This is a genomic window from Mycobacterium sp. 4858, assembly GCF_900240975.1.
In the GTDB taxonomy this organism is placed as follows: Bacteria; Actinomycetota; Actinomycetes; order Mycobacteriales; family Mycobacteriaceae; genus Mycobacterium.
This window is the reverse complement of sequence record NZ_LT968776.1, coordinates 1,793,482-1,908,824: the sequence shown is the minus strand read 5'-3', so window position 1 is coordinate 1,908,824 and position 115,343 is coordinate 1,793,482. Positions and strand designations below refer to the sequence as shown.

At 68.1% G+C, this 115,343-nt stretch carries 99 protein-coding genes and 4 pseudogenes (1 of these 103 running past the window's edge); 48 read left to right on the top strand and 55 right to left on the bottom strand.

The window, feature by feature from the left end; all coding sequences use genetic code 11:
- On the bottom strand, positions 1-7 hold the beginning of the coding sequence (locus tag C1737_RS17490) for an acyl-CoA dehydrogenase family protein (protein WP_199182867.1). It extends 1,154 nt beyond the left edge of the window; only the first 7 of its 1,161 coding nucleotides appear in the window; the start codon lies at positions 5-7; its stop codon lies beyond the left edge, outside the window.
- A 75-nt stretch (positions 8-82) separates the two neighbouring features.
- On the opposite strand from C1737_RS17490, the gene C1737_RS17485 reads away from it, so the two are divergent.
- Positions 83-1,099, top strand: coding sequence for a MaoC family dehydratase (locus tag C1737_RS17485; RefSeq protein WP_233214781.1), 1,017 nt, complete (start codon positions 83-85; stop codon positions 1,097-1,099).
- Positions 1,100-1,129: 30 nt separating this feature from the next.
- Here the strand turns inward: C1737_RS17485 and C1737_RS17480 are convergent, their stop codons facing one another.
- Positions 1,130-1,924: an FkbM family methyltransferase gene (locus C1737_RS17480; RefSeq protein WP_102419020.1), complete on the bottom strand. Its 795-nt coding sequence runs from the start codon at positions 1,922-1,924 to the stop codon at positions 1,130-1,132.
- Positions 1,925-2,126: 202 nt separating this feature from the next.
- On the opposite strand from C1737_RS17480, the gene C1737_RS17475 reads away from it, so the two are divergent.
- The 7 genes from C1737_RS17475 to C1737_RS17445 all read left to right on the top strand — a co-directional run bounded on the left by C1737_RS17475 (position 2,127) and on the right by C1737_RS17445 (position 11,755).
- Positions 2,127-3,830: a hypothetical protein gene (locus tag C1737_RS17475; protein WP_102419019.1), complete on the top strand. Its 1,704-nt coding sequence runs from the start codon at positions 2,127-2,129 to the stop codon at positions 3,828-3,830.
- 87 nt (positions 3,831-3,917) lie between these two features.
- The gene (locus C1737_RS17470; protein ID WP_102419018.1) at positions 3,918-5,639 is read left to right on the top strand and encodes a hypothetical protein; all 1,722 of its coding nucleotides are present in this window, start codon (positions 3,918-3,920) and stop codon (positions 5,637-5,639) included.
- 280 nt (positions 5,640-5,919) lie between these two features.
- Positions 5,920-7,302 (top strand): polysaccharide biosynthesis tyrosine autokinase, encoded by a 1,383-nt coding sequence (locus C1737_RS17465; RefSeq protein WP_102419017.1) that lies wholly within the window; start codon positions 5,920-5,922, stop codon positions 7,300-7,302.
- The gene (locus C1737_RS17460) at positions 7,299-8,774 is read left to right on the top strand and encodes an O-antigen ligase (RefSeq protein ID WP_102419016.1); all 1,476 of its coding nucleotides are present in this window, start codon (positions 7,299-7,301) and stop codon (positions 8,772-8,774) included. The genes C1737_RS17465 and C1737_RS17460 overlap by 4 nt, the downstream gene beginning before the upstream one ends.
- The gene (locus C1737_RS17455; protein ID WP_102419015.1) at positions 8,771-9,898 is read left to right on the top strand and encodes a glycosyltransferase family 4 protein; all 1,128 of its coding nucleotides are present in this window, start codon (positions 8,771-8,773) and stop codon (positions 9,896-9,898) included. The genes C1737_RS17460 and C1737_RS17455 overlap by 4 nt, the downstream gene beginning before the upstream one ends.
- 190 nt (positions 9,899-10,088) lie before the next feature.
- Positions 10,089-10,838: a bifunctional 2-polyprenyl-6-hydroxyphenol methylase/3-demethylubiquinol 3-O-methyltransferase UbiG gene (locus C1737_RS17450; protein WP_102419014.1), complete on the top strand. Its 750-nt coding sequence runs from the start codon at positions 10,089-10,091 to the stop codon at positions 10,836-10,838.
- A gap of 263 nt (positions 10,839-11,101) precedes the next feature.
- Positions 11,102-11,755 (top strand): class I SAM-dependent methyltransferase, encoded by a 654-nt coding sequence (locus C1737_RS17445; protein WP_102419013.1) that lies wholly within the window; start codon positions 11,102-11,104, stop codon positions 11,753-11,755.
- Between the two features lie 134 nt (positions 11,756-11,889).
- Here the strand turns inward: C1737_RS17445 and C1737_RS17440 are convergent, their stop codons facing one another.
- From C1737_RS17440 to C1737_RS17420, 5 genes are all read right to left on the bottom strand, one after another.
- Positions 11,890-13,113, bottom strand: coding sequence for an HNH endonuclease signature motif containing protein (locus C1737_RS17440; protein WP_102419012.1), 1,224 nt, complete (start codon positions 13,111-13,113; stop codon positions 11,890-11,892).
- A 228-nt stretch (positions 13,114-13,341) separates the two neighbouring features.
- Positions 13,342-14,298 (bottom strand): class I SAM-dependent methyltransferase, encoded by a 957-nt coding sequence (locus C1737_RS17435; RefSeq protein WP_142393470.1) that lies wholly within the window; start codon positions 14,296-14,298, stop codon positions 13,342-13,344.
- Positions 14,299-14,355: 57 nt separating this feature from the next.
- The gene (locus C1737_RS17430) at positions 14,356-15,102 is read right to left on the bottom strand and encodes a class I SAM-dependent methyltransferase (RefSeq protein ID WP_199182866.1); all 747 of its coding nucleotides are present in this window, start codon (positions 15,100-15,102) and stop codon (positions 14,356-14,358) included.
- Positions 15,099-16,052: an FkbM family methyltransferase gene (locus C1737_RS17425; RefSeq protein ID WP_233214780.1), complete on the bottom strand. Its 954-nt coding sequence runs from the start codon at positions 16,050-16,052 to the stop codon at positions 15,099-15,101. Before C1737_RS17425 ends, C1737_RS17430 begins: the two co-directional genes overlap by 4 nt.
- Positions 16,053-16,122: 70 nt before the next feature.
- Positions 16,123-17,079 carry a methyltransferase domain-containing protein gene (locus C1737_RS17420; RefSeq protein ID WP_158243975.1) on the bottom strand — a complete coding sequence of 319 codons (957 nt, stop codon included), beginning with the start codon at positions 17,077-17,079 and terminating at the stop codon, positions 16,123-16,125.
- A 195-nt stretch (positions 17,080-17,274) separates the two neighbouring features.
- On the opposite strand from C1737_RS17420, the gene C1737_RS17415 reads away from it, so the two are divergent.
- Complete coding sequence (locus C1737_RS17415; protein ID WP_102419008.1) at positions 17,275-18,273, top strand: polysaccharide deacetylase family protein; 999 nt, start codon at positions 17,275-17,277, stop codon at positions 18,271-18,273.
- Here C1737_RS17415 and C1737_RS17410 read toward each other — a convergent pair.
- Positions 18,209-19,396, bottom strand: a complete 1,188-nt coding sequence (locus C1737_RS17410) for a glycosyltransferase family 4 protein (RefSeq protein ID WP_142393469.1) — start codon at positions 19,394-19,396, stop codon at positions 18,209-18,211. The two genes, C1737_RS17415 and C1737_RS17410, sit on opposite strands and share 65 nt — an antisense overlap.
- Positions 19,397-20,014: 618 nt before the next feature.
- Here C1737_RS17410 and C1737_RS17405 point away from each other — a divergent pair.
- Both C1737_RS17405 and C1737_RS17400 read left to right on the top strand, forming a co-directional pair.
- The gene (locus C1737_RS17405; RefSeq protein WP_102419006.1) at positions 20,015-22,024 is read left to right on the top strand and encodes a hypothetical protein; all 2,010 of its coding nucleotides are present in this window, start codon (positions 20,015-20,017) and stop codon (positions 22,022-22,024) included.
- A 79-nt stretch (positions 22,025-22,103) separates the two neighbouring features.
- Positions 22,104-22,991, top strand: coding sequence for a methyltransferase domain-containing protein (locus tag C1737_RS17400; protein ID WP_233214779.1), 888 nt, complete (start codon positions 22,104-22,106; stop codon positions 22,989-22,991).
- Between the two features lie 31 nt (positions 22,992-23,022).
- On the opposite strand, the gene C1737_RS17395 is transcribed toward C1737_RS17400, so the two are convergent.
- The 4 genes from C1737_RS17395 to C1737_RS17380 all read right to left on the bottom strand — a co-directional run bounded on the left by C1737_RS17395 (position 23,023) and on the right by C1737_RS17380 (position 28,552).
- Positions 23,023-24,081, bottom strand: coding sequence for a glycosyltransferase (locus C1737_RS17395; protein ID WP_102419004.1), 1,059 nt, complete (start codon positions 24,079-24,081; stop codon positions 23,023-23,025).
- A complete protein-coding gene (locus tag C1737_RS17390) occupies positions 24,078-26,087 on the bottom strand; it encodes a glycosyltransferase (protein ID WP_102419003.1) in 2,010 nt (669 codons plus the stop codon). Before C1737_RS17390 ends, C1737_RS17395 begins: the two co-directional genes overlap by 4 nt.
- The gene (locus tag C1737_RS17385; protein ID WP_102419002.1) at positions 26,084-27,547 is read right to left on the bottom strand and encodes an oligosaccharide flippase family protein; all 1,464 of its coding nucleotides are present in this window, start codon (positions 27,545-27,547) and stop codon (positions 26,084-26,086) included. The genes C1737_RS17390 and C1737_RS17385 overlap by 4 nt, the downstream gene beginning before the upstream one ends.
- Before the next feature lie 141 nt (positions 27,548-27,688).
- Positions 27,689-28,552 carry a WecB/TagA/CpsF family glycosyltransferase gene (locus tag C1737_RS17380; protein WP_102419001.1) on the bottom strand — a complete coding sequence of 288 codons (864 nt, stop codon included), beginning with the start codon at positions 28,550-28,552 and terminating at the stop codon, positions 27,689-27,691.
- 382 nt (positions 28,553-28,934) lie between these two features.
- Between C1737_RS17380 and C1737_RS17375 the strand changes: the two genes are divergently transcribed.
- Together C1737_RS17375 and C1737_RS17370 are read left to right on the top strand one after the other, a co-directional pair.
- Positions 28,935-30,182 carry a CoA transferase gene (locus C1737_RS17375; RefSeq protein WP_102419000.1) on the top strand — a complete coding sequence of 416 codons (1,248 nt, stop codon included), beginning with the start codon at positions 28,935-28,937 and terminating at the stop codon, positions 30,180-30,182.
- The gene (locus C1737_RS17370; protein WP_102418999.1) at positions 30,176-31,480 is read left to right on the top strand and encodes an amidohydrolase family protein; all 1,305 of its coding nucleotides are present in this window, start codon (positions 30,176-30,178) and stop codon (positions 31,478-31,480) included. The genes C1737_RS17375 and C1737_RS17370 overlap by 7 nt, the downstream gene beginning before the upstream one ends.
- 7 nt (positions 31,481-31,487) lie before the next feature.
- Here C1737_RS17370 and C1737_RS17365 read toward each other — a convergent pair whose 3' ends face one another.
- The gene (locus C1737_RS17365) at positions 31,488-32,387 is read right to left on the bottom strand and encodes an alpha/beta hydrolase (protein ID WP_102418998.1); all 900 of its coding nucleotides are present in this window, start codon (positions 32,385-32,387) and stop codon (positions 31,488-31,490) included.
- A gap of 112 nt (positions 32,388-32,499) precedes the next feature.
- Here C1737_RS17365 and C1737_RS17360 point away from each other — a divergent pair, with 112 nt between their 5' ends.
- The 7 genes from C1737_RS17360 to C1737_RS17330 all read left to right on the top strand — a co-directional run bounded on the left by C1737_RS17360 (position 32,500) and on the right by C1737_RS17330 (position 39,677).
- Positions 32,500-33,291 (top strand): alpha/beta fold hydrolase, encoded by a 792-nt coding sequence (locus tag C1737_RS17360; protein WP_255413418.1) that lies wholly within the window; start codon positions 32,500-32,502, stop codon positions 33,289-33,291.
- A 221-nt stretch (positions 33,292-33,512) separates the two neighbouring features.
- Positions 33,513-34,181 carry an SAM-dependent methyltransferase gene (locus C1737_RS17355; RefSeq protein WP_102418997.1) on the top strand — a complete coding sequence of 223 codons (669 nt, stop codon included), beginning with the start codon at positions 33,513-33,515 and terminating at the stop codon, positions 34,179-34,181.
- Between the two features lie 108 nt (positions 34,182-34,289).
- The gene (locus tag C1737_RS17350; protein ID WP_102418996.1) at positions 34,290-35,471 is read left to right on the top strand and encodes an alpha/beta hydrolase; all 1,182 of its coding nucleotides are present in this window, start codon (positions 34,290-34,292) and stop codon (positions 35,469-35,471) included.
- A 44-nt stretch (positions 35,472-35,515) separates the two neighbouring features.
- Complete coding sequence (locus tag C1737_RS17345; RefSeq protein ID WP_102418995.1) at positions 35,516-36,925, top strand: wax ester/triacylglycerol synthase family O-acyltransferase; 1,410 nt, start codon at positions 35,516-35,518, stop codon at positions 36,923-36,925.
- Positions 36,926-37,032: 107 nt separating this feature from the next.
- Positions 37,033-37,818, top strand: a complete 786-nt coding sequence (locus tag C1737_RS17340) for a crotonase/enoyl-CoA hydratase family protein (RefSeq protein WP_102419996.1) — start codon at positions 37,033-37,035, stop codon at positions 37,816-37,818.
- A gap of 60 nt (positions 37,819-37,878) precedes the next feature.
- Positions 37,879-39,384: a class I adenylate-forming enzyme family protein gene (locus C1737_RS17335; protein WP_102418994.1), complete on the top strand. Its 1,506-nt coding sequence runs from the start codon at positions 37,879-37,881 to the stop codon at positions 39,382-39,384.
- Positions 39,381-39,677, top strand: a complete 297-nt coding sequence (locus C1737_RS17330) for a hypothetical protein (RefSeq protein WP_102418993.1) — start codon at positions 39,381-39,383, stop codon at positions 39,675-39,677. Before C1737_RS17335 ends, C1737_RS17330 begins: the two co-directional genes overlap by 4 nt.
- A 4-nt stretch (positions 39,678-39,681) precedes the next feature.
- Here C1737_RS17330 and C1737_RS17325 read toward each other — a convergent pair whose 3' ends face one another.
- The 4 genes from C1737_RS17325 to C1737_RS17315 all read right to left on the bottom strand — a co-directional run bounded on the left by C1737_RS17325 (position 39,682) and on the right by C1737_RS17315 (position 43,079).
- A complete protein-coding gene (locus C1737_RS17325; protein WP_067917927.1) occupies positions 39,682-40,248 on the bottom strand; it encodes a TetR/AcrR family transcriptional regulator in 567 nt (188 codons plus the stop codon).
- Positions 40,249-40,337: 89 nt separating this feature from the next.
- A complete protein-coding gene (locus C1737_RS27380; protein ID WP_007167324.1) occupies positions 40,338-40,469 on the bottom strand; it encodes a hypothetical protein in 132 nt (43 codons plus the stop codon).
- A gap of 269 nt (positions 40,470-40,738) precedes the next feature.
- Positions 40,739-42,211, bottom strand: coding sequence for an aldehyde dehydrogenase (locus C1737_RS17320; protein WP_102418992.1), 1,473 nt, complete (start codon positions 42,209-42,211; stop codon positions 40,739-40,741).
- Positions 42,212-42,305: 94 nt separating this feature from the next.
- Positions 42,306-43,079 carry a class I SAM-dependent methyltransferase gene (locus C1737_RS17315; protein ID WP_102419995.1) on the bottom strand — a complete coding sequence of 258 codons (774 nt, stop codon included), beginning with the start codon at positions 43,077-43,079 and terminating at the stop codon, positions 42,306-42,308.
- 61 nt (positions 43,080-43,140) lie between these two features.
- On the opposite strand from C1737_RS17315, the gene C1737_RS17310 reads away from it, so the two are divergent.
- Positions 43,141-44,307, top strand: coding sequence for a glycosyltransferase family 4 protein (locus C1737_RS17310; RefSeq protein ID WP_102418991.1), 1,167 nt, complete (start codon positions 43,141-43,143; stop codon positions 44,305-44,307).
- Between the two features lie 18 nt (positions 44,308-44,325).
- Here the strand turns inward: C1737_RS17310 and C1737_RS17305 are convergent, their stop codons facing one another.
- Entirely contained in the window at positions 44,326-46,089 is a 1,764-nt protein-coding gene (locus C1737_RS17305) for a hypothetical protein (RefSeq protein WP_102418990.1), read from the bottom strand.
- An 8-nt stretch (positions 46,090-46,097) separates the two neighbouring features.
- Positions 46,098-47,375, bottom strand: coding sequence for a DUF3068 domain-containing protein (locus C1737_RS17300; protein WP_158243974.1), 1,278 nt, complete (start codon positions 47,373-47,375; stop codon positions 46,098-46,100).
- A 90-nt stretch (positions 47,376-47,465) separates the two neighbouring features.
- Between C1737_RS17300 and C1737_RS17295 the strand changes: the two are divergent.
- Positions 47,466-48,705, top strand: a pseudogene (locus tag C1737_RS17295) (acyltransferase family protein).
- On the opposite strand, the gene C1737_RS17290 reads toward C1737_RS17295, so the two are convergent.
- The 3 genes from C1737_RS17290 to C1737_RS17280 are packed head-to-tail and all read right to left on the bottom strand — an operon-like array spanning position 48,702 to position 51,697.
- Complete coding sequence (locus tag C1737_RS17290) at positions 48,702-49,178, bottom strand: YbjN domain-containing protein (protein WP_067917905.1); 477 nt, start codon at positions 49,176-49,178, stop codon at positions 48,702-48,704. The pseudogene C1737_RS17295 and the gene C1737_RS17290 overlap by 4 nt on opposite strands.
- Before the next feature lie 44 nt (positions 49,179-49,222).
- On the bottom strand, positions 49,223-50,719 hold the full coding sequence (locus C1737_RS17285) for an AMP-binding protein (protein ID WP_102418988.1): 1,497 nt from the start codon (positions 50,717-50,719) through the stop codon (positions 49,223-49,225).
- Positions 50,720-51,697 carry a phosphotriesterase-related protein gene (locus tag C1737_RS17280; protein ID WP_102418987.1) on the bottom strand — a complete coding sequence of 326 codons (978 nt, stop codon included), beginning with the start codon at positions 51,695-51,697 and terminating at the stop codon, positions 50,720-50,722.
- 113 nt (positions 51,698-51,810) lie between these two features.
- On the opposite strand from C1737_RS17280, the gene C1737_RS17275 reads away from it, so the two are divergent.
- From C1737_RS17275 to C1737_RS17265, 3 genes are all read left to right on the top strand, one after another.
- Positions 51,811-53,508 carry an acyl-CoA dehydrogenase family protein gene (locus tag C1737_RS17275; protein WP_102418986.1) on the top strand — a complete coding sequence of 566 codons (1,698 nt, stop codon included), beginning with the start codon at positions 51,811-51,813 and terminating at the stop codon, positions 53,506-53,508.
- 368 nt (positions 53,509-53,876) lie between these two features.
- Complete coding sequence (locus C1737_RS17270) at positions 53,877-54,569, top strand: TetR/AcrR family transcriptional regulator (protein ID WP_067919921.1); 693 nt, start codon at positions 53,877-53,879, stop codon at positions 54,567-54,569.
- Entirely contained in the window at positions 54,566-55,507 is a 942-nt protein-coding gene (locus tag C1737_RS17265; protein ID WP_068094274.1) for a R2-like ligand-binding oxidase, read from the top strand. The genes C1737_RS17270 and C1737_RS17265 overlap by 4 nt, the downstream gene beginning before the upstream one ends.
- 168 nt (positions 55,508-55,675) lie before the next feature.
- Here C1737_RS17265 and C1737_RS17260 read toward each other — a convergent pair whose 3' ends face one another.
- The gene (locus tag C1737_RS17260; protein ID WP_068094277.1) at positions 55,676-57,052 is read right to left on the bottom strand and encodes an NADP-dependent succinic semialdehyde dehydrogenase; all 1,377 of its coding nucleotides are present in this window, start codon (positions 57,050-57,052) and stop codon (positions 55,676-55,678) included.
- 79 nt (positions 57,053-57,131) lie between these two features.
- Between C1737_RS17260 and C1737_RS17255 the strand changes: the two genes are divergently transcribed.
- A complete protein-coding gene (locus C1737_RS17255) occupies positions 57,132-58,778 on the top strand; it encodes an acetolactate synthase large subunit (protein WP_102418985.1) in 1,647 nt (548 codons plus the stop codon).
- A gap of 1 nt (position 58,779) precedes the next feature.
- Here C1737_RS17255 and C1737_RS17250 read toward each other — a convergent pair whose 3' ends face one another.
- Positions 58,780-59,151, bottom strand: a complete 372-nt coding sequence (locus C1737_RS17250) for a hypothetical protein (protein WP_142393468.1) — start codon at positions 59,149-59,151, stop codon at positions 58,780-58,782.
- A 138-nt stretch (positions 59,152-59,289) separates the two neighbouring features.
- On the opposite strand from C1737_RS17250, the gene C1737_RS17245 reads away from it, so the two are divergent.
- From C1737_RS17245 to C1737_RS17235, 3 genes and pseudogenes are all read left to right on the top strand, one after another.
- A complete protein-coding gene (locus tag C1737_RS17245; RefSeq protein ID WP_102418983.1) occupies positions 59,290-60,438 on the top strand; it encodes a 13E12 repeat family protein in 1,149 nt (382 codons plus the stop codon).
- A 55-nt stretch (positions 60,439-60,493) separates the two neighbouring features.
- A complete protein-coding gene (locus C1737_RS17240) occupies positions 60,494-61,594 on the top strand; it encodes an IS110 family transposase (protein ID WP_068097618.1) in 1,101 nt (366 codons plus the stop codon).
- Positions 61,595-61,680: 86 nt separating this feature from the next.
- A pseudogene (locus tag C1737_RS17235) lies at positions 61,681-62,067 on the top strand (DUF222 domain-containing protein); the annotation flags it as partial.
- 1 nt (position 62,068) lies between these two features.
- Here C1737_RS17235 and C1737_RS17230 read toward each other — a convergent pair.
- The 4 genes from C1737_RS17230 to C1737_RS17215 form a co-directional block, all read right to left on the bottom strand.
- Positions 62,069-63,511, bottom strand: a complete 1,443-nt coding sequence (locus C1737_RS17230) for a lipase maturation factor family protein (protein ID WP_102418982.1) — start codon at positions 63,509-63,511, stop codon at positions 62,069-62,071.
- Between the two features lie 88 nt (positions 63,512-63,599).
- Positions 63,600-67,790 carry an alpha-(1->3)-arabinofuranosyltransferase gene (locus C1737_RS17225; protein WP_102418981.1) on the bottom strand — a complete coding sequence of 1,397 codons (4,191 nt, stop codon included), beginning with the start codon at positions 67,788-67,790 and terminating at the stop codon, positions 63,600-63,602.
- 154 nt (positions 67,791-67,944) lie between these two features.
- Entirely contained in the window at positions 67,945-68,118 is a 174-nt protein-coding gene (locus C1737_RS17220) for a DUF2613 domain-containing protein (protein ID WP_065443914.1), read from the bottom strand.
- A gap of 83 nt (positions 68,119-68,201) precedes the next feature.
- A complete protein-coding gene (locus tag C1737_RS17215; RefSeq protein ID WP_067919947.1) occupies positions 68,202-68,402 on the bottom strand; it encodes a DUF2613 domain-containing protein in 201 nt (66 codons plus the stop codon).
- 136 nt (positions 68,403-68,538) lie between these two features.
- Between C1737_RS17215 and C1737_RS17210 the strand changes: the two genes are divergently transcribed.
- From C1737_RS17210 to C1737_RS17200, 3 genes are all read left to right on the top strand, one after another.
- Positions 68,539-69,678, top strand: a complete 1,140-nt coding sequence (locus C1737_RS17210; RefSeq protein ID WP_102418980.1) for a glycoside hydrolase family 3 N-terminal domain-containing protein — start codon at positions 68,539-68,541, stop codon at positions 69,676-69,678.
- A 90-nt stretch (positions 69,679-69,768) separates the two neighbouring features.
- Positions 69,769-70,422 (top strand): TetR/AcrR family transcriptional regulator, encoded by a 654-nt coding sequence (locus C1737_RS17205; protein WP_102418979.1) that lies wholly within the window; start codon positions 69,769-69,771, stop codon positions 70,420-70,422.
- Between the two features lie 16 nt (positions 70,423-70,438).
- Positions 70,439-71,689, top strand: coding sequence for a chloride channel protein (locus C1737_RS17200; RefSeq protein ID WP_102418978.1), 1,251 nt, complete (start codon positions 70,439-70,441; stop codon positions 71,687-71,689).
- A 5-nt stretch (positions 71,690-71,694) separates the two neighbouring features.
- On the opposite strand, the gene C1737_RS17195 is transcribed toward C1737_RS17200, so the two are convergent.
- Together C1737_RS17195 and C1737_RS17190 are read right to left on the bottom strand one after the other, a co-directional pair.
- Positions 71,695-72,537, bottom strand: a complete 843-nt coding sequence (locus C1737_RS17195) for a MaoC/PaaZ C-terminal domain-containing protein (protein WP_102418977.1) — start codon at positions 72,535-72,537, stop codon at positions 71,695-71,697.
- Between the two features lie 19 nt (positions 72,538-72,556).
- Complete coding sequence (locus C1737_RS17190) at positions 72,557-73,921, bottom strand: 3-oxoacyl-ACP reductase (protein ID WP_102418976.1); 1,365 nt, start codon at positions 73,919-73,921, stop codon at positions 72,557-72,559.
- A 150-nt stretch (positions 73,922-74,071) separates the two neighbouring features.
- Between C1737_RS17190 and C1737_RS17185 the strand changes: the two genes are divergently transcribed.
- The gene (locus C1737_RS17185; protein WP_067917820.1) at positions 74,072-75,412 is read left to right on the top strand and encodes an acetyl-CoA C-acetyltransferase; all 1,341 of its coding nucleotides are present in this window, start codon (positions 74,072-74,074) and stop codon (positions 75,410-75,412) included.
- Positions 75,413-75,698: 286 nt separating this feature from the next.
- Here the strand turns inward: C1737_RS17185 and C1737_RS17180 are convergent, their stop codons facing one another.
- Entirely contained in the window at positions 75,699-77,534 is a 1,836-nt protein-coding gene (locus C1737_RS17180; RefSeq protein ID WP_102418975.1) for an acyl-CoA dehydrogenase, read from the bottom strand.
- Between the two features lie 203 nt (positions 77,535-77,737).
- On the opposite strand from C1737_RS17180, the gene C1737_RS17175 reads away from it, so the two are divergent.
- On the top strand, positions 77,738-78,763 hold the full coding sequence (locus tag C1737_RS17175; RefSeq protein ID WP_102418974.1) for an isopenicillin N synthase family oxygenase: 1,026 nt from the start codon (positions 77,738-77,740) through the stop codon (positions 78,761-78,763).
- A gap of 6 nt (positions 78,764-78,769) precedes the next feature.
- Positions 78,770-79,258 (top strand): flavin reductase family protein, encoded by a 489-nt coding sequence (locus tag C1737_RS17170; RefSeq protein WP_068095320.1) that lies wholly within the window; start codon positions 78,770-78,772, stop codon positions 79,256-79,258.
- A 5-nt stretch (positions 79,259-79,263) separates the two neighbouring features.
- On the opposite strand, the gene C1737_RS26885 is transcribed toward C1737_RS17170, so the two are convergent.
- From C1737_RS26885 to C1737_RS17145, 6 genes are all read right to left on the bottom strand, one after another.
- Positions 79,264-79,419, bottom strand: a complete 156-nt coding sequence (locus C1737_RS26885) for a hypothetical protein (RefSeq protein WP_197509049.1) — start codon at positions 79,417-79,419, stop codon at positions 79,264-79,266.
- 95 nt (positions 79,420-79,514) lie between these two features.
- A complete protein-coding gene (locus tag C1737_RS17165; protein ID WP_067918241.1) occupies positions 79,515-80,261 on the bottom strand; it encodes a succinate dehydrogenase/fumarate reductase iron-sulfur subunit in 747 nt (248 codons plus the stop codon).
- Positions 80,261-82,177, bottom strand: coding sequence for a fumarate reductase/succinate dehydrogenase flavoprotein subunit (locus C1737_RS17160; protein WP_068095322.1), 1,917 nt, complete (start codon positions 82,175-82,177; stop codon positions 80,261-80,263). The genes C1737_RS17165 and C1737_RS17160 overlap by 1 nt, the downstream gene beginning before the upstream one ends.
- 39 nt (positions 82,178-82,216) lie before the next feature.
- On the bottom strand, positions 82,217-83,044 hold the full coding sequence (locus C1737_RS17155) for a hypothetical protein (RefSeq protein ID WP_102418973.1): 828 nt from the start codon (positions 83,042-83,044) through the stop codon (positions 82,217-82,219).
- 79 nt (positions 83,045-83,123) lie between these two features.
- Positions 83,124-83,429: a hypothetical protein gene (locus tag C1737_RS17150; protein WP_067917962.1), complete on the bottom strand. Its 306-nt coding sequence runs from the start codon at positions 83,427-83,429 to the stop codon at positions 83,124-83,126.
- Between the two features lie 265 nt (positions 83,430-83,694).
- Positions 83,695-84,144 carry an Hsp20/alpha crystallin family protein gene (locus tag C1737_RS17145; protein ID WP_067917964.1) on the bottom strand — a complete coding sequence of 150 codons (450 nt, stop codon included), beginning with the start codon at positions 84,142-84,144 and terminating at the stop codon, positions 83,695-83,697.
- 227 nt (positions 84,145-84,371) lie between these two features.
- Here C1737_RS17145 and nirB point away from each other — a divergent pair, with 227 nt between their 5' ends.
- Positions 84,372-86,951 (top strand): nitrite reductase large subunit NirB, encoded by a 2,580-nt coding sequence (gene nirB / locus C1737_RS17140; protein WP_102418972.1) that lies wholly within the window; start codon positions 84,372-84,374, stop codon positions 86,949-86,951.
- Positions 86,948-87,304 (top strand): nitrite reductase small subunit NirD, encoded by a 357-nt coding sequence (nirD, locus tag C1737_RS17135; RefSeq protein ID WP_067917968.1) that lies wholly within the window; start codon positions 86,948-86,950, stop codon positions 87,302-87,304. The genes nirB and nirD overlap by 4 nt, the downstream gene beginning before the upstream one ends.
- Here nirD and C1737_RS17130 read toward each other — a convergent pair.
- From C1737_RS17130 to C1737_RS17095, 8 genes are all read right to left on the bottom strand, one after another.
- Positions 87,301-87,753, bottom strand: a complete 453-nt coding sequence (locus C1737_RS17130) for a hypothetical protein (RefSeq protein ID WP_067917970.1) — start codon at positions 87,751-87,753, stop codon at positions 87,301-87,303. The two genes, nirD and C1737_RS17130, sit on opposite strands and share 4 nt — an antisense overlap.
- 73 nt (positions 87,754-87,826) lie before the next feature.
- The gene (locus tag C1737_RS17125; RefSeq protein WP_102418971.1) at positions 87,827-88,606 is read right to left on the bottom strand and encodes a sirohydrochlorin chelatase; all 780 of its coding nucleotides are present in this window, start codon (positions 88,604-88,606) and stop codon (positions 87,827-87,829) included.
- Complete coding sequence (locus tag C1737_RS17120) at positions 88,597-89,748, bottom strand: uroporphyrinogen-III synthase (protein ID WP_067917974.1); 1,152 nt, start codon at positions 89,746-89,748, stop codon at positions 88,597-88,599. The genes C1737_RS17125 and C1737_RS17120 overlap by 10 nt, the downstream gene beginning before the upstream one ends.
- Before the next feature lie 77 nt (positions 89,749-89,825).
- Complete coding sequence (locus tag C1737_RS17115) at positions 89,826-91,223, bottom strand: MFS transporter (protein ID WP_102418970.1); 1,398 nt, start codon at positions 91,221-91,223, stop codon at positions 89,826-89,828.
- Between the two features lie 352 nt (positions 91,224-91,575).
- Entirely contained in the window at positions 91,576-92,487 is a 912-nt protein-coding gene (locus tag C1737_RS17110; protein ID WP_067917978.1) for a 5-oxoprolinase/urea amidolyase family protein, read from the bottom strand.
- 15 nt (positions 92,488-92,502) lie between these two features.
- A complete protein-coding gene (locus C1737_RS17105) occupies positions 92,503-93,177 on the bottom strand; it encodes an allophanate hydrolase subunit 1 (protein WP_102418969.1) in 675 nt (224 codons plus the stop codon).
- Between the two features lie 112 nt (positions 93,178-93,289).
- Positions 93,290-94,288 carry an ABC transporter substrate-binding protein gene (locus tag C1737_RS17100; RefSeq protein WP_068095335.1) on the bottom strand — a complete coding sequence of 333 codons (999 nt, stop codon included), beginning with the start codon at positions 94,286-94,288 and terminating at the stop codon, positions 93,290-93,292.
- 57 nt (positions 94,289-94,345) lie between these two features.
- Entirely contained in the window at positions 94,346-94,930 is a 585-nt protein-coding gene (locus C1737_RS17095) for a TetR family transcriptional regulator (protein ID WP_067917984.1), read from the bottom strand.
- Positions 94,931-95,059: 129 nt separating this feature from the next.
- On the opposite strand from C1737_RS17095, the gene C1737_RS17090 reads away from it, so the two are divergent.
- Entirely contained in the window at positions 95,060-96,469 is a 1,410-nt protein-coding gene (locus C1737_RS17090) for an MFS transporter (protein ID WP_102418968.1), read from the top strand.
- 7 nt (positions 96,470-96,476) lie between these two features.
- Here the strand turns inward: C1737_RS17090 and C1737_RS17085 are convergent, their stop codons facing one another.
- A complete protein-coding gene (locus C1737_RS17085; protein ID WP_369807533.1) occupies positions 96,477-97,727 on the bottom strand; it encodes a DNA polymerase domain-containing protein in 1,251 nt (416 codons plus the stop codon).
- Between the two features lie 58 nt (positions 97,728-97,785).
- Between C1737_RS17085 and fadD2 the strand changes: the two genes are divergently transcribed.
- Positions 97,786-99,465 carry a long-chain-fatty-acid--CoA ligase FadD2 gene (fadD2, locus tag C1737_RS17080; RefSeq protein WP_102418967.1) on the top strand — a complete coding sequence of 560 codons (1,680 nt, stop codon included), beginning with the start codon at positions 97,786-97,788 and terminating at the stop codon, positions 99,463-99,465.
- 10 nt (positions 99,466-99,475) lie between these two features.
- On the opposite strand, the gene C1737_RS17075 is transcribed toward fadD2, so the two are convergent.
- The 3 genes from C1737_RS17075 to C1737_RS17060 form a co-directional block, all read right to left on the bottom strand.
- Positions 99,476-99,841, bottom strand: coding sequence for an ATPase (locus C1737_RS17075; protein WP_067917995.1), 366 nt, complete (start codon positions 99,839-99,841; stop codon positions 99,476-99,478).
- A 961-nt stretch (positions 99,842-100,802) separates the two neighbouring features.
- Positions 100,803-103,004 (bottom strand): acyl-CoA dehydrogenase, encoded by a 2,202-nt coding sequence (locus tag C1737_RS17065; RefSeq protein ID WP_102418965.1) that lies wholly within the window; start codon positions 103,002-103,004, stop codon positions 100,803-100,805.
- 104 nt (positions 103,005-103,108) lie between these two features.
- Entirely contained in the window at positions 103,109-104,242 is a 1,134-nt protein-coding gene (locus C1737_RS17060) for an alpha/beta hydrolase (protein ID WP_102419993.1), read from the bottom strand.
- Between the two features lie 110 nt (positions 104,243-104,352).
- Here C1737_RS17060 and C1737_RS17055 point away from each other — a divergent pair, with 110 nt between their 5' ends.
- From C1737_RS17055 to C1737_RS17040, 4 genes are all read left to right on the top strand, one after another.
- On the top strand, positions 104,353-104,937 hold the full coding sequence (locus C1737_RS17055) for a VOC family protein (protein ID WP_067922613.1): 585 nt from the start codon (positions 104,353-104,355) through the stop codon (positions 104,935-104,937).
- On the top strand, positions 104,934-105,482 hold the full coding sequence (locus C1737_RS17050; protein ID WP_067922610.1) for a hypothetical protein: 549 nt from the start codon (positions 104,934-104,936) through the stop codon (positions 105,480-105,482). The genes C1737_RS17055 and C1737_RS17050 overlap by 4 nt, the downstream gene beginning before the upstream one ends.
- A 299-nt stretch (positions 105,483-105,781) precedes the next feature.
- Entirely contained in the window at positions 105,782-107,203 is a 1,422-nt protein-coding gene (locus C1737_RS17045) for a condensation domain-containing protein (RefSeq protein WP_102419992.1), read from the top strand.
- A gap of 27 nt (positions 107,204-107,230) precedes the next feature.
- On the top strand, positions 107,231-108,583 hold the full coding sequence (locus C1737_RS17040; RefSeq protein WP_102419991.1) for a hypothetical protein: 1,353 nt from the start codon (positions 107,231-107,233) through the stop codon (positions 108,581-108,583).
- A gap of 7 nt (positions 108,584-108,590) precedes the next feature.
- On the opposite strand, the gene C1737_RS17035 is transcribed toward C1737_RS17040, so the two are convergent.
- Positions 108,591-109,259: a TetR/AcrR family transcriptional regulator gene (locus C1737_RS17035; protein WP_067922604.1), complete on the bottom strand. Its 669-nt coding sequence runs from the start codon at positions 109,257-109,259 to the stop codon at positions 108,591-108,593.
- 81 nt (positions 109,260-109,340) lie between these two features.
- Here C1737_RS17035 and C1737_RS17030 point away from each other — a divergent pair, with 81 nt between their 5' ends.
- The 3 genes and pseudogenes from C1737_RS17030 (at position 109,341) to C1737_RS27520 (ending at position 111,522) form a co-directional block, all read left to right on the top strand.
- The gene (locus tag C1737_RS17030) at positions 109,341-110,252 is read left to right on the top strand and encodes an oxygenase MpaB family protein (protein ID WP_068095386.1); all 912 of its coding nucleotides are present in this window, start codon (positions 109,341-109,343) and stop codon (positions 110,250-110,252) included.
- A gap of 96 nt (positions 110,253-110,348) precedes the next feature.
- Positions 110,349-111,416, top strand: a pseudogene (locus C1737_RS17025) (PPE family protein); the annotation flags it as partial.
- 10 nt (positions 111,417-111,426) lie between these two features.
- Positions 111,427-111,522 (top strand): hypothetical protein, encoded by a 96-nt coding sequence (locus C1737_RS27520; protein WP_369807532.1) that lies wholly within the window; start codon positions 111,427-111,429, stop codon positions 111,520-111,522.
- A 60-nt stretch (positions 111,523-111,582) separates the two neighbouring features.
- Here the strand turns inward: C1737_RS27520 and C1737_RS17020 are convergent, their stop codons facing one another.
- The 5 genes from C1737_RS17020 to rpmB all read right to left on the bottom strand — a co-directional run bounded on the left by C1737_RS17020 (position 111,583) and on the right by rpmB (position 112,937).
- On the bottom strand, positions 111,583-111,846 hold the full coding sequence (locus tag C1737_RS17020; protein WP_233214778.1) for a hypothetical protein: 264 nt from the start codon (positions 111,844-111,846) through the stop codon (positions 111,583-111,585).
- Positions 111,847-111,968: 122 nt separating this feature from the next.
- The gene (gene rpsR, locus C1737_RS17015; RefSeq protein ID WP_102418962.1) at positions 111,969-112,232 is read right to left on the bottom strand and encodes a 30S ribosomal protein S18; all 264 of its coding nucleotides are present in this window, start codon (positions 112,230-112,232) and stop codon (positions 111,969-111,971) included.
- Positions 112,229-112,534, bottom strand: coding sequence for a 30S ribosomal protein S14 (rpsN, locus tag C1737_RS17010; protein WP_102418961.1), 306 nt, complete (start codon positions 112,532-112,534; stop codon positions 112,229-112,231). The genes rpsR and rpsN overlap by 4 nt, the downstream gene beginning before the upstream one ends.
- A gap of 2 nt (positions 112,535-112,536) precedes the next feature.
- Positions 112,537-112,701 carry a 50S ribosomal protein L33 gene (rpmG, locus tag C1737_RS17005; protein WP_068095352.1) on the bottom strand — a complete coding sequence of 55 codons (165 nt, stop codon included), beginning with the start codon at positions 112,699-112,701 and terminating at the stop codon, positions 112,537-112,539.
- On the bottom strand, positions 112,701-112,937 hold the full coding sequence (gene rpmB / locus C1737_RS17000; protein WP_102418960.1) for a 50S ribosomal protein L28: 237 nt from the start codon (positions 112,935-112,937) through the stop codon (positions 112,701-112,703). Before rpmB ends, rpmG begins: the two co-directional genes overlap by 1 nt.
- Before the next feature lie 300 nt (positions 112,938-113,237).
- Between rpmB and C1737_RS16995 the strand changes: the two genes are divergently transcribed.
- Positions 113,238-114,143 (top strand): class I SAM-dependent methyltransferase, encoded by a 906-nt coding sequence (locus C1737_RS16995; protein WP_102418959.1) that lies wholly within the window; start codon positions 113,238-113,240, stop codon positions 114,141-114,143.
- A 189-nt stretch (positions 114,144-114,332) separates the two neighbouring features.
- Positions 114,333-115,280, top strand: a pseudogene (locus C1737_RS16990) (PPE family protein); the annotation flags it as partial.
- Between the last annotated feature and the right edge of the window lie 63 nt (positions 115,281-115,343).

Sequence of the window (115,343 nt, the reverse complement as noted above, 5' to 3'; positions counted from 1 at the left end):
CGTTCACCTGCGCGCATCCTCCGGCTTGATGGTGGCGACCCGCTTCGCCCACCGATTCCACAGCCTGCCAGCATGTGGCGTTGTGACTAGTGACGGGTACGCGGGAATCCGTGCCGGCGGGCCGTACTTCGACGATCTCGCGGTCGGCCAGGTCTTCGACTGGGCGCCCGCGGCGACCCTGTCGTCGGGATTGGCCGCCGCCCACCAGGCGATCGTGGGGGACCGGCTGCGGCTCGCGCTGGACGCCGGCCTGTGCGCGGCCGTGACTGGCCTGCCCGCCCCGCTCGCGCATCCGGCGCTGGTCTGCGACGTGGCGATCGGGCAATCGACACTGGCCACCCAGCGGGTCAAGGCCAACCTGTTCTACCGCGGACTCACCTTCCACCGCTTCCCCGTCATCGGCGATTCCCTCTACACCCGCACGGAAGTGGTTGGGCTGCGCGCGAACTCGCTCAAGCCGGGCCGGGCGCCGACCGGCCTGGCGGCGCTGCGAATGACCACCGTCGACCAGGACGACCGGTTGGTGCTCGACTTCTACCGGTGCGGCATGCTGCCGGCCAGCCCGGATTGGCAGCCCGATGACGCACCGGGGGACGATCTGTCCACCGTCGGCGCCGACGTGCCGGGCCCCGCCACCGATCCGGCCGCGCAGTGGGACGGTGAAGTGTTCCGCTCCAGGGTGCCCGGCCCGCACTTCGACCCGGGGCTGGCCGGTGCCGTGCTGCACAGCACAGGCGACGTGGTCAGCGGTGCGCCGGAGCTCGCCCGGCTCACCCTGAACATCGCCGCCACACACCATGATTCGCGGGTGGCAGGCCGACGGCTGGTGTACGGCGGGCACACCATCGGGCTGGCTCTGGCGCAGGCGAGCAGGCTGCTGCCCAACCTGGTGACGGTGCTGGGCTGGGAGTCCTGCGATCACACCGGGCCCGTCCACGAAGGCGACACCCTGTACAGCGAGTTGCACGTCGAGTCCGTGGAGCCGGCCGGCCAGGGCGGCGTGCTGCGGCTACGGTCGCTGGTCTACGCAGTCGGCGACGGGGCGGGCGAGGCGGACCGCGCGGTGCTGGACTGGCGATTCAGCGCGCTGCAGTTCTGAAGGCGCTCACGCCGGTTTGACCGCACGGCCTCAAGCCTCGTTAGGAACGAAGACGAAATTGTTGACGTAGACGCCGCGCGCCGCCCACCCATCCTCGGCGCCGCCGATGTTCGCCGGATTCTGATGTTTGGTCGCGTCGAACTGTTCGACCGGTATTCGAGCGCCGCCGAGGTCGAAATAGCCCGCGTAGCCCAGGCCGGTCAACAACGCGGTGATCTCCAACACGGCGTTGGGGTGATGGCGCTCCTCGGCTTCCACGAGAACCGCCGGCCGGTTGCGCGTGAGGGTGTCCTGGGCGCCGCGCAACACGGCCAGTTCGTGGCCTTCGACATCGATCTTGATCAGCCCGACATTGTCCAGGTGCAGATCGTCGAGGCGCTTGACCGGCACGTCGATGCTGTGCACCCGGCCGGCGCTCACATCGCCTAGCACGTTGCCGGTATCGATCGTGCTGCGGCCCGGTTCCGCCTCGACGATCCGCATGGCCGCCGCGCCGGGCTTGTCCGACAGCGCCACCGCCTCCACCCGCGCCGCGACGCCGACCGCGTTGAACATCGCCGCCAGATCGCGGGCCTGGGCCGGCCTGGGTTCGAAAGCGATGACCGATTGCGAAGATGGCAACATCGCGATCGTGAACTCGCCGACATCGGCTCCGATGTCCAGTGAAACCCGCGTCGGATCGCACAGAGATGCCGCCAGTTGCACGTCCGGGCGGGATTCACCGAGGCGCTGCAGGATGCGGTATCTGCGCCGCCAGAACAGGCGTGGTGCGACCGACTTTGCCGCGGGGGCGAGCCATTGTTTGGCTGAGTGTGCGACGGGCATCTGTCATGCCTTCCAGCGGCCTGTTGCCGAGCTCTCAGCATAGTCGCCGAGTCGTGCCCGCGAACGCTTCCGATGTCGCGAATGCGTCCGATTCGCCACACCGCCGCGCAACTTTCATGGCGCGGCAGGTATGGCCGGCCGCCGACAATCTCGGCGTGCGAAACGTCAACCACGGCAAACCGCAAGTCCCATACTGTAGACGATGGTTCGTCGGTCAAAACAGGTGCTCGTTGGGGTCGCGTGCGCCGCACTGGTGATGTCCGGATGGGATCGCCCCTCCGGCACCTCCCCGCTGACCGCCTTGGTTATTCCGCCGATCTTGGCCGATGTTCAGCAAATCCCTAATCCGTTGCGTGGGCAGTATGAGGGTCTGTTGCAGCCGTTGTTTCCGCAGGGTAATCCGGCGCAGGGTCGGTATACGGGGTGGCATGGGTCCAACGACGCCAGTTTGCGGGTTTCGTGGCGGCAGTTGCAGCCCATTGATCCGCGTACGTTGCCGGCCGATGCCCCCGATGAACGTAAGTTCGATTTCGGGGTGATCGATACCGCGCTGCGGCAGTTGGCGATCCGCAATATGCGGTTGATGCTGCGGGTGTATGCCTACAACTCTTCGGGTGATGGCTCCTACCCGTACGGCAACAACATCGAGGTTCCGGATTGGCTGGCGGCCAGGCCCGGTGCCACCACCAGCTATCCCGGGCGGTCGAACACCCTCGCGGGCTCGGCGACGCAGGTGGTGCCCAATTGGAACGATCCCGGCTATCTGGATGCGTTTTCTCAGTTGCTCGCCGCGCTCGGGCGTCGTTATGACCGTGATGAGCGGCTGAGCGTGTTCGAGTTCTCCGGGTACGGGGATTTCAGCGAGAACCACATCGCCTATCTGCGGGACTGGCTGGGGGCGCCGGGACCGGCGCCGGAGGAAAGTGTGGCGAAGCTGGGGTATTACAGCCAGTGGCGTGATCAGAGCATCACCGCCGATTCCATTCGCCGGCTGGTGGCGGCCAATGTGAACGCGTTCCCTAATACCCGGTTGGTGGTCACCGTGCCCAATCCGGAGATCGTGCGCCAGCTGTTCACCGACGAGGTCACCAAGAAACTGTCCGCGCCGGTGGGCGTCCGCTCGGATTGTCTTGGTGTCTACCCGATGTTGCCCGCTTGGGCGGACTTGAAAGAGTCGTATTACGTCCAGAAGAACGACCCGCTGGTCAACCAGATCAAAGACCGGCTGGCCTCGACGCTGGTGGTCACCGAATGGTGCCAGTTGCCCTACGAATCCGACCCGCAGACCTACTACGAAGCCGCCCTGCATGACGTGGTCACCTATCACGTGTCGATGACGTCGAGCTTCAATTTCCCGGACTGGCTGGCGACGACGCCGATGCTGCCGGTTTTGTATGTGCTGTGGGCGAAGGCCAACGCGTTCTCTGGTTACCGCTACTCGGTGCAGGTGCTGGCCGGATCGGAGTCGATCCTCAACGGGGTCGCTCAGATCCCGCTCACCTGGACCAACTACGGCGCCGCCGCCACGGTCGAGAATTGGGTCGTCCATTATCTGCTGGTGGATTGGTGGGGCAACCTGATCGAGACGCTGCCCTCAACGATGGATTTGAAGACCCTGGTCCCTACTCCTGGCCGAGGTCCCGGCGGGATGGCGGTCCAGGCATCACGCACCGAATCGGTGTCGGTCGACATGAAGACCTTGGCGCCGGGGCACTACACGCTGCGCGCCACCGTGGACTGGCAACAGCACAAACCGGGCGCCTCCTACGTGATGAACTATCCGCCCATGAATCTGGCCCGCGATGGACGCGACGAACTGGGGTCCTATCCGATCGAGACGATCGACATCCCCTACAACACCCTGACCACCCCCGTCGGCAAGAACCGCGCCGACAACCCCCGGTAAGCACAGGGCCAGCGAGCGAGGTCAGCTGCACCCACTGCACGACCCCGAAAACGTGAGTCAAGCCTGGTCGCGCGCTCCATACTGGGGATGATGGGTCGTTGTTCGAAGATAACGGTGGTGGCCGTGGCTGTGTCCGTGGCCGCGTGCGCCGCGCTGGCGCCGGCCGCACGGGCTGCTCCGAGCGACACCGCGGTGCTGACCGCCTTGGTTATTCCGCCGATCTTGGCCGATGTTCAGCAAATCCCTAATCCGTTGCGTGGGCAGTATGAGGGTCTGTTGCAGCCGTTGTTTCCGCAGGGTAATCCGGCGCAGGGTCGGTATACGGGGTGGCATGGGTCCAACGACGCCAGTTTGCGGGTTTCGTGGCGGCAGTTGCAGCCCATTGATCCGCGTACGTTGCCGGCCGATGCCCCCGATGAACGTAAGTTCGATTTCGGGGTGATCGATACCGCGCTGCGGCAGTTGGCGATCCGCAATATGCGGTTGATGCTGCGGGTGTATGCCTACAACTCTTCGGGTGATGGCTCCTACCCGTACGGCAACAACATCGAGGTTCCGGATTGGCTGGCGGCCAGGCCCGGTGCCACCACCAGCTATCCCGGGCGGTCGAACACCCTCGCGGGCTCGGCGACGCAGGTGGTGCCCAATTGGAACGATCCCGGCTATCTGGATGCGTTTTCTCAGTTGCTCGCCGCGCTCGGGCGTCGTTATGACCGTGATGAGCGGCTGAGCGTGTTCGAGTTCTCCGGGTACGGGGATTTCAGCGAGAACCACATCGCCTATCTGCGGGACTGGCTGGGGGCGCCGGGACCGGCGCCGGAGGAAAGTGTGGCGAAGCTGGGGTATTACAGCCAGTGGCGTGATCAGAGCATCACCGCCGATTCCATTCGCCGGCTGGTGGCGGCCAATGTGAACGCGTTCCCTAATACCCGGTTGGTGGTCACCGTGCCCAATCCGGAGATCGTGCGCCAGCTGTTCACCGACGAGGTCACCAAGAAACTGTCCGCGCCGGTGGGCGTCCGCTCGGATTGTCTTGGTGTCTACCCGATGTTGCCCGCTTGGGCGGACTTGAAAGAGTCGTATTACGTCCAGAAGAACGACCCGCTGGTCAACCAGATCAAAGACCGGCTGGCCTCGACGCTGGTGGTCACCGAATGGTGCCAGTTGCCCTACGAATCCGACCCGCAGACCTACTACGAAGCCGCCCTGCATGACGTGGTCACCTATCACGTGTCGATGACGTCGAGCTTCAATTTCCCGGACTGGCTGGCGACGACGCCGATGCTGCCGGTTTTGTATGTGCTGTGGGCGAAGGCCAACGCGTTCTCTGGTTACCGCTACTCGGTGCAGGTGCTGGCCGGATCGGAGTCGATCCTCAACGGGGTCGCTCAGATCCCGCTCACCTGGACCAACTACGGCGCCGCCGCCACGGTCGAGAATTGGGTCGTCCATTATCTGCTGGTGGATTGGTGGGGCAACCTGATCGAGACGCTGCCCTCAACGATGGATTTGAAGACCCTGGTCCCTACTCCTGGCCGAGGTCCCGGCGGGATGGCGGTCCAGGCATCACGCACCGAATCGGTGTCGGTCGACATGAAGACCTTGGCGCCGGGGCACTACACGCTGCGCGCCACCGTGGACTGGCAACAGCACAAACCGGGCGCCTCCTACGTGATGAACTATCCGCCCATGAATCTGGCCCGCGATGGACGCGACGAACTGGGGTCCTATCCGATCGAGACGATCGACATCCCCTACAACACCCTGACCACCCCCGTCGGCAAGAACCGCGCCGACAACCCCCGGTAAGCACAGGGCAGTCAGGAACCGCGGCGCTGTCGAAAATCACGCGAAGGTCAAAGACATGGCGTCCCAACGGCTCCGCCGCCTTCGGGCGATGGACGCCGGTCTACAAGCTCGGGGATTCATCCTATGGCACCGAAAACCTTCGGCGGTCTGGGCAAACGGGATCCAATTTTCGACAATTCGCCATTGGCGATGCTGCATAATGTGCATGCGGTTTACCCGGCGGGTGCGGAGCGGACGGGATCGACGCTGTTTGTGACACCGGTTCGAGAAAGGGTAGTGGATGGATTTCCGCACCTTTGTTCAGGTCCTCCTGCTGCGCTGGAAACTCGTCTTGGGCGCGTTGCTCGCGTGTCTGGTCGGTGCCGCAGCCGTGACCGTCTTTCAGAACAAGGCGTACCAGTCGTCGGCCACGATCCTCATTTCGATCTCCGGTGAAACCGACGTCACCGACGTGTACTGGGGCGGGCAGGCCGCGCAGGACCGATTGTCGTCCTACGCCGAGATCGCCGGCGGGCGCGCCGTGGCCGAGCGCGCGGTCAGTCAACTCCAGCTCGCGATCAGCCCGGACGTTGTGGTGAGCCAAACCCAGGTGAGATACACGCCGAAATCCATGCTGTTCACGATCACCGTCACTGACACCGATCCCAAGCGCGCCGCGGTACTCGCCGGGGGGATGGCCGATTCGTTCGCGGCGCTGGTCCCCACGCTCGATGCCAATCCGGCTCCGCCACGCCCGGATGCGCCGCAGAGGCCGACGCAAAAACCGACCGCCCGAGCGACGGTGGTGAAGCAGCCCGAGATACCCGATCGTCCAAGCAGGCCGGTGCCGGATCGCAACATGGCGATGGGCCTTGTCGCCGGCGTCCTTCTTGGCATCGCGGTGGCGCTGACCCGAGAGGCCAGCGATCACACAGTGCGCACCCGTCGGAAGCTGGAACAGCTTTCGGGCTTGCCGACCTTGGCCGAGCTGCCCGGAAAGCGCGGCGGCGCACCGCGGTTCGGCACCGATGTCACCCTCGATGACGCAGTGCGCGACTTCCGCACCCGGCTGCTCAGGGCCATGGGACCCGATGCCCGCCGGGTGCTGGTGGTGGCGCCCTTCGGTGGTGAGGGAACCACGACGACCGTGCTGAACCTCTCGCTGTCACTCGCCGAACTCGGGGAAGACGTGCTGTTGGTCGAGGGCGATACGCGCCGACCCGTGATTGCCGGCCTGCTGAGAGTTGAGTCGCGGGAGGGACTGGCCAATGCACTGGGCAATCCCGAAACTGCTTTGGAAGCTGTGAAGCCGGCCCCGATTCCGAAGCTTTTCATTCTCGCGTCGCGATCCTCCCGCCGCGACATCTCGCCCTGCAGCGCCTACCAGCCGGCAGCGATCGACCAAGTGCTGACGGATCTGTCGTCACATTTTGACCGCACGGTCGTCGACGGCCCGCCGGTGCTGGCGACTGCTGACAGCGCCGTGCTGGCCGGTGCCGTTCAAGCCACGGTGTTGGTCGTGCGGGCGGGCCGAACGACTTTCGATGAGCTCGAGGACGCGTTGACAGCGCTGCGCTCGGCCGGCGCGGCGATCCTCGGCACCGTGCTGACCGATGCCCGCGTTTCCCGTCACGTCAGAGCTGCGGCCAGGAACTACCGGGTAAAGGTCGGCGGTCCGCCGTGACCCACTACGTGCGAGGCCGCCGCCTCCGCTTGGCAATTGGCGCAGTGCCGCTGGCGGTGTTCCTGTTCGGTTGCTTCGCGGTCGGCGTTTTCGCGGTACGCAGTACCGGCCAGGGCATGATGCTGATCCTCGCAATGTTCAGCCTGGTCGTGTACTGGGCCAAACCGGAAGCGATGGTAGGAGTCGCGCTGTTCTTGGCGTTCGCTGCGCTTCCGGCGAGCTTGCACGTTGGCAAAGTTGTCGGCCCGGCGGTGATCTACGTATACCAAGTGGCGTTGGTCCTGGCGATCTGCTTCTTGATTCCCGTGGTGAGGCCGCGGTTCTCGAACTTCGCGGTACCGGGCATTTTCGCGCTGGCGGTGCTGTTCTTTACCGTTGTCGGATTCGCGACCGGACATGCCGGCTGGGTGGTGATCCGTGAATCGCAGACCCTGCTCGAAATGGTCGGTGGGTTCGTCCTGGGCTTGTTGATCGTTTACGGCGACTACGTCAAGTTATCGATCCGGGTGCTGACGTTGATTCTGTGGTTCTCGGCGGGCATGGCGATCGTGGGTTCGCTCCATGCCGTCCGCCTGGCCGGCCGGGCCGAAAGCCTGATGGGAACGGGCGCCGGCCAGGCCCTTCGCGTCATCATCGCCACCCAATCACCGGCTACCGCCGTGCTGACCGCACTGGTCGCCGCTTCGATCGTCGGCCGCGTCAGGCCCGCAACGTATTTCACGCTGGGTGCCCCCGCGTTGGTCATCGCGCTACTGTCATTCAGCCGCAACCCATTGATCTCTTTTGCGGTGGCCGCCGTCGTCGCTTTGTTTGCCAGCTTCAGCTGGTCAACCCTCCGCCGAACCGCGGCACTTGCCGCGATCGCCGGGGTGGTCATTGCGGTGATGGCGCCCACCGCGCTGTTTCTGCTGCAGGGCTCGTCGACCGGCGCGTGGCTCGCCGATCAGTTCGCCGCGTTCAATTACCGGGTGCTGAGCGGAGTTTCGACAGGTGCGCTTGCCGTGGACACATCGACGCTGGACAGGCTGCGGGAGGTGGAACACCTCGACCGCGCGATCGCCCGGGCACCCTGGTTCGGCCACGGCCTGGGCTACGCCTATCAGCTGCCGTACGGCGACGACCCGAACGACTTCACCATGAAGTTCTATCCGACCTACTCTCACAACTTCTACCTCTGGTGGCTTGTCAAGTCTGGCGCGGTAGGCATGGCAGCGTTTGCCCTATTCGCGCTCACTCCGCTGATCCGCGCGCTGCGCCGGTCGTCTGCGCCCGCGAAGATCAGTGCGGCGGTCAGTGCAGGCCTGCTCGCCATCTCCGCCGTTTGGCCGTTGCCGGAGATGCCGGTTGACGCCTTGGCGCTGGGTCTGGCGCTGGGATCCACGATGGGCTTCGCCCGTTCGCGACGTGCGGGCCAGGAGGTGGGCGAGTTGGGCGTCAGCCGGGCACCGGTGCCAGCCGGTGTACCCGCGTGAAGTCGGTCGGTGACATGCCGGCGCCGGCGGAAGGCCGGCTGCGGGTACTAGTGGTCGGCCCGGCCCCGGCCGGGCCGACCAGCCGGGGCGGCATGGCCACGGTGATCGCCCTGATGGCGGCCCATCCCGACGAGCGGATCCGAATCACGGCGGTGCCGACGTTCATTGACGCGCCGATGTGGCGGCGGCTGGTGGTCGGTATCCGCGGCATGCTGCGCGCCACGTGGCTCCTGTTGCGTGGGCGCACCGACGTCCTGCATGTCCACCTGGCGCACGGTGGCAGCGTGATCCGCAAAGCGCTGCCGCTGTGGGTGGCGCGACTGGCCGGCGTTCCGGCGGTGGTGCAAGCCCACAGCTACGACTTCGGCGGTTGGTTCGATCGGCTTCCGCCGCTGGGCCAGGCGGCGGTGCGGCGGATGCTGGTCGCCGATCACTGGCTGCTGTTGGGCGAGCGTCATGTCGACGAGTACGCCTCCCGGCTGCGGTTGCCGGCCGCACGGATCAGTGTGTTGCGCAACGCTGTCCGGATTCCGGACGCTCCGGTGACGCAATCTGGTGTCGAGCGGGTGCACGCCGTCGCGCTCGGTCGGCTGGGAGTGCGGAAGGGCAGCTATGACGTGATTGCCGCCGTGGCCGCTCTCGACGAGGCGGTTCGCAGCCGCCTGCGGGTGACGCTTGCCGGCGACGGAGACCTCGGCGCGGTGCGCGCGGCCGTCGCCGGAACCGGTCTGGGCGGAACCATTCACGTGGTGGAGTGGCTTGATCCGGCGGCCTGCGACGAATTACTCAGCGGCGCACATATTTTCCTGCTGCCCAGCCGTGACGAAGGTCTGCCGATGGCGTTGCTCGAGGCGATGGCGTACGGATTGGTGCCGGTGACGACGATGGTGGGGAGTATCGGCGAGGTGGTCAACGATCGCGTTAACGGCTTGCTCGTGCAGCCAGGTTGCCCCGGTCAGATCGCGGAGGCGTTGAGCGCACTGGTGATCGACGAAAACCTGCGGGCTCGGCTGGGCAGTGCGGCACGCGACCGGGCCGGCGATTTCGGCCTGGACCGCTGGTATCAGGAGCTGACGCGGCTGTGGACCGATCTGGCGAGCAGGCCGCCGGTACTTTCCCGGTGACAACGCGCATTACGCGCTTTACGGAAACCCAAGTGCCCTGTCGGTCGGCCCAGCCGGAAGAATGTTTACGGTACGTGCCGCGAAAGCCTGCATCAGGTCCCCGACGGTGATCCCATAGGAGTACGAAGATGATGACAGCCACGGTGACGGGTGTCGGCACCCTGCCGCCGGACATACGGGAAGCGCAGCGTTGACGCACAGCGAAGAGGCCGCCCTGCAGTTTTTCGAGGGGCAAACGGAGTCCAACAAAGAGTTCTGGCGGCGGTTGGGGACCGCACCCCCAGACTGGACCGGCAAACGTGTTCTCGATGTCGGCTGTGGCCACGGAGCCCTGTCGATTGAGATGGCCGAAGCGGGGGCCAGCGTGACAGGCGTTGATCTAGACGAAAACCTCATCGCGTTCGCCAATCGTAATCTGGCGCAACGATTTCCCCATCTGGTCAGCCGGTTGGAATTTCGAGTGGTGGATGCGACGTCGCTGGCGGTGGACCGGCCGTTCGACGTGATCGTGTGCAAAGACACCTTCGAGCACGCCCCGGACGTCGCGTCGTTGCTGAAGAGGCTCGGCGAGCTATTGGTCCGACCGGAGGGGCTTCTCTACGTAGGTTTCAGCCCGCTGTATTACAGTCCGTTCGGCGACCATGGTCGCACCGGGTTGAAAGTGCCTTGGGCGCACGCGGTTTTGCCCAGGCGTGCGGTTTATGCGGCCGCCGCCCGGCACAACGGCCATCCGGTGAGCTCGCTGTTGGACATCGGCCTCAACGGTAATACCCCCGAACAGTTCCGGGCCGCGTTCGACGACAGCGGACTGCGGCTGCTGCGCATCGGCTACAACCGTGGCGACAAGCGGTTGCTGCCTGTCTTCGAGAAGGTACGCACGCGTTTCCCACGGCTCGAGAGATTCACCACCGTCAGCATCTACGCCGTCTTCGGCGTCTGATTGTCGTAAGTCAATTATCCCGCCACCCGCGGTGGGACGAATTGGCATGCGCGTCGCAGATAAGCGCATAATTGCCGCTTTCCGTCCCGCCAAATCGTTCGTGGCTTCTAAAGAACGCACGGGTGTAAAGGGCGCGACCGCCCACGCTATTGCGGCCATCGGCGGAACCGATTACTCTCGCTACGCGGCACTTTGCTGCGACACGAGACTCGAAACGCCGCAGTGAAGTTCGCGTCATCGGTTGACCTCAAAGGGTCGGGTGGATGTCAAATTGGTTGCGGGACGCCGCTACGGGCGTCGATTCAAGGCGATCACTATCTGGGCGTGCCCGGGCTCGACGATGGCAGCACCTCGTCGAGGTGTTCCCGGCTCTTTCAGAGATGCGAGTGCTGGATCTCGGTGGAACGCCGGAATCATGGCGACTTGCGCCGGTGAAGCCCAAGTCGGTCACCACGGTGAACCTGCTGGCGCAGGAGTCGGTAGGCGAGGGTTTTGTCACGATTCGGGGGGATGCGTGCGACCTGCCCGCCGCGGTCGCGAGTGACCACTTCGATCTGGTGTACTCGAATTCACTGCTCGAACATGTGGGCGGCCACGCCCGTCGTCAACGATTGGCCGACAACGTCCACTCGCTCGCCGATCGCCATTGGGTGCAGACGCCATACCGGTATTTCCCGATCGAACCACACTGGCTCTTCCCTGGGATGCAATGGTTACCCTTCGAGGCGCGGGTCCAGATATCGCTGCACTGGAACCGTGGCCACATTCGTACATATTCTCGCGAAGAGGCGATGGAACAGGTCGACGAGATTGACCTGATCGGTATTTCTCAGATGCGTCGATATTTCCCGTCGTCTGTCATTTGGTACGAACGATTCGCTGGTTTGATCAAGTCTCTGGTCGCCATTCAGGCCTGACCCGAGTTGGCTCAAAATGTGTGCGCACCTCAGCGGGAGTCTTGATTGACAACGATCCGATACGAACGGGCAGTCCAAAGCGTAATTCTCTATGCCCCAACCCGTTTCAACTTCGACACGATGCTGCTAACTAATTAGTTGTGTGTTGGTGGTGGTTGCGGCTGGAAGGGGTCGTACCACCACCATTGGGCGCGTTCGCCGGTGGGTCCGGGGCAGGTGGGTGGGCGCGCGAGTGATGCTGCGCTGAGTGGTCTGCCGCGGTTGTCGGTGACGGTGAGGTCGGCGGCGGGTCCGGTGAGGGTGATCAGGCCGCGGTGGTGCAGTCGGTGGTGATAGGGGCAGACCAGTACGAGGTTGGCCAGCTCGGTGGGGCCGCCGTCTTCCCAGTGCCGGAGGTGGTGGGCGTGCAGGCCGCGGGTGGCGCCGCAGCCGGGCACCGCGCACATGCGGTGGCGATGCTCCAGCGCCCGGCGCAGCCGCCGGCTGATGGTGCGCGTCGTTCGGCCGGCGCCGATGACCTCGCCGGCACGTTCGAACCACACCTCGCAGGTGGCATCGCAGGTCAGGTAGCGGCGGTCATCCTCGGTGAGCAGCGGACCCAGATGCAGCGCGGCGGCGGGCTGCTCGACGTCGAGGTGCACCACCACGGTGGTGTGCTGCCCGTGCGGCCGGCGGGCCGCCTCGGCATCCCACCCGGTCTCGACCAGGCGCAGAAACGCCTCGACGGTGCCCGGCACCGGCGGTGCGATCTGCGCTGCGGCCTGGCCGTTGTCGCGGTCGTGTTTCCATTCGGCGATCAGCGCATCCCGATGAGAGGCCAAGGCGGCGTCGAACTTCGCCGCGTCCAGGTGCGGCAGCCTGATGCGCCAGCAGGTGAACTCCTCATCGGCGGTCTTGGTGATCGCCGGCTGCGGGTGCGGCCGAGTCTGAGGGTCGGGTCGCGGTTCCAGCTTGACCGCGGTGCGCAGCTGGGTGACCGTGGCGACCTGGGCGAGCTGCGCGGTATGCTCATCGGATCCCTCCCCCGCTTGCGCGGCGATGACCCCGACCTGATCCAGCGACAGCCGACCCTCCCGCAGGCCCTGGGCGCAGCGCGGAAACTCCTGTAGCCGGTGTGCCACGGTACTGATCGTGTGGGCATTCGCCGACGACAAGCCCAGCTTCCAGGCCACCAACGCCGCCACCGACCGCGCACCCGTGACACCACAGAGCTCGTCACGATCCAACTCAGCGACGATCTCCACGATGCGCCCATCAATCGCATTACGCTGACCCGCCAACTCCGCCAACTCCTCGAACAACCCATCCAGGCGCTCGGCAGGGGTAACTGCAGCCGGAGGCGAGGCGGTCAAAGACATAACCACATCATCGCAGCGACCACCGACAAATTTCGGCTGTCTCCGGGGCGACGGTCGTCAGCCACCAAGCCAGGCAGCCTGATTGGCCACCAAACACTCCCGGCGCGAAAACCACACGATCCACATCGCGGTCGCGCCTAAGGCGGTCTTCACGATGCGCGACTGATCAAGCCTCGGATCGCGAGTCAAACCTGATCGACGTCGGACTTCATTGGCGTTGTGGCATTTTCACATGCCGCCCTGGTAGTAGTCGATGATCTGGGCTTCGGTGATCGGGACGGAGCTTTTGCGGCCGAGGAAGAAGACGCTGCTGGCGCCGTCGAGTGAGTGCCTGGGGTCCAGGAAGCGGTCGAGGTGGCTGAGCCAGAAAAAGCACAGCGAGGTGAGTCGGCCGAGCCGAATCGAGCGGGTCAGGGCGCGCACGAAATGGTCGAGCGACCAACGTAACGCCGTCCCGGCGCCGGCCACACAGCCGGAGTCGATGCATTCGAAGTCGCGGAACACATACCGGTGGCCGCTGTCGGTGAAACGGGTGAAGTCATAAGGCCCCTCGTGCACCTGTTGCAGGAACGGCGAATCGGCGTAAACGATCCCTTCGCTGCGCAGCACGCGATGGATCTCTTTCGCCACCACGGTCGGCTCGAGTACGTGCTCCAGGACGGCTTGGATGACCACGCCGTCGACGCAGCCGTCGGCCAGGGGTATCGCATGGCCGTCGCCGACGAATTGCACCAGGGGGCTGACGTAGATGTCGAAGGCGATCAGATCGACTGTGGGATCGGCGTAAAGCTCTGCCAGCCCGTCGCCCTGGATAGCGCCCCCGATCACCAGGATTCGGGGCGGCCGCCCGGTCGCGGCGGCGTCGACCCGCAGCAGCCGCAGCATCCGGGACACCTCGGTTCCCGCGGTGGCGTTGGGCGGGTGCACCAGCCGATTCAGGACGTGGCCGAGTTTGGACCGGCGAACGACCGAGGCGCCCTGGGAGGCCCGCAACCGGTCGGCGTCGAGCACGCTGTGCTCGAAATCGACCAGCGCCGGTACCCCCGAGACCGTCGGAAAAGGCTCCTGGGCGTAGCGGCAGGACGCGTTGGTGCATCGCCACAGACCACCCGCGCAGCGCACCGCGCTCGCGCAGCGCGGGCAGATGAACAGGTCCTCGTCGACCATCGTGTCGAGGGGGAGCACCGACCCAGAATACCGAGAGAGCCATCGAGCGGGCGGCCGATTGGATATCGAATGTGCCTAATCCGCGATGCCGGCAGACTCCGACTTGCGTATCACGTAGGTGAGGTTGTTGTGCCGCCATGCCAGAGCGCCAAACGAGAAGGCCCACAGGGCTTTCGCGTACGCCCGAGTAATCCGAATTCGAGCACTCGTACCGTGCACGTAGTACGTGTGGCCGCGCTCTTCGAGGATTGTGCATGCGTTTCTGGTGCAGAAGTCGCGTATGCCGGCGCGGGAAATGAGGGGCGCATAGTAGGTCGGAAATGGCGAATGGCCGGGCTTTCCAGCGTGGGGGTAACGAACAAAGTACCGGTAATAGGCGACGTGAACCCAGAACGGCACGTGCCTTGCGGTCCATCCGTATACCGAGTCCCTATCCGGGATACGCAGCACCAGAAGGCCGCCCGGCTTGAGCCCGTTGATCATGTTGACGAGCGCGCCCTCGGCGTCGGGTATGTGCTCGAGGACGAAAGAGCTGTAGATGACGTCGTAGCGATCGGGTTGGATGGTCGCAGGTAGCGTGAGGTCACCGATGATGGCCTCGTCCAGGTCGCCCATTGTCTCGATACGGCTTTGGAGCGCATCTTCGTCAAGGTCGATACCCGTCAACCGATAGTCGACGCCTTCCAGATCGAGTGGCCAGTCAAGCCCACAACCGGCTTCAAGGATCTCCAGTGGCCCGCCGTGACTTTTGATGATCGACGAAACGAGCATCGCTTCCTCTTGCCAGCTGTCGACGGTCTCCAACTCTGTCCGAGTGCTCACCTATTCCTCCGCGACGTCCGTTGGCGATCGGCCTTCGTTGTCTGACCCGTGGTCCTGATCCCTTCCGGGCCAACCGGATTGCCCCACGCACCCACTCGATACTTCAGCCGTGCGACACTGTGTTGCGCCCACCAGAGTGCTCGTTTGTAACCGACGGTCCGCTTACACATCTCCAGGTACCGTTGCGGGCTTCCCTCGTCCACGGCGCGCCTGTCCTCCAGTAACCGCACACACCGGAATGCCAAGTCGAACGACCCGTAGCAGTAATGCGCGATCATGGCCAATTGCTTCAACTGCTCGTCGCTCATCCCGTCCGAGTGGATGAAGTCCCGCACGTAGACGACATCGGCCTCCAAGATCTGGTTCAGCGGCCGGTAGGGATCGCCGAGCGCAAAGTCGCCGATCACCCACTTCTTCACTTCGCCGGGAATGCAGTGCGGAACAAATCCCTGATGTCGTAGCTCTAAATCGATCTCTCCGAATGGGGGCTGGCCTCGATACACGGTAATGAATGACACCTCGGTCTGGACTGCCACCGCTTCCGCGAGCTTCGTCCGCCCATTTTGGAATACGGCCAGCTCGCCGCCCTGGATGTCGATCTTGAGCAGATCGAGGTGCTCAATCTCATGGGTGTCATCGAGTCGATGGGTATCGATCGGGACGTGCGCGATCACCTCACCGACTCGATCGAAGAGCGTAAAAAGCCCTTGGGCCAACGGGTCTGGCTCGAGCAGGCTGGTCATGGCCCCCGGCGCCGGGCAGACGTTCAGTGTCTGGGGGTTTCCGTCGCCAAGCGCGTACGGCAGGTAGCGCTCGTACTGACCGCACGTCTCTTGCAACTCGCGCAACGCCTCGCGCCCAGGTTCGAAGCCCGTCACGTAACACAAGCCGGCATTGAGCATCGGCGTGTAGGGCCAGTCGCCGCAGCTCCGGCTCGCCCCGACATCCACTATGTGGGTGAGACGCGAAGGGCGGAGGAGGTCCCGCACCGCACTCGGGTTCATCGGTGTCGCGGCATTTTCACATGCCGCCCTGGTAGTAGTCGATGATCTGGGCTTCGGTGATCGGGACGGGGCTTTTGCGGCCGAGGAAGAAGACGCTGCTGGCGCCGTCGAGTGAGTGCCCGGGGTCCAGGAAGCGGTCGAGGTAGCTGAGCCAGAAGAAGCACAGCGACATGATCCGGCCGAGCCGAATCGAGCGGGTCAGGGCGCGCACGAAATGGTCGAGCGACCAACGTAACGCCGTCCCGGCGCCGGCCACACAGCCGGAGTCGATGCATTCGAAGTCGCGGAACACATACCGATGGCCGCTGTCGGTGAAACGGATGAAGTCATAAGGCCCCTCGCACACCTGTTGCAGGAAGGCCGAGTCGGCGTAGACGATCCCTCCGCTGCGCAGCACGCGATGGATCGCTTTCGCCACCACCGTCGGCTCCAGCACGTGCAGAAGCACGGCTTGGATGACCACGCCGTCGACGCAGCCGTCGGCCAGGGGTATCGCATGGCCGTCGCCGACGAATTGCACCAGGGGGCTGACGTAGATGTCGAAGGCGATCAGATCGACTGTGGGATCGGCGTAAAGCTCTGCCAGCCCGTCGCCCTGGATAGCGCCCCCGATCACCAGGATTCGGGGCGGCCGCCCGGTCGCGGCGGCGTCGGCCCGCAGCAGCCGCAACATTCGGGCGACTTGCGCGGCGGCTGTGGTGTTGGGCGGGTGGATCAGCCGATTCAGGACGTGGCTGAGTTTGGACCGGCGAACGACCGAGGCGCCCTGGGACGCGCCCAACCGATCGGCGTCGAGCACGCTGTGTTCGAAATCGACGAGCGCCGGTACCCCCGAGACCGTCGGGAACGGTTCCTGGGCGTAGCGGCAGGACGCGTTCGTGCATCGCCACGGGCCCCCCGGGCAGCGCACCGGGCTCGCGCAGCGCGGGCAGATGAACAGGTCCTCGTCGACCATCGTGTCGAGGGCGAGCACCGCCTCACAATACCGAGCACCCTTTCGACACGACGGCAAAAATTGCATACGTAAATGGCACCAGGGGCTAAACGGTCCTGAAACGTGTTGAAGTCAAACCCGTGGGCGGTGGCTAGAGTTTCACAGGTGACGGCAAGACTTCGAGGCCTCGCACCGCCAGCGACCCGCGCGATCATCAAGAATATCGCGGCCGGAATGCTGTGCGCTGCGGGCGTTCCGGCGTTTTCCCGGCGGCGACACCGCGGCCTGCTGGCCATCGTGGTGTTCCACGGTGTGGAAGCGGAGCCGGTGTCACCGCCCTGCTGGCACGTGCTCGGCTTGGAGCTGTACCGCCGTCAAATGGAGTACATCCGCAAGCACTTCAATGTCCTCCCGATCGATGAGGCCCTCGATCGCCTTGCGGCGGGGACGTTGCCACCCCGCGCCATGGCGATCACGTTCGACGACGGCACCCGCAATCTCGCCACGCACGCGGTGCCGGTGTTGCGGGATCTGAACTTGCCCGCGGCGGTGTTCCTGGCGACGGGCCCGATGGGCAGCGACGAAACCCTGTGGCCCGATCGACTTTGGCTGGCGATCGCCCGCACCACCGCGACCGAGATCGATCTGGTCGCACTAGGACTGGGCACTCGCTCGCTGGAGGGCGCCGCAAATCGCGGTGCGGTTTACGCCGCCGCGGTTGACCGGTTGAAAGACCTGCCCGACGGACAACGGCTCACCGTGCTGGGCGAGATTTTCGGCGTGCTGGGCGACCCCGGCGGCGACGCCGGCCCGTTCCGGATGCTGTCCTGGGACGAGGCGCGCGACATCACCAGCGACGGTCTGGTGACGCTGTACCCGCACACGGTGACCCACCCGATCCTCGCCCGCTGCAGCGACGAGAAGGTGGCGCGAGAGATCACCGAATCGTGCGCGGTCCTCGAACGTGAGACCGGGCGGGCGCCAACGATTTTTGCCTATCCCAATGGCCGACCACGGGATTTCGATGCCCGCGCCAAAGAAGTGATGCGCCGCCATGGCGTGCGCTGGGCGTTGTCGACCACCGCGGGATTCGCTCATCGCGGCAGCGACCCGCTCGCCTTGCCGCGGTTGGCGGTGGGCAGCGACTCGTCCTTCGACTACTTTCGGCTCATGGTCTCCGGCGGGCTGCCGCGGCGCCACGGCGGCAGCCGCGGAATGGCCGCGGCGAGCTGAGGGGCCGCGCGTCCCGCGAGGCGGCGGCAAGCCACACGTCGTGCAGCGCATCTCGCCAGCGGGCGACGTCGAAGTCGCCGGCACGCGCGTTGGCGGCCGCGGCCAGCCGATTGCGAAGTTCGGCGTCGACGATGAGGGAATGCAGCGCGGCCGCCAACTGGTCAGGGTCGCCGGGACTGACCAGCACACCGTTGATTCCGTCGGTGATCACCTCCGGTATCGCGCCCACCGCGGTGGTCACGGGTACCACCCCCTTGGCCATCGCTTCCAGCACCGACATCGGAAGGGCCTCGCTGTAGGAGGCCAGCACGAAAATCGCCGATTCGGCCAACAGCCGGTCCCGCTCCGCGGGGCTGACCCAGCCGAGGACGTCGACTGTGTTGTGGAGAGCCTGAGCGCGGACGAACTCCCGTACCCGGTGCACTTCGCCGTCACCCGCCAGCGTCACCCTCAGGTTGGCGCGGATGTCGTCCGGCAGGATGCCGACCGCCCGCACGAGGTCGTAGCTTCCCTTGCTGTCGGCCAGCCTGCCCAACGACACCACACGCAACGGTTGCCCCGTGCGCGGCGACGGCGCGACGGCCGGCATGACCACGGGGTTGTAAACGACTCGGCTATTGGATTCGTCGAATCTGAGCCGGCTGCGGGACTCTTCGAGCAGGGATTGACCGAGCACCAGAAGGTAATCGGCACGCAGCGCCGCCCGCACAGCGCGGCGCAGCGGCGGTGGCAGCCCATCGAACCACGTGAAGAAGTAGTGGCTGTGGCAATGGACGATCGTCGAGACGCCCCGCTGCCGCGCGACGAACAGCGGCACGGACTTGCGGACGACGCTGCCTCGCAGCGAATAGTGGACGTGTAGTACATCGACGAAGCCGAACAACAGCAGCGCGGACGCCCTGAGGATGCCGAAGACTCCCGTCCACAGCCGCGCCGGCAGGCGGCCGTCGACGAAGGTGGGGACCATGCGAATGAGGAAGCGTGGGTCGGTGTCGTCGATGAGCAACCGCACCACCGTCGCCATGCCGCCGCGGCTGTTTGGCCCGGCCGGTGCGTTCCCGATGATCAGCACCCGGATCGGCATGGCAGCCGGCGCATTGTTGCCAACCGATCGTCCGGGCACCGCAAAGTCTCCTAGTTCCTACCTGTATCACCCGCCGCGAATGACGACCGGCACCGCCGTATGTCGGTCACCGAATTCCCCTTACCGCCGCGAGGCTGGTATCCGCAAAGACCCTAACGCACATCGCAGCGCCTGCGGCGAATAAATCCTGCCGTTTGCCGAGCGTGATACGCGCCTCCGCGCAACGAGGGACGCATATACGCGTCGCTGACTAATGGTTCGCTTGGCCGACCATTAGCGTTCGGCATTTGTTTTCGTAAAGGAATACTTCGCCAAACCGGTTGGCGCATTGCCAATCTCATAAGGGGGCTATCGCGCCGACCACACCTGGTGCAATTCGCGCTGGCGGGTCGACTCTCTTTGCTGCCGGTCCACCGCTCGATGGTCTCTGACGCGGTTGTCCAGATCGCCGGTCCCGGGGCACGGAAAGTGGACGAATTCGGACGGTGTTTCCCTACAGCCGGCCGGCGGATTGATTGAACCCCCGGTTCCCGATGTCCGGCCCGCAGTCGAACAACGGCGCAATCCCGCGAAATGGCCGCCAGAGAGTCTTTCGCCTACGGCGTGTCAGGTCTTTGTGCCCTTGACCGGTGTCCGGTAGCGAATACGATTCCGTTGATGTTCGGGAACTGCATGGGTAGAGCTATTGCCCTGACCGGTGTGATCGGATTCTTAGCCATCAGTGCCCCGCCGTCGTGGGCTGATCCCACCGAGCCGGGATCAACGACCGAATCCACCGCCCCTGGTCCAACAACCGCCTCGTTGACCATGTCGTTGAACGACCTGGGATATGGCTCCACGTTGGCGTTTTACGGACTGGAGGGCACGGCGCAGCTGACCGTGCCGGTTCCGCACGGGCTGACACCGTCCGCCCTCAACGCGACCGTTCAACCACCGGTCAATATGCGGTCGGGGACGATCATCGTCTCGCAGAACGATCGCGACATCGCGAAGGTGAACGTCCCCACGACCGATCAAGCGCCGATCGTCATCCCGATGGGCGCAGCGGAAGTGATCAATGACTCGGTGACCGTGACACTGCGTGCGTACCTGGTGCCCGTGGAAGGATTGTGCGTCTATGCGTGGAGCCCGTTGCGTCTGACCAACGCAACGGTCGGCTACACCGGGGTCGAACAGCCGCCCACTACGGTGGCCGCCTTCTTGCCGCCGGTGCTCCGGAAGCTGACCATATTCCTGCCGCAATCGCCGTCGGCGGCGGAATCCGATACGGCAGTTCGATTGGCCACCTCCGCCGCCGCGCACTACGGCAAACAGCTCGTCGACATCGGCGTGGCGCCGTTGGGCGAAGGGCAGGCGGCACCGCCGACGCCGGCGCGACCGCAGGAACGCCAGATCGTCGTCAAAGAGGGACCGGACACCGGGCTTTCCCTGCAGGGCGCCGGCGGCGTGCCGTGGATGTTGATTTCAGGACCCCTGGGGCGAAGCGCCGACTCGGACACAGCGTTGCTCTTCAGCGACCTATCCGGACTGGCCATGTCGTCCAAAGCGGCCGCGACGTCGCTGAAGTCCAACGTTGCGCTGCCTGGCGACACGGCCACGCTGCGTGAGCTGGGGCAGCCCATCGTCAACTCCACGGGGCTGCAACCGCGGGTCTCGATCGGACTGGACCAGACCCGGTTCGGCAGATCCATTCACTCGGTGCGGATGCATCTGCGTGGCTCCTACTCCCCGACGCCGGCCAATATCGGCGGTCAGATCGTCGCGACAGTGGGCTCGGAGACCATCGACCGATGGCCGACCGACGGCCACGGAGTGATCGACCGCTGGGTCGACGTCCCGGATCGGCTCCTGCAGCGATGGACCGGTCTTGATTTGACGCTCAACGTTTCGGGCAACGTGGGACGGTGCGGAGATTTCTACACCGCGGGGGCAGGAGACCAGCAGCTCACGTTGACCATCGACGGCGATAGCACTGTGCAGAGCAGCCCCGCGGCGCCGCCTGTGCCAGAAGGCCTGCGATCGGTGCCGCAAACATTGATGCCCCAGATCCAGGTGGGCATCGGCCCGCACTCCTTTGCTGACACCTCGCGCGCCGTGGACATTGTGGTAGGCCTGCAGCGCTTCAGCTCGATACCCCTCGAGACCACCGTGACCGGCGTGCAGCAAGCGATTGATTCGTCGAAGCCCGCGATACTGATTGCAGCCGACGGATGGAACCACCCCGACATCGCGCTTCCGGTGTCCGCGGGTCCCAGCGGGCCGATCACCGTCAACGCCTTCACGTCCGACGGCAAGCCCACCACTATCACGCTGGATCCGACACTGCGGTTCGCGTCTTTCCAAACGGTTTTCAACCGCGGCCGGTCACTGCTGATCGCGACCTCCAACGGCGTGCCGGGCCAGCTCGATGCGCTGATCAAATGGCTCGGTAGCGACAACACGCGCTGGCCGAGGGTCAAGGGTCTCGCGCTGGTGTCGTTTCCCGGACAAGATCCCGTGATGATCGATCGCCCGAATGCGGACACATCCGGCCCGGGCGCGGCGTCCGGTCAGCACTCGGACTCGGGATGGCTTTGGTGGCTTGGCGGGGCGTGGCTCGCCGTGGCCGTGATCGGGGCGGGCGTGATCGTGCTGCGCAGCCGACGCGGGTTACACCGCAGCCGATAAAAGGACTGCCAGCCTTATGGAGCCGAGGGGTAACAAATTAATAGCCCGCTACAAGAAGACATACAGCATTCCGGCCGAAGTGACTATCACCGAGCAAATGATATTGGATCACTGGAAGCTGGAAAAGCAACTAACCTCGGAGTTGCTCCGATCCACACCCGAGGACAGATGGCAAACTTTCAACCAGTGCTACACCCGGCTCTATACCGAATTGGGCTGGCTCAATCAATTCTCAAACCTAGCCGATCCGAGATCTCCGCAGGAAAGATTCGGAGGATGGCTCGACCTGATCGGACCACCTCCGAAGTCGATCTATGAAATCGGTTCCGGCCAGGGTGGCCTCATTTCTTTTCTGGCGCTGAATGGTTACGACTGCAAGGGAACAGAGATTACCGGCGAACGCGGAGAAAAGCTTCTGCCCGGGACCTATGCAAACCCGTCATGGGGAATGTCGGACGGAGTGCACCTGGACAGGTTCGAGCCCGCCGAAACTTACGACGTCTTGGTCTCGGATCAGGTGATCGAGCACCTACATCCGGATGATCTGGAGAGCCATCTGGCGAGCGCCCGTTCCATATTGAAGAAGGGCGGCCGCTACATATTCAACACCCCCAATAAATACACCGGGCCGCACGATGTCTCGCGTGTATTCAAACGTGGCGAGCCAGCAGGCATGCACTTGAAAGAATATACGTGCCGCGAATTATTCGAGGCGGCGACGCGCGCTGGTTTCGCCGACGTCCGCTATGGATTCGTGCCAAGAAGATTCCGTATCATGCTTGCGGCGTTGGGGATCGGACGGTTCGCCAAACCCGAGACGGTCGGAAGCCTGTTTCTGCGTTTCGTATTCTTGGTCGAAAGATTCCTGGCGACCTTACCCGCTCCCGGCTTCCGTCGTCTGTGCGCGACCATCTGCTGCCAAATCGGTGTTTTCTCCGGCACTGTCTCCCTGATCGCCAAAAAATGAGATTTCTCAGGAGATCTTTCTGCCGACCCCGTCAGCGTCGGCGACCCACCACCTCGGCGATGACATCCAGCAAGCGATCTGCGGCGCGGTCGACGGTGAATCGCCGCGCGTAGTGGCGCGCTGCCGCGGCTCCGTGCTCTGCCGCAGCGGACGAGTCGGCCAGGATGTCGAAGGCGGCGGCGAGCCCCGCGATGTCGTCCACACCGACCGGGGGGAAGCTCGGCGGCTGATACTCAGGCAGGCCGCCGGCGGTGGACACGATCGGCATGACGCCCAGCTGCATTGACAGCACCTGCACGCCGCTTTGGGAAGCGCGCCGGTAGTGGGCGACCGACCCCTTCGCAGCGGCCAGTGTCGTGACCACATCGGCGTAGCGATACCAGCCCGGGAGCCAGCGAGTGTGTTTCGGCAGGGCGGCGGTGTCCAGTGGCCCGTCGCCGATGAGCACGAGGTTGTCGCCGCGCCAGCCGCCGCCGACGATGTGTCGCTGCCAGGCTTCGAGCACTACGTCGACGTTCTTGTAGGAGTAGAGCCGGCCGACCATGGCGAAGTCATGGCGCCCTTCGGGTCCCACCAGCGGCGGGACCCGGGCCGGATCAAGGTCGCTGGTAAGCGGCAACACGTGCACCCGTGTGCCGGCGACGTCGCGGCGCATCGCGACAGCGGCTGCGACGTAGCCGCTGTAGGTGACGGTGGCCGCCGAGTGCGCGCCCCAGCGGTCGAACACCACGGGTTCGTAGACTCGCCGCTGTTCGATGGGGACGTGGGGGCGGTCGTCGTGCACCAGCTGAATACGTGGAAGCCGCCCGGCCAGCGCGATCCAGCGTGGATCGCGCACCAGCTCGGCGATCACGACGTCCGGACGGTACTCGTGGACCCGGCGCCAGGCCGCTACGGTCGCAGCCCAGGTCGCCGCCTTGCCCAACCGTGGATCGAGCACCAATTCGTAATCGCGGGCAGCGTCCGACTCCGGATGTAGGTCGGTGGTAACCAGTAGCACGTCGACTTCCCGCCGGCGCAGCGCTTCGATCTGTACGCGTGCCAGCGACCGCATCCAGGGCGAAAGCCAAAGCACCCTAAGGGAATTCATAATACGGCGGCGATTGCGTCGAGGTAGGCGTCGGTCATTGCCTCCACCGTGTAGTGCTTGCGCATGCGTTCGAAGCCGCGCTGTCCGACCGATGGCAGCACGTTGGGATCCGCCAGGATCCGGGCCAGGTGTTCTCGCCATCCCGACACCGACACGGGTTCGACGACGAACCCTGCCCGTCCGAAATCCAGCATTTCGGGGACGGCGCAGACCGCCGACGCCGCAACCGGTACCGCCCGTGCCATCGCCTCGAGAATCACCAGCGGGAATGCCTCGGAGCGGCTCGGGACGCACAGCAGATCTGCGTCGGCCAGTGCGGGACCCGGGCCCGCCGACCATCCGCGCCACTGAACCCGGTCGAGCAACGCGCCGGGAGTGCGGGCTTGCAGCTTCTCCCGGTCTGGGCCGTCACCGAAAATCGAGAGCTTCCACGGCATATCGACGAGGCCGGCGAGCGCATCGACCAGCAGATGAGGATTCTTGTGCTCGACGATGCGCGAGAGGATCACCAAGTGCGGCGGCTCACCGACGGTCCGCGGCGGCGGAGCCGGGTCGTCGCTCGAGGCCACGCCGTTGGGTGCGATGAATCGCCGTTCCCCGAGCCGATGGTGGGCGGTGAGCATGTCCCAATGGCGTTGCGCCAGCACGATGAACCCGTCGGCACGCCGCATCGCCGCGGCCAGTGGCCGCGAGTAGATGGGCCGGTCTTCCGCGGGGGGAATATGCGCTGCAACCAACCAGCGTCGGCCCGCCGCGCCCGCGCGCCATAGGGTGGCAAATCCCGTCTCGGTGTTTGTGTCTCCGCTGATGAGCACCGCCGGACCATCGGGAATGTCGATGATCGGTGCCCACCAGGGCTGGCGTACCACCCGCACGCTGGGCGGAATCTCCTTGATCAGTGGTCCGAACCGTTGCACGCAGACCACGGTGACGGGGTAGCCGCGTCGGTCCAATTCCGTGGCCAGCAGGGCCTTCTGCCGCTCGGCACCTCCGTAGACCAGGCGGTTGGTGACGATCACGATTGCCGGCAGGCCCTTGTGGTGGCGGGCGCGAGCGGTATTGCGAGCGCGGCGCTTCGAGGGCTGCAGGCGCTCCAACAGCGCCGCGCCGGCGAGATACACGTCCGCGTGGTGAACGTTGTCTTGATGTTCGAGTAGTAGGGCGGCGTTGGTGCGCGCCAGGTCTCGGTTGCGGCGTTCGGCAGCGGCGACGGCTTCGCCGTCCGCTCGGCCGGTTGCGCGCACAGCGGCGCCGGTCGCCCGATTACCCCGTTCGACGCCGAGTTCGTCGGCCAGCAGAATGCGCCAACCCGCTGCGCGCGCGCGGTTTTCCCAGTCGGCTGCCTCGCCATAATGGAAGAATTCCTCGTCGAAGCCGCCGATGGCATTCCACGCCGCCCGGTTGATTGCCAGGCAGGCAGCTGCCAAATTGCCTTGGATGGCGCGCGATTCGGGGGGTTGGTGCGCATACAGGGGTGAGGCCGGTGTGCCGCGCAGTGAATCGGAGTAGCCGGCGACCGCGACCAGCGCGCGAAGAAGTGTCAGGCGGTGGGTTGCGACGTCCCACGGTGTGCGGCCCGGTGCGGTGTCGTCATGCACCAACGGCGAGACCGCTGCCACGTGAGGCCGGCGAAGCAACTCTCTGGTGCGGGTCAACGGACCTCGCAGGCGGGCATCGGCTTTGAGCAATAGCAGATCGGTGTCGCTGGGTGCCTGGTCCACCAGCGCATTGAGGGCCGCGGCAAGGCCCGGGTTCGCCGGTCCCGGCACCCAGTGCACCGCCGGATAGCGACCGGCCAGTTCCGCATGACCGGGAGACCCGTCGTCGCTGTCCCGGTAGACAAAAACCGGTAGGTCGGGGAGATGTTCGGCGACGCTGGACAGGCACGTCTGAAGCGAGTCTTGGCTCTCGTCAGGCGCAATCAGCACCGCAAGCGACCGGTCGGCGGGTAGGGCAACCGGGCCGGCCGGGCGTTTCAGATATGCCCGGTCCAATTCGCGGTTCATGCCATCAGCCCTTTCCGGCGCAACGACACCAACGTCGACCAGGTGAGCGGTCCGACCGCCGCGCTGGTGGCCAGATAAACAGCGGCGGCTGCGACCAGAACGACTACTACGTGCTGACCCCGAAGCAGGATCGTCACCGCGACACTCGCTGCGGTCGGTACCAGCAGCCGCAGCAAGAAAACGACCGGCGTGCGGTAGCCGCACTGGCGGCGCAGCCAAAAGCCGGCAATCGCCATGCTGAACAATTCCGTGCACACCAGTGCGACGCCGGCCCCGACGGCGCCGAACCGCCCGTCCAGTACGAGATTGAGCACGATGTTGAGCGCAAGGGTGGCGACCGACAGCCAGAACCAGAACCGGTGATGATTGCTGGCGAACAGATCCTCGCCGAGGGTGGTGGCGACGAAGCGTATTGCCACCGCGACGAACAGCAATGCCAGGGTCGGCGTACCACGGTCGACGAACGCCTGGTCGCCGAACAGCCGAATCAGGGGTCCAGCCAGCAATACTCCGACCACCGCGATCGGGACCGCCACGAAAGACATCAACGCGACACTGTGGCGCACGAAGGCGGCAAATGCCGCGACATCGCGGGAAAACAGCTCGGTGGCCGTTGAGAGCGTGGACTTGAGGAAGAACACCGAGATGATCAGGGTGTTGAGCGCGATCGCAGAGGCCAACCCGTAGACGCCTACCTCGGAATGCGTGTTCACCAACGACAAGATCACGCCGTCTGCGCGCCAGTACAGGACGGTGATCACCGTCACCCCCATGGGAAAGAGGCTCTCCCGCAACAAGTTTGCGATTTCCCGCGGTGCGAAGATCGGGCGGAACGAAACCTGCCGCGCCGCCGCGCTGCTCTGGATCAGCACTTGCAGCGCGGTGGGAATGAGCTGCGCGACTGCGAACCAGATGACATCGGTTCGTTCTGCTACCAGAAAGCTGATCATCGCCAGCATGGCCAGCCGACCTAAGAGGTCGGAGACGGCCACCGCGGAGAACCGGATGGTCGCCTGAAACACCGGCTCAAGCCGTGTAGTCATCGTCATCATGAGTACCTGCGCCGACAACACCACAAGCATGACGCGCACGTCGTGGTCGCGGTAGACGAGCAACCCGGATCCCGCCGCCAATGCCGCGAGCGGAACGCAGTACACCAGCGACACGCCGTTGTAGATCCGGACCAGGCGCTCGAGTTCGCCGCGACCAGAGGTGACGCGGCGCACGATGACGCGGCCGATACCGAGATCGACCAGGCTCATCCACATCCCGATGAACGCGCCGGCGATGGTGAGCTGGCCATAGCGACCGGGACCCAGATAGCGAGCGGTCATCGCCACCGAGACCACCGAGGCCATCATCCCCAATACCCGGCACACCAGCTGGATCGAGAACGCGCGGGTCAACCGCGCCAGCGGCACCGACGGCACGACCTCACTGGGCGCCATCGGCTCAGTCATTGCTCGTGGCCACCTGTCGGTCTCCGTTGCCTGCTAAGCCGGCTGCCGCCGCTTTTCACACCACCTGCGCAGCCGGCAGGGACTAGTTGCGTGCTCGGGGGCGGCTGGGTTGTCAAAGCTGGCGGCTCGTGGGGATCGCGTTCAGGCAATGTGATTCCGTCCCCGCTGCCGCCCCTCCATCTTGGTATCGTCACCCGTCGGCGCGTCCGTGTAGTCCACGTAGTCGACAGCGGGATAGCAGATGAGCTGCGCACGCGCCGCGCGGAGCAATGCGATAGGACCCTGCAGTAGATAACGGCGAGCCAACCGGCGCGGCTCGCGGGTCAACCGATAGAGCCATTCCAGGCCGAGGTTTTGCATCCAATTGGGTGCCCGCTGCGTCTTGCCGACCAGAAAATCGATGGCACCGCCGCACGCCAGGAAGATTCGTGCGCCTGTCGCGCATCCGTATCGGTCGATCCAGTGCTCTTGCGCAGGCTTGCCGAGGCTGACGACGAGGATGTCCGTGCGCGCGGCGTGGACGGCCGCCGCCCAACTTTCGGAACACGATGCGATGCTGTGCGCGTCCGGTGCCCACATCCCCGAAATTGCAAGCGCCGGATGACGTTCGCTCAAAAACTCCTCGAGGAGGACGTGGGTTTCGGCGCTGCCGCCGAAAAAGCCGATCCGTCGATCCGCCTCTTCGGCCAATGCCAACACGGCGGGCAGCAGGTCGGCGCCGGTGACCCGGGGCCACGGCTTGCCGGTGAGCAGTCGGCCCCGCCAGGCGATCGGCATCCCGTCGGCCAGCAACAGCCATTCGAGCGGACCTGTGGGCCTCGCCGGCATTTTCCGGAAATGGTACAAGTGGTCGAGGTTTACCGAGCCCACCGCCAGGCCCATTTTCGACGGCGATTGCAGGCGCGTGGCGATGATTGACAGCACCTCGTCGAACCCGCGGCGCTCGACGATGTTGCCGCTGATGGCCATGCGCACGCCGGCCGCGGACGGCATTTCGTGGGTCATGGCCAAACCAGCGCTTTTCGCGATGGCTGACGGGACGCCATGCCTGAGCGATCCCGGGGAATGACCCTTTCCGCGGTCATATCACGGCCGGTCGCGCCCGCCCGACGGCGTGCGTGATGTTGCAGGGGCCATCGTCCTCGACACGTATTAGATAGTCCCAAAAGCGGGACGTGAAAGTGGGTAAATGGGGCGCTAACCACGACTCCGAATGTCCCTGGAGTTCTTCAGGTGGTGGCGCACAATCCGTGCAGCAGGGGCCAGAAGTCCCACGGTAGGTGACGAAAGTACGGCGCCCGGACCGCGAACGAGCCTTCGGCGATGGCTTCTCGAAGAGGGATGGCATCCGGTTGTAGAGCGTCTGCCGGCGGCGGTCACTGTCTTGATGGGCAAACCCGGTCCCGTCCGTGGCCCGGCGACCTTCACGCATCATGGTGGGGTGAGTTCGGTGCCGTCGCTGCGGGACAGCGCGTGGGGTAGCAGCGGGCTGGCCTACCTGACCGGCCTGCCCGAAGGGCCGCCCGACTTCTCCCGGGCGAACGTGCTGACCCACGCGCAGCGGGTGTCCGCGGCCGTCGGCGAGCGGTTGGGCCTGACCATCGATGCCGCCGGCCTGCTGGCCGGGCGGGCCGCGCTGCTGGGCCTGACCCGCGGCGGCCGGGTGTCCGCCGGCGGCGCCACCCGGCTGTTGGTGGCCGCCGACGGCTGGTGCGCGATCACGTTGTCGCGCCCCGAAGACGCCGCCGCCGTCCCCGCGCTGGTGCAGAGCGACGACGCCACTTGCGACCCCTGGCCGGCGTTGCAGCGCTGGGCCGCAACGCAACCGCTCGCCGCGATCATCGAGCGCACCGCACTGCTCGACATCCCCGCCGCCGCCCTGGGCGGAGCCGCGGCCACCGAACCGCGGATACGACCACGCGGGCCCCGCGGACCGGCGCGCGACGTCGCGGGCCTGCTGGTCGCCGACCTGTCCGCCATGTGGGCGGGCCCGCTGTGTGGACAGCTGCTCGCCCGGGCGGGTGCGTCGGTGGTCAAGGTCGAGAGCCCGGGCCGCCCGGACGGCACCCGAGCGGGCGACCGGGCGTTCTTCGACTGGATGAACGGTGAAAAGCTCTCGTACTGTGTCGATTTCGATCGTCAGGCCGACGAGCTGCGCGAGCTGCTCGCCGCGGCCGATGTCGTGATCGAAGGCTCGCGCCCCGCGGCGCTGGCGCGGCGCCGGCTCGGACCGGACGACGTCGCCACAGGGCAAGGGCGAATCTGGTTGCGCATCAAGGGCTACCTCGACGAGCGGCCGGCGTTCGGCGACGACGCCGCGGTGGGCGGCGGCCTCGTCGGTGTCGCGGCCGACGGGCCGGTGTTCTGCGGCGACGCCATCGCCGATCCGTTGACCGGGCTGGAGGCGACCCGGCTGGTCGCCGACTCGCTGGGCCGGGGCGGCGGCGAGCTGATCGAGGTCTCGATGGCGGCGGTCGCCGCCGGCTATGCGGCGCTGCCGACGCAGCCGTCGCGCGCCAACCGGCCCGCGCCGCCCCCGCCCATTCCGCCGCCGGCCCGGCCCGCGGCCCGGCTGGGCGCAGACAACGAGGCGGTGCGCCGGATGGTGGCCCGAAGGGGTTGTCCGCCATGCTGATTCGGCGGGCCACCCTGCTGGACGGGACGACCACCGACATCCGGTTCGGGGACCGGATCGACGAAGTGGGTGACGGCCTGGTCGCCGAACCCGGCGAGGGCGTGCTCTACGCCGGCGGGGGAACCGTCCTGCCCGGCCTGCACGACCACCACGTGCACGTGCGTTCGGCGGCCTCGGCGCTCGATTCGTTCCTCGTCGGGCCGCCCGGGGTCAGCACCAAAACCGAGCTGGCACAACTGCTGTCGAACGCGACGCCGGGGCCCGACGGGTGGATTCGCGCCGTCGGCTACCACGAGTCGGTGGCCGGCGACCTGGACCGGGACGCGCTCGACACCATGGTGCGCGGCGTCCCGGTGCGCATCCAGCACCGCAGCGGTGCGCTGTGGATCCTCAACTCCGAGGCGCTGGGCCGGGTGGGCCTGGCCGACCACCCCGACGGGCGGCTGCGCAGCGCGGACCACGGCTGGTCGGACCTGCTGCAGCGGCGCGAAAGCGACCTGGCGGAACTGAGCCGGCGCATCACCGCGACCGGCGTCACCGGCGTCACCGACGCCACCCCCGACCTCGACGCCGACGACATGGTGTCGCTGGTGGTGGCGCACCGGCGCGGGGAGTTCCGCCCCCGGCCGAGCTTCCTGTCGCCGGGCAAGAAGATTCTGCACGACGACGGGCTCGATGTGGACGGGCTGGCGGACTGGATCGTGGGCCGGCACGACGCGGGCCGGCCGGTCGCCGTGCACTGCGTGACCGCGGCCCAGCTCGTGGTGACGATCGCGGCCCTGCGGGCGGCGGGCAGCCATCCGCAGGACCGCATCGAGCACGCCGCCGTGGTGCCCGACGACAACCTGTCCGACCTGGCCGAGTTGGGGGTCACGGTGGTGACGCAGCCCAACTTCATCGCCGAGCGCGGCGATCATTACCTCGCCGACGTTCCCGCCGCCGAGCACGACCAGCTGTGGCGCGTCGCCTCGCTGCTGAAGGCGGCGGTGCCCGTGGCGCTGTCCACCGACATGCCGTTCGGCCACGGCGACCCTTGGACGGCCATGCGCGCCGCCGTCTACCGCACCACCCCGAGTGGTGCCGTCCTGGGCGTCGACGAATGTGTCTCCGCACGAGAGGCTTTGGCGATGTTCCTGGGCTCGCCGGACCGGCCGGCCCGGCCGCGCACGGTGGCGACCGGAGAACCGGCGGACCTCTGCGTGCTGAGCGAGCCACCCGCGACGGCGCTGGCAGAGCTGGACGCCGGCATGGTGGCGGCCACCGTCATCGGTGGGGAGCTCGTTTACTTCGCGATGTGACCGGCGATCACGACGCGATGGCGAACGCCGCGCGCAGCATGGCGCACTGACTGTCGAAAAACCGCTGCGACACTTGCGCTTTGGGCGCGATGAGATCGAATCCGTGGAAGGCTCCCGGCACGGTCTCCACCTGGCACGGCACCCCGGCGGCGGTCAGGCGTTGCGCGTAGGCCAGATCCTCGTCGTGGAACAGGTCGTGGGTGCCGACCCCGATCCAGGCCGGCGGCAGCCCGCTGAGGTCTTTGCGGCGCGCGGGCACGGCGACCTCCGGGTCGGCGTCGCCGAGGTACGCCGCCCAGCCGAACCGATTGCTGCGGGTGTCCCACAGCCGGTAGTTCGCGTCGTGGGCGGACGCCGAGCTGCGATCGTCGAGCATGGGATAGGTGAGCAACTGGAACGCGGGGCTCACCTCGGCGCGATCGCGGGCGAGCAAGGCCAGGGCCGCGGCAAGGCCGCCGCCGGCGCTGGCGCCGCCGATGGCCACCCGGTAGCGGTCCACGGACGGCAGGCCGGCCAGCCAGGTCAACGCCGAATAGCAGTCCTCCAGCGGCGCGGGATATGGATGTTCGGGCGCCAGACGGTATTCCACCGACGCGACGGTGATGCCCAGCCGCCGGCTGAACCCGCTGCAGAGCCGGTCGTCCTGCCGGGCGGTGCCGATCACGTAGCCGCCCCCATGGATCCACAGCAGCGCGGGGGTCGGCTCGGCCACGCCGGCCGGCCGGAACAGCCGGACACCGGTTCCCGAACCCAGCGTGAGCTCCTCGACACCGTCGACGGGCTTTCCGAGGCGGTCGCGCAGCGCGATTCCCGCCCGCATCATCCGCAGGGTCCTGGGACCGACGAGTCGGCGCGGGGCAAAACGGGCGACCCGCTGGAGGTCAGGGTGAACATCGGTGTTCGGCACCGCATCAGTATCACCGACGCGCAACACCCGATGACCTGCTATCAGTGGTATGCGGCGGTTGGAGACATCGGGAGGCAACGTGACCGGATACGTTTCGCGATTCGTCGATACCGTGCTCGGCAAGATCCGTGTGCAGGTCAGCCCCGGCACCGGCCCCGCGGTGCTGCTGTGGCCCAGCCTGTTGATGACCGGGGACCTGTGGGCGGGCCAGGCGGCGCACTTTGGCGCCAGCCACCGCCTTGTGCTGATCGATCCGCCCGGTCATGGCGGCAGCGAGCCGCTGCGGTCGGCCTTCACGTTCGGCGACTGCGCCCGCTGCGTCGTCGACCTGCTGGACGGGCTCGGCATCGACAAGGCCCACTTCGTGGGCAATTCCTGGGGCGGCATGATCGGCGCCACGTTCGCGGCTCACCATCCCGACCGGCTTGACCGCGCCGTGCTGATGAACTGCACGGCGTCGAAAGCCGGTGTCGTTCAGAAGGCGAAATACGCGGCCATGCTGCGCGCGGCGGCGGTGCTGGGCGGGATCCGGCCGCCGCTGACGTCGTCGGCGCTGCGCGCCTTCCTGGGGCCGACGGCACTGCGTACCCGTCCGGACGTGGTCGCGACCGTGCGCGCGAACCTGCTCGCGGTCAACATCGATTCGGCCCGCTGGGCCGTCCGCAGCGTGGTGCCCGCACGCCCCGACCAGCATGCCCTGCTTCGAACGATCACGGCCCCGGTCCTGGTGGTCGCCGGCGCCGAAGACGCCACCTTCCCCGTGCCCGAAACCCGGGCGATGGCGGAGTCGATCCCCGACGCGTCCTTCCGCGTGCTCGACGGGATCGCGCACCTCGCGGCGCTGGAAGACCCGGCCCGGGTGAACGACGTACTGGATGCCTTCCTGTTCGGCGCTGTCCATTGATCCGTGAGAACTCATGCGCGACGGGACTTCCGCCGAGCGGATCGCGGATGAACCATTCCGCTCCCGCGCGCGTACTCCAAGGGCGGTGGATTAGCCGAACAAAGATCGGGGTATCGGTGGAGTGCTGGCGAGGGCGAGACGCGCCAGCGTTTCTTCGTCGCAACGTCCCTCACCGGGGCCGAGCGTGGACCGCCCGGCCGGGCAGGACGCGAGGGACGTGAATGCTGGGGCATCTCTACGATCGGGCGCTCGGCGGCGAGCGATGTTGGATTCGCCACGACGACGGGGAGCTGCGGCCCCTGCCGGCGCACCGCTGGCTGGGCGTGCGATGTCCCGAGGACGTATGTCCCGGTGACGGATCCGGCGACGCCTTCGACGAGGACTTCGACGAAGCCGTCACGCGGATGTGCACCGGGCCGACGATCGAATTGGGCTGTGGGCCGGGCCGATTGGTGGCCCGGCTGATTCAGCGGGGGATACCGGCCCTTGGCATCGACCGCTCGGTGACCGCGATCCGGTTGGCGGGCCGCGGCGGCGCGCCGGTCCTGCTGGGCGATGTGTTCGACCCGCTGCCCGCGATGGGCCTGTGGCAGACGGTGTTGTTGGTCGACGGCAACGTGGGCCTCGGCGGGGACCCGCGCCGCATCCTGGGGCGGGCCGCCGAGCTGCTGGCGCGGGGCGGGCGCTGCGTGGCCGAATTCGACGCCGAGGACATCGGCATCCGATCGCGCTGGGTCCGGCTGGAGTCCGCCTGCGAGGTCGGGCCCTGGTTCCGGTGGGCGTCGGTCGGCGTGGACAGTGCCGCCGCACTGGCCGCGCAGGTCGGCCTGACGCTGACCGGCGTTCGTCTGATCGGCGGCCGGGTGATCGCCTGCCTGGCGGCGATGTGAGCGTGGGGAGAGGCGCCGCCGACGGCCGACGCGGCGTGGACGCAAACGTCAGTTTCGGAGCCGGGGGCGGGGGTACGCTGCCCTAACACCACGGCAAGGAGGCCGGCTATGACATCGTGCGCGAAATGGTTGCTGCGGGCGCGTCCCGGCGACTACGCGCTGGCCTTGAGCGTCGCGGGCGCTTCGCTACCGGTGGTCGGCAAGCACCTCGAGCCGCTGGGCGGCCTCACCGCGATGGGCATCTGGGGCGCCCGGCACGCCCCCGAGTTCTTCTCCGGGATGACCAAGCCTCGCCCGTCGCCCGACGGCGGCGACGCCCGCCTCCCCGACGGGTTGAGCGCCCGGGACGTCTCCGTCGCGGCGCTGCGCGGGATCGTGTCGGCCGCGGACCTCGAGCTGGAGTGGCCCACCGCGCTGCGGACGCCGCCGATCTGGGATGCGGTGCGCCAGCGCCGGTACCTGCACCGGCGCGCGGTCCACTACGGGGACCACCCCGCGCAGGTGCTCGACGTCTGGCGCCGCAAGGACCTGCCCGCGCAGCCCGCGCCGGTGCTGATCTTCGTCCCGGGCGGCGCCTGGGTGCACGGCAAGGCCATGGGCCAGGGCTCCGCCCTGATGTCCCGGCTGGCCGAGCAGGGCTGGGTCTGCCTGGCGATCGACTACCGCGTCGCGCCGCACCACCGCTGGCCGCGGCACATCATCGACGTCAAGACCGCCATCGCCTGGGCCCGCGCCAACGTCGACAAGTTCGGCGGTGACCGCGATTTCGTCGCGGTGGCGGGTTGTTCGGCCGGCGGGCACCTGTCCGCACTGGCCGGGCTGACCCCAGACGACCCGCAGTATCACGCGAAGCTGCCCGAGGGCGCCAACACCTCGGTGGACGCGGTGGTCGGCATCTACGGTCGCTACGACTGGGAGGATCGCTCGACTCCCGAACGCGACCGGTTCGTCGACTTCCTGGAGCGGGTGGTGGTCAAGCGCAGGATCGCCCGCCACCCCGAGGTGTTCCGCGACGCGTCGCCGATGGCGCGCGTGCATCGAAATGCGCCGCCGTTCTTGGTGATTCACGGCAGCAGGGACAGCGTCATCCCCGTCGAGCAGGCCCGCAGCTTCGTCGACCGGATGCGGGCCGTCTCGCATTCGATGGTGGGCTACCTGGAGCTGCCGGGCGCGGGCCACGGCTACGACCTCATCGACGGGGAGCGGGCGGGCGCGGCCGCGCACGCGACTTCGCTGTTCCTCAACCAGGTTTATCGCACCAAGACAAACGCGGCCAAAGAGGTTATCTGAGCAGCCGCCGCTGAGTATGGTCCCTTTATGGGTAAGGGGCAGCGGTGAAACGGCTGAGCGGGTGGGACGCGGTCCTGTTGTACAGCGAAACGCCGAACGTGCACATGCACACGATCAAAGCCGCTGTGATCGAACTCGATTCCGATCGGCGTGACTTCGACATCGGCGCGTTCCGCGAAGTCATCCGCGGCCGCCTGAACAAGCTCGAGCCGTTCTGCTACCAGCTGGTCGAGATCCCGTTGAAGCTCCACCATCCGATGTGGCGGGAGCACTGCGACGTCGACCTGGACTACCACATCCGGCCGTGGCGGCTGCCCGCGCCGGGCGGGCGGCGCGAGCTGGACGAGGCGATCGGGCGCATCGCCAGCACGCCGTTGGACCGCAGCCGCCCGCTGTGGGGGATGTACTTCATCGAAGGCCTGGCCAACAACCGGATCGCGGTGGTCGGCAAGATCCACCACGCGCTCGCCGACGGTGTCGCTTCGGCCAACCTGATGGCCCGCGGCATGGACCTGCAGCCGGGGCCGGAGGGTGGCCCGTACCTGTGCGACCCGGCACCCACCACGCGCCAGCTGTTGAGTTCGGCCTTCGCGGACCACCTGCGCCACGTCAGCCGGATCCCGCACACGATCCGCTACACGGCCGAGGGCCTGGGCCGGGTGCGGCGCAGCTCGCGCAAGCTGTCGCCGGAGCTGACGCGGCCGTTCGAGCCGCCGCCGACCTTCATGAACCACAAGATCACGCCCGAACGCCGGTTCGCCACCGCCACGCTGGCGCTGGCCGACGTCAAGGAGACCGGCAAGCGGCTCGGGGCGACCATCAACGACATGGTGCTGGCCATGTCGGCCGGCGCCCTGCGGACCCTGCTGCTGCGCTACGACGGCAAGGCCGAACCGCTGCTGGCGTCGGTGCCGATGAGTTTCGACTTCTCGCCCGAGCGCATCTCCGGGAACCGTTTCACCGGTGTGCTCGTGGGCCTGCCGACGGACTCCGACGATCCGCTGGAGCGGGTGCGCTGCACCCACGAGAACGCCATCGCCGCCAAGGAGAGCAACCAGCTGATGGGACCGGAACTGGTCAGCCGCTGGGCGGCCTACATGCCGCCCGCGCCCACCCAGGCCTTCTTCCGCTGGGCGTCCGGGCGCGACGGCCACAACAAGATCCTCAACCTGAACATCTCCAACGTTCCCGGCCCGCGCGAACGCGGCCGAGTCGGCGGGGCGCTCGTCACCGAGATCTACTCGGTGGGCCCGTTGACCGCAGGCAGCGGCCTCAACATCACCGTCTGGAGCTACGTCGACCAGCTCAACATCTCGGTGCTCTCCGACGGCGCCACGCTCAAGGACCCGCACGAAGTGACCGAGGCCATGGTCGCCGACTTTATCGAAATACGGAGGGCCGCAGGGCTTTCCGAGGAGCTCACCGTGGTCGAGGCCGCGATGGCGCCAGCCTGAGCCGTCCGGAGGGAACGGCACTCTCGCCTGACGTTAATCGCGTTCTGGTCGACCGCTACCATCGGTCGGACAGCAGCCACCCCGACCCCGAAGGAGCTGTGCGGCACGTGAGCACTGGGAGCGAAGCAGCCGAAGAACCCGAAGTCCTGGTCGAACAACGGGACCGGATCCTGATCATCACGATCAACCGGCCCAAGGCCAAGAACGCGGTCAACGCCGCGGTGGCGCGCGGCCTGGCCGACGCCGTCGACCGGCTCGACGGCGACGCGGGCCTTTCGGTGGGCATCCTCACCGGCGCCGGCGGATCGTTCTGCGCGGGCATGGACCTCAAGGCCTTCGCACGCGGCGAGGTGCCCATCGTCGAGGGCCGCGGCATGGGCTTCACCGAGCGTCCACCGGTCAAGCCGCTCATCGCGGCGGTCGAGGGCTACGCCCTGGCCGGCGGCACCGAATTGGCCTTGGCCACCGACCTGATCGTCGCGTCCAGGGAGTCGGCCTTCGGCATCCCCGAGGTGAAACGCGGCCTGGTCGCCGGCGGCGGCGGGCTGCTGCGGCTGCCTCAGCGCATCCCCTCGGCCATCGCCATGGAGCTCGCCCTCACCGGCGACAACCTGCCTGCCGAGCGCGCCCACGAGCTGGGGCTGGTCAACGTGCTGGCCGAGCCCGGCAAGGCCCTCGACGAGGCCATCGCGCTGGCGGAGAGGATCGCCGCCAACGGGCCGCTCGCGGTGGCCGCCACCAAGCGGATCATCGTCGAGTCCCGCGGCTGGACCCCCGACAACATGTTCGCCGAGCAAGGCAAGATCCTGACCCCGGTCTTCGCGTCCAACGACGCCAAAGAGGGCGCCATCGCCTTCGCCGAGAAGCGCCCGCCGCGCTGGACGGGCAGCTGAGCGGCCGAGTTACACTGTGGCTTAGTTTTGTAAACCGCTGGGGAACCGGAAAGACCGAGGATGAGCATTTCGCTGCTGCTCGAGATGGCCACGTCGAGCAATCCCGACCGCACGGCCGTGGTGTCCGAGGGCTCCTCGGGCGCTCTGCGGCTGACGACGCAGCAGCTCAGCGATCTCGCCGACGGTGGCGCCGGGGTGATCGCGGGATCGAACGCCCAACACGTGGTCTACGTGGGCACCGGCGGCGCGATGCTGCCGGTGCTGATCTTTGCGGCCGCGCGCGCCGGGCTGCCCTTCACCCCGCTCAATTACCGGCTCTCGGCCGACGGCATCCGCGCGCTGATCGAGCGCCTGCCCGAGCCGCTGGTGATCGTCGACGACCGCTACCGGGACATAGTCGGCGACGCCCCCGGCCGGCTGATGACCACCGACGAATTCCTGGCGGCCGCGCGCGACGCTGAGCCCGCCGCCGAGTTTCCCGACCCCGACTCGGTCGCGGTCGTCCTGTTCACCTCGGGCACCACATCGCAGCCCAAGGCGGTGGAGCTGTCGCACAACAACCTGACCAGCTACGTCACCGGCACGGTGGAATTCGAATCGGCCGCCGAGAGCGACGCCGCCCTGATCTGCGTGCCGCCCTATCACATCGCCGGGGTGGGCGCCGCGCTGTCGAACCTGTACGCCGGGCGCAAGATGGTCTACCTGCCGAATTTCGATGCGCGGGAATGGGTTCGGCTGATCAACGCCGAGAACGTGACCACCGCGACCGTCGTGCCCACCATGCTCGATCGCATCGTCGCCACCCTGGAGGCCGAGGGCCACGAGCTGCCCTCGCTGCGCAACCTGGCCTACGGCGGGTCCAAGGTGGGGCTGCCGCTGGTCCGCCGCGCCCTGGAGCTGCTGCCCGGGGTCGGCTTCGTCAACGCCTACGGCCTGACCGAGACGAGCTCGACCATCGCGGTGCTGACCCCCGACGACCACCGAGCGGCGCAGGCCGCGGCCGAGCCCGACGTCGCCAGGCGGTTGGCCTCGGTCGGACGGCCGGTGCCCGGCATCGAGATCGAGATCCGCGACGAAGGCGGCAACGTGCTCGGGGCCGGGCAGACCGGTGAGCTGTTCGTCCGGGGCGAGCAGGTCTCCGGACGCTACACCGGCATCGGTTCAGTGCTCGACGAAAACGGTTGGTTCCCAACCAGAGACGTCGCGATGCTGGACGAGGACGGGTACCTGTTCATCGGCGGTCGCAGCGACGACACCATCATCCGCGGCGGCGAGAACATCGCGCCCGCCGAGCTCGAAGAGGTCCTGGTCGAGCACCCGCACGTGCGCGACGTCGCCGTGGTCGGGGTGGAGGATCCGCAGTGGGGTCAGGCGATCGTCGCGGTGGTGGTGCCCCGGCCCGGCGCGGACCCCGATCCCGAGGAACTGCGCGAGCACGTCCGGAAAAGCTTGCGCGGGTCGCGAACCCCGGACCGGGTGGTGTTTCGCGACGAGCTGCCCACGACCCCCACCGGCAAAGTGCTTCGCCGGGAGATCATCGAGACGCTGGAAGGGCTACGCGCATGATCAAGAATGGAACCCGCCTGGCCAGCCAGGTGTGTGACACGCAGGTGATCGTCGTCAGGAGCGCCGACAGCCTCGACGACCTGCGGTGCGGCGGTGCGCCGATGGTGCCCATAGGCGCCGAGCGTTCGGGCGAACTGGATCCGACGTTCGCCGACGGCACCGTGATGGGCAAGCGCTACGTCGACGAGACCGGTGCCGAGGTGCTGGTGACCAAGCCGGGCGCCGGGAGCCTGAGCGTCGGTGCGACCGCGCTGCAGCTCAAAGAGGTCAAGCCGCTGCCGGCCAGCGACTGAGGGATCACTCCCCGATATTGTTGCGTAGCACGAATTCCCTTGCCTTGATCAAGAATTCGAGCTGATCGCCGACCTGGCGCAACGGGTCGATGCTGCCGGTCGAGCGGGACAGCACGATGGCGCCCTCCAGCGCGGCGATCGACATCACCGCCAGCGAGGCGGCGCAGGGTTCCTCGAAGCCGTCGTGGGTGAATGCCAGCGTCAGCGCGGCGCACCAGCGGCCCAGGATGGCGCCGGCCTCCGCGGAGAGCTTGGCGTCGTCGTCGTCCGAGCCGATCGCCGCGGCCACCACCGGGCAGCCGGCGCTGAACCCGCCCTCGGTCAGCAGGCGCTCCCAGAACTCGACGAACTTGCCCAGCAGCACCCGGGCGCCCTGCTCGGCGGCATCGTCGATCATCGCGGTGATGGAGTCACCGGAATAGCGCAGCGCCTCGATCAGGATCTGATTGCGGCCGTCGGGAAAGTGGTAGTAGACCGAGCCGCGGGGCGCACCGCTGCGGGCGAGCACCGCGTCGATGGTCACCCCCGCGGCGCCTCGCTCGCGCATCACCTCGGCGGCGCTGGCCAGCATTTTCCGGCGCGTGCCGCCGCGCTTCGTCGGGCTGGGGTCCTGCAGCGTTTCGCTCGTGGTCGCCACTGGCGTGCCTCCCGTGGCTAACGTCATGCAGCGTGTGAGTGCCGCAGCACCGGCCAATGCATGCCGCGCGGGCTGAAGCGGAAACTCCGGCGTTTGAGGTCGGGCATCTCGCGGGTGAATTGATAGCCGCCGATGTTCAGCTCGATGATCCACATGATTCTCTCCCGGCCTGAGCGCCGCCGATGATTATGCTGAGAAGCATATAAGACAACGGTCCAGTAAGCAAGTTTTATTGCCTATATAAGCGCAGAAGCACGCAAAACTCGTGATAGCACCGCGCTGCCTCTTAATTTACGAGTGAGTAACTAGCGATGTTTCTATGCCCTATTGCATAATCCTCAGCCCGGGCTGGCCGCAAACGCCGAACGCGCACCCACCGCGACCTGCTGTGTTTCGCGGGTGGATGCGCGTTCGGCGCTAGGCGTCAGCCCTCGATGGTGTAACCCATCGGCATGAGCACGCTCTTCTGCTGAGTGAAGTGCTCGACGCCCTCGGGGCCGTTCTCACGCCCGATGCCCGAGTTCTTGTAACCGCCGAAGGGGCAACAGGGATCGAAGGCGTACCAGTTGATCGCGTAGGTCCCCGTGCGGATCTTCTCCGCCACCGAGATGCCGCGCTCCACGTCGGCGGTCCACACGCTGCCGGCCAGGCCGTACACCGAGTCGTTGGCGATCTTGATCGCGTCCTCCTCGGTGTCGTAGGGGATGATGCTCAGCACGGGCCCGAAGATCTCCTCCTGGGCGATCGTCATCTTGTTGTCGACGTCGGCGAACACCGTCGGCTGCACGAAGAAGCCGCTGTCCAGGCCCTCGGGCCGGCCGCCGCCGCACACCAGCCGCGCGCCCTCCTCGATGCCCTTGGCGATGTAGCCCTCGACCCGGGCGCGCTGCTTCTCCGAGATCAGCGAGCCGATCTGGGCGGCCGGGTCCGACGGCAGGCCCACCGGCAGCGCCTGCACGAAAGTGCCTACCGCATCCACGATTTCGTCATAGCGCGAACGCGGCGCCAGGATGCGGGTCTGGGCCACGCAGGCCTGCCCGGTGTTCATGATCCCGGAGAACACCAGCATCGGGACGGCGGACGCCAGGTCCACGTCCTCGAGGACGATGGCCGCGGACTTGCCGCCGAGTTCCAGCGTGCACGGCTTGAGCATGTCCGCGGCGCGCCGGCCGATCTCCTTGCCGACGGCCGAGCTGCCGGTGAAGGAGAAGAGGTCGACACCCGGGTTGGAGGTGAGTGCCTGTCCCGTCTCGATTCCGCCGGGCACAACCGACAGCACCCCCTCGGGCAGCCCGGCCTCGGCGAAGGCCTCCGCCAAAGCGTTGGCGCTCAGGGGGGTTTCGGCGGCCGGTTTGAGCACCACGGTGCAGCCGGCCAGCAGCGCCGGGCCCAGCTTGTTGACGGCCAGGAACAGCGGCACGTTCCACGCGACGATCGCGCCTACGACGCCGATGGGTTCGCGGTAGACGATGCTCTGCCCGTACCCGCCGGTGCGGACCTCTTTCCACTTGACCTGGTCGACGGCGGGGCCGGCGAAGAAGTTCAGCGCCCCGATGGAGCTCATCCAGTGCATGGTCTCGACGCCCATCGGGGGCTGGCCGGTCTCGGCCGCCAGCAGCTGGGTGAAGTGGTCCTTGCGCTCCTCCATCAGCTTGAGCGCGTTGGCGATCACGGCCGCGCGCTCCTTAGGCGGCGTCGTGGGCCAGGGTCCGTTATCGAACGCCGCGCGGGCCGCGGCGACCGCGGCGTCCACGTCGGCCGCCGCCGCCATGGGCGTCTTGCCGACGTACTCGCCCGTGGCCGGGCAGCGCACCTCGATCACCTCGTCGGTCGACGGCGCGGTCCACTTGCCGCCGATGAAAAGCTTGTCGTATTCCGTCGTTTGGCTCTCTGGCATCTGCGCCGCTCCTCCTCATTGCTTCGCGCTGCATCGTCGCCGGCGCGCATGGCGCCACCCTACCCAAGCCGGCGCAAAACGAGAACATGTTTCATTATCGGGGCCGAAGCACCAGCACCAGATTGCTGACCCCGAACTCCCGCAGCAGCGGGACCGACGTCAGCCACCATGCCCATCGGGGGTGGTAGCGGGGAAATGCGGCCACCGCCACCCCGGTGCTCGCGGCCCAGTCGAGCCCTTCGGCCGCGGACACCGCGAACAACGACGACCCGTAGTTGTTTTTCGCCGGATGCCCGTGTTTGCGGGCATAGCGGGCGGCGGCGCGGGCGCCACCGAGGTAATGGGCCAGGCCCGTCTCGTGCCCACCGAACGGGCCCAGCCAGACGGTGTAGGAGAGCACGGCCAGCCCGCCGGGCTTGGTCACCCGCAGCATCTCGTTGCCCAGCTGCCACGGGCGCGGCACGTGCTCGGCGACGTTCGATGACAGGCAGATGTCCACCGAGTCGTCGGCGAACGGCAGCGCCATACCCGATGCGCGGACGAAGGCTCCGGGACCGTCCGCGGGGGACCGTTCCGCGGCGTGCATCTCGCTGGGGTCGGGTTCGACGCCTATGTAGCGGAGACCGATGTCGTCGAACGCGGCCGAGAAGTAGCCGGGCCCGCCGCCGACGTCGAGCACGGTGCGGCCGGTCGGGGGCTCGCCGCGCGCGGCCCGCCACAGGTCGCTGATCATCGCCGCGGTGTCCGCCGCCAGCGCGCCGTAGAACCGGGCCGGGTCGGACTGCTCGAAGCGGAACTCCGAGAGCAGCCGCACCGCCCGGCCCAGGGTCGCCCGCCGCGCGAAGACCTGGGTGCAGGGCGGGTTCACGGGCACCGGCCAACCCTACGCAGCGCGATTGCGGGCCATCGCCGAGCTAGGCTGACCAGTGATGTCTGGTCTGCGCTCCGTGCTCCTGCTGTGCTGGCGCGATACCGGACACCCACAGGGCGGCGGCAGCGAGGCCTACTTGCAACGCATCGGCGCGCAGCTGGCCGCGTCCGGCGTCGCCGTCACGCTGCGCACCGCCCGCTATCCCGGCGCGCCCCGCCGCGAGGTGGTCGACGGCGTGCGCATCGACCGCGCCGGCGGCCGGTACTCCGTCTACGTCTGGGCTTTGCTCGCGATGGCGGCGGCGCGGCTCGGGGTCGGACCGTTGCGGCGGGGGCGGCCCGACGTTGTCGTCGACACCCAGAACGGCCTGCCGTTCCTCGCCCGGCTCGTCTACGGCCGGCGGGTGGTGGTCCTGGTGCACCACTGTCACCGCGAGCAATGGCCGGTGGCGGGGCCGGTGCTCGGCCGGCTCGGCTGGTTCGTCGAGTCGAGGTTGTCGCCGTGGCTGAACCGGCGCAACCAGTACGTGACGGTATCGCTGCCGTCGGCGCGCGACCTGCTGACGCTGGGCGTCGACAACGCGCGAATCGCGGTGGTGCGCAACGGGCTCGACGAGGCCCCGGCGCGCTCGCTGACCGGCCCCCGCGCCGCCGCCCCGCGGGTGGTGGTGCTGTCGCGGTTGGTGCCGCACAAGCAGATCGAGGACGCGCTGGAGGCCGTGGCCCAGCTGCGGCCCCGGATGCCGGGCCTGCACCTGGACATCGTCGGCGACGGTTGGTGGCGGCAGCGGCTCGTCGACCACGTCCGCCGGCTCGGCATCCCCGACGCGGTGACATTTCACGGCCACGTCGACGACGTGACCAAACACCATGTGCTGCAGAGCTCCTGGGTGCAGCTGCTGCCCTCGCGCAAGGAGGGGTGGGGCCTGGCGGTCGTGGAGGCCGCCCAGCACCGGGTGCCGACCATCGGCTACCGGTCCTCGGGCGGCCTGTCGGATTCGATCGTCGACGAGGTGACCGGCATCCTGGTGGACACCCACGCCGAGCTGGTGGATCGCCTCGACGAGCTGCTGTCCGACCCGGTGTTGCGCGATCAACTCGGCGCCAAGGCGTACACCCGAAGCGGTGAATTCTCGTGGCGGCAGAGCGCCGACGCCATGTGCACGGTGCTGGAGGCCGTGCGAACGGGCGACTTCGTCAGCGGCCTAATCAACGGCCGCGGCTGACCGGGACGGTCGCCAGACTTAATCCCTGGCGGGGTTTTCCGGCGCGTCGTCGCCGTCGTTTACGTGTCGCGGTGGCACAACCGACCGCGATCGCCGGGCACGGCCGGCCAGCGCGCCGGCGCCGCCCACGACCAGCGCCGCCAGCCAGGCCAGATGCGCGATCAGCGTCGCCGTGCGGGCCGTGGCGGACACCCCCGGGGTGGCGCCGCCGATCCGGTAGAGCGCGAGCTGGTCGTCGCGGTAGATCGGGGTGAGCGCGTCGAGAGTGCGCGCGGCCGCGCCCATGTCCCCGGCGGTGTCCGACTCCACGACCAGCCAGCCCACCCCCGCCGGGGCCAGCGCTGACGGCGCGGGCCCGGCCAGCAGCAACTGCTGCACCGCGCGCGCGTGGGTGCCCTCGCCCGGGATGACGGTCCCCGAGATGACCAGGTCGCCCGTGCTGAGCACGTCGGCGCTCACCCAGCGGGGCAACGGATCCAACACCGGCGCCCGGCCCGCCCAGGAGTAGAGCCGCATGGTGCCGGCCGGCAACACCGCCACCGTCGCGGGCGCGGCGTTGATTGCGGCAGCCACGGCCGCCCAGCCGCGCGGGTATTGCACCGGCGACACCTGGCCCCACACCCCCCAGGCCAGGTCGGGCAGCGCGAAGACCAGCGCGAGGCAGCAGACCGGGGCCGCCACCACATCCGCCGGCGGCGGCACCCACCTGCGCAGCGTCACCGCCACGCCCCCGCCGGCCAGCGCGTAACCCGGCATCGCCAGCGCCACCCATTTCTGCCCGTCCCGCAGCACCCCGAAGCCGGGCACGGCATCCACCAGCGAGGCCAGCAAGTGCAGGCCCGGGCCGGTCGCCAGGGCGGCCGGAACCAGCACGGCCACCGCCGCCAACGCCAGCAGCGGTCGCGCCGCGGGGCGGCGCACCACCGTCGGCAGCCCGGCCGCGACCACGCCCAGCAGCACCGCGGCCGACGCCACCGCAAACATCGTGGTCCGCGAGATCGGCACCGCCTCGCCGTTCCAGATCCCGCCCAGGGCGGCCAGACTGCCGAGCGTGCCGAGCCCCGGCTCGGCGCGCGGCGCGAACGCCGCGACCCCCAGGGTGTTCGCCGCCGCGTGGGCGGGCAAGGCGGCGCCCAGCGCCGACGCGGTCAGCCAGGGCAGCGCGCACACCAGCGCGGCGCCCAGCGTCACCGCGGCGCACAGCCGGCGAGACCAGGACCCAGCCGGATCCTGTGTCGGGACCGCGACGCAGGCCAGCCCCGTCGTCGCGGCGAGCAGCAGACCGGTCGGCGTCAGGCCGGCCAGCGCGATCCAGAAGGTCAACCCGAAGAACGAGCCGGCGCCGGTCCGCAGCCTCAGCATCGCCGTCGCGACCCAGGGCAGGCAGCCGTAGCCGACCAGCAGGCTCCAGTGGCCCTGAAGCAGCCGCTCGGCGACGTAGGGGTTCCAGATCGCCAGGGTGGTGGCGACGAACTGGCCGGGCGCGCCCGCGTCGGGCAGCGCCGTCGCGACCAGTCGGGCCGCACCCCACCCCGCGAGCCAGAGCCCCAGGACGAGCAACGTCTTAACCAGGACGCCGCCGTCGAGCACGTGTGAGGCCAGCGCCACCGCGAAGTCCTGCGGCGTCGCGCGCGGCGCCGCCGTCAAACCCAGCGCGGTGTCGGACAGATAGGAGCGCGGCGTGGACACCGCGTCGCGCAGCAGCAGGTAACCGGGCTTGAGCAGCGGCCCGACCACCAGCAGCGCCAAGGCCAGGGCGTACCCGGGCCGGGTCCAGCGCACGCGGCGGGCTATTCCCGTTCGGGTGGACCGGTGGGCTCGGGCGGCCCGGAGCCGGGTGGCTCGTCGGCGCCCAGAGTGGGCGCGTCCCCGCCGGGATCGTCCCGCGACCTGGGGCGCTGGGTGGGCAGCTTCTCGGTTTCGGCCTCGGCGCCGGGCACCGGCTCCTCGAGCCCGCTGCGGCCGAAGAAGTCCTGGTCACCGCGGTCCAGGCCGGGATCGGTCAACGCGCTCTCGGTGCGCAGGCTGAACGAGGCGAGCAGGCCGCCGCCGACCAGCGCGATCAGCCCGACCGCGGTGAACGTGATGGGCAGCACCCGCGACCACAGCGCCAGTCGGTCGCGCTCGTCGCGGGCGGCGTTGACCTGCGATTCGACGGTGTCCTGGTTGGAGGTGACCTTATAGTCGGCCAGCGTCAGCTCCGGCTTCATCGGATCGCGGGCGAAGTAATGGTTGGCGTGCTCGGTCTCCTTGACGATGGTGCCCGACACCGGGTCCACCCAGAAGGTGCGCTGCGCCGCGTAGTAGCGGGTCATGGTGATCTGCTCGTTCGGGTCCCCGCCTTGGATGCCCCACATCGACGCCGACGTGGTCTGCTTGGCGTCCTCGTTGCCGGCCATCAGCGACGGGTACGCGACGGGGGCCACCAGCTTGCCCTCGGCGTTGTAGCCGATGTTCTGGGTGAACTTGTAGGTGGTCAGGCCGTTGACGTCTTCCTGGCTGTCGTAGTTGACGTCGAACGGCTTCTGTGCGATCGGATCGAAGTAGGGGTACGTCTTCTTCTCGGTGTGGAACGGGAACCGGTAGGCCAGGCCGTCGTGGCGGAGCGGCATCGCGGTGGGCGGGTTCTCGTCGTTGAAGGCGCGCGGCTTCTGGACCGAGCCGCCGGCGTGGGTGTCGTCGGAGACGGCCATCGCGGTCTTGCGGTTGAGCGTCACGGTGTCGACGATCGCCAGCAACAGGCCGCTGTCCTTCTGTTTGTCGGTGCGCCGCACCGAGCTTCCGACCTGCAGCGTGACGACGTCGGCGTTGGCGGGCGACTCGACGCTGACCTGCTGCTGGGACACCAGTGGCACGTTCTGGTTGACGACGACGTGATCGGTCGACAGGGATGCGGAGTCGAGCGCGGTTCCGGTGCCGTCGCTGATCAGCGTGGCGTCGATGTCGAGTGGGACCTTGGTGATCCTGCTGGTGGTGTACGTCGACAACAGCAACGCGGCGATCAGCAGGGCGGCTCCGAGTCCGATGATCCCGCATGCGGCGAACCGCAACATGACTGCTCGGTTCACGTCGCTGTGCCCTCCTAGATGCTCTCTTGCGCCGTCAGCCGCAAACCCGTTTGACCCTAACAGCCGAACGTAAGGCCCCGGCTTACGAACCTGTCGCGGTCGCGCGCGGGTCCTTCGGGTGTACCCATTCGTTCTGCCCACCCATCAGATGCAGACTGTGGGGGTGACGGATGGCCAGCGCGCGGGAGGTGTTCGCAGCTTCCTGCCCGCCGTGGAGGGGATGCGCGCGTGCGCGGCCATGGGCGTGGTCGTCACGCACGTCGCCTTCCAGACCGGGCATTCCAGCGGCGTCACCGGCCGGCTCTTCGGCCGCTTCGATCTGGCCGTGGCGGTGTTCTTCGCGTTGTCGGGTTTCCTGTTGTGGCGCGGGCACGCCGCGGCGGCGCGCGGCCTGCAACCGCGACCCCGCACGGGCCACTATCTGCGGTCGCGGGTGGTGCGCATCATGCCGGCCTACGTGGTGGCGGTCGTCGTGATCCTGACGCTGTTGCCCGACGCCGATCACGCCAGCCCGACGGTGTGGCTGGCCAACCTGACCCTGACCCAGATCTATGTGCCGCTCACACTCACCGGCGGGCTGACCCAGATGTGGAGCCTTTCCGTCGAGGTCAGCTTCTACCTGGCCCTGCCCATCCTGGCGTTGCTCGCCCGGCGGCTGCCGGTCGGCGCGCGGGTGCCGGCCATCGCCGCCCTGGCCGCGCTGAGCTGGGCCTGGGGCTGGGTGCCCATTCATTCCGGATCCGGCACCAACCCGCTCAACTGGCCGCCGGCCTTCTTCTCCTGGTTCGCCGCAGGCATGCTGCTGGCCGAATGGGTGCACAACCCGATCGGCCTGCCGCACCGGTGGGCCCGCCGGCGCGTGGCGATGGGCGTCGTCGCCGTGCTGGCCTACCTGGTGGCGGCGTCCCCGCTGGCCGGACCGGAGGGCCTGATTCCCGGCACGGCCACCCAGTTCGCCGTGAAGACGGCGGCGGGCTCGCTGGTGGCGCTCGCGCTGGTCGCCCCGCTGGTGCTGGACAAGGTGGACACCCCGCACCGGCTGTTGGGGGGCACCGCCATGGTGACGCTGGGGCGGTGGTCCTACGGCCTGTTCGTGTGGCACCTGGCGGCGCTGGCCATGGTGTTCCCGGTGCTCGGGACCTTCGCGTTCACCGGCCGGATGCCGTCGGTGCTGGCGCTCACGCTGATCTTCGGGTGGGCGATCGCCGCGGTCAGCTACGGGCTGGTCGAGTCACCCTGCCGGGAAGCGTTGCGGCGCTGGGAGAGACACGAGAAGCCGGAAGAAACCCCCGATACCGTCGACGCAGAGGCGGACGCGATCGCACCCTAACCGGTGCGGTCCATCCACTCTTCGAGCGTGTGCGCCGACGGCAGGCAGACCGCCCGCTCGATCTTCTCGAACAGGTCGGCCCCGTACTCCACGGTGGACCGGACGAGGTGGCCGAGCCCCTCGACGTGGATGCCGTCGCTCAGCAGGTAGGCGTTCTCGCCGACGACGCTGACCTGGGCCGGCCGGGCGGTCTCACGCACAAACGCTTTGGGCCAATGGGTTTCGCGGTTCCAGTCGTTCACCAGCTCCATCAGGCGGGGCCGTTCGGCGGCGGGGTAGTAGCCGGCCGGGCTGACCGAGATCTCGAACACGTCGCGGCGCAACCCGTTGATCCGCAGGTTCACGTGCAGTTTGCCGCGTTCGTAGCCGGGCAGCATCAGGAACTCCTCGCCGTCGTCGCTGCGGAAGAACCGCAACTGGCGCGATTGCAGGTAACGGTCGATCAGTTCCGTGCTCAGCGGTTCGATCTGCATGGCCCGATGGTGCGGCCGCGGCCTTGGAGGATTCTTGGTGAGCCTCAGGCCGGCTCGGTCGCCTGCAGCCGCGCGATGATCTCGGCGCGCACGGCCGACCGCCGCGCCTTGCCGGCGTCATCCCGCAGGGGAGCGTCGACGAACTCGACGAAATCGGGAGAGGGTGGCACCTTGTACTGCGAAAGGCGTTCGCGCAGAAACTCTCTCACGCCCGCCGCGTCGAGCGCGGACCCGTCGGCGGTGTGCACCAGCGCGTAGGGCACCTGTCCCAGGTCGCCGGAGTTCGGGTCGGGAACACCGACGACGAGGCAGGACAGCACGTCCGGGTGCGCCGAGAGCGCGTTCTCCACCTCGGCCGGATACACGTTGCGGCCGCCGACGGTGAACATGTCGACGCGACGGTCGGACAGGTACAAGAACCCGTCGGAGTCGAAGTGACCGAGGTCGCCCAGGGAGTCCCAGCCGTCGCGGGTCTTCGCCTCGACGCCGACGTAACGGTAGGTGGGCGCGGTGCCCGGGCTAGGCCGCATGTAGATCTCGCCGACCACGCCGGGCGGGCAGGGGTTGCCGTCGTCGTCGAGCACCTGCATCTCCCCGGCGACCACCACACCCACCGAGCCGCGGTGGGTCAGCCATTGGTCGCCGGAGATGAAGGTGAGCGCCTGTAACTCGGTGCCGCCGTAGAGTTCCCACACCTTTTCCGGGGCGAGCAGCTCGATCCACGCCTGCTTGACGGCGGGCGGGCACGGCGCACCCATGTGCCAGAACCGCCGGATCGACGACAGGTCGTAGGACTGCGGGTCGGCGTGGTACACGGGCAGCGTGCGCTGCATGATCGTCGGCACCGTCGTCAGGAAGGTGACGCGATGGTCGGTGATCAGCCGCAGGAACCGCTCGGGGTCGAACCGGCTCATCAAGACCAGGTGATGGCGCATCAGCAGGGCGAGCGTCGCGGTGGTGAAACCCGTGTTGTGGGACAACGGGATCGGCACCAGCGTGGTGTCGCCCTCCTGCGCGCCCAGCGGGTAGCCGATCGCGGCCGGTATCCGGCTGTCGCCGCCGGACTCGATGAGCTTGGGCCGCCCCGTGCTGCCGCCCGAGCCCATCGCCTTCCACACCGGCGATACCGCCTCCGGCAACGCCGCGTCCGACAACGTCGGATCTGGGATGAATCCCGCTGGCACACTAGGAATTTGGTGGTGTCCGCGGCCGACCAGCAGGGCTGGCGGACGAAGGTCCAGCAGGCCCCGCAGCTCGGCGTCCGGTAACCGCGCCGACAGCGGCTGGGGCACCGCCCCCAGCTTCCAGCACGCCACCGCGGCCTGGATCCACTCGACGGAGTTGGGCAGCACGATCGTCACGTAGTCGCCGACGCCGACGCCGCGCTCTGCGTAGGCGCGGGCCAACCGGTTCGTCGAGGCGTCGAGCTCCGCGCGGGTCAGGGTCAGCCCGTCGCAGGTGACCGCCGGCTCGTCGGGCGCGAGGTCGGCCAGCGCCGAGATCTGGGTGCCGATCGGCGGGACCGGCTCACTCTGGGTCATTTAATAGGCGCCCTGCCGCTCGAAGATGCGGCGGGGGTTGTCGACCAGCATGGTGTGCAGCTGCTCGTCGGTGACGCCGCGCTGCTTGAGGGCGGGGATGACGTCGTTGTGGATGTGCAGGTAGTGCCAGTTGGGCGCCATCTGCGGCACGAGCTCTTCGGGCAGTGCGTCGAAGTAGCAATTGGCGTCATGTGAGAGCACCATCTTGTCGGCGTGGCCGCGTTCGCACATCTGCGCCACGATCTTGACCCGCTCTTTGAACGGAGAGATCACGTCGAGGCCGAAGCGGTCCATCCCGAGGTATGACCCCGCCGCGATGAGTTCCTCGAGGTAGCCGATGTCGGTGCTGTCGCCGGAGTGACCGATCACGACCCGGGTCAGGTCGACCCCTTCCTCTTCGAAGATGCGTTGCTGCTCGAGGCCTCGGCGCAGGCCGGCATGGGTATGCGTGGAGATCGGTACCCCCGTGCGCTTGTGCGCCTGGGCGACGGCACGCAGCACCCGCTCGACGCCGGGGGTGATGCCCGGCTCGTCGGTGGCGCACTTGAGGATTCCGGCCTTGACGCCGGTGTCGGCGATACCCTGCTCGATGTCCTTCACGAACATGTCGGTCATGATCTCTGGGCCGCCCAGCATGCCGCCGGGGCCCTCGTAGTGAAACCGGAACGGAATGTCGTTGTAGGTGTAAAGACCTGTTGCCACAACGATATTCAGATCGGTGGCCGCCGCCACGCGCGCGATGCGCGGGATGTAGCGGCCGAGCCCGATCACGGTGAGGTCGACGATGGTGTCCACGCCGCGGGCCTTCAACTCGTTGAGGCGGGCGATCGCGTCGGCCACCCGCTTCTCCTCGTCGCCCCAGGCTTCGGGATAGTTCAGGGCGATCTCGGTGGTCATGATGAACACGTGCTCGTGCATGAGCGTCACGCCGAGGTCGGCGGTATCGATGGGGCCGCGAGCGGTATTGAGTTCTGACACGTGACTGATGCTAGGTCGACTCGGTGGTCGGACAACAGTGCCGATTTGTTCCGGAGCGCCCGACGGTGCAGTACCGTCACCCTCGTCCTCACCGGAACCCGCGGGAGCCCGTCATGCTGCTCAATCCCAACCACCTGCAACGTCAGTACCCCGACCGGCGCTCACGGGAGATCATGGCCGCGACGGTGGACTTCTTCGAATCGCGGGGCAAGGCGCGGCTGAAGTCCGACGACCACGAACGGGTGTGGTACTCCGAGTTTTTGGACCACATCGGCCGCGAGCGCATCTTCGCGTCCCTGTTGACACCGTCGGAATACGGTGCGGCCGATTGCCGCTGGGACACCTACCGGATCAGCGAGTTCGCCGAGATCGTGGGCTTCTACGGGCTGAGCTACTGGTACCCCTTTCAGGTCACCGCGCTGGGCCTGGGCCCGATCTGGATGAGCGCCAACTCCGACGCCAAGCGCAAGGCCGCCGCGCAGTTGGAGGCCGGCGAGGTGTTCGCCTTCGGGCTGTCGGAGCAGACCCACGGCGCCGACGTCTACCAGACCGACATGATCCTGACGCCGTCCGAAAGCGGCTGGACCGCGAACGGCGAGAAGTACTACATCGGCAACGCCAACGTGGCGCGGATGGTGTCGACCTTCGGCAAGATCGCGGGTTCCGACGAGTACGTGTTCTTCGCCGCCGACTCCCAGCATGAGCGGTACGACCTGATCAAGAACGTGGTGAACTCGCAGAATTACGTGGCGAACTACGCGCTGCGCGACTACCCGGTCAGCGAGGCCGACATCCTGCACCGCGGTCCCGAGGCGTTCCACGCCGCCCTCAACACCGTCAACGTCTGCAAGTACAACCTGGGTTGGGGCGCAGTCGGCATGTGCACCCACGCCATGTACGAGGCGGTCACCCACGCCTCCAACCGCGTCCTCTACGGCACCGTCGTCACCGACTTCACCCACGTCCGTCGGCTGCTCACCGACGCCTACCTGCGGCTGGTCGCGATGCGGCTGGTGACCACCCGCGCTTGCGACTACATGCGCAGCGCGTCGGCCGACGACCGGCGCTACCTGCTGTACAGCCCGCTCACCAAGGGGAAGGTCACCAGCGAGGGGGAGCGGGTCGTCATTGCGCTCTGGGACGTCATCGCCGCGAAGGGCGTCGAGAAGGACACCTTCTTCGAGGCGGTCACCCGCGAGATCGGTCTGCTGCCAAGGCTTGAAGGCACGGTGCACATCAACATCGGGCTGCTCGCCAAGTTCATGCCCAACTTCCTGTTCGCCCCCAACAGCGAACTGCCGATCATCGGCCGCCGCGACGATGCGTCGGACGACAGCTTCCTGTTCGCGCAGGGGCCGACCGGGGGGCTGGGCAAGGTGCGCTTCCACGACTGGCGCGCGGTGTTCGACGGGTTCGCGCACCTGCCCAACGTCGCGTTGCTGCGCAAGCAGATCGACGTGCTCGCCGACATGTTGGCCAGCGCGACCCCCGACGCCGCGCAGCAGAAGGACGTCGACTTCGCGTTCGCCGTGGGCCAGCTGTTCGCGACGGTGCCCTACGCGCAGCTCATCCTCGAGGAGGCCGCGCTGTCGGACGTGGACGAGACGCTGATCGACGGGATCTTCGCCGTGCTGGTGCGCGATTTCAACGGCTACGCCGTGGAGCTGAGCGACAAGCCCGCGACGACGGACGAGCAGGCTCGGTTCGCGACGCGGATGATCCGCCGCCCGGTCCACGACCCGTCGCGGTACGCCCAGATCTGGAAGGAGCACATCCTTCCGCTCAACGGCGCATACGAGATGCGGCCCTAGGTTTCGGCCATCGTTTGCCGATCGCCGAGCTAGATTTGTGTCATGCCGTCGCGCAGGACGTATACCGCTTACAGCATCGCTTGCGCGTTCACGTGGGCCGTAATTCTGATTGTTGTTGCGGTCGTGTCCCCCAACCGCCTGCACACCTTCCTGTTGGTCGGTGGCGGCTGGTTGATCGGATGGATCTCGGCGACCATTGCCCGGTCGGTTTATCCCCCACCGAAACGCCAACGGCCGACCGCTTGAATGTGCTGGCTTTTCGTGGCTTGAAACCTCTTTGTTGGCTTTGCGTCAGGCCGACCCGGCCCCTTGACTGTGACGCAGCTCACCGTAATATGACCAGTGGTCATCGACGTTAGGAGGCAGCAATGCCAACGGTGACTTGGGCGCGGGTCGACCCCGCCCGCCGCGCCGCCATCATCGACGCCGCCGAGCAGGAGTTCGGGGCACACGGGTTCTCCCGCGGCAGCCTCAACGTCATCGCGCGGCGCGCCGGCGTCGCCAAGGGCAGCCTGTTCCAGTACTTCGCGGACAAGCGCGACCTGTTCGCGTTCATCGCCGACATCGGCAGCCAGCGGGTGCGCGCCTACATGGAAGACCGCATCCGCGAGCTGGACCCGAGCCGGCCGTTCTTCGACTTTCTCACCGACTGGCTCGACGCGTGGGTGGCCTACTTCGCCGACCACCCGCACGAACGCGCGCTGCACGCCGCGGCGACCCTCGAGGTTGACACCGAAGCCCGCGTCAGCGTGCAGAACGTCATCCACCGCCACTACCTGGAGGTGATGCGGCCGCTCGTCCGTGACGCGAAGGAGCGCGGCGACCTGCGCGCCGATTCGGACACCGACGCGCTGTTGTCGTTGCTGCTCTTGATCTTTCCGCATCTGGCGCTGGCGCCCTACATGCGCGGCCTGGATCCGGTTCTCGGGCTCGACGAACCCACGCCGGAGCAGCCGGCGCTCGCCGTGCGCCGGCTCGTCGCGGTGCTGGCGGCCGCCTTCTCCGCGTCACCGGACTCACCCGTCCACTCAGCCCCACAACGATCCGAGGAGGTCACATGACACGCACACATTCGGGCTCGATGGTTCGAGGGGGCCTCAACTGGGACAGCCTGCCGCTGCGGCTGTTCGCCGGCGGCAACGCGAAGTTCTGGGATCCGGCCGACATCGACTTCTCCCGCGACCGCGCCGACTGGGAGCGGCTGACCGACGACGAACGCGACTACGCGATCCGGTTGTGCGCGGAGTTCATCGCCGGCGAGGAAGCCGTGACCGAGGACATCCAGCCGTTCATGTCGGCGATGCGGGTCGAGGGCCGGCTCGGCGACGAGATGTACCTGACGCAGTTCGCTTTCGAGGAGGCCAAGCACGTCCAGGTGTTCCGCATGTGGCTCGACGCGGTCGGGGTCACCGACGACCTGCACCGCTACCTCGACGACATCCCCACCTACCGGACGATCTTCTACGAGGAATTGCCGGACTGCCTGAACGCCTTGTCGGTGGACCCGTCGCCGGCCGCCCAGGTGCGGGCGTCGGTCACCTACAACCACATGGTCGAGGGCATGCTGGCGCTCACCGGATACTTCGGCTGGCACAAGATTTGCGTGGAGCGCGGCATCCTGCCCGGCATGCAGGAGCTGGTCCGGCGCATCGGCGACGACGAGCGGCGCCACATGGCGTGGGGCACGTTCACCTGCCGCCGCCACGTCGCCGCCGACGACGCCAACTGGGGCGTCTTCGAAACCCGCATGAACGAGCTGATGCCGCTGGGGCTGCGCCTGATCGAGGAGGGCTTCGCCCTGTACGACCCGATGCCGTTCGGCCTGTCGGTGGACGAGTTCATGGCCTACGCGTCCGACAAGGGGATGCGGCGCTTCGGCACGATCTCCAGCGCCCGCGGGCGGCCGCTGGAAGAGATCGACCTCGACTACTCGCCATTGCACTTGGAGGACACCTTCGCCGACGAGGACGAGAAGGCCCTGGCGGCCGCGTCGGTGTGAGGCATCGAGCGTGGGCCTTAGGGACGAAAATTGCCGCGAATTCGTCCATAGGCCCCACACTCGACGGGCCGGCTACTCGACCTTGCTGTCGCCGACAGCGTCCCCGGCGTCACCTGCGCCGATGATGGCGACCCGCCGCGCCCGGCTACGCCGCGCTTGCGATCGCCACTACCCGACCCAGACGGTCTTGGCGTTGACGAACGCGCGGATGCCGAGGCCGGCGAGTTCACGGCCGTAACCGGACCGCTTGACACCGCCGAAGCCCAGCTCGGGGTAGGACACCGTCATGCCGTTGATGAACACCTGGCCGGCCTCGATGTCGTCGATGAAGCGCTGCTGCTCGGCCTCGTCGTTGGTCCAGGCGTTGGATCCCAACCCGAACGTGGTGGCGTTGGCGATCTCGATCGCCTCGTCGATGTCGGCGGCCCGGTACATCGACGCCACCGGGCCGAACACCTCTTCGGTGTAGAGAGCCATGTCCTTGGTGATGTCGGTGACCACCGTCGGCGGGTAGAACCATCCCGGCCCGTCGATGGGCTTGCCGCCGAGGCGGATCGTGGCGCCCGCCGCGGCCGCGTCGTCGACCTGCTTGGCGATGTCGTCGCGGCCGGACTCGGTGGCCAGCGGGCCCACGTCGGTGTCCGGGTCGGTCGGGTCCCCCACTTTGAGCCCGGCCATCCGCTCGGTGAACTTGTCGACGAACGCGTCGTAGATGTCGGTGTGAATGATGAACCGCTTCGCGGCGATGCAGGACTGGCCGTTGTTCTGGACGCGCGCGGTGACGGCGGTCTTGGCGGCCTCGTCCAGGTTCGCCGACGGCATCACGATGAACGGGTCGCTGCCGCCGAGCTCGAGCACGGTGGGTTTGATCTCGTCGCCGGCGATGGCCGCGACCGACTGCCCGGCCGGCTCGCTGCCGGTCAGGGTGGCGGCCGCCACCCTGGGGTCGCGCAGGATGCGCTCGACGGCACCCGACGAGACCAACAGCGTCTGGAAGCAGCCCTCCGGGAAGCCGCCGCGGGCGATCACGTCCGCGAGGTACAGCGCGGACTGCGGCACGTTCGAGGCGTGCTTGAGGATGCCGACGTTGCCGGCCATCAGCGCCGGTGCGGCGAACCGGACGGCCTGCCACAGCGGGAAGTTCCACGGCATCACGGCCAGCACCACCCCGAGCGGCTGGTAGCGGGTGTAAGCCCGCTTGGCGCCCACCGCTTGCGCGTCGGCCGGCTCGTCGGCCAGCAGCTGCTCGGCGTTCTCCGCGTAGTAGCGAAAGCCCTTGGCGCACTTGAGTACTTCGGCCTTGGCCGACTTCAGCGTCTTACCCATCTCGCACGTCATCATCGCCGCGACATCGTCGGCCTCTTTCTCCAACAGATCGGCGGTGGCGTTTGCCCACTCCGCGCGCTGGGCAAAGGTGGTGTTATGGCGGTAGTCCTGGAACCGGGCGTAGGCGCGGGCGATGGCCGCATCGACTTCTTCGTCGGTTGCCGGGGTGAAGGTCTTTACTGTCTCGCCGGTGGCCGGGTTGATGGTCGCGATGGGCACGCTGACATCCTTCGCTTCGGGGTTGGTAAGAGGTCCAACACCCAGCCTGCCACTATCGTTCCCTCAAGGGAGGTGCCGGATGAGTAAAGCCGCCGAGCTGATGGTCAAGTGCCTGGAAAACGACGGCGTTTCCGTGGTCTTCGGCCTGCCGGGCGAGGAGAACATCCGCTTCGTGCAGGCCCTGGCCTCGTCGAGCATCCGCTATGTGCTGACCCGGCACGAGCAGGGCGCGGCCTTCATGGCCGAGATGTACGGGCGGGTCACCGGGCGGGCGGCGGTGGTGTCGAGCACCCTGGGTCCGGGTGCGATCAACATGCAACTCGGCGTCGCCGATGCCACCACCAACAGCACCCCGCTGGTCGCCATCTCCGCCCAGGTCGGCCAGGACCGGGAGTTCAAGGAGTCACACCAGTACGTCGACCTGGTGCGAATGTTCGCCCCCATCACCCGATGGGCCGCCGGGGTCCCCACCGCGCGCGCCATCCCCGAGATGTTCCGCAAGGCGTTCAAGGTCGCCGAGACCGAACGCCCGGCGGCGGTGTACCTGGCGGTGCCCGAGCACATCGATGCCGATGAGACCGACTACGACCTGACGCCGTTGCCGCGCAACGTCGTTCGTCCGGATGCCCCCGCACCCGGCCAGGTGGAGCGCGCGGTCGACATCCTGCGCAAGGCCAAGCGGCCGGTGGTGCTGGCCGGTCACGGCGCCGCCCGCGGCAACGCCACCGCGGCCCTGGTCCGGTTCTCCGAGCAGTTCGGCATTCCGGTCGCCAACACCTTCCACGGCAAGGGCGTGATGCCCGACGACCATCCCAACAGCATCGGGACCCTGGGGTTCATGCGGCACGACTACGTGAACTTCGGCTTCGACAACGCCGACGTGGTGATCGCTGTCGGCTACGAGTTGCAGGAGTTCGACCCCATCCGGATCAACCCGCAGGCCGACAAGAAGATCATCCACGTCCACCGTTTCCCTGCCGAGGTCGACGCGCACTATTCGGTGGACGTCGGCATCATCGGAGACATCGGCTCTTCTTTGGATGCGTTGACGGACGCGCTGGACGGCCATTCCTACGAGGCGGACCCGGACGTCCCCGGCCACGGCTTACTCGCCGAGGAATTCGCCCGCGGGCAACAGGATTCGCGTTATCCGCTGGCCCCGGCGCGGGTGGTCGCCGACACCCGCGCGGCGCTGGGCCGCAGCGACGTCGTCCTGGTGGACACCGGCGCCACCAAGATGTGGATGGCGCGGCTCTATCCGACGTACGAGTGCAACACCTGCCTGGTGTCGAATGGCTTGTCCACCATGGGATTTTCGCTGCCAGGTGCGCTCGGTGTGAAACTGGCGCGGCCCGACACGAAGGTGCTGGCCGTCGTCGGGGACGGCGCGTTCCTGATGAACTCGCAGGAAATCGAGACCGCCGTCCGCGAGCGGATACCGCTGGTGGTGCTGATCTGGGAGGACGGCGGTTACGGGCTGATCGAGTGGAAAATGGACCTCGAGCTCGGCGCGCACTACTATGTGAAGTTCGGCAATCCCGACGTGGTCAAGTACGCGGAAAGCTTTGGTGCCAAGGGATATCGGATCAACAGCGCCGAGGAGCTGCTGCCCACGCTGCGTGCCGCCTTAGCGGATGACGGCGTCTCGGTGATCGCCTGCCCGGTCGACTACTCGGACAACTTGCGGTTGACCGACCGGCTCGGCGAGCTGGACGAGTCGCTGTGATTCACGGGCACATCCAGGCTAAGGGCGGGCAGACGCCGGTGTTCGGCGGAAGCCGCAACCCTGGCGGCTGGCCGTGGACCATCAGCGCGGGAAGGCCGGAGTCGGGCGCGAAGTAATAGGTGTGGCAGACGTTTCTGTCCCAGTCCGGCATCCGCCGCAGCTCGCCGAGGTTCGGGCACCACATCTGGCTGCAGATGTGGGAGGTGTAGCAGCCCGGTGGGCCCTCGGGCGGTGCACATTCCGGCGGCTGGTTGCCGCCGTTGTTGGTGGAGCAGACGGCGTGGGCCGTGCCCGCACCGAGCATCAGGTCCGCGGTCCACAGGGCGCCGGTGAGCGCCAGTGCCGTTGTCAAGATTGCGAGTGCTGATCTCATGCGTCGTTCCCTTTTTGCCCTCACAATTGTTGCTCCTGACTCCCCAGGCCGCCGAAGAATTTCCAAATTCCTTGCGCGAGTGTGCATCTATGGCGATTTCGAGCCGGTTTTGTCGGTGGGGGTGGCTAGTTTGGGGTCATGAGTTCGGGTGAAGATGACGAGGCCGTCGCAGTGTTCGACGATCTTGATGCGGTCTTGGCCCGCGCTCGCGCGTTACCGGTTGGCGCGATGAACGTCGCGCAACAGCTGGCGATGCTGGAGCGCTGCGAGAAGGCGCGCCGCCAACTGCCGGCCATCGAGCATCCGGTGATCAACTCCCTGGCCCACCAAGCGACTCCAGAAGAGTTGGGCGGCACCCTGCCGCACGCGATCGCCGAGGCGACGTTGATCAGCCGCGCCGAGGCATCGCGGCGGGTCAAAGAGGCTACCGACCTGGGGCCGCGGCACGGGCTGACCGGTGAGCTGCTGGAGCCGACGCTGCCAGCCACCGCGGCAGCCCAATGCGCCGGGGCACTCGGAGGCGGGCAGGTGGCGGTGATCCGCCGGTTCTTTCACCGGCTGCCTGGCTGGGTGGACTTCGCCACCCGAAAGGCGGTCGAGGCCGATCTGGCCGAAGCGGGCACTCACTTTCGCCCCGAACAACTCGCCGAGCTGGCCGACCACGTCGCCGACTGCCTCAATCCCGACGGTACCTACACCGACGAGGACCGCGCCCGCCGCCGCGGATTGGTGCTGGGCAAGCAGGGTCCGGATGGCATGTCCGAGCTGCGCGGTCTACTCACCCCCGAAGGCCGCGCCACCCTTGAGGCCGTGTTGGCCAAGCTGGCCGCACCGGGCATGTGCAACCCCATGGGCGACACGCCCTGCGTCGACGGGGCGCCGACGCAAGACGCGATCGACCGCGATGCCCGCAGCGCCGCGCAGCGGAATCACGACGGGCTGCTCGCTGGGCTGCGCGGCTTGCTCGCCTCGGGAAAACTGGGCCAGCACAACGGCTTACCCGCCTCCATCATCATCACCACCACCTTGGCTGAGCTGCAGACCGCCACCGGCACGGGGCTCACCGGCGGGGGCACCCGGCTCCCCATCAGCGAGGTGATCCGGCTGGCCCGCCACGCGCACCAACTTGTTGAATTGGGAGCAAGAGAGCGTGGCCTGCAGCCATGCTTCTCTAGGCGGTGGCCGGCTCCGCTCGACGCGCACCTGTCACCGGTAGGGGTTGACTTAGTAGTGACCTGCGTCCGGTCATCGCCGCAAACGAGGAGTGGCTTGAGAGAGGCCTGCTAAGCCGAAAGTTGATGTGCCCTCCTCGCTTTCAACATATCGAAGTGAGGAGTGAGACATGTCAGCGGTATTAACCATCGACCGACGGGTGGTGATCGCCATCGACCCCCACAAAGCGTCGTGGACCGCCGTCGCAGTCGGCGAGTCTCTGCAGCCCTTGGCCACCTTGCGGGTATCGGTCAGCCGGGACGGCTACCGGTCACTGCGCCGCTTCGCGCGCGCCTGGCACGCCAGCATGTGGGCCATCGAGGGGGCGCACGGAATGGGCGCTCCGTTGACCGCCCAGCTGGTCCACGATGGAGTGGACGTCATGGACGTTCCCGCCAAACTCGCTGCCCGCGTACGGCTTCTGTCCACCGGGCACGGTCGTAAGAACGACGACGCCGACGCCGTGTCGGTCGGGATCGCCGCTCTCAACGCCGCCCACCTCACGACGGTCACCGTCGATGACGCCGCGACCGCGCTACGAGCAATAGTCGAACACCGCGAGGATCTGGTGAAGACCCGCACTCAAACCATCAACCGGCTGCACGTCCTGCTCACCAAGCTGAGCCCCGGCGGAGCATCGGGCACTTTGACCGCCGAACGTGCCGCTACGCTGCTAGGCGCGATCCGTCCCCGAGATGCCGCCGCTAAGGCATTGCGCGCCTTGGCCGTCGACATGGTGGCCGAAGTCCGTCACCTCGACCGCCGCATTGCCAAGGCCGCTGGCGACATCCAGTCCGCGGTCACCACCTCGGGCACCACCCTCACCGAGCTGCACGGCATCGGAACAGTCTCGGCCGCCAAGATCATCAGCCGCGTCGGACACGTCCACCGATTCCGCTCAGCAGCCGCCTTCGCCACCTACACCGGCACCGCCCCCATCGAGGTGTCCTCCGGCGACGTCGTCCGCCACCGGCTCTCCCGCGCAGGTGACCGCCAGCTCAACGCCTGTCTGCACGTCATGGCGCTCACCCAGATCCGCTCCGACACCCCCGGCCGGACCTACTACCAGCGCAAACGATCCGAAGGGAAGAGCAAACGCGAGGCCATGCGCTGCCTCAAACGACGCCTCTCCGACGCCGTCTACCGACAACTAACCCGCGATGCCCACCCAGACGAGGCGGACCCGGGAGGACACTCGGGGGCGACTCTGTTGTCTCGCGCGATCGGCTAATACCCCGTACACCGACACTTCAGACAAGTCACTTCCCGGGCCCGCAATCACACGCTACAACCAACACCCTTGACACAGAGAGGCGTCACTATTTGGCCGTCTTCGACAACGCCAAACCGCTGGCGCTGTATCACACCAAACGCCTGGCCTCTCCCGGCCAGCGAATCGTGCTGTACGCCAAGGACCGCGGCTGCACCGCCCCGGGCTGTACCGTCCCCGGCTACCTGTCCGAGGTCCACCACGTCACCGACTGGACCCAGTGCCGCCGCACCGATATCGACAACCTCACCTTCGCCTGCGGACCCCATCACCGCCTGCTCAAACCCGACGGCTGGACCACCCGCACAAACACCGAGGGTGACACCGAATGGATCCCACCCCCGCGGCTGGACCGGGGGCAGCCGCGCAAAAACACCTTCCACCACCCCGAAAAACTGCTTCACCACGACGACGATGACGACGACGCGGCATAACTCAGCCGTGCTGGGTCGTTGCCGCCGGTAGCGCCATCGGCCGGATGTAGCCGCCGATCAGTGTCCGATGCCACCAGGCCCGCTCCCTGCGCAGCTCCGCGGGCGTGGTGAAGCGATACTCGTAGAGTTGCGCGCGTACGTACCGCGGCGGCGAATCCGGAAACGGATTGTGCCGCAACAATCGCAGGGTGGGCCGGTCGTTGCGCAGGAGGCGCTGCAGGAACGGTGTGAGCCACGGCTGCGCGTAGGCGGGCGAGATGGCGGCGAACCACATCAGCCAGTCCAGCCGCAGGTGATAGGGCGCCCACTGCCGCGGAAGCCGGCGCACGGCACCGGGCTTGCCCTTGAATTCGTATTCCTTCCAAACGGTCTGGGTGGTCAGGTGTACTTCCTCGGTGCCTTCGATCACCACCTCGCGGCGGACGCGCCCGATGCTGCCGAACGCGCCGTAGGTATTGACCAGATGAAAAGAGTTGAACGACATGTTCATTCGTTGGCGGGAGGACAGCATGTTGCGCACCGGCCAGTAGCTCATGAACAGCACCGCTGCGGCGAACGCGACGACCAACACGACGAACCACAGCGGCGTCGCCGAAAACGCCGGACGATGGGGCAGGCCAACCAAACCGAACCACGAGTCGTCGATCGCGCTGCACGCCAACAGGATCGTCACCCAATTGAGCCAGGCGAAGTTGCCCGACGCCACCAGCCACAGCTGGGTGACAACGATGACGGCCGCTGCGATGCTGGCCACCGGTTGCGGCGCGAACAACCCGAACGGCACCACCAGCTGCGAGAAATGGTTGCCCGCCACCTCGATTCGGTGCAGCGGCTTGGGCAGGTGGTGGAAGAACCAGCTCAATGGCCCCGGCATGGGCTGCGTCTCGTGGTGGTAGTACAGGCACGTCAGGTCGCGCCAGCACGGGTCGCCGCGCAGCTTGATCAGCCCGGCCCCGAACTCCACCCGGAACAGCAGCAACCGGGCCATCCACAGCGTCAGCAGCGGCGGAGCCACGTGATTGTTGCCGAGGAAGATCATCAGGAATCCGGTTTCCAGCAGCAGCGACTCCCAGCCGAACGAATACCAGGTCTGCCCGACGTTGACGATCGACAGGTAGAGCACCCACAGCGTCAGCCACATGAGCATGGCCGCCCAGACCGGCACCGCATCGGCCGCGCCGGCGACGATCGCCGCCGCCACCGCGGCGCCGAACCAGGAAACCACCGAGAACAGGCGATCGGAGTAGCGCAGATGAAACAGGCTCGGTGCCCGCCGAAACGACTGCCGGGCAAGGAACCGCGGGATCGGCTGTATCCCGTGCTCCCCGATCAACGCGCGGAACTGGGCCGCGGCCGCGACGAACGCCAGCAGATAGACCACGGCGACGCCGCGCTCGAGCACCAGTCTGCCGAGCCAATATTCGGGTGCGGAAAACCAGCGCATGGCCGTATCTCCTCGGACGGTCGCGGTCACACAGACCCGCATATCCAGTCAAGCAGGCGGTAAACCGGCAGCCAATACCTCTAACCGGCTATTCGTCGCGGCCCGGGCGCACCCGTTCGGGCAGAACCACCGCGCAAGTCACGAGCGCCGCCAGCGAAATCAGCGCCAGCAGCTGGACATTCGCGGAGTGGCCCGCGTAGCCGTCGACCGATCGCCAGGGATTGCGGGACAGCACCGCCCCGGCCAGGATCAGCCCGCCGGCGCTCACCACCATCGTCGCGCGGTCCAGGCGCCGACCCCGCAGCGCATACCGCAGGCCCAGGGCGGCCCCGACCACGGCGGCCCCGGCCGCGCCGGCGATCACCGCCCCGCAGGCCACCACGGCAACCGCCGCCCACGGCCCGGGTGTCCATGGCCGGGCGGGCGCGTCGTCGACCCGAGGGCGCCGGGTGCGCCATAGCGCGAGCATGGCCAGCAGCGGCAGCAAGGCCAGCCCCACCGCCAGCCCCACTCGGTACGGCGTGTTGGACGGGAAGGTCAGCGTGATGGTGCCGGGGTCGCCCGGGGGCACCACCCAGCCCTGCTGCCACCCGTTGACGGCCACCGGGGTCAGCCGGGCGCCGGAGGCGGTGCGCGCCACCCAACCGGGGTTGATGCTTTCCGGGATGACCAGTACTCGTGACGTAGCCGATGGCGGAGCCTGCACCTCGCGACGGTCCGGGCCCCAGGTCCGCCACACCGGGACCCCGACGGGGCTGGGCGTGGCGGCGGCAGCCGCTGACGGTGACAGGTCGACGCCGTCGACGACGAACTGGGCGCCCGGGCTGACCAACAGTTCCTGCTGGCCCGCCGGCAGCGCGATGGGATCGCGGTCGCAGGCCCGCGCCGCAATGGGCTCGTCGTCGAGCAGCGCGCCGACGGTGGTGCGGATCGACGTGTGCACGAACCGGCCCGCGACCGCGATCACCGGACCGTGGTCGCAGTCGACGGCGATCTCGCGCGCGCGGTCGCGGGCCGTGTCGGCGGGCGCGATCGGGTTGCCGTCGGCGCCGAGCGCCGTCAGCTCGGCCACCCCCGGCGGCTTGAGCTGGTCGAACCCCAACGCGTTGCGGTCGATCACGTCGTCCCAGTCCAGCAGGCTCACGGCGACGCTGTCGGTGACCCGGGGGTTGAGCGGGATCGTCTGCGGCTCACCGGGTTTCAACGCGCGGACCTGCGGGCCGTCGCCCAGGTTGACGGCCACCACCCTGGGGTGGGCGGGCAACGCCGACCGGCTGGGCACCAGCCGCAGCGCGGTGACCTCGGTGGGCCGCGGCAGGGTCAGCGTCAGCGTCGGGGCGGACTTGTGTTGCACCACCCGCTGCGGCGCCGTCCACGCGGTGGCCGGGTCGCCGTCGGTCGCCGCGTACGCCGAGCCGAGGACGTCCACCAGGTCGGAGTCGCCCCGCGCCCGGGTGGTGCCCGGCTCGGCGAGCATGTCGGCCAGCTTGGGCCCCTGCCGGGGCCTCACCCACACCAGCGGGCTCACCGAGACCGGCGCCGGAACGGTCAGCGTCCGGCTGAGATTCACCGGCTCTTCCGGCGCCAGGGCCATCGACGGCGCGCAGCGCACACCGTCGGGCGTCGGCGCGCAGCCCGGCCTGCCGAGCAATTCCGAACCCAGGTCCCAGCCCGCGACGGCCGAGCCGGGCGGTGGCCCGGGGACCCGCACGGTATGCCGCAGGTCGACCGGGTGGGCGAATCCGGACGCGTCGTACTGGGTGATCGACAGATCGGTGATGCCGAATTGCACGCCGGGAGAGCCGTCGTCGGTGCCCGCGGCGGTGATCCGCACCCACGGCGTCTCGCCGTAGGGCAGGGCCGCGGCGAGCGGCTTGCCCGCCTCGTCGAAGCGCAGGGTGGTGCTGCCGGTCGCCGTTTCGAGCAGGATGCGGCGCACCTGCGCGCCCACGGCGGTCGCGCTGGGGGTCAGCGTGATCGCCGCGTTGGTCACCGGGTGGTCGAAATCGACCTGCAGCCACTGGCCGACGGCGGCCTGCAGGGAGTTGGACACCCAGGCGGTCGCCGGGTCGCCGTCGACCGCGGCGACGGGGGAGGTCGCCGGTGCGACGTCGGGCATCGCGGTGGAGTCCGACGACGAGCTCGACACGGTGACCCGGCCGCCGGTCCAGGCGCCGACGACCGGGTCGGCGCCGGGGACGGGATAGTCGGGTACCCGGTTGTAGGTGTGCCGCGCGTCGCCGTCGGCCCGGATCGCCGACGAATGCTGGTCCACCCGGCCGTAGTCCGTCTCGCGGGCCACCGGGGTGTCGGTGACGGTCACCGTCGGCACCGGCAGCCCGGCGCCCCGCGCGTCGGCGGTCATCAGCACCGGACCCAACGGCGGCTCGCCCTGCAGCCGGCGGCGCTCGTCGAGGCGCAGCAGCACCTCCGGTCCGCCGTCCACCCGCGGCAGCCGGTCGACGTCGGCGAAGTACGGCACTCCCGAACCACCGGCGACCCGATACACCTCGACGGCCGGATAGCGCGGGCGCAGGCCGCTGTCGGCGACGAAGCCCGCGAGGGTGCCGGGGCCCACCGGCTCGCCGAACTGCGCCACCTTCTGCAACCCGGGGGAACCGTCGACGGCGCGGTGCACCAGGATGGGCCGCGCGGAGCGCGACGTGTCCGGGTCCAAGTCGTTGCGCACCACCAGGTACGAAACACCTTGGCGGGCAAGCGTATCCGCGAGCCCCGCCGACGGGCGCCCGGCGGCGAAAAGGCGCTGCACCGAATCGAGTGCCCGAATGGTCTGCGGCGGGGTCAGGGGGATGGAGTCGCGCACGCCCCAGGGGCTGCCGCCGAGCACCTGCAGCGGCTCGTCATGGCTGGTCCCCCACACCTGCGTGGCGAACGGCGCCCCCGGGACCACCAGCACCCGACCGGGCGTCGGGGTGCCCGAGTTGTGCCGGTCGAGCCAGTCGGCGGTTTCCTGCCAGTACCGGGGTATCGCGCTGAAGGTGCCGGGCGGGGTCAGCCGGCCGGTCCACGCCAGCGACGTGCTCACCATCAGGGCCGTCAGCACGACGATCGCGACGGCCACCCGCCTGTCGCGCTCCGGGTGGGCGAACGCGCGCAGCCACCCCGAGGCGGGGGCCCGGCCGGGGAGCGGGACCCGCCCCAACACCTGGGCGATGCCCAGCGCGATCGGGATCCGGACCACCGACCCCAGCTTGTGCACGTTGCGCAGCGGCGCCCCGCCGGCGTCCAGGAACGCCTGCACCGCGTGCGCCACCGGCGAGCCGAGCCCACCGCTGTAACCGGCGGCCATCAGCGCCACGCCGACGAACAGCATCGTCACCAACCGCCCGCGGGCCGGCATCGCCGGACTCGCCAGCCCCGCCAGCCCCGCCGCCGCGACCAGGCAGGTGGCCAGAACGGCCGCGGAGCCGGTCACCAGTGGCGCGCCCGCCGTGGCGGTCGGCGCCACGTACGGGGTCCAGCTGTCGGTGCCGCGCAGTATCTCGGTCAGCGACGACCATTGCGTCGTCACCCCCGAGGATTCGATGAAGTCCAGGAAGGGCGGGCTGATGACCCGCAGCATCACCAGCGCCACCACCCACCACGCCATCGCCAGGAACAGCGAAAGCAGCCACCACCCGGTGTAGCGCCACCACAACCGGTTGGGCCGGTGACAGGCCCACCAGATCACCGCCGGCAGGCAGCCGGCCAGCGTGGCGATGGCGTTGACCGCGCCCATCAGCGCGACGGCCAGACCGGCCTGCGCGGCGAGCGCTCGCACCGACCGGTTGCCCGACGCGCGCAGCGCCAGGATCGTCGGTAGCAACACCCACGGCGCCAGCATCATTGGCAGGGTCTCCGACGAGATGGAGCCCAGGGTGGTCAGCACCCGCGGCGACAGCGCGAACGCCGCGGCGCCGATGACCCGCGACGCCGGGCTGCCGATCCCCAGCGCCTCGGCCACCCGCAACAGCCCCCAGAAGCCGACGGTGAGCAGCAGCGCCCACCACAGCCGTTGAGTGACCCACCCCGGCACCGAAAGCAGGTGGCCGATCGCAAAGAAGGTGCCGTGCGGGAACAGGTAGCCGTAGGCCTGGTTCTGCGCCTGCCCGAATGGCAGCTCGCTGTTCCACAGGTTGGTGGCCCGGGCCAGGAAGCGCAGCGGGTTGGCGGTGAGATCCAGTTTGGTGTCGGGGGAGACCCGTCCCGGCGACTGGGCGAAGCTCAGCAGCAGGGCGATCGCCCCGGCCAACCACAGCCACCGGCGCGGAAGGGGCACGGCCGACGAGGGCGGGGCCGGCGCGCCGGCCCACGTACTCGCCGCTGATTCCGATGGCGGCGACCCGCTACGCCCGGCTTCGCCGCGCTTGCGATCGCCGGATTCCGATGGCGGCGACCCGCTACGCCCGGCTTCGCCGCGCTTGCGATCGCCGCTAGCTACGGTTGCCGTACTCGACCCGGTTGAGCACTGACGACTGCGGATCGCCCCCGGGGAGTGGCGGTTTCGTGTCCTGCTGCACCATCAAGGTGATCCCGAAAATCGCTGCCGCGCCGAGCAAGAGACCAACCACCACGCTCGCGGCGGCGGGCGCAATGATCCGGTTCATCAAGGCTCCTTACAGCATCGGAAAACGTGGCGACGGCCTAGCGACAACCTAGCAGAAGCGCGGTTTGCGCCCCGGTGCCCTGGTCAGGGCAGGCAGTGCCCGTGAAAGCACCGGTCGCCGTATTGCACCTGATGGGGACCGAGCGGGATCAGCAGCGCGGGGCGGCCCCGCACCGGCGCCGCGCCGTGGTCGGCGACGGCCAGCGTGACGCCGACGGTGGTCGCGACGCCGACCGACAGACCGACCGCGATGCTGGCCGCGGCGGCCAGGGTGAAACCGGTCAACGCTGGCATCTTGGCCCCCTAGCCCCGCTGGCACCAGCCCAGGAGTGCCCCCGCACCCGAAGGAGAAAACCCCCGACGCAAACCCCGTCGCTCCCCAGATCCGGAGACCCGGATAGCGCCATGAAAACATGGCCCGATGTCATTTTCGCGCACCCTGGCCGTGCTCGCGTCCGTGTCGGCGTTGGTGGCGGGCTGCGCTCACCACGCCGCGCGGCCTCCCGGCCCGTCGGCTTCGGTCAGCAAGCCGTCGGCCGCGCCCGCGCCGCCGGCATGCGGTGACCTCACCACGCTGCCGGTCCGCGACAAGCTGGCCCAGCTGTTGATGGTCGGCGTCAAGAACGCCGATGACGCCCGGTCGGTGGTCAACGGCTACCACGTCGGGGGCATCTTCATCGGCAGCTGGACCGACCTGTCGATCTTCAAGGGCCCGCTGGCCGACATCGCGGCGAAGGCCGGGCCGCTCCCGCTGGCGGTCAGCGTCGACGAGGAGGGCGGCCGGGTGTCGCGGTTGCGGTCGCTCATCGGGGAGGCGCCATCGCCCCGGCAGCTGGCCCAGACCCAGACCGTCGCCCAGGTCCACGACCTGGCCGCCGAGCGCGGCAAGAAGATGAAAGACCTGGGCATCACCATCGACTTCGCGCCCGTCGTTGACGTCACCGACGCCACCGACGGCGTGATCGGGGACCGCTCGTTCGGCGGCGACCCCAACACGGTCACCGCCTACGCCGGCGCGTACGCGCAGGGCCTGCGGGACGCCGGGCTGCTGCCGGTGCTCAAGCACTTCCCCGGCCACGGGCACGGCTCTGGCGACTCGCACACCGGCGGCGTGGTGACCCCGCCCCTGGCCGACCTGCAGAACGTCGACCTGGTGCCCTACCGCACGCTGGTGACCGCGGCCCCGGTGGCGGTGATGCTGGGCCACCTGCAGGTCCCCGGGCTGACCGGCGACGACCCGGCCAGCCTGAGCCCCGCGGCGGTGCGGCTGCTGCGGGACGGCGTCGGCTATGGCGGCCCGCCGTTCAACGGCCCGGTGTTCACCGACGACCTGTCCAGCATGGGCGCCATCTCCGACCGGTACGGCGTCGCCGAGGCGGTGCTGCGCACCCTGCAGGCCGGGACCGACGTCGCGCTCTGGGTCACCACCGACGAGGTGCCCGCAGTACTGGACCGGCTGCAGAAGGCGGTGGCCGCCGACGAACTGCCCGCGCAGCGGGTCGACGACGCACTCGGGCGCGTGGCGACCATGAAAGGCCGCAGCCCCGCCTGCGGCCACTAGCGGGTCGCCGCCATGGCCACTAGATCGCCTGTGCGCCCGCCGCGCGTTGCTTACCCTGGAGTCAGATAGCGGGGCTAAGAGAGGCATGCGATGGCGGGTGGCACCAAGCGCTTACCGCGTGCTGTCCGCGAGCAACAGATGCTCGACGCCGCGGTGCAGATGTTCTCGGTCAACGGCTACCACGAGACCTCGATGGACGCCATCGCCGCCGAGGCGCAGATCTCCAAGCCGATGCTCTACCTGTACTACGGCTCCAAGGAAGACCTGTTCGGCGCCTGCCTGAACCGTGAGATGAGCCGGTTTATCGACGCGGTGCGCGCCGACATCGACTTCACGCAGAGCCCGAAAGACCTGCTGCGCAACACCATCGTGTCGTTCATGCGTTACATCGACGCCAACCGGGCGTCGTGGATCGTGATGTACACCCAGGCCACCAGTTCTCAGGCGTTCGCGCACATGGTGCGCGAGGGTCGGGAGCAGATCATCGAACTGGTCGCCGGGCTGGTGCGGGCCGGCAGCCGCACCCGGCGGACCGAGCGCGAAAACGAGATGATGGCGGTGGCGCTGGTGGGCGCGGGCGAGGCGACGGCCAACCAGCTCAGCACCGGCGACATCGACGCCGACGAGGCGGCCGAGCTGATGATCAACCTGTTCTGGCACGGCCTGCGCGGCGCGCCGGAGGAGCGGGAGGCCGCCGCGGCGGCGCGGCCGGAGAAGGGCGGCCCCAGCGCCGGCGCCCGCTAACCCCTACATTCGACGTGTGGCTCGACCGCCCGCCCGCCGCAACGCCGAATTCTTCTGCGCCGTAGTCATCGTCGGGTTGCTGGCCGGGGTGGCCGGGCTGGCGGCGACGTTCGTGCTGCGCTTCGTCCAGCACGTCACCTACCACTACACCTTCGGCGCGCTGCTCGCCGGCGTGGCCGCGAGCAGCCCGGTGCGCCGTGCCGTGGGTCCAATGATCGGCAGCGCCTTGGCCGGGCTCGGCTGGTGGGCGCTGCGGCGCGGGGCAGCGGTGCCGCCGCTGGCCGAAACCATCGCCCGCCGGGAACCGGTGCCGCGGCTGTCCTGGAGCATCGACGCGCTGCTGCAGGTGCTGCTGGTCGGCTCCGGCGCGTCCCTCGGCCGCGAGGGTGCGCCCCGCCAGTTCGCCGCGGCCCTGGGCGACTGGGGCACCGCGTGGCTGGGACGGTTGACGTCGCGCGATCGCGAGATCCTGCTGGCGTGCGCGGCCGGTGCCGGGCTCGGCGCGGTCTACGCCGTTCCCGTCGCCGGCGCGCTGTTCGCCGCGCGGATCATGCTGACCACCTGGCATCCGCGGGCGCTGGGCGCCGCGCTGATCACGTCCAGCCTGGCCGTGGCCGTGTGCTCGGCCGTCACGCACGATCAACCCACCCTGGAGTGGCCCAACGCGAACCTGTCCTTCGAACTGACCGGTCAGGCGCTGATCCTGGCGCCGCTGGCGCTCGCGGTGGGGCTGGGGTTCAACCGGTTGATGGCGGCGGCACGGCCGGCCAGGCAGATGCGCACCTGGGTGCTGGTCCCCGCGCTCGCCGGCGCCGGGCTGGTGATGGGCATCTGTTCGCATTGGTGGCCCGAGTTGCCCGGCAACGGCCGCAGCATCCTGACCGTCAGCCTGGCCAGCGGGCTGACGCTGTCCGCCGCCGCCGCGATCCTGGCCCTCAAGCCGTTGTTGACCGCGCTGTTCCTCCGTGCGGGCGGCGCCGGCGGCATGCTGACGCCGTCGCTGGCCACCGGCGCGGCCGCGGGATCGCTGCTGGTGCTGACGATGAACATGGCGGCCGGAATGCATCTGCACGGGCCGACGGTCTCGCTGGCGGGCGCCGCCGGCGTGCTCGCCGTGACGCAGGGCTCACCGATCTGGGCGGCGATCTTCGTCTGGGAGCTCGCCCGCCCGCCGCTCTGGCTGCTCCTGGTCTTCCTGGTCACCGCGGTCGGTGCGTACGGCTTGAAGCTTCTGGTCAGCGGGCGGGTGGGGACGCACTCGGGCTGAAGCGTCTACAGCGCCCGCACGGTGCCGGTCAGATACGGATAGCCCTTGGCGATGTTGCGCAGCGCGATATCCCAGCCGTCATGGCCTTCGTCGATGTACAGCCCCGCGGTGGCGGGCAGCACCAGCGGCTTGCCGAACTTCACCGAATACTTCACCGCGTCCGGGAGCCGCGCTTCGATGTTCGCCAATACGGCTGCGGCGCTGTACATTCCGTGCGCGATGACGGTCGGGAAGCCGAACAGCTTGGCCGCGATCGGGTTGGTGTGGATCGGGTTGTGATCGCCACCGACGACGGCGTAACGACGGATCAGGCCGGGACTGACGCGCACGACCGCGCTGGGTGGGGGCAGCTTGGGCTGCTTCTGCGGTGGCGTCTTGGGCTCGTCGGACAGGCTGGTGCGTTGCTGGTGCAGGAAGGTCGTCACCTGATGCCACGCGGTGTCGGTACCGACGCTCACATCGGTCACCAGGTCGACCAGCAGGCCTTTGCGGTGCTCCCGCAGGTTCTCGGCGTGCACGCGCACGCCGACGGTGTCGGTGACCGCGATCGGCCGATACTGCGTGATGTGATTCTCGACATGCACCGAACCCATTGCGGCGAAAGGGAAGTCGAACCCGGTCACCAGCGACATCATCGCGGGGAAGGTCAGCGCGAACGGATAGGTGAGCGGCACGCTGTTGCCGTACCGCACGCCGGTGACATCGGCGTACTCGGCCACGTTCGCGCGGTCGATGGGCAATTCCTCGATGGCCACCGTGCGCGTCGGCAGCTGGTTCCCGCGCGACACCACCGGCAGTGCCCCCGCGGCGGCGCGCAACATGTTCTTCAGACCGCTTGGCTGGTTCATCGCGTTCCCCTCGTCGCAGCTATGCGCCCAGCATGGCCTGGCCGCAGACGCGAATGACGTTGCCCGTCACCGCGTTTGACGCCGGGCTGGCGAAGTAGGCGATGGTTTCGGCGACGTCGACGGGTTGGCCGCCCTGCAGCAGCGAGTTCAGCCGGCGGCCCACCTCGCGGGTGGCCAGCGGGATTGCGGCGGTCATCTGGGTTTCGATGAACCCCGGGGCGACGGCGTTGATCGTGATGCCCTTGCCGTAGAGCTCGGGCGCCAGTGCCTGGGTGAGGCCGATCATCCCGGCCTTGGTGGTGGCGTAGTTGGTCTGCCCGCGGTTGCCCGCGATGCCGGCCATCGAGGACAGTCCGATCACCCGGCCGCCGTCGCCGAGGGTGCCGTTGCCCACCAGCCCCTCGGTAAGACGCAGCGGCGCAAGGAGATTCACGGCCAGTACGGCGTCCCAGCGGGCGTCGTCCATGTTGGCCAGCAACTTGTCGCGGGTGATGCCGGCGTTGTTGACCAGCACGTCGGCCCGCCCGCCGTGGTGCTCGCGCAGGTGCTCGGTGATCTTGTCGACGGCGTCGGAGGTGGTGACGTCGAGCCACAGCGCGGTGCCCCCCACCCGGCTGGCCGTCTCGGCCAGCGCCTCGGCGGCCGACTCGACGTCGATGGCGACGACGCGGGCGCCGTCGCGGGCGAACACCTCGGCGATCGTCGCGCCGATCCCGCGGGCCGCGCCGGTCACGATGGCGACTCGGGAGTCGAGTGGCCGGTCCCAGTCGGCCGGCGGTGTGGAGTCGGCCTCGCCGATGTAGAACACCTGGCCGTCGACGTAGGCCGACTTGGCCGACAGGATGAACCGCATGGTCGATTCCAGGCCCGTCGCAGCGGGTTTGGCGTCGGGCGACAGGTACACCAGCGCCACCGTCGTGCCGTTGCGCAGCTCCTTGCCCAGCGAGCGGGTGAACCCTTCCAACGCGCGCTGCGCGATCCGCTCGTGCGGGCCGGCGGCGGCGTCGGGCGTGGTGCCGACCACGACGACGCGGGCCGAGTGGCCCAGGTTGCGCAGCAGCGGGGTGAAGAATTCGTACAGCCCCCGCAGCCCCTCCGGCGTCGTGATCCCGGTGGCGTCGAAGACCAGGCCGCCGAACTGGTCGGCCCAGCGGCCACCCAGGTTGTTGCCGACCAGGTCGTAGTCCTTGGCCAGCGCGGCGCGCAGCGGCTCGACCACGCGGCCCTCACCGCCGATCAGCAGGGACCCGGCCAGCGGCGGATCGCCGGGCCGATAGCGGCGCAAGGTCTCGGGCTGCGGGACGCCGAGTTGCTTGGCCAGAAACGATCCAGGACCGGAGTTGACGATCTGCGTGAACAGATCGGACGAGACCTTGGGAGCCACCGGAGCTACCTTCCATCTGCTTCTCAGTCGGGGGTGCGCCTACAGCACAACCGTATCGAGGTCGAACTTACTTCAGAGTAAGAACAGTGGGTAGTATGGCCCCAACGGGCATCCGGAAAACCAACAGACCGCAGATACACGGAGAAGACAGTGGCCCCTGCAAGTTCCGAGGCAAGCAACCAGCGCAGCTCGCAGCGGCGACGAGTCGCCGTGCTGGGCGGCAACCGCATCCCGTTCGCCCGGTCCGACGGCGCGTACGCCGAGGCGTCCAACCAGGACATGTTCACCGCCGCGCTGGGTGGGCTGGTCGACCGCTTCGGGTTGGCCGGCGAGCGCTTGGGTGCGGTGGTCGGCGGCGCCGTGCTCAAGCACAGCCGGGACTTCAACCTCACCCGCGAATGCGTGCTGGGCTCCGAGCTGTCGTCGTACACGCCGGCGTTCGACCTGCAACAGGCCTGCGGCACCGGCCTGCAGGCGGCGATCGCCGCCTCCGACGGCATCGCGTCCGGCCGCTACGAGGTGGCCGCCGCGGGCGGCGTCGACACCACCTCCGACCCGCCGATCGCCCTCGGCGACAACCTGCGCCGCACGCTGCTCAAGTTGCGCCGCTCCAAGTCCAACGTCCAGCGGCTGAGGCTGGTGGGCACGCTGCCCGCGACCCTGGGTATCCAGATCCCGGTCAACAGCGAGCCCCGCACGGGGCTGTCCATGGGCGAGCACCAGGCGATCACCGCCAAGCAGATGGGCATCAAGCGCGTCGACCAGGACGAGCTCGCCGCCGCCAGCCACCGCAACATGGCGGCCGCCTACGATCGGGGTTTCTTCGACGACCTGGTCACCCCGTTCCTCGGCCTCTACCGCGACGACAACCTGCGGCCGGATTCGTCGGCCGAGAAGCTGGCGAAGCTCAAGCCGGTGTTCGGGGTGAAGTCCGGCGACGCGACGATGACGGCGGGCAACTCGACCCCCCTGACCGACGGGGCGTCGGTCGCGCTGCTTTCCAGCGAGGAGTGGGCGGCCGCCCACTCGCTGACGCCGCTGGCCTTCCTGGTGGACGCCGAAACCGCCGCCGTCGACTACGTCAACGGCCGGGACGGCCTGCTGATGGCGCCGACTTACGCGGTGCCGCGACTGCTGGCGCGCAACGGCCTGAGCCTGCAGGACTTCGACTTCTACGAGATCCACGAGGCCTTCGCCTCGGTGGTGCTGGCGCACCTGCAGGCGTGGGAGTCGGAGGACTACTGCAAGGAACGGCTGGGGCTGGACGCCGCGCTGGGTTCGATCGACCGGGCCAAGCTCAACGTCAACGGCTCGTCGCTGGCCGCCGGCCATCCCTTCGCCGCCACCGGCGGGCGGATCCTCGCCCAGGCGGCCAAGCAGCTCGCGGAGAAGAAGGCGGAGCAGAAGGGCGGCGCGGGCAAGCCGCTGCGGGCCCTGGTTTCCATCTGCGCCGCGGGCGGGCAGGGCGTGGCCGCGATCCTGGAGGCCTGAGCCGGCCGGTTTCATGACATCGGTCACAGCGGGTTAGTAATCCGGGCGGAGGGGTATTCGAGAGCGCGGATGACCCCGTGTTGTGGTCTGACCCCCCGACCCCGACGGCAATACGGGGCATCCCTAGTCCGTCGCCCGGGGGCGAAAAGAACGCGCCGGGCGTGCGAGAAGGGCCGCCGCTGGAGTGAGGGGATCCAGCGGCGGCCTTTTTTGGTGCCTGGGGCGCCAGATAAAAACCCCGCTCCCATTTCGGGAGCGGGGTTTTGCTCATCATCTCGGCGGCGGCCTAGAAGGCGGCCTCGTCGAGCTCCATGATGTCGTTGTCCAGCGTCTCGATCACCTCGCGGGTGCTCGCCAGCAGCGGCAGGAAGTTCTTCGCGAAGAACGACGCCACCGCGACCTTGCCCTCGTAGAAGGACCGCTCGTCGCCGCTGGCGCCGGCGTCCAGCGCCTGCACCGCCACCGCGGCCTGACGCTGCAGCAACCAGCCGATGACCAGGTCGCCGACGCTCATCAGGAAGCGCACCGATCCCAGGCCCACCTTGTAGAGGCTGGTCACGTCCTCCTGCGCCGCCATCAGGTAACCGGTCAGCGTGGCCGCCATCGCCTGCACGTCGGCCAGCGCCTTGGCCAGCAGCTCGCGCTCGGACTTCAGCCGGCCGTTGCCCGACTCGCTGTCCACGAACTTCTGAATCTCGCCCGACACGTGGGCCAGCGCCACACCCTTGTCGCGGATGATCTTCCGGAAGAAGAAGTCCTGCGCCTGGATGGCCGTGGTGCCCTCGTAGAGGGAGTCGATCTTGGCGTCGCGGATGTACTGCTCGATCGGGTAGTCCTGCAGGAAGCCGGACCCACCGAAAGTCTGCAGGCTCTCGGTGAGCTTGGCGTAGGCCTGCTCGGAACCGACACCCTTGACCACCGGCAACATCAGGTCGTTGACCTTGACGGCCAGTTCGGCGTCCACACCGTGCACCGCCTCGGCAACCGCCGCGTCCTGGTAGGTCGCGGTGTAGAGGTACAGCGCACGCAGCCCCTCGGCGTAGGCCTTCTGGGTCATCAGCGACCGGCGCACGTCGGGGTGGTGCGTGATGGTCACCCGCGGAGCGGTCTTGTCGGTCATCTGCGTCATGTCGGCGCCCTGCACGCGGGACTTGGCGTACTCCAGCGCGTTCAGGTAACCGGTCGACAGCGTCGCGATGGCCTTGGTCCCGACCATCATGCGCGCCTGCTCGATGACCTCGAACATCTGCGCGATGCCGTTGTGCACCTCGCCGACCAGCCAGCCCTTGGCGGGCACGTCGTGCTGGCCGAAGGACAGCTCACACGTGGCCGACACCTTCAGGCCCATCTTGTGCTCGACGTTGGTGACGAAGACGCCGTTGCGCTCGCCCAGCTCGCCGGTCTCGAAGTCGAACAGGAACTTCGGCACGAAGAACAGCGACAGGCCCTTGGTGCCCGGACCCGCGCCCTCGGGGCGGGCCAGCACCAGGTGGAAGATGTTCTCGAACAGGTCACCGGAGTCCGCGGAGGTGATGAACCGCTTCACGCCGTCGATGTGCCAGGAGCCGTCGTCCTGCTTGATCGCCTTGGTCCGCCCGGCGCCGACGTCGGAACCGGCGTCCGGCTCGGTGAGCACCATGGTGGAGCCCCAGCCGCGCTCGGCGCAGATCACGGCCCACTTCTTCTGCTCCTCGGTGCCCAGGTGGTAGAGGATGTTGGCGAAGCCGGCGCCGCCGCCGTACATCCAGACGGCGGGGTTGGCGCCCAGCAGGTGCTCGTGCAGGGCCCACACCAGCGCCCGGGGCATCGGCATGCCGCCGAGGACCTCGTCGATGCCGACCTTGTCCCAACCGGCCTCGGTGACGGCGCGGACGGACTTCTTGAACGACTCCGGCAGCGTCACCGAGTGGGTCTTCGGGTCGAATACCGGGGGATTGCGGTCGCCCTCGACGAACGACTCGGCGATGGGCCCCTCGGCCAGCCGGCTGATCTCCGACAGCATCTCGCGGGCGGTGTCGACATCCAGATCGCTGTAGTCGCCGGCGCCCAAAGCCTTCTCAACGCCCAGGACCTCGAACAGGTTGAACACCTGGTCACGGACGTTGCTCTTGTAGTGGCTCACTACGGTTCCTCCTCGTTGAGAATGCCACTCGAATGGTTGGGTACTAGGTCTAAGTTACCCACCAGTAACACCGCTAAAATATCGCTCTCGGTTAGTTCAACGCAAGTCAATGTGAGCTAGATTTCATCGTCTAATTAACCAACCGGTTGGGGAGCCGATGTGGCGCCTCTGACCTGCGGCGATAACGAAACGGATCTGAAACTATGGGATGCATCACCACCCTGCCCGTAGTGGATCTGCGCACGTCGGCGGCCCCGTTGCGGCGGGGGTTGCGCGAGGCCGCGCACGAGGTGGGCTTCTTCTACCTGACCGGCCACGGCGTGCCCGACGAGCTCACCCGCAGGCTGCTGGGGGTGGCGCGGCGGCTGTTCGAGCTGCCCCAGCCCGAGAAGGACGCGGTCGCGATGGCGCGCAGCCCGCACTTCCGCGGCTACACCCGGCTGGGCGGCGAGCTGACCTGCGGGCAGACGGACTGGCGGGAGCAGATCGACATCGGACCGGAGCGGGCGCCCGTCGGGGGCCCGGGTAAGCCGGACTACCTGTGGTTGCAGGGGCCCAACCAGTGGCCGGCCGCGCTGCCCGAGCTGCCGGGCATCGTCGCCGAGTGGGACGCGGCGCTGTCCGCGGTGGCGCGCACGCTGCTCCGGCACTGGGCGGCCTCCCTGGGAAGTCCGCCGGACGTCTTCGACCCCGCCTTCGCCGAAACCCCCGCCACGCTGATCAAGATCGTGCGCTACCCGCGGAGCGCCGCCTCGCCGCAGGGGGTCGGCCCGCACAAGGACGCCGGGGTGCTCACGCTGCTGCTGGCCGAGCCGGGCAGCCGGGGCCTGCAGGTGCGCCGCCCCGGAACCCAGGACTGGATCGACGTGCCGCCCGCCGACGGCGCCTTCGTCGTCAACATCGGCGAGCTGCTCGAGGTGGCCACGGGCGGTTACCTGCGGGCCACCGAGCACCGGGTGACCCTGGACGCGCAGCAGGCGGAACGGATCTCGGTGCCCTATTTCTTCAACCCACGGTTGGACGCGCGGATCCCGGTGCTGACGCTGCCGGCCGAGCTGCGGGCACGCGCAGGCCGGGTGGTCGACCCCTCGGATCCGATCTTCTCCGTCTACGGCCGCAACGCCTGGAAGAGCAGGCTGCGCGCGCACCCCGATGTGGCTTCAGCGCACGGGTATTCGCCAGGTAGGGTCGGGGACGAGAATCCCGTTCTCGGCTCAAGGGGCGAATGAATTCCGGTGAACTCGAACAAGAACCTGACACCGTCCACACTTCGCGAGGCCTTCGGCCACTTCCCGTCGGGGGTGGTCGCCATCGCCGCGGAGGTCCGGGGCGCCCGGGAGGGCCTCGCGGCGAGCACCTTCGTCCCCGTCTCGCTGGACCCGCCGCTGGTGTCGTTCTGCGTGCAGAACACGTCGACGACGTGGCCCAAGCTCAAGGACCTGCCCATGCTGGGCATCAGCGTGCTCGGCGAGGCTCATGACGAGGCGGCGCGGACCCTGGCCGCCAAGACCGGCGACAGGTTCGCCGGCCTGGAGACGGTGTCCAGGGACAGCGGGGCGGTCTTCATCAAGGGCACCGGCCTGTGGCTGGAAAGCGCGGTCGAGCAGCTGATCCCGGCGGGGGATCACACCATCGTGGTGCTGCGGGTCAACGAGGTGACCATCGACGCCGAGGTGGCGCCGATCGTGTTTCACCGCAGCGTGTTCCGGCGCCTCGGCGCCTGACCGGGCTAGGGTCGGCGGCTGAGCTCGGCCCGATAGCCCGCAATCCGCCGCTCGATCTCGGCGGCGTCGTCGGGGCGGCCTTCCTTGCGCGCGAGATCGGCGCGCATGGACATCTCCCGGATCGCGGTTCGAATTTCGTTGACGCTGGTGGTTTCTCGCATATCGTCCACACTGCTTTTCGGTTGGGGGCAGACCGTCGGGTTCGGGCCCGACGGGGTGATATGCGGGTACCCGGCGTGCCGGGCGCGCTAACGCCTCAGCGCCGGAACAGCTTGTTGCCCAACCACACCACGGGGTCGTACTTGCGGTCGGCGACCCGCTCTTTCATCGGGATCAGCGCGTTGTCGGTGATCTTGATGTTCTCCGGGCAGACCTCGGTGCAGCACTTGGTGATGTTGCAGTAGCCCAGGCCGTGCTCCTCCTGCGCCTGGTTGCGCCGGTCCAGCGTGTCCAGCGGGTGCATCTCGAGCTCGGCGATGCGCATCAGGAAACGCGGCCCGGCGAACGCCTTCTTGTTCTCCTCGTGGTCGCGGATCACGTGGCACACGTTCTGACACAGGAAGCACTCGATGCACTTGCGGAACTCCTGCGACCGCTGCACATCGGCCTGCGCCATCCGGTACTCGCCCGGCTGCAGATCCTTCGGCGGCGCGAAGGCGGGGATCTCACGCGCCTTCTCGTAGTTGAAGGAGACGTCGGTGACCAGGTCCCGGATCACCGGGAAGGTGCGCAGCGGCGTGACCGTCACGACCTCGTCCTCGGCGAACGTGGACATCCGGGTCATGCACAGCAACCGCGGCACCCCGTTGATCTCCGCCGAGCAGGAGCCGCACTTGCCCGCCTTGCAGTTCCACCGCACCGCGAGGTCGGGCGTCTGGGTCTGTTGCAGGCGATGGATGATGTCGAGCACCACCTCGCCCTCGTTGACCTCAACCGTGAAGTCTTGCAGCGCGCCGCTGGCATCGTCACCGCGCCACACACGCATGGTCGCGTTGTAGGTCATTAGCCTCTCCGTCCTGGATGCTCGGCCAGCTCGTCGTCGGTGTAGTACTTCTCCAGCTCGGAGATCTCGAAGAGCTCCAGCAGATCCGGCCGCATCGGCACCTGGTCCTTGCGGGTGATGCTGATGTCCGGGATCACCTCGTCGCCGCCGGCGGCCTGGCAGACCAGCAGCACCTTGCGCCAGCCCGAATCCATCGACGGGTGGTCGTCGCGGGTGTGGCCGCCGCGGCTCTCGGTGCGCTCCAGCGCGGCCTTGGCGACGCACTCGCTGACCAGCAGCATGTTGCGCAGGTCGATGGCGAGGTTCCAGCCGGGGTTGTACTGGCGACCGCCCTCGACGTGCATGTTCTTGAACCGCTCGCGCAGCTTGTCCAGGCGGGAGAGCGCCTCGGAGACCTCGTCGGCCTTGCGGATGATGCCCACCAGGTCATTCATCGACTGCTGCAGCTCGAGCTGCAGCGTGTAGGGGTTCTCCGCCGCGGCGCCGTTGGCCGGTCCCTCGAACGGGGACAGCGCCCGCTTCGCCGCGGTCTCGACGGCGTCGGCCGAGATGGTCGGGCGGCTGCTGAGCGCGCGCACGTAGTCGGCCGCGCCCAGCCCGGCCCGCCGGCCGAAGACGAGCAGGTCCGACAGCGAATTGCCGCCCAGGCGGTTGGACCCGTGCATGCCGCCGGAGCACTCGCCGGCCGCGAACAGGCCCGGGACGGTGGCCGCACCCGTGTCGGCGTCGACCTCGACGCCGCCCATCACGTAGTGGCACGTGGGCCCGACTTCCATCGGCTCCTTGGTGATGTCGACGCCGGCCAGCTCCTTGAACTGGTGGTACATCGACGGCAGCCGCCGCTTGATCTCCTCGGGCGTCAACCGGGACGCGATGTCCAGGAACACGCCGCCGTGCGGGCTGCCGCGGCCGGCCTTGACCTCCGAGTTGATCGCGCGCGCGACCTCATCGCGGGGCAGCAGGTCGGGGGTCCGGCGGGCCGAGTCGTTGTCCTTGAGCCACTGGTCGGCCTCTTGTTCGGTCTCGGCGTACTGGCCCTTGAACACCGGCGGGATGTAGTCGAACATGAACCGCTTGTTGTCAGAGTTCTTCAGCACCCCGCCGTCGCCGCGGACGCCCTCGGTGACCAGGATCCCCTTCACGCTGGGGGGCCACACCATGCCCGTGGGGTGGAACTGGACGAACTCCATGTTGATCAGCGATGCGCCGGCCCGCAGGGCCAGGGCGTGCCCGTCGCCGGTGTACTCCCAGGAGTTCGAGGTGACTTTGAACGACTTGCCGATGCCGCCGGTGGCCAGGACCACCGCGGGCGCCTCGAACAGGACGAACTGGCCCGTCTCGCGCCAGTAGCCGAACGCGCCGGCGATCGCGTCACCGTCCTTGATCAGTTCGGTGATGGTGCACTCGGCGAACACCTTGATGCGCGCCTCGTAGTCGCCGAGCTCGGCGTGATCCTCCTGCTGCAGCGAGACGATCTTCTGCTGCATGGTGCGGATCAGCTCCAGGCCGGTGCGGTCACCGACGTGCGCCAGCCGCGGGTAGGTGTGCCCGCCGAAGTTGCGCTGGCTGATCTTGCCGTCTTTGAGGCGATCGAACAGCGCGCCATAGGTTTCCAGCTCCCAGACGCGGTCCGGTGCCTCCTTGGCGTGCAGCTCGGCCATCCGCCAGTTGTTGAGGAACTTCCCACCCCGCATGGTGTCGCCGAAGTGGGTCTTCCAGTTGTCCTTCGGGTTGGTGTTGCCCATCGACGCCGCGCAGCCGCCCTCGGCCATCACCGTGTGGGCCTTGCCGAACAGCGACTTGCACACCACCGCGACCTTGAGGCCGCGTTCGCGCGCCTCGATGACCGCACGCAGCCCGGCGCCGCCGGCACCGATGACGACTACGTCGTAGGCGTGCCGCTCGACCTCAACCATGAAACCCTCGCTAAATTCTGGTTTTCCTCAGATGGCCTGTCAGCCAACAAATCTCAAATCGGGGATGGCGCCGCCCGCCACCAGTGCGATGTAGAAGTCGGTGAGCATCAGGGTGCCCAGCGTGATCCACGCGTACAGCTTGTGCCGGGTGTTGATGTGGCTGACCTGGGTCCAGATCCAGTACCGCACAGGGTGCTTGGAGAAGTGTTTGAGCCGTCCGCCGGTCACGTGCCGGCACGAGTGGCAGGACAGCGTGTAGACCCACAGCATGACGACGTTGCCCACCATGATCACGTTGCCCAGCCCGAAGCCGAAGCCGCCGGGCCCGCTGTCCGAGTGGAACGCGATGATCGCGTCGTAGGTGTTGATCACCGAGATGATGCCGGCGATATAGAAGAAGTACCGGTGGCTGTTCTGGATGATCAGCGGGAGCCGGGTCTCGCCGGTGTAGTGGACGCGGGGCTCGGCCACCGCGCAGGCGCTGGGCGACTGCCACACCGTGCGGTAGTAGGCGCCGCGGTAGTAGTAGCAGGTCAGCCGGAACAGCAGCAGGAAGGGCAACGTCAGCGCCGCGTAGGGCAGCCACCAGACGTCCGGCAGGATCTGCGGCCAGAAGTCGCCGGCCGCCCCGCACGCCTTGCTCACGCACGGCGAGTAGAACGGGGTCAGGTAGTGGTACTTCGGGACGAAGAAGTCGTCGCGTTGGAACGCGCGCACCGTCGCGTAGATGACAAACGCCGCGAAGCCCAGGTCGATCCGCAGCGGCGACATCCACCACCGGTCGGTGCGTAGGGTCCGTTGGGGGATGCTGGCGCGCGTGGGTGAAAAGACACCTGACGCAGGACGGTTCGCCGTGGGTGCGCTCATCTAGTGTTCCTCTTCGAACGGGCTGTTGGTCGAAGGGTACACAGAGAGCACCCCCTCATTTTTCGGGGGGCTTGGGTTGTCAGTACCTGCTGTGACCCCCGACACCCTCGTCGTCGACGTCGCGCCAGAATTCGCTGTCGTACTGGGTGTCGGGGATGACGATTTTCTCGCCGGAATGCTGCACGGTGGCCCGCGTCAGGTCCAGCTCGGATACGTCGGTGTCGAGCAATTCGACGTCGGACAGGATGCGGTTCGCGTCGATGACGATGCGCCGCATCGCCGGGTTGTCGCCGTAGCGATTCCTCAGGGAGCCGACGCACCGCCGCAGGCCGCCGATCAGATCGTGAAGTTCGGCGAGTTCAGTAGTGCCGGTAGGAAGTGTCACCGGATATCTCCTAGGGCGGGCGGTGTTGCGGATCACAGTACGCTTCCGATCCTATCCACGGCACAGCCCGGCGTCAGCCGACTCGCTTCCTTACTTTCTTATGTCTCCGCAGCCCGCGCTGGTGGGGGAGGCCGCCGCCGCGCAGCCGCGGGTCGCGGTCGACAAAGGCGGCTTCGCCCGCCCGTTGCCGCGCCGCTGGAGAAAAGCGCTGGGCGGCAAGCGGTTCCGGCGGGGCGCATGCCCTGCCGGAACCGTTGTCCACCTGTTACTTGCTGATCGCGATCCGCTGCGCCTGGCTTCCGGCGTACACGCCGGCGACCCGCACCGTCAGCACCCCGGCGTCGTACGAGGCCGTGACGGCGTCGCCGGTGATGTGGGCCGGCAGCTGGAACGACCGGCGGAACGACCCGTAGCGGACCTCGCGCAGGGTGCGCCCGTCTTTCTCCCCTTCGTCCTTGGCGTGCTCGTCGCGGCGTTCGCCGTGGATCACGAGCCGGCCACGGTCGACCTCGACGTTGACATCCTTCTCGACGTCAACGCCGGGGAGCTCGACACGTACGATCGCGTCGTCGCCGTCCTTGACGATCTCGCACGCCGGATTAAATCCGCTGGTGGCGGGCTTGTACCAGTCCGTCGCGGCGGCGGGTCCGAAGAAGTCGCGCAACCACCGGTCGGTGTCCCAGGCCGGTCGCGACCACAAGGGGAGGTTACTCATCGGGATCTCCTTGTACTTCCTTGAGCTTTGTTGTGGATTTGCTGTGTCCGGCACCCTTTCGGCCGGCTGTAAGAAGAAACATGAGTCGACCACGCTAAAGTTCCACCTAGGCGTTCGCCTCGGGCGAACGAATATTCACAACGCTCCCTGTGAGTTGTGAGATCCTCGTCATAGGACCGTCACATTGGGCGAAATCGCGGTAATTTCTCGCCGCTAATCTCAAAGCCATGGCTGCAGACGGGATTTCGCGTGCGCACTGTGCGGGCGGTCACATCGTCGTAGTCGGGCACGGCATGGTGGGGCACCGGCTGGTCGAGGCGCTCCGGGCGCGCGACACCGAGGGCCTCTGGCGCATCACGGTTTTCGCCGAGGAGGCGGACGCGGCTTACGACCGCGTCGGGCTTACCTCGTACACCGAAAGCTGGGACCGCAAGCTGCTGGCACTGCCGGGCAACGACTACGCGGGTGACGACCGGGTTCGGTTGGTCTTGAACGCTCGGGTGACCGAGATCGACCGGGAAGCGAAGTCCGTGGTGACTGCCGACGGGCAGCGGTGCGGCTACGACACGTTGGTGTTGGCCAACGGGTCCTACGCCTTCGTCCCCCCGGTGCCGGGCCATGACCTGGCGGCGTGCCACGTCTACCGCACGCTCGACGATCTCGACGCCATCCGCGCCGACGCGCAGCGCACGGCGGAAGCCGGTCGCTCCCCGGCGGGCGTGGTCATCGGCGGTGGCCTGCTGGGCTTGGAAGCCGCTAATGCGCTGCGCCAGTTCGGCTTACAAACACACGTCGTCGAGATGATGCCACGCTTGATGGCCCAGCAGATCGATGAGGGCGGCGGCGCGTTGCTGGCCAAGATGGTCGGCGACCTGGGCATCGCGGTGCACGTGGGCACGGGCACGGAGTCGATCGAAGCGATCGACCATCCCGACGGGGTGTCATCGGTGCGGGTGCGCCTGACCGACGGTGAGGTCATCGACGCGGGGCTGGTCATTTTCGCGGCCGGCATCCGGCCGCGCGACGAGCTGGCCAGGGCCGCAGGGCTGGAGCTTGCCGAGCGCGGCGGCGTGCTCACCGACTTGGCCTGCCGCACAAGCGATCCGGACATCTACGCGGCCGGTGAGGTCGCGGCGATCCAGGGCCGGTGCTACGGCTTGGTAGGACCCGGCTACACCTCCGCCGAAGTGGTGGCCGACCGCCTGCTGGACGGCGCCGCGGAGTTCGGCGAAGCGGACCTTTCCACCAAGCTCAAGCTGCTCGGTGTCGACGTCGCCAGCTTCGGCGATGCGATGGGGGTGACCGAGAACTGCCTCGAGGTCGCCATCAACGACGCGGTCAAGAAGACCTACGCCAAGCTGGTGCTGTCCGACGACGCGAAGACCCTGCTCGGCGGTGTCCTGGTGGGCGACGCCTCGGCCTACGGGGTGCTGCGGCCCATGGTCGGCAGCGAGCTGCCCGGGGATCCGCTCGCGCTGATCGCCCCGGTCTCCGGCGACGCTCCGGCGCTCGGGATCGGCGCGCTGCCGGATTCCGCCCAGATCTGCTCGTGCAACAACGTCACCAAGGGCGATCTCAAGTGCGCGATCGCCGACGGCTGCGCCGACGTGCCCTCGCTCAAGTCGTGCACCGCGGCCGGCACGTCGTGTGGCTCGTGCGTGCCCCTGCTCAAGCAGCTGCTGGAAGCCGAGGGCGTGGAACAGTCCAAGGCGCTGTGCGAGCACTTCAGCCAGTCGCGGGCGGAGCTTTTCGAAATCATCTCGGCCACCGAGATCCGGACGTTCTCCGGCCTCCTGGAGCGCTTCGGCCGCGGAAAGGGTTGCGACATCTGCAAACCCGTGGTCGCCTCCATCCTGGCCTCCACCGGCTCGGAGCACATCCTGGAAGGCGAGCAGGCCTCGCTGCAGGATTCCAACGACCACTTCCTGGCCAACATCCAGAAGAACGGCAGCTACTCGGTGGTGCCGCGGGTGCCCGGCGGTGACATCAAACCCGAGCACCTGATCCTGATCGGCCAGATCGCGCAGGACTTCGGGCTCTACACCAAGATCACCGGCGGACAGCGCATCGACATGTTCGGCGCGCGGGTGGACCAGCTGCCGGAGATCTGGCGCCGGCTGGTCGAGGGCGGCATGGAGTCGGGCCACGCCTACGGCAAGGCGCTGCGCACCGTGAAGAGCTGTGTCGGCACCGACTGGTGCCGCTACGGGCAGCAGGATTCGGTGCAGCTGGCCATCGATCTGGAGTTGCGGTACCGGGGTCTGCGGGCGCCGCACAAGATCAAGATGGGCGTCTCCGGTTGTGCGCGCGAGTGCGCCGAAGCGCGTTCCAAGGACGTCGGCGTCATCGCCACCGAGAAGGGCTGGAACCTCTACGTCGGCGGGAACGGCGGCATGACGCCCAAGCACGCCCAGCTGTTGGCCAGCGACCTGGACACCGAGACGCTGGTCCGCTACGTCGACCGGTTCATCATGTACTACATCCGGACGGCCGACCGGCTGCAGCGCACGGCGCCCTGGGTCGATTCGCTCGAGGGCGGCCTCGACCACGTGCGCGAGGTCGTGTGCGAGGACTCGCTGGGCCTGGCCGAGGAATTCGAGGCCGCAATGGAGCGGCACGTGCAGAACTACAAGTGTGAATGGAAGGGCGTGCTCGACGACCCCGACAAGCTGTCGCGGTTCGTCTCGTTCGTCAACGCCCCGGACGAGGTCGACTCGACGGTGGAATTCACCGAGCACGCCGGGCGCAAAATCCCCGTTTCCATTGGGATGCCGAAGATCCGTACGGGAGCTGGAGAGGAATCATGACACTTCTCAACGACATTGCGGTGTGGACGACTGCCTGCGAGTACGACCGCCTCATCCCGGGCCGGGGCGTCGGCGTGTTGCTCGACGACGGGTCCCAGGCGGCGTTGTTCCGGCTCGACGACGGCTCGGTGCACGCGGTGGGCAACGTCGACCCGTTCTCCGGCGCGGCCGTGCTCTCCCGCGGGATCGTGGGGGACCGCGGGGGCCGGGTGACGGTCCAATCGCCGATCCTCAAGCAGGCCTTCTCACTGGAAGACGGTGAATGCCTGGACGATCCGAACTTCTCGGTGCCGGTGTACCCCGCGCGTGTCACCGACGACGGCTTCGTCCAGGTCGGCCGGCTCGCCGCCTAGCGGGTGATGTCGCCGACGAGGTAGCGCTGCATCGTCGGGCCGATCGCGTCGACGAGCGCGTCGACCGACATCGAATGCAGTGGCTCCGAGCGGATGCCGTAGCGCATGATGCCCAGACCCACCAGCTGCGAGGCGCACAGCGAAGCCCGCGTGGCGGCCTTGTCCGCCCCCAGCAGCTTGAGCAGCGGGCCGAATACCGGCCCGACGAACATGCTCTGCACGGTTTCGGCGGTCTTGGCCATCCCGGTGGAGGCGATCGCGCTCGCGGCGAAGGGGCCGCCGCCGGCGGCGTCCCAGGTGGTGATCAGCATGCGCAGCGTTTGACGGCCCACCTGATTGGCCCCGCCGGTGACGATGCGGTCGATGAATTCCGGTGTGCCGAACGGCAACCGCAGCATCTTGGCGACCGGGTCGAGGAGCCCACGCGACGGCTCTTCGCGACGGGGCATGGTGCCAGGATCGCCGGAATCAGGCCAAAGATCAAGCGTCGCGGGCGTCGGCGCGCCTCGACGATCGGCGCCTTCAGGCCGCCGGATTCGGCCGCACGATGCGGTCGTGCACCCACCGCTGGGCGCTCGAGCGGCGCGAAGCGTGCCGGACGGTGGGGGCCAGCACCGGCGGCATGGCCCGGCGGAATCGGTTGGCGATCAGGCGTGTCAGGCCCGGATGGGTGCTCAGCGGTTGGCTGACCAGGTCGGCGCCGCAGGCGCGCAGCCTCTCCTGGAACAGGCCGTCGGCCAGCAGGTAGGAGGCGACCACGACGCGCGCGTTGGTGCGGCGGGCCTGGCGTCTCGCCTCGTCCACCGCTTCGGGCAGCTGCGGGTCCCCGGTGGCCGCGAAGGCCAGACCCACTCGCGACCCGGTGAGCGCCGACACCAGCGTCGCGGTGGTGTGCAGGTCGGCGCGCGCTTTGACATCCGATGTTCCCGCCGCGGCCAGGATCACCGAATCACCCGGGCGCCAACCGCATTTGAGCAATTGGTCGCCGACGATCCGGGCGATCTGGCCACTGGGGCCCAGGGCGGGGGTGACGATGACGTTGGGGTGCCCGCTCTGCCCGACGTGGGCCGGCAGGTCCGCGCGGACGTGGTAGCCGCGCGACAAGAACGCGGGCAGCACGATGGCGGGCCGGCCGGTGGCCTTCGCCCGCGACAGCACCTCGCTGGGGGTGGGCCCCAACACGTCGACGAACGCGACCTCCACCGGGCGTGCGATCAACGAGCTTGCCTGCGTGGCAAGCTGTTCGACCATCGCCACACCCTCCGGCCGGCGGGTCCCGTGCGCGACCAGGATCAGCGCCATGAGGCGTCCGCCCGTTGCTCGGTCGCGAGCCGGTAGCCACGCTTGACCACCGTCGCGATGATGTTCTTGTCGCCCAGGGCCGTCCGCAGCCGCAGCACCGCCGTGTCGACGGCGTGCGGGTCGTTGCTGTTGCCGGGCAGCGCGCGCAACAGGTCACCGCGGGGGACGACGTCGCCGGGGCGTTTCGCCAGCGCACGCAGGATTCCCATGCCCGAGGGCGACAGCACCTTGATCGAGCCGTCCACCAGCACGCAGGTGCCGCGGATGTCGACCGTGTGGCCGGCGGCCCGCACGGTGCACGAACCCAGCAGCGGCAGCTCTTCGGCGACGTGACGGGCCAAGGCGCCCAACCGCATTCGTTCCGGCGACGACGTGGGCACGCCTTTGCGGATCAACGGCTTGGACGTCACCGGGCCGACGCACATCGCGTGCACGTCGCTGCGCAGGGCGCCCAGCAGTTGGTCCTCGACGTCGAGCTCGCGGCTGCGCTCGAGCACCGCCGCCGCCGCGGGCGCCGACGTGAAGGTGACCGCGTCGAACTGCCGCGCCGCGATACCTGTCACGAGCTGATCGAACGTGCCGCCCAATGGCGTTGGCTTCCAGCGGTATACCCGGACGGGCACCACCTGGGCGCCCGCCAGGCGCAACCCGCCGAGGAACTCCGGGAAGGGATCCCACGCGTCGGCGGCGCCGTGCAACTGGACCGCCACCCGCAGCCCGGCCACTCCCGAGTGGAGCAGGTATTCCAGGACTTCCTGCGATGACTCGGAGTCCGGGGACCACTCCTCGTGCAGGCCGGCGGCGCGCAGTGCGCCGGTCGCCTTCGGCCCGCGCGAGACGATGCGGGCCTTTGACAGCGCGGTGAGGAGTGGGTTGACCAGCCCCCACCCCTCGGCCGCGGCGAGCCACCCGCGGAAGCCGATGCCGGTGTGCGCGACGAGGACGTCGGGTGGCTCGGCGATCAATGCCTCGGTGTTACGGTGCAATTCGTCGTCGTCGGGCAGCGCGATCATGTTGATCGCCGGCGCGCTGCACACCTCGGCGCCGTGGCGGCTGAGCAGCGCACACAGCTCCTCGGAGCGCCGGGCGGACGTTACCGCGATGCGGTAACCCGTCAGCGGCGGGGAGTCCGGCTGGCCCATATCACCTGTGTATGCCTGTCAGATTTCGGTTGCGTTACCTGGCAATTGCTTGCGCATTGCCCACCATGAGGGCGCGCTCACACGCGTGCCAGGGCGCCTGCCGTCTCACCGTCCACCGCCTCGGTGGGCGGTGCCGGTCGGCGCACGTAGACCGACCACGTGACGATCGCGGCCACGACGTAGGAAGCAAGGAACGCCCAGTACGCCGACGTCTCCTCCCCGGTGGCCAGGTAGGACTGGCGCAGCGCGAGGTTGATGCCCACCCCGCCCAGCGCACCCACCGCGGAGCAGATGCCGATCAACGCTCCCGCCTTGGCGCGCGCCCAGTGGCGGCGCTCGTCCTCGCCCATCTGCAGGGCGCGGCTGCGCGCGTCGTACACCGAGGGGATCAATTTGAACACCGAACCGTTGCCCATCCCGGACAGGACGAACAGCACCATGAAGCCGATGACGTAACCGATCATGCTGGTCGAGCGGTCCCCGGCGTTGTGATCGTCGATGGTGCTGATGATGACCAGCAGCCCGGCCCCCAGCGTCATGCCGGCCAGCACGCCGAGCGTGACCCGGCTGCCGCCCTTGCGGTCGGCCAGCCGGCCGCCGTAGATGCGGGCCAGCGAGCCCAGCAGGGGGCCGATGAAGGCCACCTGCGCGGCGTGCAGCGCCGCGTGCTTGGCGCCCTCCCCGTTGGCGAGGAAGTTCACCTGCATCACCTGGCCGAAGGCGAAGGAAAAGCCGATCCAGGAGCCGAAGGTGCAGATGTAGAGCAGCGAGATCACATAGGTGTCACGCTCGAACAGGATCGAGCGCATCGTGTTCAGCTCGGTGCCGTGGCTGAGGTTGTCCATGAACAGTGCGGCCGCGAGCCCGACGACCACCAGCGCGACCAGGTACACCGCGCACACCCAATACGGCGCCTCGTGTCCGGCCGTGGCCAGCACCAGGAGTGCGACCAGCTGGATCACCGCCACCCCGAGGTTGCCGACACCGGCGTTGACGGCAAGTGCCGAGCCCTTGAGCCGCTGGGGATAGAAGGCGTTGACGTTGGCGAGCGAAGCCGCATAGTTGCCGCCGCCCAGCCCGGTCAGGGCCGCGCACACCACGAAGGGCCACAGCGGAAGGCCGGGGTTGGCGAGCAACACGATCGTGCCGACGGTCGGGATCAGCAGCACGAACGCCGAAAACGCGGTCCAGTTACGGCCGCCGAAGGTGGCGATGCCCAGGGTGTAGGGGATCCGGGCCAGGCCACCGACCAGCGTGGCGACGGCGCCCAGCAGCAGCTTGTCGCCGGCGGAGAAGCCGTAGACGTGCTCCGGCATGAACAGCGCCATGACCGGCCAGAGCGTCCAGACCGAGAAGGCGACGTGGTCGCCGGCGATGGTGCACAACAGGTTGCGGCGGGCGATCTTCCTGTTGCCCGCCTCCCAGGCCGCCGGGTCTTCTGGATTCCAGTCCGCGATGCGGTGATTGCGGGCCATCCGAACGTCACCTTTCGTCGACTGCCATGCGGGAAGGGCGCGCCGCAGTGCTCGTTTCCGTTGCCCCGCGGGCGAATTCGGCTGGGGCCCGCGCCGGGAGAAAATCCGGGCGCCCCGAATGAAGAGGCATGCCCCGCCGCGTGTTTCGATGCTCACATTCGGGGCGGGAATGGGTCAACTCAATCGGGCCCGAATCGGCTGTTAGTTGATTACCAGTTATCTGGTAAGTCGCTGTAGGCGGCGCCCGACGGTGAAATGGCCAACCAAATCAGGTGATTCGAAGCCGTCGCGCGGCTTGGTGTGAGCTGGAATACATTTCGGCGGACAACGGGCCCAAGTGAGCCTGGAACGACTACGGGAACGGCCAGGCGCCGGCACGCGGCTGGGCGCCGACCAGGACCCTGGGGCGAGACCAGTGCAGGCGCACCGACTGGCCGGGGCGCACCTGGGCGATCTTGTCGATGTCCCCGTCGACCACCACGCCCACCACCGGGTAACCGCCGGTGACCGGGTGATCGGGCCCCAGGATCACCGGTAACCCGTTGGGCGGCACCTGAATCGCCCCCCGGGTGGTGCCCTCGCTGGGCAGCTGGCGGTCCGGGTAGCGGTACTGCAGCGGGCGGCCGGTCAGGCGCATCCCCACGCGGTCGCTGCGGTCGGAGGCCACCCAGTCGTTGTGCACCAGGACGTCGGGGTCGACGAACCAGTCGTCGCGCGGCCCGGGCACCACGGCCAGCTCGACGGCGCTGCCGGTGATCGCCGCCACCGGAGCCTGATCCAGTTCGGGATAGTCGGGGGTGTGCTCCCCGACCGGGAGCTCGTCTCCCACCCGCAGCGGTCCCGGGCCGATGGCCGACATCACGTCGTAGCTGCGCGAGCCCAGCACCGGCTCCACTCCGATGCCGCCGCGCACCGCGAGATATGTCCGCAGCCCGGCGCGAGGCGTGCCCAAGGCGATCACCTGGCCGTCGCGGACATGTTGAATGCTGTTGGTGCCGAACTTTTTTCCGTTGACGGTCGGGTCGGTGTCGGCGCCCGTGACCGCGATGTCGACGTCGCCGCCCCGGACACGGGCCGCGAATCCGCCTAACGTGACCTCGACGGTGGCGCGGTCAACGGGGTTGGCGACCAGCCGGTTGGCCAGCTGGTGGGCGCGACGGTCGGCCGCCCCGGACCGGCTCACGCCGAGGTGGGCCAGCCCCGGCCGGCCCAGGTCCTGGACGACGGCGAGCGGGCCGGTGCGAAGGATCTCCAGGGTTGCCACGGTGGTCTCCTTACCTCAGACGGCCCGGAACTGAACCCAGGTGCCCTGCGTCAGCAGCGCCGGTTGGGGCCGTTCGAGGTCCCACATGACCGCGTCGGTGCGGCCGATCAGTTGCCAACCGCCCGGCGACTGGCGCGGGTATATCGCGCTGAATTCGCCGGCCAGGCCGACCGAGCCGGCGGGCACCGAGGTGCGTGGCTCCGGGTGGCGCGGCACCCGCAGCCGGGGATCCCCGTCGACCAGGTACGCGAATCCCGGGGCGAACCCGCTGAATCCGACCCGCCAGAGCGAACCGGTGTGGGCGTCGATCACCTGCGGGATGGTCAGCCCGGTGTGGTCGGCCACCTCGGCGAGGTCCGGGCCGTCGTAGGCGACGTCGATCACCACGTCGGCGCGGCGATCGGACGCGGGGACCTCCTCGGCGGTGACCCGCATCTTGCGCAGTCGCTGACGGATCACGCCTTGGCGGCGCGGGCCGTCGAGCTTCACCAGCACCGTGCGCGCGGCAGGGACGATGTCGACCACGCCGGGCAACGCCGCGACCCGCAACTGCGCCGCCCACGCCAGCACCTCGGCGGTGCTGCCGCATTGCAGCATCAGCGCGCTGTCGCCGAAGTCCAGAACCGTGTTGCCGACCAGGTCCGTGGGCAGGTCCCTGGGCACGTTGTCGGTAAGGTCCGTCACGCTCATTACTCGACGGTAACCGCCCGATCGCCGGCCGGGCGAGGGGCGGGCGACGGATTTTCGAACACTGCCAGAGCTGCCTTAGCAAACACTCAAACGCCGCCGGCGCGGCGGGGATCTAACCGAGGATTTTGGCCAGCTGCGGGGGCAGCTGGTCGGCGACCAACGGGTAGCTCAGCGGCGAGGAGAACGCGATCGCGCCGGCCTGCTCCTTGGTGGTGAAGACGTGCCGGTTCTGCGCGGTGGCCTGTGACCCCGCCACGTCGGGGTCGGCGAGCAACGCCTTCTGGTCGTCGGGGCTCTCGGTTGTCCAGATGAGCACGTCGGCAGAGTCGAGCACCGCCTTGACGCGGTCGCGCGGGATGACGGCGCGGTGGCCGGTGCCGAACGGCTTGATGCTGTCGGCGATCACCAGGCCCATCTGATTGAGGAAGTCCGTGCGCCAGCCCGCCATGGCCGCGACGACGGTCCCTTGCCAGAGGGCGCCCTCCATCAGCAAGGCCTTCTTGCCCGTCCAGGTCGGGTGTTCCTTGCCGACGGCGGTGAACCTCTGGTCGACCCCGTCGATCAGCGACTTCATCTGGTCGGCCTGGAACACCGCCCGGCCGATGACGGCGGCCTGCTCCTTCCACGGCTCGAAGAACGCGTCACCGTCCGACTGCGGCACGGTCGGGGCGATCGCGGAGAGTTTCTGATAGGTGTCGGCGTCCACCCCGGCGTTGGTGGCCACGATGAGATCCGGTTTGAGGCCCGCGATCTGGTCCACCGGGATCCCGTTGTCGAGGTTGAGCACCACCGGCTGAGCCCCGCCGAGCTTGGCTTGCGCCCACGGCCACACCGCGAACGGCTGATCGCCGAACCAGTTGGTCACGGCGATCGGTACGACGCCGACCGCGAGCAGGTCGTCTTGCTCGGTGTACCCGGCACTGACCACGCGCTTGGGGGGCTCCTTGATCACGGTCTGACCGAAGAGGTGGTCGATCGTCACCGATTTGCCGCCGCCGGTATTCGAGGACGGTTTGCCTGACGAGCACCCCGCCGGGGCGCCGGCGACCGCGGCGACGGCTGCAGCCCCTGCGAGCTGCAAGAATCCCCGTCGATTCCAACCCTGTCGCATCGCGTGAGATTATCGCGTTCCCCGCTCGCAACGCCCGTCGCCGCGCGGTTGCGCCGCTCAGCCCAGCGGCATGCCGGCGTCCAGGAAGTCCAGCGCCCGATAGATGGTGTCGGAGGTCTTCGGCGCGCTGTCATAGGCGGCCATCATGGCGCCGACCATCGCGCCGACGAACACCCGGACCTCGAAATCCGTTGCCGGACGGCCGATCCGGCGACCGATCGCCTCCGCCATGACATTCACGGTGCGGTAGTACTCGTCGTAGAGGGCGGCCTTGAGCTCGGGTATCGAGAAGATCAGGCGCTGTCGGGTGTTCTCGAACTCCAGCTGCTCGGGCGACAGGCCGGCCATCGTGCTGGCGTACGCGCGGCGGATGGCCTGGCTGGGTGACAACTCCGGTGGCTGGGCGTCGAACGCCGCCAGTATCAGCGGATCGAGGTCGTCGGCCAGCAGCAGCGACTCCTTGGATCCGAAGTACCGGAAGAACGTGCTGGGGGACACCTCGGCGGCGTCGGCGATCTGTTCGATGGTGGTGGCGGCGTAGCCGTTCGCGTCGAACAGGCGGAACGCCTCACGGCGCAGGGCATGACGGGTCTTGATCTTCTTGCGTTCGCGCAGCCCCAGGGGCCGATCGGTCGCCTGCATGCGGCAATTCTCCCGCACTGGGCGGGCAAAAAGTTCTGACAAGCGGGGAACGGCCGTTGCGAGATCCACGTATCGCCGACGTAACTGCGTCCACGCGGCCCGGTAACAGTCCCTTCCTAACGTCGGGGCGTGACTACGACGACCACGCCCGAGTCGACCGCTCCGGTCCTCGCCCCCGCGCCCCCGCGTCATCGAGGCGGGCACTGGATCGATGACTGGCGGCCCGAAGACCCCGCGTTCTGGGAGGCGACCGGCAAGCCGATCGCCCGGCGCAACCTGATCTTCTCCATCTTCGCCGAGCACGTCGGCTTCAGCGTGTGGATGTTGTGGAGCATCGTGGTGGTCCAGATGACCGCCGGTGCCCACGGGCATCCGTCCGCCTCCGGCTGGGCGCTGACCGCGAGCCAGGCGCTGTGCCTGGTCGCCGTGCCCAGCGGCGTCGGCGCCTTCCTGCGCCTGCCCTACACCTTCGCGGTGCCGCTCTTCGGCGGCCGCAACTGGACGACCATCTCGGCGGCGCTGCTGCTCATTCCGTGCGTGCTGCTGGCCTGGGCGGTCAGCCATCCGGGCCTGTCGTTCGCGGTGCTGGTGTTGATCGCCGCCACCGCCGGCTTCGGTGGCGGCAACTTCGCCTCGTCGATGGCCAACATCTCGTTCTTCTACCCGGAGAAGGACAAGGGCTGGGCGCTCGGCCTCAACGCGGCCGGCGGCAACATCGGCGTGGCGGTCGTGCAGAAGATCATCCCGCCCATCGTCGTGGCCGGTGGCGGGGTGGCGCTGTCGCGCGCCGGCCTCTTCTACATCCCGCTGGCGGTGGTGGCCGCGGTGTGCGCGTTCCTGTTCATGAACAACCTGTCCGAGGCGAAGGCGGACGTGAAGCCGGTGTGGCAGTCGCTGCGGCATCCCGACACGTGGGTGATGTCGCTGCTCTACATCGGCACGTTCGGCTCGTTCATCGGCTACTCGGCGGCCTTCCCGACCCTGCTCAAAACGGTGTTCGGCCGCGGCGACATCGCGTTGACCTGGGCATTCCTCGGGGCAGCGATCGGCTCGGTGATTCGGCCCCTGGGCGGCAAGCTGGCCGACCGCATCGGCGGCGCCCGGATCACCGCCGTCAGCTTCGTCATGCTCGCCGCCGGCGCCGCGGCGGCGCTGTGGTCGGTGAACGCCAAAAACCTGCCGCTGTTCTTCGCCAGCTTCATGTTCCTGTTCGTCGCGACGGGCATCGGCAACGGCTCGACCTACCGGATGATCTCGAGGATCTTCGTGACCAAGGGGCAACTCGCCGGGGGCGACCCCGACACCATGGCGCACATGCGGCGCCAGGCCGCGGGCGCGCTGGGCGTGATCTCGTCGATCGGCGCCTTCGGCGGATTCGTCGTGCCGCTGGCATACGCCTGGTCGAGGTCGCACTTCGGCAGCATCGAACCCGCGCTGCGGTTCTACGTGGGCTTCTTCCTGGCCCTGCTGGTGGTCACCTGGTACTGCTACCTGCGCAAGGGCAACGCCTACCAGGCGCGAGCTGGGGTCGGGGTGTAGCCGGATTTCAGCGCGACGGCTGCTGCCTGCCGCCGTATCCGTCCCAGGGGCTGTAGTCGGCGATCAGCTCCTCCTGCTCAGGTCGCTGATCGACCGGCACATGCCGCAGGTTGATCCTGATCCGATACCAGATCGAACTCGGCCCGCGCATCCCGTCGACCAGCACGTCGGCCGGCTGCAGCAGGGCCGCCGCGTCCGGGTGGCGGCCGCGCCAGGTATCCAGCGCGGCCAGCGCCTCGTCCTTGGTCTTGGTGCGGGCGATCTCGATGAGCGGCATCGCCGACCGGCGCCGGCCGTCGGCCGTGCCGGATCCCTTCGGCGCACGCTCCGGGGGACCCATCTCCTCGGCCAGCACCAGCAACCGGTCGAGCTCGCCGACCGCGTCGTCCATCCCCGCCCAAGGGTCGCCCATGGCGGCGAACCGCGCGGGCACCGTGTCGATGGTGAACTCGTCGGGAAGACGTTCGGTCACCTCGTCCCAGAACAGCGGCGTGGACACCCGGGCGTCCGGCGTCGCCCGCACCGAATACGCCGACGCGACCGTGCGGTCCTTGGCGTTCTGGTTGAAGTCGACGAACACCCCTTCGCGTTCTTCCTTCCACCAGCGGCTGGTCGCGGCGCCGGGCGCTCGGCGCTCGACCTCCCGGGCGACGGTCTGGGCGGCCAGGCGCACCTGCCGGAATTCCCAGCGCGGGGCGATCCGGGCATAGATGTGAAAGCCGCGCGACCCCGACGTCTTCGGCCAGGCCACCAGGCCGTAGTCCTCCAGCACCTCGCGGGCGACCAGCGCCACGTCGACGATCCGCCGCCAGTCGACCCCGGGCATCGGATCCAGGTCGACCCGCAGTTCGTCGGGATGGTCGAGGTCGTCGGCCAGCACCGGGTGCGGGTTGAGGTCGACGCAGCCCAGGTTGACCGCCCACGCCAGGCCGGCGGCATCGTGAATGACGGCTTCGGCGGCGGAGGTACCGCGCGCGTAGTGCAGTTCGGCGACGTCCACCCAGTCGGGCCGGTTCTTCGGTGCCCGCTTCTGGAAGACCGCCTCCTCAGAGATGCCCTTGACGAAGCGCTTCAGGATCATCGGCCGGCCGGCCACGCCGCGCAGGGCCCCCTCGGCCACCGACAGGTAGTAGCGGACCAGGTCGAGCTTGGTGTGCGGTCCCGCGTCGCCGTGGGCGTCGAACACCACCTTGTCCGGGTGGGTGATCGTCACCTCGTGCCCGGCCACCTCCAGCGAAACCGGACCCATGTTCATCATCGTAAGTCGATGGGTACTTACCCCTCGGGATGCGACGGACGTCACATAGGGTGGATCCATGCCTAATCTGATTGGCCTGCCTGGGCAGGCGGTTGCCAAGGTTCAGCAATACCTGGAACGCGGCTCGGCCGAATTGCACTATGTGCGCAAGATCTTCGAAGCGGGCGCCTTCCGGCTGGAGCCACCGCTGAACTACGCCGCGATGGCCAACGACATCTATAAGTGGGGCGAGTTCGGCATGCTGCCCTCCCTGAACGCCCGGCGCCACCCGGACCGCGCCGCGTGCATCGACGAGGAGGGCGAGTTCAGCTTCAAAGAGCTCGACGAGGCCGCCCACGCGGTGGCGAACGGCCTGCTCGAGATGGGGGTCAAGGGCGGCGACGGGGTGGCGATCCTGGCGCGCAACACCCGCTGGTTCCTGATCGCCAACTACGGCGCCGCCCGGGTGGGCGCCCGCATCATCCTGCTCAACAGCGAATTCTCCGGCCCGCAGATCAAGGAGGTGTCGGAGCGCGAGGGCGCCAAGCTGATCATCTACGACGACGAGTACACCAAGGCCGTCAGCAAGGCCGAGCCGGAACTGGGCAAGCTGCGCGCGCTGGGCACCAACCCCGACGCGGACGAGCCGTCGGGCAGCACCGACGAGACGCTGGCCGACCTGATCGAGCGCAGCAGCAAGGAACCCGCCCCCAAGGCCTCCAAGCACGCGTCGATCATCATCCTCACCAGCGGCACCACCGGCACCCCCAAGGGCGCGAACCGCAGCACCCCGCCGACCCTGGCGCCGGTCGGCGGCATCCTCTCGCACGTCCCGTTCAAGGCCAACGAGGTCACCTCGTTGCCCGCCCCGATGTTCCACGCGCTGGGATACCTGCACGGCACCATCGCGATGTTCCTGGGCTCGACCCTGGTGCTGCGCCGCAAGTTCAAGCCGCCGCACGTGCTCGAAGACATCGAGAAGTACAAGGTGACCGCCATGGTGGTGGTGCCGGTGATGCTGTCGCGGATCCTCGACGCGATCGAGAAGATGGGGAAGAAGCCCGACCTGTCCAGCCTGCGGATCGTGTTCATCTCCGGGTCGCAGCTGGGGGCGGAGCTCGCCAGCCGCGCGCTGAAGGACCTGGGGCCGGTCATCTACAACATGTACGGCTCGACCGAGATCGCGTTCGCCACCATCGCCGGACCACAGGATCTGGAGCGCAACGCGGCGACCGTCGGACCGGTGGTCAAGGGTGTCAAGGTCAAGATCCTCGACGACAACGGCCAGGAGAAGCCGCAGGGCGAGGTCGGCCGGATCTTCGTCGGCAACGCGTTTCCGTTCCAGGGCTACACCGGCGGCGGCCACAAGCAGATCATCGACGGCCTGATGTCCTCGGGCGATGTCGGGTATTTCGACGAGCACGGCCTGCTCTACGTCAGCGGCCGCGACGACGAGATGATCGTCTCCGGCGGGGAGAACGTCTTCCCCGCCGAGGTCGAGGACCTGATCAGCGGGCACCCGGAGGTGGTCGAGGCGACCGCGATCGGCGTGGAAGACAAGGAATGGGGCCACCGGCTGCGCGCCTTCGTGGTGAAGAAGGACGGCTCGGACGTCGACGAGGACACCATCAAGCACTACGTCCGCGATCACCTGGCGCGCTACAAGGTGCCGCGTGAGGTGGTCTTCCTCGAGGAGCTGCCGCGCAACCCGACCGGCAAGATCCTCAAGCGCGAGTTGCGCGAGATGGAGGTCGACTAGCCCTTCGGGGTCAGCGCCGGTCTTTGATGGCCCGGGTGATCTGCGCCGCGAGTTTGGGGTCGACCAGGAGCTGGTCGATGAGCGCGGTGAGCACCTCTTGTCCGGTCACCCGGGCGACCCCCAGGCGGTCGGCCGCCTCCCGCTGCCAGATGTCGAGGGCGCGGTGGGTGGCCGCCGGCAGGTCGACGGTGCGCCGTGTCCGCTGAACCCGTCCCGCCTGGTTGTGCGCCGGCGGGCTGACCATCCGCTGGGGGGACTGCTGCCCGAGCCCGGTAAGGCGCTCGGTCGGCGCGGCGTCGCCCGCCGCGGCGCCCGACGGCGCGGGACCCCGGAACGATGCGGCGCCGGGTCCGATGTGGCTGCGGTTGAAGTTCACTGCGGCGGTGCCCTCCGAATGAGTGGCCGATCAGTAAATCAGCGCTCGAATGTGTCGATACTGATTCTTCCACCGTCCACGGCGTAAGTCGCGCGACCGGGCCGCCGACCGGCCGCGTCCCCGTCGGCGGCCGCTTTCTGCAGCAAATGGCTTACGGTAGCTGGCAGGCGCGGCGTATGTCGCGGTAATTTCGGGCGCGGGAGAGATGGAGCGCAATTCCGCGTCGCATAACGCAGGGCAATACGCCGATGCGGAATTGCGGAGAACAGTATTTCAGTAGACGTCATTTGAGCAGGTATAAGACCGGACTCCGTAGATCAGTATCCGACGTTCTCCTGAGATATGGAAATCATTAAATACGACAAAATGCCGACCTTGCGCAGTCTGGCAATCGACTTGTTACATAATTCACAGCACAATTCGTGTGTAGCTTAGTTGTTTGCCGGGAAACTCCTGGCTAACGTTTTTGTTGTCGGTATCAGATCCTGGAAGGGGCTCCTGCGATGACGCTCTCTGCACAATCGCTCCGCCGCGCGGCCGCCAGTGCGGCCGGCGCTTCGGCCATGGCGGGAGCGCTGCTGTTCGGCGCCGGCGCCGTTGCCCAGGCGGCCCCCGCACCAGGAGCCGACCACAGCTTCACCACCACCGGTCCGCATGGCGCGCCCGGTGGGCCCGGAATCCTTCCCGACCGTCCAGGAGGGGGTCATGGCGGATGGGGCGGAGGCCACGGATGGAACGGGGGGCACCGTGGCCCGGGTTGGGGGAACCGCGGATTCTGGGCCCCCGGGCACTGGTGGAACTGGTGGTGGTGAACCAAGCCTCCCCGTGATAGCCGGCCAGCCTTGACGTGCCGATCCACTCCTAGGCTGACCGGTCCACGGGATGGGGGGGAAACCATGCCGGCCTGACCACCCCTCAGGTCGGCATGGCCCTTTTCCGGGGCGGAATCGCCCGCCGGCGGTCAGGGATCGCGAGGAAGGCCGAGCAACCGCTCGGCGATGATGTTCAGCTGCACCTCGGAGGTGCCGCCGTAGATCGTCGTGGCCCGGCTCGCCAGCAGGTACTCGCCCCACTTGCCGGGCAGCTGGTTCGTGTCGCCGATGGCGGCCTCGGTGCCGAACGAGGACACCGCGAACTCGGCGTACCCCTGGCCGGTGCGCATCGAGAGCAGCTTCGAGATGGCCGCGGACGGCATGGCATCGCCGCCGGCCAGCGTCAACAGCGTCGAACGCAGGTTCAGCACCTTGGCGGCGTGGCCCTCAGCGATCAACTGGCCGGCCCGGTGTTGCGCGACGGGGTCGAGGTGCCCGTCGCGAACGAACTCGACGAACTGACCGAGAGTCGCCAGGAAGTTGGCCTCGCTGCTGCCGATCGAAACCCGTTCCGCGGTAAGGGTGTTGCGGCTGACCTCCCAGCCACGATTGACCTCACCGAGCACGCATTCGTCGGGCACGAACACGTCGTCGATGTAGACGGTGTTGAACATCGCGTTCCCGGTGAGCTCGCGCAGCGGCTTCACCTCGACGCCTTCACTGCGCATGTCCAGCAGGAAGTAGGTGATGCCGTTGTGTTTCGGGGCGCTCGGGTCCGTTCTCGCCAGCAGCGCGCCCCACTGGGAGAGCTGCGCCGCGGTGGTCCAGATCTTCTGACCGGTGATCCGCCAGCCACCGTCCGTCCGAGTTGCCTTAGTGCTCAACCCGGCCAGGTCCGATCCGGCGCCCGGCTCGGAGAACAGCTGACACCAGATCATCTCGCCGCGGAAGGTCGGCGGCAGGAACCGCTGCTTCTGCTCCTCGGTGCCGAACGCGACGATCGACGGGATGATCCAGGTCGCGATGCCCATCTGCGGGCGCTTGACGCGGCCCGCGGTGAACTCCTGGGCGATGATGATCTGCTCCACCGGACCGGCGGCGCGCCCCCACGGCCTCGGCAGATACGGCAGGGTCCAGCCGCCCTCGGCGATGGCGACCCTGCGCCGGTCGCGCTCCATCGCCTTCAGCGCGGCCACCTCGGCGCGGATCTCATCGCGCAGCTTCTCGGTGTCGGGGTCGAGGTCGATGTCGACCGGCCGGAGCCCGGTGCTGGTGGCGGTGTGCACCACTTTCTGCGGGTACTCCGAACCGCGGCCGAAGGAGGCGGCCAGCATCAGTGCCCGGCGGTAGTACACGTTCGTGTCGTGCTCCCAGGTGAAGCCGATCCCGCCGTGCACCTGGATGCAGTCCTGCGTGCACCGTTGGGCGGCCGCCGGCGCCAGCGTCGCCGCCACGGCTGCCGCGAACTCGACGTTGGAAGCGCTGATTTCCCAATCGTTTTCGCGTGCCTCGTCGATGGCGCGGGCGGCGTCCCACACCGCCGCGGTGGCCCGCTCGGTGTCGGCGATCATTTCCGCGCACTTGTGTTTGATGGCCTGGAACTGCCCGATCGGCCTGCCGAACTGCTCGCGGATCTTGGCGTAGTGCGACGCGGTGTCGGTTGCCCAGCGCGCCACCCCGATCGCCTCGGCGGACAGCAGCGTCGTCATCAACGCGTGCGCGGTCGCCATGCTCAGGTTGCCCAATGCGGCGTCTGCGCCCACCTCGACGGCGTTGGCGCGCACATGGGCGACGGGGCGCAGCGGGTCGATGCTTCGCACCGGCTCGATCTCGAGTTCCTCGGCGCGCAGCACCACCCATTCCTCGCCGCTGTCGATGGCGACCGGCAGCACCAGCACGGAGGCCTGCGCCGCCGCGGGCACCGCGCGGACCTCGCCCCGGAGCACCAGCGTGTCACCCTGGCGGGTGGCGGTGAGCCCGCAGCAGTCCATCGCGTATGCGGCGATGGCCGCGCCGGACGCCAGCTCGGAGAGGACCTTGGCGTGCGGATCGCTGGCGGAGATCAGGGCGCTGGCGATCGCCGACGGCACGAAAGGCCCGGGCACCGCACCGTAGCCGAACTCGGCCAGCACGATGGCCAGCTCGAGGATGCCGAAGCCCTGCCCGCCCACGGACTCGGCCAGGTGCAGGCCCTGCAGGCCCTGGTCCGCGGCGGCTTGCCAGTACGGCGGGGGATTGTCGATCGGCGTTTCCATGGCCGCGTGCAATGCCTCGGACGGCGCGATGCGCGCCACCAGCGACCGCACCGAATCGGCCAGGTCTTGATGCTCAGGAGTGATAGCGATCGGCATTGGTCGCCTTCCCATGCTTTCGGGTTCCGTCTCGGCCGGGCAGCTTCCAAACTAACAACCGGTCGGTTGGTTGACCACAGGGGTCGGTCGGGTGGCGACGGGTCTCAGCGAAACCGCTTGGCGATCCAGTCGGCGATGATGTCGGCTTGCTCGTCGCGGGCGCCCGGGGTGGTGAAGTAGTGATCGCTGTCGATCGACGCCTCGGTCTTGTCGGGGCCGGCGAGCGCGGCGAAAATACGCTGGGCGTCGGACGGGAACACACCGGTGTCGGCCTCGGCGTTGATCACCAGGGCGGGGCAGGTGATGCGGGCCAGGTGTGGCTCGGCCCGGGTCTGCGCCACCCGCAGGCTCCACATGCCCAGCCAGTTGCGCAGGGTGCAGGCCGCCGCGATCCCGTGTGCGGACCGGTTGGCCTTCGCCGGGACGCCGGCATAGCACATGTTCGGTTGACGCCGCGTGGGCTCGATGCCGGCATCCACCATGCGGGGGTCCGCCCAGGTGCGCATGACGCTGAACGGACGGTCGGAAAATCCCGCCGTGCGAACGCGTTTGAGCTCCCGCTCCGCCCAGTCGGTGATGGCGTGGTTGCGCGCCGTTTGCGCACGGCGGTAGCGGGCCAGGAACTCCGGCGCGTACGGCGGGCCGTTGCGCTCGTTGAACAGGTCGAGGTCGGCGTCGGTGGCGACGGGGTCGTTCTCGTCGACGACGGCGGCGTCCATCCAGGCCGTCAGCACGTCCGGCCGCCCGGGATGGGCCGCGGTGGCCACGTAGCCGTCGGCGGCGGGCAACTCGGTCAGGCCCGTCGCGGGTCGCATCCCCTCCAGCGGGGTCACGTTCGGCGCCACGGCCTGCGACTGATACGCGGCCATCAACGATCCGCCACCCGAATTGCCGAGCAGCACAACCGTTTCCACCCCCTGCACCTCGCGCAGCCAGCGCACTCCCACGCCGATGTCCACCAGCGCATGGTCGAGCAGGAAGCTGCTCTCGAAGCCGCGGAACCTGGTATTCCAGCCGAGAAACCCGATCCCGCGGGTGGCCATGTAGTCGGCGAGGTAGTGCTCGGAGAAGTCGATCTGGTAGTGGGTGGCGATCATCGCCACCGTGGGCTTGTGGCCCTCCCCGCGGTGGTACAGACCCTGGCAGGGATGCCCGCCCGCACCGGCGCGCCCGGCGGTGGGCGACGGCAAACCGACGAACTCGCGGCGCACTCCCGCGGCACCGGTGTGAAGAGTCATTTCGGCGGCCCTGCTGGCGACGGACATCTCGGAGAAAACTGAAGCTGATGTTAGATTCTTCAATTACATCTTGGCCAGGATTTCCCACGCCGGGACGGAGGGGAACTGCGGTGATCAAGCCCCACAACACCAACACGGAATTCGAACTCGGCGGGATCAACCACGTCGCGCTCGTTTGCTCGGACATGGCCCGCACCGTGGACTTCTACACCAACATCCTGGGCATGCCGTTGATCAAGTCGCTGGACCTGCCCGGGGGCGCGGGCCAGCATTTCTTCTTCGACGCGGGCAACGGCGACTGCGTCGCATTCTTCTGGTTCGCCGACGCTCCCGACCGGGTGCCGGGCATCTCGTCGCCGGGCGCCATCCCCGGCATCGGCGACATCACCAGCGCGGTGAGCACCATGAACCACCTGGCATTCCACGTGCCGGCCGAGAAGTTCGACGCCTACCGCCAGCGCCTCAAGGAGAAGGGTGTGCGGGTGGGGCCGGTGCTCAACCACGACGAGAGCCCCATGCAGGTGTCCGCCACGGTGCATCCCGGGGTGTACGTGCGTTCGTTCTACTTCCAGGACCCCGACGGCATCACGCTCGAATTCGCTTGCTGGGTCAAGGAATTCGATAGCAGCGATGCGAGCACGGTGCCGAAGACTGCGGCCGACCGCCGGCCCGCGGTGCCGGCCGGCCGGCCGTGACCGAGGGCATCCTCTCCGACGCCCGGATCGCGGCCCTGACGCCCGGGGAGCGGCGTGACCTGATCACCCGGCTGGAACAACCCGTGAGCGACATCGTCGACCCCGTGTTCCTGGCCCGCGTGCGGCGAATCCGGTTGAGCCTGATGGCCGGTGGCTCGGCGGTGATGATCCCCTGGCTGGGCTATCTGTCCACGACGCTGCCGGAGAACTACGTCGTGCACAACTGGCCCCTCACCTGGATGGGCTACGACGTGTTGTTGATGGTCTTCATGGCGGCGACGGCCGTGTTGGGCTACCTGCGCCGCCAGGTGCTGATCCCGGCCGCGTTCACCACCGGTGTGCTCCTGATCTGCGACGCATGGTTCGACCTGATGACCGCAGGCCCCAGGGACGTCTGGCTGTCGGTGGCCACCGCTGTGCTGGTCGAGCTGCCGCTGGCCGCCTTCATGATCTTCAGCGCGCTGCGGCTCATGCGCCTGACCATGGAGCGGTTCTGGCTGCTGGATCCCGGGATGCGGCTGTGGCAGCTGCCCCTGTTGCCCTGAGCGGGTGCGGTCGTTTGCTCCGGAGAGAGCAGATTACCGGCGTCGCCGCGACAGCGCGCGGGATTGCGAATCTTGTCCAAAACCGCGTAATCCTCGCGTTCCTGTACTAGCGTCCAACAACAGCGACTCGGGGGTACGAGCGACGACCGTAGGTTCAACTCCACACACGAAAATCAGTTCGCGAAGCTCCCCGGTACGAAATTGGATTCATATTGCGCATAAAACCCATTCGGGAATGGGTTTCCGGTACCCCCTTGCCGCACAACGGAATCAGCACCTCACAGAGCGAGGATCAAGAAATGGTCGCACTCGGGAACATCTACGAATGGGAACCGCCGCACGGACCACTGACCACGTGGACGGCCACGCCCGCGGCGCACGAAGCGGCTCGCACCGCGCCATTGAGCGATTTGGTTCCGAGTTATCAGCAGACTCAACACCTCTGGACCGCGCACCTCGGCAACACGATGAACCGACAGCTGCCCCGGTTGATGGTGGTGGCGTGGGACATTCCCGGCACGTGTGACATCCCGGCGATGACGGCGGCGATCAACGCCCATGTCCGTGGTCAGGACACCTACCACAGCTGGTTCGAGATCGTCGAAGGCGTCATCGTCCGCCGCGCGATCGCCGACCCCGGGGTCATCGAATTCGCTCCGACGGCGTTCGGACAGATGAGCCCCGAACAGGCGCGTGCGCACGTCTTGACGACGACGCCCGGGACGCTCGGATGGGGCTGCTTCACCTACGGAGTCGTCCAGGGGCCCGACCACTTCACCTTCTACGCCAGCGTCGACCACCTGCACATCGACGGCGTGTCCGCCGCGCTGATCTTCCTCGACATCCACCTGACGTACCAAGAGCTGGTGCTGGGTGCGCAAGGCGGCGAGCTTCCCGCACCCCGCGAGCTGAGAAGTTACCGCGACTACACCGTGCGGCAGCGGGAGAGGGCGGCGAGCCTGACCCTGTCGTCCCCGGAGGTCAAGGACTGGATTGCGTTCGCGCGTGAGGCCGACGGTGACTGGCCGAGCTTTCCGCTGCCGCTGGGCGACACATGGGCCAGCTGCAAGGGCGACCTGGTCACGGTCGACTTGCTCGACGCCGCGGGGACGGAGTCGTTCGACGCCGCATGTTGCGCAGCCGGTGCCCGGTTCATCGGGGGAGTCCTGGCTTGCACGGCGTTGGCGGAGCGCCAATTGACCGGCAAGGAAACCTATTTCGGGTTCACGGCCAGGGACACCCGGGACATGGGCGTCGACACCATGACGGTGGGATGGTTCGCCAGCCTGATCCCCGTGACGGTTCCGACGGCCGGCGACTCGTTCCCCGAGGCGGCACGGGCGGCTCAGAAATCCTTCGACTCCGCCAAGGATCTCGCCGCCGTGCCGGTCGAGCGCGTGCTGGAGTTGGCGACCCCGGATCAGCTGGGCATCAAGCTGCCCACGCAACTGCCGATGATGTTGTCGTTCCTCGACTTTCGAAAGATCCCCCTTGTCGGGATGTGGACGGAGATGAATTTCGGGACCTATGGCGACAGCCTGTCCGCCGGCGGGATCAACATGTGGATCAACCGGCACGTGGAACGCACCACGGTGACGATCTCCTTCCCGGACAACGAGATAGCCCGCGAGTCGGTGCAGCGCTACCTGGCGGCGCTGATCCGGGAATTCGCCCGGGTGATCGAGACCACCCCCGACCAGCCCGATGTCGTTGCGGCCTAGACGCACGAGAGGGCGGGAGTCGGGATGATGAGCAACGTGCTGGACCTGGCCGACCAGACCATGTTCCTCGGCGAGCGGGCGACCGCCACCACCAGTGTGCTGCAGTGCATCTGGGTATACGACCGCGCCGTCGACGTCGACGGGCTGCGAAGGTTTCATCGCCATCTCGGTCGGGGTCGGCTGCGTCGCCGCATCGAACGGTCCCCCTTGCCGTTCGGCAGGCATCGCTGGGTGGCTCCCACCGTTCAGTCGGAGCTCGAGATCGTCGCTGCGCCACGGCCCCGTGAGGCGATCGGCGACTGGCTGGAGGAACAGGCGGATAAGCGACCCGATGCCGAGCACGGGCCCGGATTCCACCTTGCCCTGCTCCCCTTGACCGACGGCGGCGCGGCGGTGAGCCTGGTGACCACCCATTGCCTCACCGACGGTGTCGGGCTGTGCGAGGCGTTGGCGGACGCGGCGTGCGGCCGCGACGACACCATCGACTGGCCGCCCCCGGCGGCACGGCTGCGGTGGCGGGCCGTGCGCGAGGACGCACACCAAACCGCATGCGACGCATCAAGCGTGGGCCGCGCCGTGGTTGCCGCGATCCGCCTGGCCGGGACTGCACGCCACGCCGGCGCCGCCGCGTCGCCGGCCGCCAAGCGGCCCGCGCCGCCCGTCGGGGCGGACGAGCTCATCACGCTGCCCATGGCGACGCTGTTCATCAACGCCGACGAGTGGGACGCGCGCGCGCAGGCACTCGGGGGGACGAGCAACGCGCTGCTCGCTGGACTGGCCGCCCACCTCGCCCGACGAGTCGGGCGAGTCGCCGCGGACGGAACGGTCAACGTGGGAATGCCGGTCAACGAGCGCACCCCGGGCGACACCCGCGCGAACGCGGTCGTCAATGTCGACATCACGGTCGACCCCGCTCCGGCGACGACCGACCTGCGCGAGATCCGCACCAGGGTCAAGGAAGCCCTGTCCCGCCACCTGGACGAGCCCGACGAGCGCTGGGCCTTGCTGCCGCTGATTCCGCTGATCCCGAAGCGCGTCATGCGGCGGCTGATCGGCGTGGTCACCGGCAGCGCGATCACCGTCGTGTCGTCAAACCTCGGGACGCTGGACCCGGCCCTCAACCGGGCGGACGGCACCGAGGCCGATCACTTCGCCATGCGGACGGTGTACCCGGGGGTGACCACCGCGACCATGTACCGCACCAACGGGGCACTGGCGTTGTTGTCGGGGCGGGTGCACGGCCGGGTGTTCGTCTCGTTCCTCGCCTACGAGCTCGGTCGACACAACTCGATTGAGCAACTACGAGCCAACGTTTCAGATGCGCTGAGCGACTTCGGGCTGACGGCCACCACGGCCTGGCGCACGGCCTGCCCGGCGTAAGCACCCGCTAGGCGTCGGCCGCCGCCCGGGATTCCTTGGTGCGATAGAGCCTTGGCTCGGCGAGCTCGTCGAGCAGGGCGGCCAGGTGATCGATGAGCTGGTCGGGTTCGAGCCGGACGTCGCCGGCGAGCCAGGCGCTGATGGTCTGCCCGACGCCGCCGACCACGAAGTGCGCCGCCGCCTTGATGCGGTCGTTTGCCGGAACCCGCATCGCGTCCCCGACGTGCTGGCCGGACAGCATGGCGAACAACGCGCTGGATTCGGCGCGCTTGCGCACGATCACCGGATCGGCAAGCTGCGTGCTGAACAGCAGGCGCCCGAGCCGGGCGTCGTCGGCGATGGTGTGCACGATGTTGGCCATCCCCGCTCGCGTCTGCTCGTGCGCCGGCACCGCCGTCACCGCGGCCTGCGTGGTGGCGGCCAGCTGGGCAACCACCCAATCGAAGACGGAGCCGACGAATTCGTCTTTGTCGGCGAAGCTCTCGTAGAAGTACCGGGCCGCCAACCCGGCCTCACGGCACACGCCGCGGACGGTGACCGCCGAGACGCTCTGTTGCTCGGCGCCGAGCAGCTCGAGGCCCGCGGCCAAGAGGCGGTTGCGCCGCGTGGCCAGGCGCTGCGCGGCCTCGACGCCGCGGTAGGGCCGCGCGCTGGAGGTCTCGCTCATGCCACCCATCTTGACACCGGCGGGGCGCCGCGACAATATCAGGAAACAGCCGTTCTCACATTGGCGGCAGTGCCGCGGGAGGGGATGACGATGGCGATCCGCGAGGCTGTTCAGGAACCGGCTCGGCATGTCGAGCGCCCCATCGCCGACCCGCCCCGGCCATCCCCGGCGCGGCGGCGCCGGTTGGCGCTCGGCATCGACGAGGGGTTGATGGGCGTCGCGCTGTTGGCCGGCCCGGCGAACGTGGTCATGCAGTTGGCGCGTCCCGGTGTCGGCTACGGCGTCATGGAGAGCCGCGTCGAGAGCGGCCGCGTCGACCTGCATCCGATCAAGCGCGCACGTACCACCTTCACCTACCTGGCCGTGGCGACCAACGGCAGCGACACCCAGAAGGAGGCCTTCCGCCGCGCGGTGAACCGCGCCCACGCGCAGGTCTACTCCACCCCCGAAAGCCCGGTGCAGTACAACGCTTTCGACCCCGCCCTGCAGCTGTGGGTGGGGGCGTGCCTGTACAAGGGCGGGGTCGACATCTACCGCATGTTCATCGGCGAGCTGGACGGTGAGGACGCCGACCGCCACTACCGGGAGGGCATGGCGCTGGCCACCACCCTGCAGGTGCCGCCCGAGATGTGGCCGGCGGACCGGGCCGCGTTCGACCGATATTGGGAGGAGTCGCTGGCCAAGGTGCACATCGACGACGCGGTCCGCGAATACCTGTATCCCATCGCCGCCGGCCGCATGCCGGGACTGGCGCTCCCGCGCCGGCTGCAGCGCGCCTGCGACAACTTCGCGTTGCTCGTCACCACGGGCTTTCTGCCGCAGCGGTTCCGCGACGAGATGCGCCTGCCCTGGGACGCCGCCAGGCAACGGCGCTTCGAACGGCTGATTGCGGCGCTCGCCCTGGTGAACCGGCGCCTGCCGCGGTTCGTTCGCCGATTCCCGTTCAACGTCCTACTGGCCGACGTCGACCGCCGGATCAGGACGGGGCGCCCACTGGTCTGACGCGCGCGGCGGCCGAACTCGGCCGTGTTGATAACGACAATCATATTCATTAAGCTCTCCTCTGCCTGGTAAGCCTTCCCAGTCTGAGGAGTACCTATGACGGCACCGATCTGGATGGCCTCGCCACCCGAGGTGCACTCCGCGTTGCTCAGCAGCGGCCCCGGCCCAGCGTCGCTCCTCGCGGCGGCGGGCGCATGGTCCGACCTGAGCACCGAATACGCCTCGGCCGCAGCGCAACTCAGCGGCGTCCTGGCCGCGGCGCAGGCCGGCTCGTGGCAGGGGCCCAGCGCGGAGTCGTACGTCGCCGCGCATGCGCCCTACCTCGCGTGGCTCACGCGGGCGGGCGCGGACAGCGCCGCGGCGGCCGCCGAACACCAGACCGCCGCCGTCGCCTACACCGCGGCGTTGGCGGCCATGCCGACGCTGCCGGAACTCGCCGCCAACCACGCCATCCACGGCGCTTTGGTGGCGACGAATTTCTTTGGCGTGAACACGATTCCGATCGCGGTCAACGAGGCCGACTACGCGCGGATGTGGGTGCAGGCCGCCACCACGATGACGACCTATCAGGCCGTCTCGACCGCGGCGGTGGCGTCCACACCGCAAGCCGACCAGGCGCCGCAGATCGTGAAGACGGACGCTTCAGCCGATAGTTCGTCGAACGTGGACCACGACCCTACGATCGACAATCCGCTCGACGACTTCATCGCGCAAATCCTGAAGAACTTTGGGATCAACTGGGATCCGGCCCAGGGCACGGTGAACGGCCTGACGTATGACTCCTACACCAACGCGTCGGAACCGATTTGGTGGGTCGTTCGAGCGCTGGAACTGCTCGAGGATTTCGAGCAGTTCGGCTACTACCTGGTGCACAATCCGGCGTTGGCGTTCCAATACATCGTTCAGCTCATGCTGTTCGACTGGCCGACGCACATCCTCGAGATCCTGACCACGGCACCGCAACTGCTGGCCCCCGCTCTGCTTCTCGCCGTCGCTCCCTTCGGCGCCGTTGCCGGTTTCGCCGGGCTGGCCGGCCTGGCCGGGATACCTCAGCCCCAGGTCTTGCCGGCGCCGGTGCCGGCGCCCGCCCCACCACCCGCCCCGATGCCGGCCGTCGCGATGACACCGACCGCCGCTGCGCCTGCGTCGGCGCCCGCCTCGGCGCGCGTCGGGATTGACCACGCTGGCCGGTGACGAGTTCGGCACCGGCCCAAGGGTTCCCATGTTGCCGGGCACCTGGGACGATGACGGTGGCAACGCTACGCGGTAGCGCACGCGCGGGAATCCCCGGCAAACCCTCGCGGACAACGCGGCTGGCAGGGTCGGCGGGTCAGTTGCTGCGGCGCAGGCTGGTAGCCCAAAGGTGATGATTGCCAAGTTCTTCGGGGATCGGAGCGGTCTCCCACTGGCCGCGTTCCAGCCAGTCACGCAGGGCCGCGGCCTGGTGGCTGCTGGCGATGGGTCCGATCCAGTGAGGTGGCCCGCATGCCGCCCGGTCTTTCGTGCAGGGCTGCACGACGGCCATGACGCCACGCCCCGTCGGCCGGGACGCGCACGTCACCGGCCCCAGCATGCACGCGGCCGAGACGAGCATGGCGTGAGGGCAGCGCCGGATCGCGGGCCGTAGTTCGTCGATCACCGAGAGCCGGTGATGGGACGCGCAAGCGGCGCAGACAATCAGGGTGAAGGGGCGGTCGGTGCCGCGCCGCGGCGAGGTCAACGTCCCGTGCCGGGGTAGGGCAGCAGCGCCATCTCGCGGGCGTTCTTGATGGCCGTCGCCACCTGTCGCTGCTGTTGGACGGTCAGGCCGGTGACGTGGCGCGCGCGGATCTTGCCGCGCTCGGAGATGAATACGCGCAGCGACGCGGTGTCCTTGTAGTCGACTTTGCGCAGACCCAGGCTGGTGAGCAGGTTTCTCTTCCCGGACTTGACCTCCGGCTGGGCGAGACGACGTCTGCGCTGGGCATTCTTGCCGCTCACCAGCTTGCCTTTCGCACTCCGGGGAGCTGACCCGCGTGGGCCAGCTCGCGCACCCGCACCCTCGACAACCCGAATTTGCGCAGATGCCCACGCGGGCGTCCGTCTACCGCATCCCGGTTGCGCAGGCGCACCGGGCTGGCATCGCGGGGCTGGCGGGACAGCTCCCGTTGCGCCGCGGCCCGTTGGTCGGGGGTGCTCTGAGGCGAGCGGATGGTTTCCTTGAGTTCGGCCCGGCGCGGGGCGTAGCGCGCCACGATGGCGCGCCGGCGCTCGTTCTTCACGATTTTGGATCTCTTGGCCATGTTCAGCGTTCCTCGCGAAAGTCGACATGGCGGCGGACGACCGGGTCGTACTTGCGCAGGACCAGTCGGTCGGGGTCGTTGCGCCGGTTCTTGCGGGTCACGTAGGTGTAGCCGGTGCCCGCCGTCGACCGCAATTTGACGATGAGGCGAATCTCGTTGCGGGCCATCAGATTCGGTGCCTCTGTCGACGCAGTCGGGCCACGACTGCCTCGATCCCGTCGCGGTCGACGACCTTGATGCCTTTCGCGCTGACCCGCAGCCGAATGCGGCGTCCCTCGGATGGCAGGTAGTACGTCTTGAGTTGAATGTTGGGTGACCAGCGTCGGCGGGTCCGGCGATGCGAATGTGACACCGCATTACCGAAACTCGGTGTCCGGCCGGTCACCTGGCAGTGCGCCGACATCGTGTACCTCCATGTCCGCTTATTGAAAATGATTTTCGACAAGGCCTGACGCAGACGGTACCGTACGCATGGGCAAGATGAAAATGATTATCAATAAGGAGCGCGATGCGGACGCCCGTCATCCTGGTCACCGGCCAGCCGATCCGGGCGACGACGCGGCCGGCTGAGTGCCCTTCGGCGGGCCGGTTCTCAACACGACGGCCACGCGGACGCGTCGGCCGGGGGCGGTGGCGCCCGCGCTCACCGTAGGCGTTGCGCGCCATGGAAATCGGCACATCTGCGGCCGGTACTGTCGACCACATGCGTAGTGAAGGCGATACCTGGGATATCACAACGAGTGTCGGTTCGACGGCGTTGTTCGTGGCGACTGCGCGGGCGCTGGAGGCCCGCAAGCCGGACCCGCTGGCCGTCGACCCCTATGCGGAGGTGTTCTGCCGCGCCGTGGGCGGGTGGGCGGCCGACGTCCTGGACGGCAAGGCCCCCGATCACGAGCTGACCACGGCCGACTTCGGCCAGCATTTCGTCAACTTCCAGGGCGCCCGCACCAAGTACTTCGACGAATATTTCCGCCGCGCCGCCGGCGCCGGCGTCCGGCAGGTGGTGATCCTCGCGGCGGGGCTGGACTCCCGCGCCTACCGCCTGGACTGGCCGGCCGGCACGACCATCTTCGAGCTGGACCAGCCGCAGGTCCTCGACTTCAAGCGCGAGGTGCTCACCGGGCAGGGTGCGCGGCCGAACGCGGAGCGCCGCGAGATCGCGGTGGACCTGCGCGACGACTGGCCGCAAGCGTTGCGCGACAGCGGCTTCGACGCCGCCCTGCCGTCGGCCTGGATAGCCGAGGGCCTGCTGATCTACCTCCCGGCCACCGCGCAGGAGCAGCTGTTCACCGGCATCGACGGCCTGGCCGCCCCGGGCAGCCACGTCGCCGTCGAGGACGGGGCCCCCCTCGACCAGGACGACTTCGAGGCCAAGCGCGAGGAAGAGCGCGCCAAGATGGCCGAAGGCGCCGAGCGGCCCTTCTACCAGCTGGTCTACAACGAGCGGGTCGCCCCCGCGACCGAATGGTTCGGGGAGCGCGGGTGGACCGCGGTCGGCACCCCGCTGGCCGACTTTCTGCGCCAGAACGGCAGGCCGGTTCCTGGCCCGGACATCGACGCCGGGCCGATGGTCGCGCGTAACACCCTGGTGAGCGCGGTCAAAGGCTGACCGCCGCCGGGCTCGCGATGAGTTCGCCATGAGTTGACCGCGCGCCGGAACTTTTTCGCGCCGGCCTCCGACTACTACCGGGCTGATCGGTGCGCCGCCCAACAGCCCGGGCGGCGTCGGTCTCGGCCCGGCGAGGAGTTCCGGCGTGACGTTGCGCGCTTTTTTCGATGGCCCGGCCGGCGGTCGAGGGTGACCGCCCCCGTGTGGATGGCGCTGCCGCCGGAGGTTCATTCGGCGCAGCTGAGCAGCGGTCCCGGGCCGGCCGGCCTGCTGGCCGCGGCGGCGTCCTGGAGCTCGCTGAGCGCGACCTACGCGTCGGCGGCGGACGAGCTGTCCGCGACCTTGGCGGCGGCGCAGGCCGGGGCGTGGGAGGGCCCCACCGCCGAGCAGTACGTGGCCGCCCACGCGCCCTACCTGGCGTGGCTGACGCGGGCCAGCGCCGACAGTGCCGCGGCCGCCGCCCGGCACGAGACCGCGGCGACGGCCTACACCGCGGCGCTCGGCGCCATGCCGACCTTGCCAGAGCTGGCCGCCAATCACGCGATGCACGGCGCGCTGGTGGCGACGAACTTCTTCGGTATCAACACGATTCCGATCGCGGTCAACGAGGCCGACTACGCGCGCATGTGGGTCCAGGCGGCCACCACGATGTCCACGTACCAGGCGGTCTCCACGATGGCGGTGGCGTCGACGCCGCAAACCGACCCGGCTACCACCATCGTCCAGGCCGACAGCACCGGCGAAGAGGACGACAGCGGCAACGACGACATCATCGACAACGACTCCGGCAACCCGTACCAGCTGAGCTGGTGGATCAACCGCTTCCTGGAGATTTTCCAGACCATCGGAAGGGATCTGGAGGAATTTCCCGAGAATCCGTCCGCGGCGTTGACGCAACTCCTGCACGACATCGGCCTGCTGATCGCGGACGAGTTCACCCATCTAATCGAGGTATTCCAGGCGTTCCCCCAGCTCCTGGCGGTTCCGTTTGTCGTGCCGGTCGGAGCCGCGGGAGGCCTCGCCAGCCTCACGGCGTTGGCCGCGATCCAGCCCGAGCCGGTTCCCGCCCCGGTCGCGGCCGCCGCACCGGTATCCGAGGCCCCGAAAATGCCCGCGGTGGCCGCGACCGGGGCGGGGAACGGCCCTGGCTCTTTTTAACCTCTTGCCCCGGCGGCGAATAGAGGAGGGGGGAATATTGGG

Coding starts and splice junctions, on each gene's coding strand:
- C1737_RS27380 (WP_007167324.1), bottom strand. CDS start 40,469: ATGTGGATCATCGAGCTGAACATCGGCGGCTATCAATTCACCCGCGAG.
- C1737_RS17085 (WP_369807533.1), bottom strand. CDS start 97,727: ATGATGAACATGGGTCCGGTTTCGCTGGAGGTGGCCGGGCACGAGGTG.
- C1737_RS17060 (WP_102419993.1), bottom strand. CDS start 104,242: ATGACTCTTCACACCGGTGCCGCGGGAGTGCGCCGCGAGTTCGTCGGT.
- C1737_RS17355 (WP_102418997.1), top strand. CDS start 33,513: ATGCTGGGGCATCTCTACGATCGGGCGCTCGGCGGCGAGCGATGTTGG.
- C1737_RS17465 (WP_102419017.1), top strand. CDS start 5,920: ATGGATTTCCGCACCTTTGTTCAGGTCCTCCTGCTGCGCTGGAAACTC.
- C1737_RS17040 (WP_102419991.1), top strand. CDS start 107,231: ATGAGCAACGTGCTGGACCTGGCCGACCAGACCATGTTCCTCGGCGAG.
- C1737_RS17310 (WP_102418991.1), top strand. CDS start 43,141: ATGTCTGGTCTGCGCTCCGTGCTCCTGCTGTGCTGGCGCGATACCGGA.
- C1737_RS17330 (WP_102418993.1), top strand. CDS start 39,381: ATGATCAAGAATGGAACCCGCCTGGCCAGCCAGGTGTGTGACACGCAG.
- C1737_RS17165 (WP_067918241.1), bottom strand. CDS start 80,261: ATGACCTACAACGCGACCATGCGTGTGTGGCGCGGTGACGATGCCAGC.
- C1737_RS17375 (WP_102419000.1), top strand. CDS start 28,935: ATGGGCAAACCCGGTCCCGTCCGTGGCCCGGCGACCTTCACGCATCAT.
- C1737_RS17350 (WP_102418996.1), top strand. CDS start 34,290: ATGACATCGTGCGCGAAATGGTTGCTGCGGGCGCGTCCCGGCGACTAC.
- nirD (WP_067917968.1), top strand. CDS start 86,948: ATGACACTTCTCAACGACATTGCGGTGTGGACGACTGCCTGCGAGTAC.
- C1737_RS17240 (WP_068097618.1), top strand. CDS start 60,494: ATGTCAGCGGTATTAACCATCGACCGACGGGTGGTGATCGCCATCGAC.
- C1737_RS17210 (WP_102418980.1), top strand. CDS start 68,539: ATGTCATTTTCGCGCACCCTGGCCGTGCTCGCGTCCGTGTCGGCGTTG.
- C1737_RS17175 (WP_102418974.1), top strand. CDS start 77,738: ATGGGATGCATCACCACCCTGCCCGTAGTGGATCTGCGCACGTCGGCG.
- C1737_RS17390 (WP_102419003.1), bottom strand. CDS start 26,087: ATGAACCGCGAATTGGACCGGGCATATCTGAAACGCCCGGCCGGCCCG.
- C1737_RS17105 (WP_102418969.1), bottom strand. CDS start 93,177: ATGAGCGTGACGGACCTTACCGACAACGTGCCCAGGGACCTGCCCACG.
- C1737_RS17440 (WP_102419012.1), bottom strand. CDS start 13,113: ATGTCTTTGACCGCCTCGCCTCCGGCTGCAGTTACCCCTGCCGAGCGC.
- rpmB (WP_102418960.1), bottom strand. CDS start 112,937: ATGTCGGCGCACTGCCAGGTGACCGGCCGGACACCGAGTTTCGGTAAT.
- C1737_RS17480 (WP_102419020.1), bottom strand. CDS start 1,924: ATGCCCGTCGCACACTCAGCCAAACAATGGCTCGCCCCCGCGGCAAAG.
- C1737_RS17125 (WP_102418971.1), bottom strand. CDS start 88,606: ATGGCGCTGATCCTGGTCGCGCACGGGACCCGCCGGCCGGAGGGTGTG.
- C1737_RS17325 (WP_067917927.1), bottom strand. CDS start 40,248: ATGCTGGCCAGCGCCGCCGAGGTGATGCGCGAGCGAGGCGCCGCGGGG.
- C1737_RS17445 (WP_102419013.1), top strand. CDS start 11,102: ATGTCAAATTGGTTGCGGGACGCCGCTACGGGCGTCGATTCAAGGCGA.
- C1737_RS17045 (WP_102419992.1), top strand. CDS start 105,782: ATGGTCGCACTCGGGAACATCTACGAATGGGAACCGCCGCACGGACCA.
- C1737_RS17415 (WP_102419008.1), top strand. CDS start 17,275: ATGCTGTGCGCTGCGGGCGTTCCGGCGTTTTCCCGGCGGCGACACCGC.
- fadD2 (WP_102418967.1), top strand. CDS start 97,786: ATGCCTAATCTGATTGGCCTGCCTGGGCAGGCGGTTGCCAAGGTTCAG.
- C1737_RS17475 (WP_102419019.1), top strand. CDS start 2,127: ATGGTTCGTCGGTCAAAACAGGTGCTCGTTGGGGTCGCGTGCGCCGCA.
- C1737_RS17160 (WP_068095322.1), bottom strand. CDS start 82,177: ATGGTTGAGGTCGAGCGGCACGCCTACGACGTAGTCGTCATCGGTGCC.
- C1737_RS17120 (WP_067917974.1), bottom strand. CDS start 89,748: ATGGGCCAGCCGGACTCCCCGCCGCTGACGGGTTACCGCATCGCGGTA.
- C1737_RS17405 (WP_102419006.1), top strand. CDS start 20,015: ATGTTCGGGAACTGCATGGGTAGAGCTATTGCCCTGACCGGTGTGATC.
- C1737_RS17275 (WP_102418986.1), top strand. CDS start 51,811: ATGCTGCTCAATCCCAACCACCTGCAACGTCAGTACCCCGACCGGCGC.
- C1737_RS17470 (WP_102419018.1), top strand. CDS start 3,918: ATGATGGGTCGTTGTTCGAAGATAACGGTGGTGGCCGTGGCTGTGTCC.
- C1737_RS17270 (WP_067919921.1), top strand. CDS start 53,877: ATGCCAACGGTGACTTGGGCGCGGGTCGACCCCGCCCGCCGCGCCGCC.
- C1737_RS17195 (WP_102418977.1), bottom strand. CDS start 72,537: ATGAACCAGCCAAGCGGTCTGAAGAACATGTTGCGCGCCGCCGCGGGG.
- C1737_RS17115 (WP_102418970.1), bottom strand. CDS start 91,223: ATGGCCCGCAATCACCGCATCGCGGACTGGAATCCAGAAGACCCGGCG.
- C1737_RS17255 (WP_102418985.1), top strand. CDS start 57,132: ATGAGTAAAGCCGCCGAGCTGATGGTCAAGTGCCTGGAAAACGACGGC.
- C1737_RS17130 (WP_067917970.1), bottom strand. CDS start 87,753: ATGCCCCGTCGCGAAGAGCCGTCGCGTGGGCTCCTCGACCCGGTCGCC.
- rpsN (WP_102418961.1), bottom strand. CDS start 112,534: ATGGCCAAGAGATCCAAAATCGTGAAGAACGAGCGCCGGCGCGCCATC.
- C1737_RS17265 (WP_068094274.1), top strand. CDS start 54,566: ATGACACGCACACATTCGGGCTCGATGGTTCGAGGGGGCCTCAACTGG.
- C1737_RS17320 (WP_102418992.1), bottom strand. CDS start 42,211: ATGCCAGAGAGCCAAACGACGGAATACGACAAGCTTTTCATCGGCGGC.
- C1737_RS17380 (WP_102419001.1), bottom strand. CDS start 28,552: ATGACCCACGAAATGCCGTCCGCGGCCGGCGTGCGCATGGCCATCAGC.
- C1737_RS17155 (WP_102418973.1), bottom strand. CDS start 83,044: ATGAGCGCACCCACGGCGAACCGTCCTGCGTCAGGTGTCTTTTCACCC.
- C1737_RS17250 (WP_142393468.1), bottom strand. CDS start 59,151: ATGAGATCAGCACTCGCAATCTTGACAACGGCACTGGCGCTCACCGGC.
- C1737_RS17065 (WP_102418965.1), bottom strand. CDS start 103,004: ATGCCGATCGCTATCACTCCTGAGCATCAAGACCTGGCCGATTCGGTG.
- C1737_RS17395 (WP_102419004.1), bottom strand. CDS start 24,081: ATGAATTCCCTTAGGGTGCTTTGGCTTTCGCCCTGGATGCGGTCGCTG.
- rpmG (WP_068095352.1), bottom strand. CDS start 112,701: ATGGCCCGCAACGAGATTCGCCTCATCGTCAAATTGCGGTCGACGGCG.
- C1737_RS17220 (WP_065443914.1), bottom strand. CDS start 68,118: ATGAACCGGATCATTGCGCCCGCCGCCGCGAGCGTGGTGGTTGGTCTC.
- C1737_RS17145 (WP_067917964.1), bottom strand. CDS start 84,144: ATGAGTAACCTCCCCTTGTGGTCGCGACCGGCCTGGGACACCGACCGG.
- C1737_RS17285 (WP_102418988.1), bottom strand. CDS start 50,719: ATGACCCAGAGTGAGCCGGTCCCGCCGATCGGCACCCAGATCTCGGCG.
- C1737_RS17205 (WP_102418979.1), top strand. CDS start 69,769: ATGGCGGGTGGCACCAAGCGCTTACCGCGTGCTGTCCGCGAGCAACAG.
- C1737_RS17335 (WP_102418994.1), top strand. CDS start 37,879: ATGAGCATTTCGCTGCTGCTCGAGATGGCCACGTCGAGCAATCCCGAC.
- C1737_RS17035 (WP_067922604.1), bottom strand. CDS start 109,259: ATGGGTGGCATGAGCGAGACCTCCAGCGCGCGGCCCTACCGCGGCGTC.
- C1737_RS17100 (WP_068095335.1), bottom strand. CDS start 94,288: ATGCGACAGGGTTGGAATCGACGGGGATTCTTGCAGCTCGCAGGGGCT.
- C1737_RS17030 (WP_068095386.1), top strand. CDS start 109,341: ATGGCGATCCGCGAGGCTGTTCAGGAACCGGCTCGGCATGTCGAGCGC.
- C1737_RS16995 (WP_102418959.1), top strand. CDS start 113,238: ATGCGTAGTGAAGGCGATACCTGGGATATCACAACGAGTGTCGGTTCG.
- C1737_RS17230 (WP_102418982.1), bottom strand. CDS start 63,511: ATGCGCTGGTTTTCCGCACCCGAATATTGGCTCGGCAGACTGGTGCTC.
- C1737_RS17245 (WP_102418983.1), top strand. CDS start 59,290: ATGAGTTCGGGTGAAGATGACGAGGCCGTCGCAGTGTTCGACGATCTT.
- C1737_RS17290 (WP_067917905.1), bottom strand. CDS start 49,178: ATGCAGATCGAACCGCTGAGCACGGAACTGATCGACCGTTACCTGCAA.
- C1737_RS17370 (WP_102418999.1), top strand. CDS start 30,176: ATGCTGATTCGGCGGGCCACCCTGCTGGACGGGACGACCACCGACATC.
- C1737_RS17385 (WP_102419002.1), bottom strand. CDS start 27,547: ATGACTGAGCCGATGGCGCCCAGTGAGGTCGTGCCGTCGGTGCCGCTG.
- C1737_RS17020 (WP_233214778.1), bottom strand. CDS start 111,846: ATGCTCGTCTCGGCCGCGTGCATGCTGGGGCCGGTGACGTGCGCGTCC.
- nirB (WP_102418972.1), top strand. CDS start 84,372: ATGGCTGCAGACGGGATTTCGCGTGCGCACTGTGCGGGCGGTCACATC.
- C1737_RS26885 (WP_197509049.1), bottom strand. CDS start 79,419: ATGCGAGAAACCACCAGCGTCAACGAAATTCGAACCGCGATCCGGGAG.
- C1737_RS17095 (WP_067917984.1), bottom strand. CDS start 94,930: ATGCAGGCGACCGATCGGCCCCTGGGGCTGCGCGAACGCAAGAAGATC.